Annotated in this window: 120 protein-coding genes and 2 pseudogenes (2 of these 122 cut by a window edge); 79 read left to right on the top strand and 43 right to left on the bottom strand. The window is 52.2% G+C overall.

What is annotated here, in order from left to right:
• On the top strand, positions 1 to 68 hold the 3' portion of the coding sequence (locus OGV52_RS18985; protein WP_016153452.1) for a DUF2766 family protein. It extends 184 nt beyond the left edge of the window; the window shows 68 of its 252 coding nt (coding positions 185–252); its start codon lies beyond the left edge, outside the window; it ends in the stop codon at positions 66 to 68.
• A 138-nt stretch (positions 69 to 206) separates the two neighbouring features.
• On the opposite strand, the gene OGV52_RS18990 is transcribed toward OGV52_RS18985, so the two are convergent.
• Positions 207 to 710 (bottom strand): non-heme ferritin-like protein, encoded by a 504-nt coding sequence (locus tag OGV52_RS18990; RefSeq protein WP_016153451.1) that lies wholly within the window; start codon positions 708 to 710, stop codon positions 207 to 209.
• 553 nt (positions 711 to 1,263) lie between these two features.
• Between OGV52_RS18990 and OGV52_RS18995 the strand changes: the two genes are divergently transcribed.
• The 6 genes from OGV52_RS18995 (at position 1,264) to otsA (ending at position 8,132) form a co-directional block, all read left to right on the top strand.
• The gene (locus OGV52_RS18995) at positions 1,264 to 1,821 is read left to right on the top strand and encodes a DJ-1/PfpI family protein (RefSeq protein ID WP_287108951.1); all 558 of its coding nucleotides are present in this window, start codon (positions 1,264 to 1,266) and stop codon (positions 1,819 to 1,821) included.
• 315 nt (positions 1,822 to 2,136) lie between these two features.
• Positions 2,137 to 3,126 carry an arabinose ABC transporter substrate-binding protein gene (locus OGV52_RS19000; protein WP_003034602.1) on the top strand — a complete coding sequence of 330 codons (990 nt, stop codon included), beginning with the start codon at positions 2,137 to 2,139 and terminating at the stop codon, positions 3,124 to 3,126.
• A 115-nt stretch (positions 3,127 to 3,241) separates the two neighbouring features.
• Entirely contained in the window at positions 3,242 to 4,756 is a 1,515-nt protein-coding gene (araG, locus tag OGV52_RS19005; protein ID WP_049283070.1) for an arabinose ABC transporter ATP-binding protein AraG, read from the top strand.
• 14 nt (positions 4,757 to 4,770) lie between these two features.
• Positions 4,771 to 5,757: an L-arabinose ABC transporter permease AraH gene (araH, locus tag OGV52_RS19010; protein ID WP_287109090.1), complete on the top strand. Its 987-nt coding sequence runs from the start codon at positions 4,771 to 4,773 to the stop codon at positions 5,755 to 5,757.
• 175 nt (positions 5,758 to 5,932) lie between these two features.
• On the top strand, positions 5,933 to 6,736 hold the full coding sequence (gene otsB, locus OGV52_RS19015; RefSeq protein ID WP_080858826.1) for a trehalose-phosphatase: 804 nt from the start codon (positions 5,933 to 5,935) through the stop codon (positions 6,734 to 6,736).
• Positions 6,711 to 8,132, top strand: coding sequence for an alpha,alpha-trehalose-phosphate synthase (gene otsA, locus OGV52_RS19020; protein WP_287108952.1), 1,422 nt, complete (start codon positions 6,711 to 6,713; stop codon positions 8,130 to 8,132). Before otsB ends, otsA begins: the two co-directional genes overlap by 26 nt.
• A gap of 17 nt (positions 8,133 to 8,149) precedes the next feature.
• Here the strand turns inward: otsA and uspC are convergent, their stop codons facing one another.
• Positions 8,150 to 8,578 (bottom strand): universal stress protein UspC, encoded by a 429-nt coding sequence (gene uspC, locus OGV52_RS19025; RefSeq protein WP_016153445.1) that lies wholly within the window; start codon positions 8,576 to 8,578, stop codon positions 8,150 to 8,152.
• Positions 8,579 to 9,371: 793 nt separating this feature from the next.
• On the opposite strand from uspC, the gene flhD reads away from it, so the two are divergent.
• From flhD to cheW, 6 genes are all read left to right on the top strand, one after another.
• Complete coding sequence (gene flhD, locus OGV52_RS19030) at positions 9,372 to 9,713, top strand: flagellar transcriptional regulator FlhD (RefSeq protein WP_016153444.1); 342 nt, start codon at positions 9,372 to 9,374, stop codon at positions 9,711 to 9,713.
• Entirely contained in the window at positions 9,710 to 10,294 is a 585-nt protein-coding gene (flhC, locus tag OGV52_RS19035) for a flagellar transcriptional regulator FlhC (protein WP_085951062.1), read from the top strand. The genes flhD and flhC overlap by 4 nt, the downstream gene beginning before the upstream one ends.
• A gap of 124 nt (positions 10,295 to 10,418) precedes the next feature.
• On the top strand, positions 10,419 to 11,306 hold the full coding sequence (gene motA, locus OGV52_RS19040; protein WP_016153442.1) for a flagellar motor stator protein MotA: 888 nt from the start codon (positions 10,419 to 10,421) through the stop codon (positions 11,304 to 11,306).
• Positions 11,303 to 12,232 carry a flagellar motor protein MotB gene (motB, locus tag OGV52_RS19045; protein ID WP_016153441.1) on the top strand — a complete coding sequence of 310 codons (930 nt, stop codon included), beginning with the start codon at positions 11,303 to 11,305 and terminating at the stop codon, positions 12,230 to 12,232. Before motA ends, motB begins: the two co-directional genes overlap by 4 nt.
• Before the next feature lie 4 nt (positions 12,233 to 12,236).
• Complete coding sequence (cheA, locus tag OGV52_RS19050) at positions 12,237 to 14,303, top strand: chemotaxis protein CheA (protein ID WP_153690267.1); 2,067 nt, start codon at positions 12,237 to 12,239, stop codon at positions 14,301 to 14,303.
• A 20-nt stretch (positions 14,304 to 14,323) separates the two neighbouring features.
• Complete coding sequence (gene cheW / locus OGV52_RS19055; protein ID WP_003034638.1) at positions 14,324 to 14,827, top strand: chemotaxis protein CheW; 504 nt, start codon at positions 14,324 to 14,326, stop codon at positions 14,825 to 14,827.
• A 75-nt stretch (positions 14,828 to 14,902) separates the two neighbouring features.
• Here the strand turns inward: cheW and OGV52_RS19060 are convergent, their stop codons facing one another.
• A complete protein-coding gene (locus tag OGV52_RS19060) occupies positions 14,903 to 16,162 on the bottom strand; it encodes a dicarboxylate/amino acid:cation symporter (RefSeq protein WP_016153439.1) in 1,260 nt (419 codons plus the stop codon).
• Positions 16,163 to 16,568: 406 nt separating this feature from the next.
• Here OGV52_RS19060 and tar point away from each other — a divergent pair, with 406 nt between their 5' ends.
• From tar to cheZ, 6 genes are read left to right on the top strand one after another with little or no spacing between them, the layout of a single operon-like run.
• Positions 16,569 to 18,224, top strand: coding sequence for a methyl-accepting chemotaxis protein II (tar, locus tag OGV52_RS19065; protein WP_046275660.1), 1,656 nt, complete (start codon positions 16,569 to 16,571; stop codon positions 18,222 to 18,224).
• A gap of 43 nt (positions 18,225 to 18,267) precedes the next feature.
• Positions 18,268 to 19,869, top strand: a complete 1,602-nt coding sequence (gene tap, locus OGV52_RS19070) for a methyl-accepting chemotaxis protein IV (RefSeq protein ID WP_103847935.1) — start codon at positions 18,268 to 18,270, stop codon at positions 19,867 to 19,869.
• Between the two features lie 19 nt (positions 19,870 to 19,888).
• A complete protein-coding gene (cheR, locus tag OGV52_RS19075; RefSeq protein WP_016153436.1) occupies positions 19,889 to 20,761 on the top strand; it encodes a protein-glutamate O-methyltransferase CheR in 873 nt (290 codons plus the stop codon).
• Positions 20,758 to 21,807 carry a protein-glutamate methylesterase/protein-glutamine glutaminase gene (locus tag OGV52_RS19080; protein WP_016153435.1) on the top strand — a complete coding sequence of 350 codons (1,050 nt, stop codon included), beginning with the start codon at positions 20,758 to 20,760 and terminating at the stop codon, positions 21,805 to 21,807. Before cheR ends, OGV52_RS19080 begins: the two co-directional genes overlap by 4 nt.
• Positions 21,808 to 21,825: 18 nt before the next feature.
• Positions 21,826 to 22,215 carry a chemotaxis response regulator CheY gene (gene cheY, locus OGV52_RS19085; RefSeq protein WP_016153434.1) on the top strand — a complete coding sequence of 130 codons (390 nt, stop codon included), beginning with the start codon at positions 21,826 to 21,828 and terminating at the stop codon, positions 22,213 to 22,215.
• A gap of 13 nt (positions 22,216 to 22,228) precedes the next feature.
• Positions 22,229 to 22,873, top strand: a complete 645-nt coding sequence (gene cheZ, locus OGV52_RS19090; RefSeq protein WP_029139578.1) for a protein phosphatase CheZ — start codon at positions 22,229 to 22,231, stop codon at positions 22,871 to 22,873.
• Between the two features lie 103 nt (positions 22,874 to 22,976).
• Here cheZ and OGV52_RS19095 read toward each other — a convergent pair whose 3' ends face one another.
• The 4 genes from OGV52_RS19095 to OGV52_RS19110 all read right to left on the bottom strand — a co-directional run bounded on the left by OGV52_RS19095 (position 22,977) and on the right by OGV52_RS19110 (position 28,082).
• Complete coding sequence (locus OGV52_RS19095) at positions 22,977 to 24,128, bottom strand: fimbrial protein (RefSeq protein WP_047502118.1); 1,152 nt, start codon at positions 24,126 to 24,128, stop codon at positions 22,977 to 22,979.
• On the bottom strand, positions 24,115 to 26,670 hold the full coding sequence (locus OGV52_RS19100; protein WP_047502120.1) for a fimbria/pilus outer membrane usher protein: 2,556 nt from the start codon (positions 26,668 to 26,670) through the stop codon (positions 24,115 to 24,117). The genes OGV52_RS19095 and OGV52_RS19100 overlap by 14 nt, the downstream gene beginning before the upstream one ends.
• A gap of 5 nt (positions 26,671 to 26,675) precedes the next feature.
• The gene (locus tag OGV52_RS19105; protein WP_047502122.1) at positions 26,676 to 27,383 is read right to left on the bottom strand and encodes a fimbrial biogenesis chaperone; all 708 of its coding nucleotides are present in this window, start codon (positions 27,381 to 27,383) and stop codon (positions 26,676 to 26,678) included.
• A gap of 96 nt (positions 27,384 to 27,479) precedes the next feature.
• Positions 27,480 to 28,082: a fimbrial protein gene (locus tag OGV52_RS19110; protein ID WP_047502124.1), complete on the bottom strand. Its 603-nt coding sequence runs from the start codon at positions 28,080 to 28,082 to the stop codon at positions 27,480 to 27,482.
• Positions 28,083 to 28,682: 600 nt separating this feature from the next.
• On the opposite strand from OGV52_RS19110, the gene OGV52_RS19115 reads away from it, so the two are divergent.
• The 8 genes from OGV52_RS19115 (at position 28,683) to bglB (ending at position 40,377) form a co-directional block, all read left to right on the top strand.
• Positions 28,683 to 29,534, top strand: a complete 852-nt coding sequence (locus tag OGV52_RS19115) for a helix-turn-helix domain-containing protein (RefSeq protein ID WP_047502126.1) — start codon at positions 28,683 to 28,685, stop codon at positions 29,532 to 29,534.
• A 106-nt stretch (positions 29,535 to 29,640) separates the two neighbouring features.
• Positions 29,641 to 30,942 carry an MFS transporter gene (locus tag OGV52_RS19120; RefSeq protein WP_141875333.1) on the top strand — a complete coding sequence of 434 codons (1,302 nt, stop codon included), beginning with the start codon at positions 29,641 to 29,643 and terminating at the stop codon, positions 30,940 to 30,942.
• A gap of 24 nt (positions 30,943 to 30,966) precedes the next feature.
• Positions 30,967 to 33,633, top strand: coding sequence for a family 78 glycoside hydrolase catalytic domain (locus OGV52_RS19125; protein ID WP_287108956.1), 2,667 nt, complete (start codon positions 30,967 to 30,969; stop codon positions 33,631 to 33,633).
• 140 nt (positions 33,634 to 33,773) lie between these two features.
• Positions 33,774 to 34,925, top strand: a complete 1,152-nt coding sequence (gene flhB, locus OGV52_RS19130) for a flagellar biosynthesis protein FlhB (RefSeq protein ID WP_016153429.1) — start codon at positions 33,774 to 33,776, stop codon at positions 34,923 to 34,925.
• Positions 34,918 to 36,996, top strand: coding sequence for a flagellar biosynthesis protein FlhA (gene flhA / locus OGV52_RS19135; RefSeq protein ID WP_016153428.1), 2,079 nt, complete (start codon positions 34,918 to 34,920; stop codon positions 36,994 to 36,996). The genes flhB and flhA overlap by 8 nt, the downstream gene beginning before the upstream one ends.
• The gene (gene flhE, locus OGV52_RS19140; RefSeq protein WP_019077041.1) at positions 36,996 to 37,388 is read left to right on the top strand and encodes a flagellar protein FlhE; all 393 of its coding nucleotides are present in this window, start codon (positions 36,996 to 36,998) and stop codon (positions 37,386 to 37,388) included. The genes flhA and flhE overlap by 1 nt, the downstream gene beginning before the upstream one ends.
• A gap of 262 nt (positions 37,389 to 37,650) precedes the next feature.
• On the top strand, positions 37,651 to 39,237 hold the full coding sequence (locus OGV52_RS19145; protein WP_103283733.1) for an MFS transporter: 1,587 nt from the start codon (positions 37,651 to 37,653) through the stop codon (positions 39,235 to 39,237).
• A complete protein-coding gene (bglB, locus tag OGV52_RS19150) occupies positions 39,238 to 40,377 on the top strand; it encodes a beta-galactosidase BglB (RefSeq protein WP_153690270.1) in 1,140 nt (379 codons plus the stop codon).
• Here bglB and mrdA2 read toward each other — a convergent pair.
• Together mrdA2 and argS are read right to left on the bottom strand one after the other, a co-directional pair.
• On the bottom strand, positions 40,349 to 42,268 hold the full coding sequence (gene mrdA2, locus OGV52_RS19155; RefSeq protein ID WP_287108958.1) for a peptidoglycan DD-transpeptidase MrdA2: 1,920 nt from the start codon (positions 42,266 to 42,268) through the stop codon (positions 40,349 to 40,351). The genes bglB and mrdA2 overlap by 29 nt on opposite strands.
• 183 nt (positions 42,269 to 42,451) lie before the next feature.
• Positions 42,452 to 44,185, bottom strand: a complete 1,734-nt coding sequence (argS, locus tag OGV52_RS19160; protein ID WP_181221654.1) for an arginine--tRNA ligase — start codon at positions 44,183 to 44,185, stop codon at positions 42,452 to 42,454.
• Positions 44,186 to 44,423: 238 nt separating this feature from the next.
• Here argS and OGV52_RS19165 point away from each other — a divergent pair, with 238 nt between their 5' ends.
• The gene (locus tag OGV52_RS19165; RefSeq protein ID WP_047502136.1) at positions 44,424 to 44,990 is read left to right on the top strand and encodes a VOC family protein; all 567 of its coding nucleotides are present in this window, start codon (positions 44,424 to 44,426) and stop codon (positions 44,988 to 44,990) included.
• 2 nt (positions 44,991 to 44,992) lie between these two features.
• Positions 44,993 to 45,739, top strand: a complete 747-nt coding sequence (cutC, locus tag OGV52_RS19170) for a copper homeostasis protein CutC (protein ID WP_047502138.1) — start codon at positions 44,993 to 44,995, stop codon at positions 45,737 to 45,739.
• Between the two features lie 167 nt (positions 45,740 to 45,906).
• Here cutC and cmoB read toward each other — a convergent pair whose 3' ends face one another.
• From cmoB to OGV52_RS19195, 5 genes are read right to left on the bottom strand one after another with little or no spacing between them, the layout of a single operon-like run.
• Positions 45,907 to 46,875 carry a tRNA 5-methoxyuridine(34)/uridine 5-oxyacetic acid(34) synthase CmoB gene (gene cmoB / locus OGV52_RS19175; protein WP_016153420.1) on the bottom strand — a complete coding sequence of 323 codons (969 nt, stop codon included), beginning with the start codon at positions 46,873 to 46,875 and terminating at the stop codon, positions 45,907 to 45,909.
• Entirely contained in the window at positions 46,872 to 47,615 is a 744-nt protein-coding gene (cmoA, locus tag OGV52_RS19180; RefSeq protein WP_016153419.1) for a carboxy-S-adenosyl-L-methionine synthase CmoA, read from the bottom strand. The genes cmoB and cmoA overlap by 4 nt, the downstream gene beginning before the upstream one ends.
• Positions 47,616 to 47,655: 40 nt before the next feature.
• Positions 47,656 to 48,051, bottom strand: a complete 396-nt coding sequence (locus tag OGV52_RS19185) for an MAPEG family protein (protein WP_016153418.1) — start codon at positions 48,049 to 48,051, stop codon at positions 47,656 to 47,658.
• A 52-nt stretch (positions 48,052 to 48,103) separates the two neighbouring features.
• Positions 48,104 to 48,922: a DUF72 domain-containing protein gene (locus OGV52_RS19190; protein ID WP_103766418.1), complete on the bottom strand. Its 819-nt coding sequence runs from the start codon at positions 48,920 to 48,922 to the stop codon at positions 48,104 to 48,106.
• Positions 48,919 to 49,485 carry a hydrolase gene (locus tag OGV52_RS19195; protein WP_169330028.1) on the bottom strand — a complete coding sequence of 189 codons (567 nt, stop codon included), beginning with the start codon at positions 49,483 to 49,485 and terminating at the stop codon, positions 48,919 to 48,921. The genes OGV52_RS19190 and OGV52_RS19195 overlap by 4 nt, the downstream gene beginning before the upstream one ends.
• A gap of 264 nt (positions 49,486 to 49,749) precedes the next feature.
• On the opposite strand from OGV52_RS19195, the gene aspS reads away from it, so the two are divergent.
• The 6 genes from aspS to ruvB all read left to right on the top strand — a co-directional run bounded on the left by aspS (position 49,750) and on the right by ruvB (position 55,006).
• Positions 49,750 to 51,522 carry an aspartate--tRNA ligase gene (gene aspS / locus OGV52_RS19200; protein ID WP_016153415.1) on the top strand — a complete coding sequence of 591 codons (1,773 nt, stop codon included), beginning with the start codon at positions 49,750 to 49,752 and terminating at the stop codon, positions 51,520 to 51,522.
• A gap of 1 nt (position 51,523) precedes the next feature.
• Positions 51,524 to 51,967 carry a dihydroneopterin triphosphate diphosphatase gene (nudB, locus tag OGV52_RS19205; protein WP_287108961.1) on the top strand — a complete coding sequence of 148 codons (444 nt, stop codon included), beginning with the start codon at positions 51,524 to 51,526 and terminating at the stop codon, positions 51,965 to 51,967.
• A gap of 28 nt (positions 51,968 to 51,995) precedes the next feature.
• The gene (locus OGV52_RS19210) at positions 51,996 to 52,739 is read left to right on the top strand and encodes a YebC/PmpR family DNA-binding transcriptional regulator (protein ID WP_016153413.1); all 744 of its coding nucleotides are present in this window, start codon (positions 51,996 to 51,998) and stop codon (positions 52,737 to 52,739) included.
• A gap of 34 nt (positions 52,740 to 52,773) precedes the next feature.
• On the top strand, positions 52,774 to 53,295 hold the full coding sequence (ruvC, locus tag OGV52_RS19215; RefSeq protein ID WP_003034867.1) for a crossover junction endodeoxyribonuclease RuvC: 522 nt from the start codon (positions 52,774 to 52,776) through the stop codon (positions 53,293 to 53,295).
• Between the two features lie 80 nt (positions 53,296 to 53,375).
• Positions 53,376 to 53,987 carry a Holliday junction branch migration protein RuvA gene (ruvA, locus tag OGV52_RS19220; RefSeq protein WP_016153412.1) on the top strand — a complete coding sequence of 204 codons (612 nt, stop codon included), beginning with the start codon at positions 53,376 to 53,378 and terminating at the stop codon, positions 53,985 to 53,987.
• Between the two features lie 8 nt (positions 53,988 to 53,995).
• Positions 53,996 to 55,006, top strand: coding sequence for a Holliday junction branch migration DNA helicase RuvB (gene ruvB / locus OGV52_RS19225; protein WP_016153411.1), 1,011 nt, complete (start codon positions 53,996 to 53,998; stop codon positions 55,004 to 55,006).
• Positions 55,007 to 55,080: 74 nt separating this feature from the next.
• Here ruvB and purB read toward each other — a convergent pair whose 3' ends face one another.
• From purB to rluE, 5 genes are read right to left on the bottom strand one after another with little or no spacing between them, the layout of a single operon-like run.
• Positions 55,081 to 56,451: an adenylosuccinate lyase gene (gene purB / locus OGV52_RS19230; protein ID WP_287108962.1), complete on the bottom strand. Its 1,371-nt coding sequence runs from the start codon at positions 56,449 to 56,451 to the stop codon at positions 55,081 to 55,083.
• A 3-nt stretch (positions 56,452 to 56,454) separates the two neighbouring features.
• Positions 56,455 to 57,096: a high frequency lysogenization protein HflD gene (gene hflD / locus OGV52_RS19235; protein WP_016153409.1), complete on the bottom strand. Its 642-nt coding sequence runs from the start codon at positions 57,094 to 57,096 to the stop codon at positions 56,455 to 56,457.
• Between the two features lie 34 nt (positions 57,097 to 57,130).
• Positions 57,131 to 58,237, bottom strand: coding sequence for a tRNA 2-thiouridine(34) synthase MnmA (mnmA, locus tag OGV52_RS19240; protein WP_003832402.1), 1,107 nt, complete (start codon positions 58,235 to 58,237; stop codon positions 57,131 to 57,133).
• A 53-nt stretch (positions 58,238 to 58,290) separates the two neighbouring features.
• Positions 58,291 to 58,752 (bottom strand): NUDIX hydrolase, encoded by a 462-nt coding sequence (locus tag OGV52_RS19245; RefSeq protein ID WP_204565774.1) that lies wholly within the window; start codon positions 58,750 to 58,752, stop codon positions 58,291 to 58,293.
• Positions 58,753 to 58,765: 13 nt separating this feature from the next.
• Positions 58,766 to 59,389: a 23S rRNA pseudouridine(2457) synthase RluE gene (rluE, locus tag OGV52_RS19250; RefSeq protein ID WP_016153406.1), complete on the bottom strand. Its 624-nt coding sequence runs from the start codon at positions 59,387 to 59,389 to the stop codon at positions 58,766 to 58,768.
• A 202-nt stretch (positions 59,390 to 59,591) separates the two neighbouring features.
• On the opposite strand from rluE, the gene icd reads away from it, so the two are divergent.
• Positions 59,592 to 60,842: an NADP-dependent isocitrate dehydrogenase gene (gene icd, locus OGV52_RS19255; protein WP_287108964.1), complete on the top strand. Its 1,251-nt coding sequence runs from the start codon at positions 59,592 to 59,594 to the stop codon at positions 60,840 to 60,842.
• 49 nt (positions 60,843 to 60,891) lie between these two features.
• Here the strand turns inward: icd and OGV52_RS19260 are convergent, their stop codons facing one another.
• A complete protein-coding gene (locus tag OGV52_RS19260; RefSeq protein WP_287108965.1) occupies positions 60,892 to 62,265 on the bottom strand; it encodes an MFS transporter in 1,374 nt (457 codons plus the stop codon).
• Between the two features lie 174 nt (positions 62,266 to 62,439).
• Between OGV52_RS19260 and kdgR the strand changes: the two genes are divergently transcribed.
• Positions 62,440 to 63,231 (top strand): DNA-binding transcriptional regulator KdgR, encoded by a 792-nt coding sequence (gene kdgR / locus OGV52_RS19265; RefSeq protein WP_003833778.1) that lies wholly within the window; start codon positions 62,440 to 62,442, stop codon positions 63,229 to 63,231.
• Positions 63,232 to 63,343: 112 nt separating this feature from the next.
• Here the strand turns inward: kdgR and OGV52_RS19270 are convergent, their stop codons facing one another.
• Entirely contained in the window at positions 63,344 to 63,583 is a 240-nt protein-coding gene (locus tag OGV52_RS19270; protein ID WP_016153403.1) for a YobH family protein, read from the bottom strand.
• A gap of 164 nt (positions 63,584 to 63,747) precedes the next feature.
• Here OGV52_RS19270 and mgrB point away from each other — a divergent pair, with 164 nt between their 5' ends.
• The 6 genes from mgrB (at position 63,748) to rlmA (ending at position 68,090) form a co-directional block, all read left to right on the top strand.
• Positions 63,748 to 63,891 (top strand): PhoP/PhoQ regulatory lipoprotein MgrB, encoded by a 144-nt coding sequence (gene mgrB / locus OGV52_RS19275; protein ID WP_016153402.1) that lies wholly within the window; start codon positions 63,748 to 63,750, stop codon positions 63,889 to 63,891.
• A 74-nt stretch (positions 63,892 to 63,965) separates the two neighbouring features.
• Positions 63,966 to 64,250 (top strand): YebO family protein, encoded by a 285-nt coding sequence (locus OGV52_RS19280; protein ID WP_016156797.1) that lies wholly within the window; start codon positions 63,966 to 63,968, stop codon positions 64,248 to 64,250.
• Between the two features lie 636 nt (positions 64,251 to 64,886).
• A complete protein-coding gene (locus OGV52_RS19285; RefSeq protein ID WP_006684179.1) occupies positions 64,887 to 65,030 on the top strand; it encodes a DUF2627 domain-containing protein in 144 nt (47 codons plus the stop codon).
• 12 nt (positions 65,031 to 65,042) lie between these two features.
• Entirely contained in the window at positions 65,043 to 65,252 is a 210-nt protein-coding gene (gene cspE, locus OGV52_RS19290) for a transcription antiterminator/RNA stability regulator CspE (RefSeq protein ID WP_001062678.1), read from the top strand.
• Between the two features lie 219 nt (positions 65,253 to 65,471).
• A complete protein-coding gene (gene ftsI2 / locus OGV52_RS19295; protein WP_016153400.1) occupies positions 65,472 to 67,217 on the top strand; it encodes a peptidoglycan DD-transpeptidase FtsI2/PBP3(PARA) in 1,746 nt (581 codons plus the stop codon).
• A gap of 63 nt (positions 67,218 to 67,280) precedes the next feature.
• Positions 67,281 to 68,090: a 23S rRNA (guanine(745)-N(1))-methyltransferase gene (gene rlmA, locus OGV52_RS19300; RefSeq protein WP_287108966.1), complete on the top strand. Its 810-nt coding sequence runs from the start codon at positions 67,281 to 67,283 to the stop codon at positions 68,088 to 68,090.
• On the opposite strand, the gene mntP is transcribed toward rlmA, so the two are convergent.
• The 5 genes from mntP to manX all read right to left on the bottom strand — a co-directional run bounded on the left by mntP (position 68,087) and on the right by manX (position 72,289).
• Positions 68,087 to 68,653, bottom strand: coding sequence for a manganese efflux pump MntP (gene mntP, locus OGV52_RS19305; RefSeq protein ID WP_016153398.1), 567 nt, complete (start codon positions 68,651 to 68,653; stop codon positions 68,087 to 68,089). The genes rlmA and mntP overlap by 4 nt on opposite strands.
• Before the next feature lie 431 nt (positions 68,654 to 69,084).
• Complete coding sequence (locus OGV52_RS19310; protein ID WP_016153397.1) at positions 69,085 to 69,543, bottom strand: DUF986 family protein; 459 nt, start codon at positions 69,541 to 69,543, stop codon at positions 69,085 to 69,087.
• Between the two features lie 60 nt (positions 69,544 to 69,603).
• Complete coding sequence (locus OGV52_RS19315) at positions 69,604 to 70,455, bottom strand: PTS mannose transporter subunit IID (RefSeq protein WP_016153396.1); 852 nt, start codon at positions 70,453 to 70,455, stop codon at positions 69,604 to 69,606.
• Between the two features lie 12 nt (positions 70,456 to 70,467).
• Positions 70,468 to 71,268, bottom strand: a complete 801-nt coding sequence (gene manY / locus OGV52_RS19320) for a PTS mannose transporter subunit IIC (RefSeq protein WP_016153395.1) — start codon at positions 71,266 to 71,268, stop codon at positions 70,468 to 70,470.
• A gap of 58 nt (positions 71,269 to 71,326) precedes the next feature.
• Complete coding sequence (manX, locus tag OGV52_RS19325) at positions 71,327 to 72,289, bottom strand: PTS mannose transporter subunit IIAB (RefSeq protein WP_047416602.1); 963 nt, start codon at positions 72,287 to 72,289, stop codon at positions 71,327 to 71,329.
• A gap of 313 nt (positions 72,290 to 72,602) precedes the next feature.
• On the opposite strand from manX, the gene OGV52_RS23585 reads away from it, so the two are divergent.
• Both OGV52_RS23585 and yoaE read left to right on the top strand, forming a co-directional pair.
• Positions 72,603 to 72,761, top strand: coding sequence for a protein YoaL (locus OGV52_RS23585; RefSeq protein ID WP_407056503.1), 159 nt, complete (start codon positions 72,603 to 72,605; stop codon positions 72,759 to 72,761).
• Complete coding sequence (gene yoaE, locus OGV52_RS19330) at positions 72,749 to 74,308, top strand: CNNM family cation transport protein YoaE (protein ID WP_016153393.1); 1,560 nt, start codon at positions 72,749 to 72,751, stop codon at positions 74,306 to 74,308. The genes OGV52_RS23585 and yoaE overlap by 13 nt, the downstream gene beginning before the upstream one ends.
• 6 nt (positions 74,309 to 74,314) lie before the next feature.
• On the opposite strand, the gene pdeD is transcribed toward yoaE, so the two are convergent.
• From pdeD to pabB, 4 genes are all read right to left on the bottom strand, one after another.
• On the bottom strand, positions 74,315 to 75,916 hold the full coding sequence (gene pdeD, locus OGV52_RS19335) for a cyclic di-3',5'-guanosine monophosphate phosphodiesterase PdeD (protein WP_019076975.1): 1,602 nt from the start codon (positions 75,914 to 75,916) through the stop codon (positions 74,315 to 74,317).
• Positions 75,917 to 76,046: 130 nt separating this feature from the next.
• A complete protein-coding gene (sdaA, locus tag OGV52_RS19340; RefSeq protein ID WP_016153391.1) occupies positions 76,047 to 77,411 on the bottom strand; it encodes an L-serine ammonia-lyase in 1,365 nt (454 codons plus the stop codon).
• Positions 77,412 to 77,594: 183 nt separating this feature from the next.
• The gene (locus tag OGV52_RS19345; RefSeq protein ID WP_287108967.1) at positions 77,595 to 78,173 is read right to left on the bottom strand and encodes a CoA pyrophosphatase; all 579 of its coding nucleotides are present in this window, start codon (positions 78,171 to 78,173) and stop codon (positions 77,595 to 77,597) included.
• 3 nt (positions 78,174 to 78,176) lie between these two features.
• A complete protein-coding gene (gene pabB / locus OGV52_RS19350; RefSeq protein WP_103766410.1) occupies positions 78,177 to 79,541 on the bottom strand; it encodes an aminodeoxychorismate synthase component 1 in 1,365 nt (454 codons plus the stop codon).
• Positions 79,542 to 79,621: 80 nt separating this feature from the next.
• Here pabB and OGV52_RS19355 point away from each other — a divergent pair, with 80 nt between their 5' ends.
• Positions 79,622 to 79,801: a YoaH family protein gene (locus OGV52_RS19355; protein WP_016153388.1), complete on the top strand. Its 180-nt coding sequence runs from the start codon at positions 79,622 to 79,624 to the stop codon at positions 79,799 to 79,801.
• 6 nt (positions 79,802 to 79,807) lie between these two features.
• Here OGV52_RS19355 and OGV52_RS19360 read toward each other — a convergent pair whose 3' ends face one another.
• On the bottom strand, positions 79,808 to 80,152 hold the full coding sequence (locus tag OGV52_RS19360) for a RidA family protein (protein ID WP_016153387.1): 345 nt from the start codon (positions 80,150 to 80,152) through the stop codon (positions 79,808 to 79,810).
• 141 nt (positions 80,153 to 80,293) lie between these two features.
• Between OGV52_RS19360 and yoaA the strand changes: the two genes are divergently transcribed.
• The 5 genes from yoaA to rnd all read left to right on the top strand — a co-directional run bounded on the left by yoaA (position 80,294) and on the right by rnd (position 86,727).
• The gene (yoaA, locus tag OGV52_RS19365; protein ID WP_016156792.1) at positions 80,294 to 82,204 is read left to right on the top strand and encodes a DNA repair helicase YoaA; all 1,911 of its coding nucleotides are present in this window, start codon (positions 80,294 to 80,296) and stop codon (positions 82,202 to 82,204) included.
• Between the two features lie 58 nt (positions 82,205 to 82,262).
• A complete protein-coding gene (gene tsaB / locus OGV52_RS19370; protein WP_141875279.1) occupies positions 82,263 to 82,958 on the top strand; it encodes a tRNA (adenosine(37)-N6)-threonylcarbamoyltransferase complex dimerization subunit type 1 TsaB in 696 nt (231 codons plus the stop codon).
• Between the two features lie 94 nt (positions 82,959 to 83,052).
• Positions 83,053 to 83,637, top strand: a complete 585-nt coding sequence (locus tag OGV52_RS19375) for a Slp family lipoprotein (protein ID WP_016153384.1) — start codon at positions 83,053 to 83,055, stop codon at positions 83,635 to 83,637.
• Positions 83,638 to 83,841: 204 nt separating this feature from the next.
• Positions 83,842 to 85,527, top strand: a complete 1,686-nt coding sequence (gene fadD, locus OGV52_RS19380) for a long-chain-fatty-acid--CoA ligase FadD (RefSeq protein ID WP_141875278.1) — start codon at positions 83,842 to 83,844, stop codon at positions 85,525 to 85,527.
• An 84-nt stretch (positions 85,528 to 85,611) separates the two neighbouring features.
• Positions 85,612 to 86,727: a ribonuclease D gene (rnd, locus tag OGV52_RS19385; RefSeq protein ID WP_016156789.1), complete on the top strand. Its 1,116-nt coding sequence runs from the start codon at positions 85,612 to 85,614 to the stop codon at positions 86,725 to 86,727.
• Positions 86,728 to 86,776: 49 nt separating this feature from the next.
• On the opposite strand, the gene OGV52_RS19390 is transcribed toward rnd, so the two are convergent.
• From OGV52_RS19390 to OGV52_RS19405, 4 genes are all read right to left on the bottom strand, one after another.
• Entirely contained in the window at positions 86,777 to 87,742 is a 966-nt protein-coding gene (locus OGV52_RS19390; protein ID WP_279265703.1) for a PDR/VanB family oxidoreductase, read from the bottom strand.
• A gap of 70 nt (positions 87,743 to 87,812) precedes the next feature.
• Positions 87,813 to 88,937 (bottom strand): carnitine monooxygenase, oxygenase subunit YeaW, encoded by a 1,125-nt coding sequence (yeaW, locus tag OGV52_RS19395; protein ID WP_287108968.1) that lies wholly within the window; start codon positions 88,935 to 88,937, stop codon positions 87,813 to 87,815.
• Positions 88,938 to 88,982: 45 nt separating this feature from the next.
• Entirely contained in the window at positions 88,983 to 90,584 is a 1,602-nt protein-coding gene (locus OGV52_RS19400; protein ID WP_016153380.1) for a BCCT family transporter, read from the bottom strand.
• Between the two features lie 255 nt (positions 90,585 to 90,839).
• Entirely contained in the window at positions 90,840 to 91,922 is a 1,083-nt protein-coding gene (locus tag OGV52_RS19405) for a tartrate dehydrogenase (protein WP_019076964.1), read from the bottom strand.
• Positions 91,923 to 92,025: 103 nt separating this feature from the next.
• Here OGV52_RS19405 and OGV52_RS19410 point away from each other — a divergent pair, with 103 nt between their 5' ends.
• On the top strand, positions 92,026 to 92,943 hold the full coding sequence (locus OGV52_RS19410) for a LysR family transcriptional regulator (RefSeq protein ID WP_016153377.1): 918 nt from the start codon (positions 92,026 to 92,028) through the stop codon (positions 92,941 to 92,943).
• Between the two features lie 86 nt (positions 92,944 to 93,029).
• Here OGV52_RS19410 and minE read toward each other — a convergent pair whose 3' ends face one another.
• Genes minE through minC form a run of 3 tightly spaced genes read right to left on the bottom strand, consistent with a single transcriptional unit; the run spans position 93,030 to position 94,843 of the window.
• The gene (gene minE / locus OGV52_RS19415) at positions 93,030 to 93,296 is read right to left on the bottom strand and encodes a cell division topological specificity factor MinE (protein ID WP_001185666.1); all 267 of its coding nucleotides are present in this window, start codon (positions 93,294 to 93,296) and stop codon (positions 93,030 to 93,032) included.
• Positions 93,297 to 93,299: 3 nt separating this feature from the next.
• Complete coding sequence (gene minD / locus OGV52_RS19420; RefSeq protein WP_003020956.1) at positions 93,300 to 94,112, bottom strand: septum site-determining protein MinD; 813 nt, start codon at positions 94,110 to 94,112, stop codon at positions 93,300 to 93,302.
• A 23-nt stretch (positions 94,113 to 94,135) separates the two neighbouring features.
• Positions 94,136 to 94,843: a septum site-determining protein MinC gene (minC, locus tag OGV52_RS19425; protein ID WP_016153376.1), complete on the bottom strand. Its 708-nt coding sequence runs from the start codon at positions 94,841 to 94,843 to the stop codon at positions 94,136 to 94,138.
• 126 nt (positions 94,844 to 94,969) lie between these two features.
• Between minC and OGV52_RS19430 the strand changes: the two genes are divergently transcribed.
• From OGV52_RS19430 to ycgN, 3 genes are all read left to right on the top strand, one after another.
• Positions 94,970 to 95,263 carry a YcgL domain-containing protein gene (locus OGV52_RS19430; RefSeq protein WP_016153375.1) on the top strand — a complete coding sequence of 98 codons (294 nt, stop codon included), beginning with the start codon at positions 94,970 to 94,972 and terminating at the stop codon, positions 95,261 to 95,263.
• Between the two features lie 69 nt (positions 95,264 to 95,332).
• A complete protein-coding gene (locus OGV52_RS19435) occupies positions 95,333 to 95,992 on the top strand; it encodes a fumarylacetoacetate hydrolase family protein (RefSeq protein ID WP_016156786.1) in 660 nt (219 codons plus the stop codon).
• A gap of 92 nt (positions 95,993 to 96,084) precedes the next feature.
• Complete coding sequence (gene ycgN / locus OGV52_RS19440; protein WP_016153373.1) at positions 96,085 to 96,531, top strand: cysteine cluster protein YcgN; 447 nt, start codon at positions 96,085 to 96,087, stop codon at positions 96,529 to 96,531.
• Positions 96,532 to 96,557: 26 nt separating this feature from the next.
• On the opposite strand, the pseudogene OGV52_RS19445 reads toward ycgN, so the two are convergent.
• A pseudogene (locus OGV52_RS19445) lies at positions 96,558 to 97,109 on the bottom strand (site-specific integrase); the annotation flags it as partial.
• Between OGV52_RS19445 and OGV52_RS19450 the strand changes: the two are divergent.
• From OGV52_RS19450 to OGV52_RS19485, 9 genes and pseudogenes are all read left to right on the top strand, one after another.
• Positions 97,109 to 97,501 (top strand): annotated as a pseudogene (locus tag OGV52_RS19450) (DUF262 domain-containing protein); the annotation flags it as partial. The pseudogenes OGV52_RS19445 and OGV52_RS19450 sit on opposite strands and share 1 nt — an antisense overlap.
• Positions 97,498 to 98,352 carry an ead/Ea22-like family protein gene (locus OGV52_RS19455; protein WP_287108970.1) on the top strand — a complete coding sequence of 285 codons (855 nt, stop codon included), beginning with the start codon at positions 97,498 to 97,500 and terminating at the stop codon, positions 98,350 to 98,352. The pseudogene OGV52_RS19450 and the gene OGV52_RS19455, both read left to right, overlap by 4 nt.
• Positions 98,352 to 98,474 (top strand): hypothetical protein, encoded by a 123-nt coding sequence (locus OGV52_RS19460; RefSeq protein ID WP_279278212.1) that lies wholly within the window; start codon positions 98,352 to 98,354, stop codon positions 98,472 to 98,474. Before OGV52_RS19455 ends, OGV52_RS19460 begins: the two co-directional genes overlap by 1 nt.
• A 38-nt stretch (positions 98,475 to 98,512) precedes the next feature.
• Complete coding sequence (locus OGV52_RS19465; RefSeq protein ID WP_287108971.1) at positions 98,513 to 98,935, top strand: NinB/YbcN family protein; 423 nt, start codon at positions 98,513 to 98,515, stop codon at positions 98,933 to 98,935.
• Positions 98,932 to 99,111: a NinE family protein gene (locus tag OGV52_RS19470; protein WP_287108972.1), complete on the top strand. Its 180-nt coding sequence runs from the start codon at positions 98,932 to 98,934 to the stop codon at positions 99,109 to 99,111. The genes OGV52_RS19465 and OGV52_RS19470 overlap by 4 nt, the downstream gene beginning before the upstream one ends.
• Positions 99,104 to 99,394, top strand: coding sequence for a DUF1364 domain-containing protein (locus tag OGV52_RS19475; RefSeq protein WP_047415016.1), 291 nt, complete (start codon positions 99,104 to 99,106; stop codon positions 99,392 to 99,394). Before OGV52_RS19470 ends, OGV52_RS19475 begins: the two co-directional genes overlap by 8 nt.
• Positions 99,391 to 99,753, top strand: a complete 363-nt coding sequence (gene rusA / locus OGV52_RS19480; RefSeq protein WP_287108973.1) for a crossover junction endodeoxyribonuclease RusA — start codon at positions 99,391 to 99,393, stop codon at positions 99,751 to 99,753. Before OGV52_RS19475 ends, rusA begins: the two co-directional genes overlap by 4 nt.
• Positions 99,750 to 99,887, top strand: coding sequence for a YlcG family protein (locus OGV52_RS23485; protein WP_353622600.1), 138 nt, complete (start codon positions 99,750 to 99,752; stop codon positions 99,885 to 99,887). The genes rusA and OGV52_RS23485 overlap by 4 nt, the downstream gene beginning before the upstream one ends.
• On the top strand, positions 99,878 to 100,396 hold the full coding sequence (locus OGV52_RS19485; RefSeq protein WP_287108974.1) for an antiterminator Q family protein: 519 nt from the start codon (positions 99,878 to 99,880) through the stop codon (positions 100,394 to 100,396). Before OGV52_RS23485 ends, OGV52_RS19485 begins: the two co-directional genes overlap by 10 nt.
• Before the next feature lie 460 nt (positions 100,397 to 100,856).
• Here the strand turns inward: OGV52_RS19485 and OGV52_RS19490 are convergent, their stop codons facing one another.
• Together OGV52_RS19490 and OGV52_RS19495 are read right to left on the bottom strand one after the other, a co-directional pair.
• Entirely contained in the window at positions 100,857 to 101,288 is a 432-nt protein-coding gene (locus tag OGV52_RS19490; RefSeq protein WP_287108975.1) for a type II toxin-antitoxin system HicB family antitoxin, read from the bottom strand.
• Between the two features lie 59 nt (positions 101,289 to 101,347).
• Positions 101,348 to 101,626 carry a type II toxin-antitoxin system HicA family toxin gene (locus tag OGV52_RS19495; RefSeq protein WP_502873809.1) on the bottom strand — a complete coding sequence of 93 codons (279 nt, stop codon included), beginning with the start codon at positions 101,624 to 101,626 and terminating at the stop codon, positions 101,348 to 101,350.
• Between the two features lie 101 nt (positions 101,627 to 101,727).
• Here OGV52_RS19495 and OGV52_RS19500 point away from each other — a divergent pair, with 101 nt between their 5' ends.
• The 5 genes from OGV52_RS19500 (at position 101,728) to OGV52_RS19520 (ending at position 104,056) form a co-directional block, all read left to right on the top strand.
• On the top strand, positions 101,728 to 102,045 hold the full coding sequence (locus tag OGV52_RS19500) for a phage holin family protein (RefSeq protein WP_287108976.1): 318 nt from the start codon (positions 101,728 to 101,730) through the stop codon (positions 102,043 to 102,045).
• Complete coding sequence (locus OGV52_RS19505; protein WP_287108977.1) at positions 102,032 to 102,508, top strand: glycoside hydrolase family 24 protein; 477 nt, start codon at positions 102,032 to 102,034, stop codon at positions 102,506 to 102,508. The genes OGV52_RS19500 and OGV52_RS19505 overlap by 14 nt, the downstream gene beginning before the upstream one ends.
• Positions 102,505 to 102,972 (top strand): lysis protein, encoded by a 468-nt coding sequence (locus OGV52_RS19510; RefSeq protein WP_287108978.1) that lies wholly within the window; start codon positions 102,505 to 102,507, stop codon positions 102,970 to 102,972. Before OGV52_RS19505 ends, OGV52_RS19510 begins: the two co-directional genes overlap by 4 nt.
• 206 nt (positions 102,973 to 103,178) lie before the next feature.
• Complete coding sequence (locus OGV52_RS19515; protein ID WP_152960167.1) at positions 103,179 to 103,697, top strand: Rha family transcriptional regulator; 519 nt, start codon at positions 103,179 to 103,181, stop codon at positions 103,695 to 103,697.
• 155 nt (positions 103,698 to 103,852) lie between these two features.
• Positions 103,853 to 104,056 (top strand): hypothetical protein, encoded by a 204-nt coding sequence (locus OGV52_RS19520; protein WP_287108979.1) that lies wholly within the window; start codon positions 103,853 to 103,855, stop codon positions 104,054 to 104,056.
• A gap of 12 nt (positions 104,057 to 104,068) precedes the next feature.
• On the opposite strand, the gene OGV52_RS19525 is transcribed toward OGV52_RS19520, so the two are convergent.
• Both OGV52_RS19525 and OGV52_RS19530 read right to left on the bottom strand, forming a co-directional pair.
• Entirely contained in the window at positions 104,069 to 104,329 is a 261-nt protein-coding gene (locus tag OGV52_RS19525) for a DUF6953 family protein (RefSeq protein ID WP_502873810.1), read from the bottom strand.
• 23 nt (positions 104,330 to 104,352) lie between these two features.
• Complete coding sequence (locus tag OGV52_RS19530) at positions 104,353 to 104,565, bottom strand: YodC family protein (protein ID WP_075262093.1); 213 nt, start codon at positions 104,563 to 104,565, stop codon at positions 104,353 to 104,355.
• 27 nt (positions 104,566 to 104,592) lie between these two features.
• Here OGV52_RS19530 and OGV52_RS19535 point away from each other — a divergent pair, with 27 nt between their 5' ends.
• From OGV52_RS19535 to OGV52_RS19580, 10 genes are all read left to right on the top strand, one after another.
• Positions 104,593 to 105,108 (top strand): terminase small subunit, encoded by a 516-nt coding sequence (locus OGV52_RS19535; protein WP_044704358.1) that lies wholly within the window; start codon positions 104,593 to 104,595, stop codon positions 105,106 to 105,108.
• Complete coding sequence (locus OGV52_RS19540) at positions 105,108 to 106,580, top strand: terminase large subunit (RefSeq protein ID WP_287108980.1); 1,473 nt, start codon at positions 105,108 to 105,110, stop codon at positions 106,578 to 106,580. The genes OGV52_RS19535 and OGV52_RS19540 overlap by 1 nt, the downstream gene beginning before the upstream one ends.
• An 80-nt stretch (positions 106,581 to 106,660) precedes the next feature.
• The gene (locus OGV52_RS19545) at positions 106,661 to 108,043 is read left to right on the top strand and encodes a DUF1073 domain-containing protein (protein WP_287109091.1); all 1,383 of its coding nucleotides are present in this window, start codon (positions 106,661 to 106,663) and stop codon (positions 108,041 to 108,043) included.
• On the top strand, positions 107,997 to 108,974 hold the full coding sequence (locus OGV52_RS19550) for a phage minor head protein (protein ID WP_287109092.1): 978 nt from the start codon (positions 107,997 to 107,999) through the stop codon (positions 108,972 to 108,974). Before OGV52_RS19545 ends, OGV52_RS19550 begins: the two co-directional genes overlap by 47 nt.
• Before the next feature lie 61 nt (positions 108,975 to 109,035).
• Positions 109,036 to 109,605, top strand: a complete 570-nt coding sequence (locus OGV52_RS19555; protein WP_287108981.1) for a hypothetical protein — start codon at positions 109,036 to 109,038, stop codon at positions 109,603 to 109,605.
• A gap of 69 nt (positions 109,606 to 109,674) precedes the next feature.
• On the top strand, positions 109,675 to 109,857 hold the full coding sequence (locus tag OGV52_RS19560; RefSeq protein WP_286471016.1) for a hypothetical protein: 183 nt from the start codon (positions 109,675 to 109,677) through the stop codon (positions 109,855 to 109,857).
• 202 nt (positions 109,858 to 110,059) lie between these two features.
• Complete coding sequence (locus OGV52_RS19565) at positions 110,060 to 111,469, top strand: DUF2213 domain-containing protein (RefSeq protein ID WP_287108983.1); 1,410 nt, start codon at positions 110,060 to 110,062, stop codon at positions 111,467 to 111,469.
• 3 nt (positions 111,470 to 111,472) lie between these two features.
• The gene (locus tag OGV52_RS19570) at positions 111,473 to 111,901 is read left to right on the top strand and encodes a hypothetical protein (protein WP_032104751.1); all 429 of its coding nucleotides are present in this window, start codon (positions 111,473 to 111,475) and stop codon (positions 111,899 to 111,901) included.
• 11 nt (positions 111,902 to 111,912) lie between these two features.
• The gene (locus OGV52_RS19575) at positions 111,913 to 113,007 is read left to right on the top strand and encodes a major capsid protein (RefSeq protein WP_232584975.1); all 1,095 of its coding nucleotides are present in this window, start codon (positions 111,913 to 111,915) and stop codon (positions 113,005 to 113,007) included.
• A gap of 10 nt (positions 113,008 to 113,017) precedes the next feature.
• Positions 113,018 to 113,084 carry the beginning of a hypothetical protein gene (locus tag OGV52_RS19580; protein ID WP_287108990.1) on the top strand. The gene runs 233 nt beyond the window's last position, so only the first 67 of its 300 coding nucleotides appear in the window; the start codon lies at positions 113,018 to 113,020; the stop codon falls past the right edge of the window.

Below are 113,084 nucleotides of genomic sequence, written 5' to 3' on the forward strand. Positions count from 1 at the left end.
TGCGCGCAATACAAAAAGCGGTTGCCTTGATCGAGTTGAAATTCACGCCGCAGAATGAATCCCACTAAAATAAACCGTTGTTTCAGATTTTAGAAAGGTTTTTTTGCGCCTCGCAGAATGGGAGGCGCGTGCCAGGGAAAATCAGAGGTTGACCGGATAAGGTGCGCTGCATCGCTATCCGGCATTAACGCGATGAAAACTGAAGATTAGTGATGCTGGTAGTTAACGACGTTGAGCAAGTGCTTATCGGTTTGCGCCATGCACAACCCCGCGCGTTTGGCGCTGCGGACTTCATCAAGAATCGTCTGTAACAGCACGCCATCCTGCTGCTGCTCTTTTTCCAGGTCGTGAAGAAAATCAATGGTTGGCGCATCGTTTAATGCTTCAGCTTCATTGGTTAAACGCGAGAGTTTACTCGAACGCTGTTGATATTCATCCAACGTTTTCTGAAACAATTCTTCAAGGGAACTCAGTTCATCACCCGGCACATCCATGGCCTTGACGATGGGATTAGCCCCGGCACTTTTCATAAAATTGAACATACGCATCATTTGAGTCACGTTACCCTGCGCCTGCGTGCGTAGAAACGTGGCTGTACCTGTCAGGCTATGCTCGTAGCACCATTCGCTGAGATGCAGGTAAAGATTCGAGGCGTAGAACTCGAGGTTCATTTGTGTATTGAGTTTATGAACAATTCCAACTGCAGCCATATCAATATCCTTATTTCCAGAAAGGGGGATGTACGTTACTCACGCCAGTACAGCGGGCTGCCGCTGCACTTCACCTCTACGTACAATTAAAGCTGTTAGCAGAATAAATCCGTTCCACCGGTCCTTTAGTGATCACGAATTATATTCGCTCTGATCGAAATTCAGCATAACGCTTGCCTTGGTATAAGAAAATCCTTAAATCTGCGTATTTATGTTTTTTTACATATTGTCATAACAGTATTCATGCTTCTGCTGTTTTGGCATATAGATGACATGAATGTAAGAGATTGAAATTTATGTCATTAAATGATTTTCATGATAATGAAATGGTGTTTCATATCACAAAATTAAATTCCACAATAAGGTATTGTCTGGCATCTGATGATTATCTGCCCAAGTTGAAAGGCAATTTCACGATCGGGATGGATTAGTACAAATTATCTGATGGCTAATTTTTTGCGCCAGATCAGTTTTAATCAAATTGAGAAATTTAACAGTCTGCACTGGTCATCATTAATTGTTTCGTTTATGTGGATTAAGCAAGGAGTTACATATGAAGAAGGTTGCGGTGCTGCTGGCACCCGGTTTTGAAGAGGCGGAGGCGATTGTTACCCTTGATATTCTGCGTCGCCTGAATATCGAAGTCGAAACCCTGGCCTGCGCAGAGTCACGTGCGGTGGTGAGTTATCATGACGTACCGATGGTGATGGATAGCACGCTGGCCGCGCGCCAGACGTATCTCTACGATGCCGTCGTATTGCCAGGCGGGCCGCAGGGCAGCGTTAATCTTGCCGCCAGTGAGGCGGTCATCCAGTTTGTATCTCGTCATGATCAGGCAGGAATGCTCATTTGCCCGGTATGTTCTGCGGCCGCGCGCGTGTTAGGCGGCAACAGTCTGCTGAAGGGGCGTCGCTATGTTTGCTCAGGAGATCTGTGGCAAAACGTCACGGACGGGGAATATATCGATGCGCCGGTTGTTGAAGATGGCAATCTGATTAGCGGCAAAGGGTTAGGGCATATTTTCGATTTTGCATTGACGCTTGCGGCGCGCCTGTTGGGAGATGACATTCCGGTTCGCGATCACGCTGACCACATTTATTACCGATGGTAATCATGTTCCCGAATGCTTCGGTATTCGGGAACAAGGATTCGTTGGCTGATGTTATGGATTAATTTGCTATCCCTCTTTTTTCCCGTCGACAAAACCGCGTTTTTTTATGTCATTTCCCGCTGAATTTATGTACGCAATTACTGTAATTCTGTGGTGTGATGCCGCTCTCTTATGGAGAATCAATTTCCCGCTAAAACTACTCTCAGCACTGGCATTGATCTTCTCACTAAAAGGTAATGCCTTGTTTTACGTCCGAATTACAAAAAATCGTCTGATTTTACCCTACATAAAAGAACGTTAAAGCTGGAGTTAACCATGCACAAATTCACTAAAGCGCTGGCTGCCATCGGTCTGGCTGCCATTATGTCACAATCCGCTATCGCTGAATCCATGAAGCTCGGTTTCCTGGTCAAACAACCGGAAGAACCGTGGTTCCAGACTGAATGGAAATTTGCCGATAAAGCCGGTAAAGACCTTGGCTTTGAGGTGATTAAAATTGCCGTCCCGGATGGCGAGAAGACCCTTAACGCCATCGACAGCCTGGCTGCAAGTGGCGCAAAAGGGTTTGTGATTTGTACGCCGGACCCCAAACTCGGGCCTGCCATTATGGCCAAGGCGCGTGGCTACGATATGAAAGTCATTGCCGTCGATGACCAGTTTGCTAACGCCAAAGGTAAGCCGATGGATACCGTGCCGCTGGTGATGATGGCTGCAACCAAAATTGGTGAGCGCCAGGGCCAGGAGCTGTATAAGGAGATGCAAAAGCGCGGTTGGGATGTGAAATCCACAGCCGTAATGGCCATTACCGCGAATGAACTCGATACCGCGCGTCGCCGTACATCGGGTTCAATGGAAGCGCTTAAAGCCGCAGGCTTCCCGGAAAAACAGATCTACCAGGTCCCCACTAAATCGAATGACATCCCCGGGGCATTCGATGCCGCTAACTCCATGCTGGTTCAGCACCCTGAAGTCAAACACTGGCTGATTGTCGGCATGAACGACAACACCGTGCTGGGCGGCGTACGTGCGACCGAAGGGCAGGGCTTCAAAGCGCCGAATGTGATTGGTATCGGCATCAACGGCGTTGATGCCGTGAGCGAACTCTCCAAAGGCGAAGCGACCGGGTTCTACGGTTCACTCCTGCCAAGCCCGGACGTTCACGGCTACAAATCAAGTGAGATGCTCTACAACTGGGTAACGAAAGGTGCAGAGCCACCGGCGTTTACTGAAGTGACGGATGTGGTGCTGATTACCCGCGATAACTTTAAAGAAGAACTGGCGAAGAAAGGCTTAGGCGGTAAATAACACAAATGCCGGATGCGACGCCAACGCGTCTTATCCGGCCTACGAATTGCGTACTCAGTCGGCCGGATAAGGCAAAGCCGCTATCCGGCATAAAGATCTGACTCACGGAGACGTTATGCAACAGTCTACCCCGTATCTCTCATTTCGCGGCATTGGCAAAACGTTCCCCGGCGTTAAAGCGCTCACGGATATCAGTTTCGACTGCTATGCCGGTCAGGTGCATGCGCTGATGGGCGAAAATGGCGCCGGGAAATCAACACTATTAAAAATTCTCAGCGGCAACTATGCGCCAACGACGGGATCTTTGGTGATTCGTGGACAAGAGGTTTCGTTTGCGGACACCAATGCCGCGCTGAACGCCGGTGTTGCCATTATTTACCAGGAGCTGCATCTCGTCCCGGAAATGACCGTTGCCGAGAATATTTATTTAGGGCAGATGCCGCACAAAGGCGGGATTGTGAACCGCTCGCTGCTGAACTATGAAGCGGGTCTCCAGCTCAAGCATCTGGGCATGGATATCGATCCCGATACGCCGTTGAAATACCTCTCCATTGGTCAATGGCAGATGGTGGAGATTGCGAAAGCGCTGGCGCGCAACGCCAAAATTATCGCGTTTGATGAACCGACCAGCTCCCTTTCAGCGCGCGAGATTGAGAATCTGTTTCGCGTCATCCGTGAGCTACGCAACGAAGGGCGCATCATTCTGTACGTTTCGCACCGTATGGAGGAGATCTTTGCCCTTAGCGATGCCATCACCGTGTTTAAAGATGGTCATTACGTCAAAACGTTCACGGATATGCAGCAGGTCGATCACGACGCGCTGGTGCAGGCGATGGTCGGGCGCGACCTCGGTGATATTTATGGCTGGAAATCCAGACCTTATGGTGCAGAGCGCCTGCGTTTGCATGACGTCAAAGCCCCTGGCGTGCGTACCCCGATCAGTTTATCGGTGCGCAGTGGTGAAATTGTCGGATTGTTTGGACTGGTGGGCGCCGGACGTAGCGAATTAATGAAAGGTCTGTTTGGCGGCACGCGTATCACGGCAGGCCAGGTGTTTATCGATGAACAGCCTATTGATATCCGTAAACCGAGCCACGCCATTGAAGCGGGGATGATGCTGTGCCCGGAAGATCGCAAGGCTGAAGGGATCATTCCGGTCCATTCGGTGCGTAACAACATCAACATCAGTGCCCGTCGTAAACATGTTCTGGGCGGATGCGTGATCAACAACGGCTGGGAAGAGACCAATGCCGATCACCATATTCGCTCACTCAATATTAAAACGCCGGGCGCGGAGCAACTGATTATGAACCTCTCCGGCGGTAATCAACAGAAGGCTATTCTCGGCCGTTGGTTATCGGAAGAGATGAAAGTGATTTTGCTGGACGAACCTACACGCGGTATTGATGTGGGCGCCAAGCATGAAATTTATAACGTGATTTATGCCCTCGCGGCGCGCGGCGTGGCCGTGCTGTTTGCTTCCAGCGATCTGCCAGAAGTGCTCGGTGTCGCCGACCGTATCGTGGTGATGAGAGAAGGCGAAATTGCCGGTGAGTTACTTCATGAACAGGCGGATGAGCGCCAGGCGTTAAGCCTTGCTATGCCAAAAGTTAGCCAGGCTGTAGCCTGAATAAGGAGAGAATGATGTCTTCCGTTTCAACATCGGGTTCAGGTGCTGCAAAGTCGGCGCTAAATCTTGGTCGCATTTGGGATCAATACGGGATGCTGGTCGTGTTCGCCGCGCTGTTCCTGGTTTGTTCCCTCTTTGTGCCTAACTTTGCCTCTTTCATCAACATGAAGGGGCTGGGGCTGGCGGTATCGATGTCGGGTATGGTCGCGTGTGGGATGCTGTTTTGCCTGGCATCCGGTGACTTCGACCTGTCCGTTGCCTCCGTGATTGCCTGCGCCGGGGTCACTACAGCCGTGGTCATTAATATGACCGAAAGCCTGTGGATTGGCGTGGCTGCCGGGCTACTGCTCGGTATTCTATGTGGTCTGGTGAATGGATTCGTGATTGCGCGGCTGAAAATTAACGCCCTGATCACGACCCTTGCGACGATGCAGATTGTGCGTGGTCTGGCCTACATTATTTCCGACGGTAAGGCGGTAGGGATTGAAGACGAGCGCTTCTTCACTCTCGGCTACGCCAACTGGTTTGGTCTGCCGGCACCTATCTGGATCACGGTCATCTGTTTCATCGTTTTTGGCTTGCTGCTCAATAAAACCACGTTTGGTCGTAACACGCTGGCCATTGGGGGGAATGAAGAGGCGGCACGTCTGGCTGGGGTTCCGGTCGTTCGTACCAAAATTATTATCTTTATTCTGTCCGGGCTGGTATCCGCCATCGCCGGGATTATCCTCGCATCACGTATGACCAGCGGCCAGCCAATGACCTCAATCGGCTATGAGCTGATCGTGATTTCCGCGTGCGTGTTAGGGGGCGTTTCGCTTAAAGGCGGCATCGGAAAAATCTCATATGTGGTAGCCGGGGTGTTGATTCTGGGAACGGTTGAGAATGCAATGAACCTGCTGAACATCTCTCCGTTCGCACAGTATGTCGTACGTGGTCTGATCCTGCTGGCGGCGGTGATCTTCGACCGTTACAAGCAAAAAGCGAAGCGTACTGTTTGATGATTTAAACCCCAACTTTTTAGTCTAGCTTTAGCTCATCGCCAGCCGCTACCCGGCTGGCGATTGTTTTTCCAAATGGCGAGCATGGTCACACTGTCTATACTTATATCCGTCATACATCATATATACGGCGCGATCCGCGCGGCGTACAGACCATGATGAGGAGGATAACCGGGTGACAGCATCACTGATCTTACCCCCTGAACAATCTGCAAGCTGTGCTTATTTTTTTGATCTCGATGGGACACTGGCTGAGATCAAACCTTATCCAGACCAGGTCGTTGTCCCTCAGACAATCCTGCAGTTATTACATCAGTTGGCGACGCATAATGCGGGTGCGCTGGCATTGATTTCAGGGCGCTCGATGGTTGAGCTTGACGCGCTTACCACTCCCTTTCGTTTTCCGCTCGCCGGAGTGCATGGGGCAGAGCGCCGTGACATCAATGGTCAAACTCATATAGTGCGCCTGGCTGCGGCAATAGAGCGCGAAGCAGGAGAGCTATTAAGTACCGCCTTGGCGACGATGCCGGGTACAACGCTTGAAGCAAAAGGGATGGCGTTCGCACTGCACTATCGCCAGGCCCCGGAACATGAAGCGGCGCTAATTAATCTGGCTGAGCGCATCACGCACAGATGGCCGCAGTTGGCTTTACAGCACGGAAAATGCGTTGTGGAGATAAAACCAAAGGGTACGAACAAAGGCGACGCAATTGCCGCATTTATGCAGGAAGCACCTTTTGCCGGACGGATCCCCGTTTTTTTTGGTGACGATCTGACGGACGAAACAGGATTTGGCGTGGTTAATCGCGCAGGGGGCATTTCCGTGAAGGTGGGGAATGGAGCGACGCAGGCGACATGGCGTCTGGATGGCGTGAGTGATGTCTGGCACTGGCTGGAACAAATTAACTCTTCGCAGCAAGAATCGAAAGCAACGAATAACAGAAGAGGTGGCTATGAGTCGTTTAGTCGTAGTATCTAATCGTATCGCCTCACCCGATGACAAAGGGAGCGCAGGTGGGCTTGCCGTCGGTGTGCTGGGCGCGTTGAAGGCTGCTGGTGGCCTGTGGTTTGGCTGGAGTGGCGACACGGGTAATGAGGACAAACCATTAAAAAAAGTCACGCGTGGCAATATTACCTGGGCTTCGTTTAATTTGAGTGAACAGGATTACGAAGAGTATTACTGCCAGTTTTCTAATGCGGTTTTATGGCCTGCATTTCATTATCGCCTCGATTTGGTGCAGTTTCAGCGTCCTGCATGGGAGGGCTATCAGCGGGTGAATGCCTTGCTGGTAGATAAACTGCTGCCGCTGCTCAGCGATGACGACATAATCTGGGTTCATGATTACCATCTGTTGCCGTTTGCCAGCGAGCTGCGTAAACGGGGCGTGAATAACCGTATCGGTTTTTTCCTGCATATCCCTTTTCCGACGCCGGAAATCTTTAATGCCTTACCCCCACATCAGACGCTACTTGAGCAGATGTGTGATTTTGATTTACTCGGTTTCCAGACCGAGAACGATCGTCAGGCTTTTCTGGATTGTCTGGCAGCCCAGACTCAGGTATCCACTCAGAGCGAGCAGCACCACCGCGCATGGGGAAAAGCGTTTCGTACCCAGGTGTATCCCATCGGTATTGAGCCGGATGAGATCGCCCGCCAGGCTTCCGGACCTTTGCCGCCGAAGCTGGCGCAACTGAAAGCAGAACTCAAAAATGTGCAGAATATCTTCTCCGTTGAGCGTCTGGATTATTCTAAAGGTTTGCCGGAGCGCTTTCAGGCCTATGAGGCTCTGTTGGAACACTATCCGCAGCACCACGGTAAAATTCGCTACACCCAGATAGCGCCAACTTCGCGTGAAGAGGTGCAGGCCTACCAGGATATTCGGCACCAACTGGAGACTGAAGCGGGGAGGATTAACGGTAAATATGGGCAGTTGGGCTGGACGCCGCTCTATTATTTAAACCAGTACTTTGATCGTAAATTGCTGATGAAAATCTTCCGCTACTCTGATGTAGGGCTGGTGACGCCGCTGCGAGATGGTATGAACCTGGTTGCGAAAGAATTCGTGGCCGCGCAGGATCCTGCCAACCCCGGCGTGCTGGTGTTATCGCAATTTGCCGGGGCCGCGAATGAGCTACCTGCCGCGCTTATTGTTAATCCTTATGACCGCGACGAAGTGGCTGGCGCATTAAACCAGGCTCTGACGATGCCGCTTGCTGAGCGTATCTCCCGCCACGCTGAGATGCTCGAAACTATCATTAAAAACGATATCGACAACTGGCAGGCGAGGTTCATTTGCGATCTGGAAAAAGTTATCTCACGTCAGAGTAAACAGCCATTGCCAGACAACGTTTCTCCCTGCACTAAACTGGCGTAACGCTCAGAAAACGCAGGTCAATCTCCAGCCAGTGGAACCAGCAGAACATCCACGTGGCTGGCACCGATCACGCTTTTTGCTGAGCAGGATGCGCGCGAAAAGAAGCTGTGGTTATGGTTGCCATAAATGACCAGATCGACCGCGTGTTTACGGCATACATCCAGAATATGTTCATTCAGTGCCCCATAGGTAATAAAGGTATGCTCAATGGGGTACTGTGCTTCTTTGCTGAGCTTGTCGATAAAATCCTGAGTCTCCTCTTGCATCACTTCACGCAGGTCCTCCAGCATAGGTGCAGCAAACTGATTATACAGTTCAGGATCTGAGACCAGGGTTATCAGGCTAATACGAGCGTTGACAGGGCGAGCGATTGAAACCGCCTTGGCTAACAACTGCTGGCTTTCAGGGGTGGCGGCAACGGCCACAAGAATGTGTGTATAGCTCATAACTCGCTCCTTTTTTCAAGAATTATGAGAGGGTTTATCAGCATTGCTCGGCTTACTCCATACTGCAACGTTTCCTTCCCGGATAGTGTGAATGTCATCATGCTTATTCATTAATTATTCTTATAAATAGAATAATTGCGTCATATAACTTGTAAATACGTTCAGCTTACTTAAGTAAAACTCACCGCTAATGAAAACAATGTGTTAATTAAAAATTAACAAAAGTTAACATTTAATGGGTTATCACTACCCGGTATTAATTAATCACCCTTAATATTTAAGTCATTGTTTATAAAGGATTTAATTGAAATGGTGTTTTACATTAAATATGTTATCAAGCTCGCTATTTCACAACGTGATATTAACGTTTGTGAACAAAATACTATTCGCTTTTATTGCAAGAATATTCGTATGTCAGGAATTGAAATGGCGAATTTGAGGTTAAAAAATAAGCAAAGTAAAAGCTGTGCTGATGGATTTATGTTAAGTGTTTAGCTGGTTTATGTGATCTATGTCACATATTCTTCAAATTCGCAGCATAGCTACGTTGTATGTGTAACGGGCGGCGGGTAGAGTTGCGTCGAATTAGGAAAAATCTTAGACATTTGTAAGAATTGATGTGAGCTTGTAAGGGGCGCGGCTTTCTGAAAAGGGAATGTTTAGACAACGCGTAAGTGCCGTCACGCTGCTATGTATTTGACCTTTTGCTTTTTTTTTACCGGGCCTTCCCGGCGACATCACGGGGTGCGGTTTCACCGCATGAAAACAATGTTGGTTATTATGGATGCAAATAATGCATACATCCGAGTTGCTGAAACACATCTATGACATCAATTTGTCATATTTATTGCTTGCACAGCGTTTGATCGTTCAGGACAAAGCATCTGCGATGTTTCGCCTTGGTATCAGCGAAGAAATGGCGGACACGTTGGCAACATTAACACTTCCACAAATGGTCAAACTGGCTGAAACAAACCAACTGGTCTGTCATTTCCGTTTCGACGATCACCAGACCGTTACTCGCCTGACGCAAGACTCCCGCGTTGACGATCTTCAGCAAATTCATACCGGTATCATGCTTTCAACGCGACTGTTAAGCGACATCGATGAAGCAGCGCGCAAGAAAAGGGCTTGATGATGAGCGAAAAAAGCATTGTTCAGGAAGCGCGTGATATCCAGCTAGCGATGGAATTAATCACATTGGGCGCCCGTTTGCAAATGCTGGAAAGCGAAACGCAATTAAGCCGTGGCCGACTTATCAAGCTGTACAAAGAATTACGCGGCAGCCCTCCGCCAAAAGGGATGCTGCCTTTCTCCACCGACTGGTTTATGACATGGGAACAAAACATTCATGCTTCGATGTTTTGCAACGCATGGCAATTCCTGCTCAAAACTGGTTTGTGCAGCGGCGTGGATGCCGTGATCAAAGCGTATCGTTTATATCTTGAGCAGTGCCCGCAGCCAGAAGAAGGGCCACTGCTGGCGTTAACTCGCGCATGGACGTTGGTGCGTTTTGTCGACAGCGGATTGCTGGAGTTGTCCCGATGCAATTGCTGCGGTGGGAATTTTATTACCCACGCTCACCAACCCGCAGGCAGCTTTGCCTGCAGTTTATGCCAACCGCCATCACGCGCCGTAAAAAGACGTAAACTTTCCCAGAATGCTGCCGATATTATTCCACAACTGCTGGATGAACAGATCGAACAGGCTGTTTAACTGATACGGTGTGGACAAACACTCCAGCAGCGGTAAGCGATTACCGCTGCTTTTTTTTGTCCTGACCTCGAGTTAACTGTCCGACTGCGCATCCTGTCATAGTCAATTGCGAAAGGATGATGTCGTGCTTATCTTATTAGGTTACCTGGTTGTTATTGGTACAGTTTTCGGCGGTTACATGATGACCGGCGGACACCTTGGGGCACTCTATCAACCGGCTGAGCTGGTGATTATCGGTGGCGCGGGTATTGGGGCATTCATCGTCGGCAATAACGGGAAAGCCATTAAGGGGACGATGAAAGCCATCCCGATGCTTTTTCGTCGATCAAAATACACCAAAGCGATGTATATGGATCTGCTGGCGCTGTTGTATCGCCTGATGGCCAAGTCACGTCAACAGGGCATGTTCTCGCTTGAACGCGATATCGAAAACCCCAAAGAGAGTGAAATTTTCGCCAGCTATCCGCGCATTCTTGCTGATGCCGTGATGCTTGATTTCATTGTCGATTATCTGCGACTGATCATCAGCGGCAACATGAACACGTTTGAAATTGAAGCGCTGATGGATGAAGAGATTGAGACGCACGAAAGTGAGGCCGAAGTCCCGGCCAACAGTCTGGCGATGGTGGGGGATTCATTACCGGCGTTCGGGATCGTGGCGGCGGTAATGGGGGTTGTCCATGCGCTGGCTTCTGCCGATCGTCCGGCGGCTGAACTGGGTTCGCTGATTGCACATGCCATGGTAGGGACATTCCTCGGTATTTTACTGGCCTATGGATTTATTTCTCCGCTTGCCAGCGTTCTGCGCCAGAAAAGCGCTGAAACCACCAAAATGATGCAGTGTGTGAAGATAACTCTGCTCTCCAATCTGAATGGTTACGCGCCGCCAATTGCCGTCGAATTTGGTCGTAAGACTCTGTATTCCAGCGAACGTCCATCGTTTATCGAACTGGAAGAGCATGTTCGTGCGGTGAGAAATCCAACTGCGCAGCAGACGACCGAGGACGCATGAAAAATCAGGCCCATCCCATTATCGTTGTAAAGCGACGCAAGCATAAAGGTCACGGTGGTGGGGCGCATGGTTCGTGGAAAATCGCCTACGCCGATTTTATGACCGCGATGATGGCCTTCTTTCTGGTGATGTGGCTCATTTCCATCTCTAGCCCTAAAGAATTGATCCAGATTGCCGAATATTTCCGTACGCCGCTGGCTACTGCGGTAACCGGGGGAAATCGTATTTCGAATAGCCAAAGTCCCATTCCTGGCGGCGGGGATGATTACACCCAGCAGCAGGGAGAGGTGAACAAGCAGCCGAATATCGATGATCTGAGAAAACGCATGGAACAAAGCCGCTTGAGCAAACTTCGCGGCGATCTCGATCAGTTGATTGAATCTGACCCCAAACTGCGTGCGCTGCGCCCGCATTTGAAAATTGATTTAGTTCAGGAAGGGCTGCGGATACAGATTATCGACAGTCAGAATCGCCCGATGTTTAAAACCGGTAGCGCTGAGGTGGAACCGTATATGCGCGATATCCTGCGAGCCATAGCGCCAGTGCTTAACGGCATTCCTAATCGAATCAGCCTTTCCGGCCATACGGATGATTACCCTTACGCCAATGGTGAAAAAGGGTATAGCAACTGGGAGTTGTCCGCCGATCGCGCTAATGCGTCGCGTCGCGAATTGGTTAGCGGCGGTCTGGATGATGGAAAAGTATTACGTGTGGTAGGTATGGCCGCCACGATGCGTCTGAGCGATCGCGGTCCTGAAGACGCTATCAACCGCCGTATTAGCCTGCTGGTTCTCAATAAGCAGGCGGAAGAGGCCATTTTGCATGAAAACGCTGAAAGCCAGAATGAGCCGGTAAGTGTCTTACAACAGCCAGCGGAACTCCCGCCGGCAAGCGTTCCCACATCGCCACCAGCCAATCCGAGGTGATAGCGTGAGCATGGATATAAGCGATTTTTATCAAACATTTTTTGATGAAGCTGACGAACTGTTGGCTGACATGGAGCAACACCTGCTTGATTTGGTTCCTGAAGCCCCGGATTCCGAACAGCTGAATGCAATTTTTCGTGCTGCGCACTCGATAAAAGGCGGGGCGGGCACCTTCGGCTTTACCATTTTGCAGGAAACGACCCATCTGATGGAAAACCTGCTGGATGAAGCGCGGCGTGGCGAGATGCAGCTCAATGCCGACATTATCAACCTGTTTTTGGAAACGAAAGATATTATGCAGGAACAGCTCGACGCCTATAAAAACTCAGAGGAGCCGGATGCCGCCAGCTTTGAGTACATTTGTAATGCGTTACGACAGTTAGCGCTCGAAGCGAAAGGTGAAACCGCACCGGCAGTCGTCAACACCGCAAAACTGAGCGTTGTTGACAGCGCTGCAATGCAGGAAGAGGCGGTTGCACAGCCTGAGTCCGCAAGCGAAGAGAGCAAGAAACGCATTATTCTCACGCGCCTGAAAGCCAATGAAGTGGATTTACTGGAAGAGGAGCTGGGGAACCTGGCGACCTTAACCGATGTGGTGAAAGGGAGCGACACGTTGTCAGCAACGCTTGATGGTAACCTCGCAGAAGATGACATCATCGCGGTGCTGTGCTTTGTGATTGAAGCAGATCAGATTGAATTCGAAACCGTCAGCGCAGCGCCCGTAGCCGTTGAAACTGAAACTGAAGCTGAAGCTGAAGCAGAAGCAGAAACGGTAGCCGTTGTCGCGAAGCCGCAGCCGGTTGCCGTTGCGCCAGCGGCGAAAGCCGCCGCCAGCGAAGCGCCAAACGGACGTGCGGAACGCGACAAACCCGCCCGCGCCAGCGAGTCAACCAGCATCCGCGTAGCGGTTGAGAAGGTCGATCAGCTCATTAACCTGGTCGGTGAGTTGGTCATCACCCAGTCTATGCTGGCACAACGTTCTAACGAACTGGATCCCGTCAATCATGGCGATCTCATCACCAGTATGGGTCAGTTACAACGTAACGCCCGCGACTTGCAAGAGTCGGTGATGTCGATTCGTATGATGCCCATGGAGTATGTGTTCAGCCGTTTTCCGCGTCTGGTGCGCGACCTGGCCGGTAAGCTGGGTAAACAGGTCGAACTGACACAGGTGGGAAGCTCAACCGAACTCGACAAGAGCCTGATTGAACGCATCATCGATCCGTTGACGCACCTGGTGCGTAACAGCCTCGATCACGGTATTGAACTGCCGGAAAAACGCCTTGAAGCCGGGAAAAGCCCAATCGGTAATCTGACGCTTTCCGCGGAGCACCAGGGCGGGAATATCTGTATTGAAGTCACCGATGATGGCGCCGGTCTGAACCGTGAACGAATCCTCGCCAAAGCTATCTCCCAGGGGATGCCGATCCACGAAAACATGAGCGATGACGAAGTCGGTATGCTGATCTTCGCCCCGGGCTTCTCGACCGCTGAACAGGTGACGGATGTCTCTGGCCGCGGCGTGGGTATGGATGTGGTGAAGCGAAATATCCAGGAGATGGGGGGCCATGTTGAGATCCAGTCCAAACAGGGACAGGGGACGACTATCCGAATTCTGCTGCCGCTGACGCTGGCGATCCTCGACGGCATGTCGGTGCGCGTGGCCGACGAAGTCTTTATTCTGCCGCTGAATGCCGTTATGGAATCACTGCAACCGCGCGAAGAAGATCTCCATCCGCTGGCCGGAGGAGAGCGCGTGCTGGAAGTGCGTGGCGAATATTTACCGCTGGTTGAGCTGTGGAAAGTCTTTGAGGTTGAAGGCGCAAAAACCGAAGCGACTCAAGGTATTGTGGTGATTTTGCAAAGTGCAGGGCGTCGCTACGCGCTGCTGGTCGATCAGTTAATTGGTCAACACCAGGTGGTCGTCAAAAACCTGGAAAGCAACTACCGCAAAGTGCCAGGTATTTCTGCAGCAACGATCCTCGGCGACGGCAGCGTCGCGCTGATTGTCGATGTCTCTGCATTGCAGGGATTAAACCGCGAACAACGTGTGGCGATCACAGCCGCCTGATTGAGTGAGAAGGGAATAATATGACCGGTATGAGTAATGTAACTAAACTGGCCGGCGAACCGTCAGGTCAGGAATTCCTCGTGTTTACGCTGGGGGATGAAGAGTACGGTATCGATATCCTGAAAGTGCAGGAAATCCGTGGGTACGATCAGGTGACGCGTATTGCTAACACGCCTGCGTTTATCAAAGGTGTCACCAATCTGCGCGGTGTGATTGTGCCGATTGTTGACCTGCGCGTGAAGTTTAGCCAGAGCGATGTGGATTACAACGAAAACACCGTGGTGATTGTGTTGAATCTGGGCCAGCGGGTGGTCGGAATTGTGGTCGATGGCGTCTCGGATGTGCTGTCGCTGACAACGGATCAAATCCGTCCGGCGCCAGAATTTGCCGTAACGCTGTCGACGGAATACCTGACGGGACTGGGGGCGCTGGGTGACCGGATGCTGATCCTGGTTAACATTGAGAAGCTGCTCAATAGCGAAGAAATGGCGCTGCTGGATATTGCCGCCAGTCACGTCGCGTAACCGCTATACCGTATCTGGCCTACAATGATTGCTGTTGTAGGCCGGGTACGCGTAACGCATCCGGCAGATTTCCCCTTACGCTTCCCGCTCAACCAGCTCCGGTTCTTCTTCCAGTAAACCTTCATCTTGTGCCAGCATCGCCGTTGCAATCCCGTTACCTAATACGTTGATTGCTGAACGTCCCATATCCAGGAAGTGGTCAATACCCATCAGTAACAGAATCCCGGCAACCGGAATATTAAAGCTCGGAATGGTTGCTGCCAGCACCACCAGTGCAGAACGCGGCACGCCGGCAATCCCTTTTGACGCCAGCATCAGCGTCAGCATCAGGACGGTGATTTCTGCAAAGGAGAGGTGAATGTTATAGGCCTGCGCGATAAACATCGAGGCAAATGAACAGTAAACCATCGAGCCGACCAGGTTAAATGAATAACCGATAGGCAATACAAATGACACGATGTTAGGCGAGCAACCAAATTTGGTTAATTGCTCCAACGTTTTTGGATAGGCGGCTTCCGAGCTGCTGGTAGTAAATGCGACCAGAACCGGATCTTTCAGCATGCTTACCAGACGAAAAACCTCTTTTTTCAGCATGACATAACCGACCGCCAGCAGAACCAGGCAGGTCAGCAAAATAGCCACATAGTAGCCGCCGATGAACGACGCATAGTTAAGCAGGATCCCCAAACCCTGGGTGGAGATAACGGAGGAAATGGCGGCGAAAATGGCCAGCGGCGCAACGTACATCACGTAGCCAGTCACCTTAAGCATAATGTGGGAGACCACATCCAGCGCGGCAACCAGCGGGGCATTGAACTTCTCACCAAGGGATGCGCCACCAATACCGAAGAACATCGAGAACACCACAATTTGCAGGATCTCATTGTTGGCCATCGCCTCGGCTATGCTGGTTGGGATGGTGTGAGTCAGAAAACCTTTCAGGCTCATGCCGCTCACGGCCAGGCCGGTATCAGTGGCTTCCAGCGGGATCGCCAGGTTCAGGCCGCTGCCGGGTTGCTCAAGAGAAACCACAAACAGACCGACCAGAATAGACAGTATGGAAGAGCTGATAAACCAGATCATCGCTTTGCCGCCTACGCGCCCGATGGTGGACGTTTCCCCCAGGCGCATAATACCGACGGTCAGGGTGCTGAATACTAAAGGTGCGATCACCATTTTAATCAGGCGCAAAAAGATGTCGGTGAGAAGCGTAATATTATCGGCCCAGGCGGTCACTACGCCGGGGGCGGCATAAGAGTGGATCACCGCCCCTGACAGGATCCCCGCCAACATGAAGATCACGATAAACAACGTGAGTTTGTTTGCATTTGCCACTAAAAAGCCCTCAGTAAGGATTTAACATTTATTGTTCGGTTACTCATTTTTTATATTTATTAATTGGTAACTAAGTATTCATCATATAAATTGAATTAAAGCGCCAGCTGATACAACTTTTTTTAATTTTTTATCCATTTTGTTGTGGTGCAGAGGATGTGTATTTGTGATCCTGGTCACGAAATAATGACTATTTCATCCAATATGACCGCGCCCACAGATAAATTTGAATGTTATTCACATGATAATTGTGACGTTTTTATGTGAATGATTTGTGGTTGCCGTACACCCGTCTTCCCCTCCTTCCGCGAGGCTTCACGTCCCTTCAGGATTTCCTTTTCGCAAACGTAAAGTTATCTCAGCGACTGCCGATAACGTTGATAACTCGTTTTCAGGAAGGTGCCTTATGTTTAACCGTATCCGCGTTGTCACAATGCTGATGATGGTGCTGGGGGTTTTCGCACTGCTACAGCTTGTTTCCGGTGGTCTGTTGTTTTCTTCATTGCAGCAGAATCAGCAAAGTTTTGTTATTTCTAACGATCTTCGACAGCAGCAAAGTGAACTCACCTCAACATGGGATCTGATGCTGCAAACACGTATCAATTTAAGCCGTTCTTCTGCACGCATGATGATGGACGCGTCCAACCAGCAAAGCAGCGCGAAAAACGATCTGCTGAAGAATGCGAAAGCATCGTTGGCGCAGGCCGAAACACATTACGCAAAATTTAAAAACATCACACCGTTACCCGAGATGGCAGAAGCCAGCGGTAACGTTGAGGAGAAGTATCAGCAGTACCATGCGGCTTTAACAGAACTGGTTCAGTTTCTGGAGAACGGCAATATGGACGCCTATTTCGCGCAACCGACTCAGGGAATGCAAAACGCGCTTGGTGAGGCGCTGGGCAAGTACGCCAGCGTTAGCGAAAAGCTTTACGCTCAGGCATTCGATAAAAGCGCGCGGGATTACCATTTCGCCCAATGGCAGCTTGGCGTGCTGGCCGTAGTGCTGGTGCTGATTCTGGTGGTGGTGTGGTACGGCATCCGTCATACCCTGCTTAATCCTCTGTCTCGCGTCATTGCCCATATTCGGGAAATCGCCAGCGGTAACCTGACAGCGACCCTGGCCGTCAGCGGTCGTAATGAAATCGGCGAGTTGGCCAGTACGGTTGATCATATGCAGCGCTCGCTGACGGAAACCGTCACCCTGGTACGTGAAGGTTCTGATGCGATTTATTCCGGGACCAGCGAAATTGCCAGCGGGAACACCGACCTGTCATCTCGTACTGAACAGCAGGCCTCTGCGCTGGAAGAGACCGCAGCCAGCATGGAACAGTTGACCGCAACCGTGAAGCAAAATGCGGACAACGCGCGTCAGGCCTCGCAACTGGCGAAAAGCGCCTCCGATACCGCACAGCATGGTGGCAAAGTGGTTGATAGCGTGGTGAACACCATGCACGAAATCGCCGATAGCTCGAAGAAAATCGCCGACATCATCAGCGTTATTGATGGTATTGCTTTCCAGACCAACATTCTCGCGCTGAACGCGGCGGTTGAAGCGGCGCGTGCCGGTGAACAAGGCCGTGGCTTTGCTGTGGTTGCGGGCGAAGTGCGTAATCTGGCAAGTCGCAGTGCGCAGGCAGCGAAAGAGATCAAAGCGTTGATTGAGGATTCGGTTTCCCGAGTGGATACCGGGTCCGTATTGGTAGAAAGCGCAGGCGAAACGATGAACGACATCGTAAATGCCGTAACGCGGGTGACCGACATTATGGGCGAGATTGCCTCGGCCTCCGACGAGCAAAGCCGGGGGATTGATCAGGTGGCGCTCGCGGTATCCGAGATGGATCGCGTTACGCAGCAGAACGCCTCGTTGGTACAGGAATCGGCTGCCGCTGCCGCTGCCCTTGAAGAACAGGCCAGCCGCCTGACGCAGTCGGTGTCGACTTTCCGCCTTGCGTCACGTCCGGCGTCGGCTAAGCCGCGCGATACACGATTACCTGCAACGGCGGCCGCATCCTATCCGCGCCAGAACAATGAACAAGATACGAATTGGGAAACATTTTGACTGATAGTTAAACCGCGGCCAGTGCCGCCCAATGGGAGCGTTGATGTTTAATCGTATTCGAATTTCGACCACGCTGTTTTTGATTTTAATCCTCTGCGGTGTTTTGCAGATTGGCAGTAATGGCTTGTCCTTCTGGGCATTTCGGGACGGTTTTCAGAACCTGAATCAGGTCGAACGAAGTAATCAGCAACGCGCTGCGCTGGCCCAAACCCGCGCTGTGTTATTACAGGCCAGTACGGCCCTTAATAAGGCAGGGACGCTGACCGCCCTGAGCTATCCGCCAGAGGATATCAACACGCTGATGACCCTCGCACGTGATAGCCTGGCGCAGTCTGAATTGATGTTTAAACGCTTTATGGCGACATCGGATACGACGGCACAAGGGAAGGCGCTGTTTGGCGCAACGGAGAAAAGTTTCAGTCAATGGCACAGCGCTCTTGCGCATCAGGCCACCTGGCTTGAAAACAATCAGTTGTCAGATTTTCTGACCGCGCCGGTGCAGGCTGCTCAGGATGCTTTTGATGCAAATGTGAATGCGTGGCAGAGCAACATCGATCGCGTGTTGCAAACGGCAGGAGAGCAGAGCCAGCGAAATTACCATATGTCGGGGGTGATTTTCGCCACCATGGTGGTACTGGCGGCACTGCTCACCAGCGGTGCGCTGTACTGGTCGCGCAAGATGATTGTCCAGCCGCTGGCGATCGTGGGCAGTCATTTCGACAGCATTGCCGCGGGTAATCTGGCCCGGCCGGTAGCGGTTTATGGGCGCAATGAGATCTCAGCCATTTTTGCCAGTCTGAAGAAGATGCAGCAGGCACTGCGTGAAACGGTAAGCGAAGTACGCCAGGGCAGCTCAGCCATGCATAGCGGTATTTCAGAAATCGCGATGGGTAATAACGATTTGTCTTCGCGCACTGAACAGCAGGCGGCCGCGCTGGCGCAAACGGCAGCCAGCATGGAACAACTGACCGCCACCGTAGGACAGAATGCGGATAACGCGCGCCAGGCGTCAGGAATTGCCAAAAGTGCGGCAGATACAGCGAATAAAGGCGGCGAACAGACCTCCCGGGTCGCCAGCACCATGCATGAGATTTCCGCGAGCTCGCAGAAAATTGGCGACATCATCGGCGTGATTGACAGCATTGCCTTTCAGACCAATATCCTCGCGCTGAATGCTGCGGTTGAGGCCGCTCGCGCGGGTGAGCAGGGGCGTGGTTTTGCCGTGGTTGCAGGTGAAGTGCGCAATCTGGCAAGCCGTAGCGCACAGGCGGCGAAAGAAATTAAGGGGCTCATTGAGGAGTCTGTCACCCGAGTGCATCAGGGCTCGCAGTTGGTTGATATGGCTGCGCGCACCATGACGGAAATTGTCAGCTCGGTTACCCGGGTTAACGACATCATGGGCGAGATTGCTTCTGCTTCTGATGAACAGCGCAGAGGCATCGAGCAGGTGGCGCAGGCCGTCAGCCAGATGGACTCCGTGACGCAGCAAAACGCCGGGCTGGTGGAAGAAGCCGCATCCGCCACCGGACAACTTGCCATGCAGGCCGATAATCTTTCTGCCTGTGTCGCATTTTTTAAGCTTGAAGAGCAAACCGTAGCAAAACAAGAATTGGCACAGCCGCAGGTTGTGCCCGTTGTATCCTGAATGTGATTGAGAAGGCGCTATGACATCATCTCTGCCCCCTGGGCAAACGTCATTATTGTTACAGATGACACAGCGCCTCGCGCTGTCTGACGCGCATTTTCGTCGGATATGTCAATTAATCTACCAGCGTGCGGGGATCGTACTGGCCGACCATAAGCGGGACATGGTTTATAACCGCCTGGTCCGCCGTCTGCGAACCCTGGGACTGGATGACTTTGGTCGCTATCTCAGCATGCTGGAAGCTAACCAGAACAGTGCTGAGTGGCAGGCTTTTATTAACTCCCTGACTACCAATCTGACCGCGTTTTTTCGCGAAGGGCATCATTTTCCAGTGCTGTCAGATCATGCTCGTCGGCGCAGCGGTGAATACCGTGTCTGGAGCGCGGCGGCGTCAACCGGAGAAGAGCCGTACAGCATTGCGATTACGCTCGCCGATACCTTAGGTATGGCTCCGGGCCGCTGGCGTGTTTTTGCCAGCGACATTGATACCGAAGTGCTGGAAAAAGCCAGAAGCGGCATCTACCGCCTTGACGAGCTAAAGACGCTGTCACCGCAGCAGCTACAGCGTTACTTCATGCGCGGCACCGGACCGCATGAAGGACTGGTACGCGTTCGGCAGGAACTGGCGGGGCATGTTGAATTTTCCAGCGTGAATTTACTGGATAAGCAGTACAACGTGCCAGGCCCCTTCGATGCCATATTTTGCCGTAACGTGATGATCTATTTTGATAAAACGACGCAGCAGGACATTTTGCACCGTTTTGTTCCACTTCTTAAACCAGATGGGCTGCTGTTTGCAGGTCATTCAGAAAACTTTAGCAACCTCGTGCGCGAGTTTAGCTTGCGTGGACAGACGGTGTATGCGCATGCGCCAGGTAAGGATAAAGCATGAGTAAAATCAGGGTTTTATCGGTTGATGATTCTGCACTGATGCGTCAAATCATGACCGAAATTATTAACAGCCACAGTGATATGGAAATGGTGGCGACGGCGCCGGATCCATTGGTTGCCCGGGATTTAATCAAAAAATTCAATCCCGACGTCCTGACGCTGGATGTGGAAATGCCGCGCATGGACGGCCTCGACTTTCTTGAGAAGCTGATGCGACTGCGTCCGATGCCAGTGGTTATGGTCTCTTCGCTGACCGGTAAAGGTTCTGAGGTCACGCTGCGGGCGCTGGAGTTGGGGGCGATTGATTTTGTCACCAAACCACAGTTGGGGATCCGTGAAGGGATGTTGGCCTACAGCGAAATGATCGCTGAGAAGATCCGCACCGCGTCGCGGGCAAAACTGGCGGCCCACAAACCCATGACGGCACAGGTGACCTTGAAAGCGGGGCCGTTACTCAGTTCTGAAAAACTGCTAGCGATTGGCGCCTCAACCGGAGGAACAGAGGCAATTCGCCATGTACTCCAGCCATTGCCGCTTTCAAGTCCCGGTATTCTTATTACCCAGCATATGCCGCCGGGATTTACCCGCTCATTCGCCGAGCGTCTGAACAAACTGTGTCAGATCACCGTGAAAGAGGCTGAAGACGGGGAGCGCGTGCTCCCAGGGCATGCGTATATCGCCCCTGGTGACAAGCATATGGAACTGGCGCGCAGCGGGGCGAACTACCAGATCAAAATTCATGATGGTCCACCGGTTAACCGGCATCGGCCTTCAGTGGATGTGCTGTTCCATTCGGTGGCAAAACATGCGGGGCGTAATGCCGTGGGAGTGATCCTGACGGGTATGGGCAACGATGGCGCCGCCGGAATGTTAGCGATGAACCAGGCGGGTGCCTGGACCATTGCGCAAAACGAAGCAAGTTGTGTGGTGTTCGGCATGCCGCGCGAGGCCATCAATATGGGTGGCGTAAGCGAAGTGGTCGATCTTAGCCAGGTAAGCCAGCAAATGCTGGCGAAAATCAGTGCCGGACAGGCAATACGTATTTGAATCAGGAGTTTATTTTTTATGGCGGATAAAGAGCTTAAGTTTTTGGTTGTGGATGACTTTTCCACCATGCGTCGCATCGTGCGTAACCTGCTCAAAGAACTGGGTTTCAACAATGTTGAAGAGGCTGAAGACGGCGTGGACGCGCTGAATAAGCTGCAGGCTGGGGGATTTGGTTTTGTCATTTCCGACTGGAATATGCCGAACATGGATGGCCTGGAACTGCTGAAAACCATTCGTGCTGATGGCGGAATGTCGGCCCTGCCGGTGCTGATGGTTACGGCGGAAGCGAAGAAAGAGAATATCATTGCGGCGGCACAGGCTGGCGCCAGTGGTTATGTCGTGAAACCGTTCACGGCGGCGACGCTAGAAGAGAAACTCAATAAAATCTTTGAGAAACTGGGCATGTGAGGGTGTGATAATGATGATGCAACCACAAATTAAACCTGCTGACGAACATTCAGCCGGGGACATCATCGCGCGCATCGGCAGTTTGACCCGAATGCTGCGCGACAGCCTGCGTGAACTGGGGCTGGATCAGGCCATTGCCGAAGCGGCAGAAGCGATTCCCGATGCCCGCGATCGTCTCGATTACGTTGTGCAGATGACCGCACAGGCGGCAGAGCGCGCGTTGAACAGTGTGGAAGCTTCGCAGCCGCACCAGGACGCGATGGAAAAAGGGGCCAAAGACCTGACCAAACGCTGGGATGAATGGTTCGAAAATCCGATCGAGCTGTCTGACGCCCGTGAACTGGTCACCGATACCCGCCAGTTCCTGGGTGATGTGCCAGGGCATACGAGCTTTACTAACGCTCAACTGCTGGACATCATGATGGCGCAGGATTTCCAGGACCTCACCGGTCAGGTCATCAAGCGCATGATGGATGTTATCCAGGAGATTGAACGTCAGCTGCTGATGGTTCTGCTGGAAAACATTCCAGAGCAGGGCGCTCGTCCAAAACGTGAAAACGAAAGCTTGCTTAACGGCCCGCAGGTTGACACCTCAAAAGCCGGCGTGGTGGCAAGTCAGGATCAGGTTGACGACCTGCTGGATAGCCTCGGGTTCTGATCCGTAGCGTTTTTATTTGCTGGCCCGGCAGGCGCTCGCCGCCGGGCATTCTAACCGATAACGGCTTGCGCGTTATCCGGCCTACAGATACCTATCGTTCTCTTTACTTAATATCCATTTTTACGGTGACGTTGCCTTCATATTTACCGGCTACCGGTTTCCTCTCGGTGGTGCTCACTGGGGCGGCGGTCATTTTAATTACGCCGTTACCCTGTTCATCCAGGGTTATCGGGAAGTCAAACGAGCCATCGAGCTTGACGGCTGTATCGTTGTCGTCATACATCCTGACGCCGATATCGTCGCGGCCTAACATTTTGGCAATGTAGCCGTCGCTGCCGCTATTCCCGTGGTCGGCGGTTAGGGTCATTTTGATTTTGTCCTGATTATCTGTGGCGGGATTGTCACAATGGTAAGAGATATCGACCGATTTAATGCCATTAGCAGGCGGAACGCCTGGCGTGGTAAATGCGCTGGTAGTGAGAACCGGAAACTCAACCTCAATCTGACTCCCCGCGTTAATGGTGCAACTGAGCGGGGCGCGGAGAACGCCGCCGAGGCGAATCTCGGACACCTTCTCAGGTACGGTACAGCCGTTAGGATTGTTGCTGGAACCGTAGTACAGGCAGGCATAGTTTTCCACGACGGTTTGTGGCTGGAAAATCTCTTCACCAAACACCGGTTTTTTAAGATAGAAAGTGGCGGCAATGACATTCCACTGAAACTGGCGTTTTACCGTGCTGGCGCCGACAGGCCGGGTTTCATCACTGCATACGGATTGCTGTGATTCCGTGGATTTTGTGTTGGCGTCGGCATATTTCTTCATGGTCCGGTTGGGGGTGTAATCGGTAATGTCGATATTGACCATGTTATTACCATCCTGGTGATTGATGGCATCAGGATATCCTGCCAGCTTAACATCCAGCTTTTCGGTGAGGAAACCAACGCCCTCTCTTGAAGTCCCTGACGGTAATGGACTACCAGCAAAAGATATGGAATAAACAGTGGCCCCGCTGTCGATTGGCATGTTTGATGGGCAGCGACAGTTGGCGGTGATAGGCCCACCCGCAGAGACAATGTGTCCCGCATTGTGTGTCATTCCGGAAAGATTGTTGGCCGCCACGACGTCTTGTTCGATATGGGTCGTATAGATGCCCGGCGAGCTAAAGCAGCTTTGTAGTGGCGTAGCTGCGCAAGATCCTGCGGCGCTGAAGAGTATCAGACCGGCGAGCCCGCGCTTTTGGTTAAGGCTGAGCATGTTTTTTCTCCTGAAGACACTGTGCGCGCGTGTTACGTATTCCCGTTGGGTTGTTACTATCAGAATCGGTTGCCAGAGCCAGCGTTGCACGGCACTGCTGTTCTGGCCCATCGCCCCATTTCACCGTAATGGTCATGCCATCGGTGATACCTGCCAGGTAGAGCACGCCGTTTTCATCGACAATACCGGTTTGTGTTTGCCCATCGACACTAGCAAACGCGCCAAAGGGGACGGGACTGCCGCTTTCACGCCGCAAGGTGACCAGTACACGATAACCAACCCAGGTGCTGAAATGGGCGGTGACGGCTGCGTTGCGGGTGGGAACCACGGTGACGACGGTGGCATTGGTATCGACATCATCCGGCAATGTGGTGGTGTCCAGCACAATGCGATTTTCCTGATAGGCGGAAAGGGATGGAATGATCGCGTTGCCAAAGCTATCGCTCTGCACGCCACGCTGATTCTGAAAGCGCAAGCCGGAAGCCTCATCGGTATCGACGATGGCAAATTCGCTACTTAACGGCTGTGCCAGGGTGACGCCGTGAGGATGCGCCACTACGGCGCCGCTGACGCTGTAGCTGATTTGTCGGGAATCGTCAGACGCATAATAATAGCCGCCGCTTAAGTTGGCGTACTGCGAGCGGTAGGTGCTGTAAATGCTGCTGTTATCCGTGCCGTCATGGTTGGTGTGGCTCTGCTGTAGTGAATAACTCAAGCGCTGGTCGTCAAGTAATGTGCCACCCAGCCCAACATTCTGGTTGGTATCGCCGCGTTGGCTGTTGCTGATGTTATAGCTCGCCCAGCTATTCGGCAGCCAGCGGCTCAGCGGCACACTAAGGCTGAAGGAGACGATTCGATCGCTGTCGCGATCGTCATTTTTGCTGTAGGTATAGGCCAGATGGTAGCTGATGCCGTTGACGGTGGTGCTAAAGCCTGCGGATAAATTACGTTCTTTGCGTGAGGTTCCCCAGTAATCCTGTTGGTAGCCGTTAAGATACAGGCTGCTGGAGAAAATGCTTTGGCTGATGCTGGCCTGAATGCGGTTACGTTTATTGTACTGATAGCGCCAGTCATCATCGCCATTATCATCTATTCTCTGATTGGCATCAGCAAAGCTGTAATAGCCGCTGGTGGAATAACGATAACTGGCCAGTGTGATGTTGGTGTCGGTAGTTTCAATATTTTTGCTGTACAGCAAGCGGTAAGACTGCCCATCGTGCTGTTCACCGTTATCCAGCGTGGTTTTTGCCCAGGTGACATCTGCGGAAACAGATCCAATAGTGCCCAGCGCGACGCCGACGCCGCCAACGCCAGCCTGATAATCCTCCGCAGCCGTTAGCCCACCAAACAACGTGAAAATATTGTTCAGACCATAAATGGCGCTGCCCTGCACAAACATCGGCTCTTTGTCGCCGCTGTTGTTATTGGCACGATAACGGGCGGCAGTGACTTCATATTTTACCCGACCAGGGCGTAGCATGACCGCCACGCTGGAGTAGGGTTGGGTAAAGTGGCGCTCGCTGCCATCGGCTTCTTTAATCGTTACTTCCATGTCACCGCTGTTAGAGGTGGACGAGATATCGTTAATTTCAAACGCCCCTGGCGCGACGTTAGCCTGATAAATCAGGTAGCCATTTTGCCGCACGGAGACTTCAGCATTGCTGTTGGCAATACCGCGAATGGTTGGCGCGAAGCCTCGCTGGCTAAAGGGCAGCATATTCTCGTCGGAAGCGAGGTTAACGCCCTGATATTGCACGCTGTCGAACACCTCACCACGGGTGCTGTTTTCACCAGCGGTGAACTGAGACTTGAGAAATTGTACGTCATGCTGAATATAAGTTTGCAGCGACTGCCAGGACTGCTCATCGTCGTTTTTGTCCCAGGTGGCATAATTACGCAACCGCCAGCCGCCGAGATTTAGCCCACTTTGTAGGTTCAGGTATTGGTTTTTGTCAGTGCCGCCATTGCCGCTGTCATTTTGCGAGCCAGAAAATGCATAGTTGGCAAACAGAACCGGCACGCCGTTGTCCCAGCGCGAAGGATCTACCGAGCCGCGGCTGTGTTCATCCAGCGCCGCCTGCGGCATACTGATACGCAGCATCATGGCGTTAAAATCGAAGATCGCCGTGGCTGCCGTAATGTACTCCCCCAGTGCTTTGGGCAGTGGTTTATCAGTGGGCAGTGCGGCCAGTTCGCTAAAGGCCTCCACGCGTACGCCCCAGTCGCGCAGCATCGCGGGGGTAATCTGCGGCTGTAATTCGCCGCTGGCGTCGTTGAGGTAGTTGATATCCTGCTGTTTTGAACGCTGCTTGTTAATCACAATCGTTGATGAGTAAGTCCCGGGGAGCTGCGCTTTATTGTTGGAAAACAATGATAGATCAACATCCTCGTGCAGCGCCGCATCGCCTTCCAGCCCGGTGGGGGGAAAGTAGTATTCGCGGGCGTACGGCTGAGTTGAGAACAAAAGCAGAACCGCACCTAGCGCTTGTAATAGCGGGTTGAGCCGCCAGTGTGGCTGGGGCTGTGTCAACGTTTTTACCATTCGAATTATCCCTTTGACAGCGAGGTAGTAAAGGGAGGGGTCGCGTTGCCGTAATCGCTAATACAGCGCCAGGTGACCGATTGCCCGTTGGCATTGGCCGGTAGCGGGATCTCCGCGCTGCTTTTTGGTGTCACCATGTCGGCTTTTTTAAGCAGTGTGCCACCCAGCTTCACAGAGTCGAAGATGCTGTGGAAAGCTCCCTCGTTGACCACGCGCAGGACGTTGCCGTTACGGCTAAAACGCAGGTTTTTGCAGTTTTCGCCCGGCGAACCTGCCAGACCTTTGGGGCGAAAGAACAGTTTGAGTCGGGTTTTATAAATCAGCCGGAGGACGTTTTTGTCGATACTGCCATCTTCTTTGGCGACGGCGGGTATCGTACGGACGTTAATGTAAAATAGTGACTCTTTGTCCTGGGCGACGGCTGCGCCTGACCAGGCGATACGCAGGTTTTGCTCTTTTTGCGGGTCAAGGCGAAACAGCGGCGGGGTAATAATAAAGGGGCCACGGGTTTTCCCGTCGCCGGTGTCGGTCCATGACTGAACCAGCCACGGTAATTCGTTATCCTCGTTAGCGAGCGATAATGCGACCTCTTTTTTATTGGCATCGTAAACGACACGGGTGCGACCAATACGAATACCTGCTGCATCGCAGGGAGCCACGGTGCTAATGATAAGAGGCAGCAGCAAAAAAGCAGATGAAATTATTTTACGCATCGCAAATCCCTGCGAAATAGCGAAAGAACCCGTTAAACAGAGCCAGTGGCGACTGGCTCTGTTTAATATTAAACAACGGTCTGTATTGCGGTGTGATTAACGATAGACAATATTCACGGTCATATCGGCGTCTGCCGCACCCGCGGTAGTGACCGCTGCGAAGGATTTATAGCGGGCATTAAACTCAGCAATAATGGCATCACCCGCTGTATCGGGCAGGTCGATATAGACCTGGCCTTCGGTGGCGTCCATCGTTAACAATGTCGTATCTGCACCCGCAGGTGAAACGGCAATACCCACACCGGTGGCAACTGGGTTACTGCCGCCAGGGTTTTCAGCCGCGGCGGTAATCGCGCTGACATCCAGTAAGCTGGTGCTGCCTGTTAACGCGTGGGTGCCTTGAAAGGTGAGTTGCACTTGTGGCAGACCTGTGGTGGCAACCGGGCAGTTTTTCAGCACAATAGTAAACGGTTTCAACGGCGACTCGGTACCCTCGCCGCTGGCGTTAAACAACGACGTTGGATAAGTCCCTAAAGGAACGGTGCTATCGGTACCTGTATCGCCCTCAATGACACAACTTGGCTCTATCAGTTCACCGGTGAAATGAATCTCTCCGGCATTGGCTTCATCAGCGAATGCACTACTGGTGGTCGCCATCGTGAGAATGACTGCGGATATTAATTTATAACGTAACTTCATGTTAACAAACTCCATCTGTTAATAATATTATTAATCCATTCACTGTAATTCTACTTAAGAGATTGATAATCTTTTAGTGAATAGTGTAACCGGTGTATCAATCCCTGCTATTAGATATAAGCCTTGCTGATTTTTGCGGATTATAATTTGATTTCTTTTTTTATCAATAGCGCATAAGATCTATTTTTAATTGTTTGGTGATATTTATGTGTTAATGTTTATTAATTTGTTTTTAATATGATGTGGGGTGTGCGTTTATTATAAAATAATAAATGTAAATCCTATGGTGCGTAAACAGTTCGCGTAGAATGATTCACCTATATATATTCCCTTCACTAATAGCCTACGAGAACCGGTTGAATGCCTGGATGAAGTGGGTTCATCTGCGCGGCGTATATCCTCTTTTTTATGCCATAACTTGGCGGTTATTTGCCGAAATGATGCTGAGGTCACAGCAGGTTACGCCTGAGTGACAGTGCGATATATAGACTTGTCATAATAATTGCAGTTAAATGGTTATCGGTGCAAGGCAATATATTACGTCAGTAGGTTATTTATCGATATCCCGAGTGTTTTTACTCGAATAGCGGCGGGGGAGATATGCGAATTTTACGTGAGAATGATTTTTTTCATTCAGAGCAACATGCGTTTTGTCTTTTTTCGATGAATAACCAATTAATGGAAGGTGTGCACGGGCATGATTTTGATGAACTGGTGATTGTCCGTAGCGGTAGCGGGTTTCATATTATTAATGACTTGGTTCGTTTTATCTGTCAGGGTGACTTTTTTTTAGTGACTGCTAACGATACCCATAGTTATGTTTCAACTAATAATCTGTCGGTTATTAATATATTGATTCGTCGCCCGCGCAGTTTTCATTTTTTACAGCACATTGATAATTTGCTCGATTGTATAAAAGAAAAACTTCTACAGCCTACCGCGCTGGCGTTAACTCAGGGAGCGCTGGCGCGTATTGAGGTATTGAGCCAGGAGATAATCTCACGTAACGAGAGTAACTATGACGTGCTCTATTTTTCATTGTGTGAAGTCGCTTTGCTGAACATCATCAACACGCTTTGCCAGTGCGACCGCCAAACTGAGGCGCTTAGCCCTGATGAGCGAGGGCGAGCCAACCTGATCCGTATGCTCAAGACCAGTAGCTTGCGTCATTTGGACTGGAATATGTTGAGTGATGATAACGGTGTTGCCAGGCGCACGATGTATCGCTTAATTAAGCGAGTGACCGGTTATACTCCGGTTAAATTCCAGATGTTGTATCGTGTATTAAAAGCTCAAGAATTACTGCGCACTACGGATAAAACCATCAGTGAAATTGCGGCACGTTGTGGTTTTATGAATGCGATCAGGTTGACTGAATCGTACCGACGGTATTTTCATTATCCTCCAAGCCATGAACGTGAACTTCATTCACGAGTTTTAATAGCGATTTAATTGTTAGGTTAATAACAATAAAAAATTATTACTACCATCCATCGTGACGGGGGTAGGCCATACGCTTATTTCTCGCCTTACTGTCTGTAAATTTAAGGGAATCGTTATGTCAAAAAATAAAACACCTAACCCCTGGTATATTGGAGTGGTGTCTGGAATGGCATCATATATTGATTCGGCGGCTATTGTTTCCAGTGGTACAGCCTTAGTCATTTATCAAAAAACAATGGGTATTACTGCACTACAAATTGGCATTTTATCTGGATTATTAACGCTGAGTATTGCCGCTGGGGCTTTTGGTGGCGGTCGTCTTGGAGACCGTATTGGTCGTCGTAATGTTTTTATTATTACGATGGCGATGATTTTTATCGGCACGCTGGCGCTGGCCTTTGGTTTGAACTTCCCGTTCCTGGTGCTGGGCACACTCTTGGTGGGGCTGGCGACAGGGGCTGATTTACCCGTCTCTCTGGCGACTATCTCCGAAGCGGCGAACGATGAAAACCGCGGCAAGATTATAGGCTTGTCCAATTTACTCTGGCTGGTGGGAATTGGCGCCACGATGGGGATCTCCGCTATCGTCGGCGACTGGGGGGTGATTGGCGCGCAAATCATGTATATGCACGTTGGGCTGGTGGCGGTTGTGCTGATGATCCTGCGTTGGTCTATCCCTGAGTCGCCGCTGTGGTTGGCGGCAAAGGATGAACTGCGTCGTGGCATCGCCACCGTGCGGGCGCAGAAAACCGGCTGGCGCGATCTGCTCGAAGGCAAATACCTGTGGCCGTTTATCTCGCTGTGTATCTTTTATACCTTCACCAATCTGGCGGCCAATACCGGCGGGCAGTTTGGGGCTTATGTAGCGGTAAATGTGGTGGGCATTTCGGTCAGCACGCACTCGCTGTGGGGGCTGTTGATTCTGCCAGTGAGCGTGGCGTCTGGGTTGATGTTTATGCGCGTCGTTGATACCTCAAAACGGGTTCCATTCTTTATTTTTGGCGCGGTGATGATGTCCGGTGGTTATTTCGTGCCGGTGCTGTTTAATTTCTCGCCACTCTCCTGGTTCTGCTGCCTGCTGTTTACCAATATCGGCACAGGATTTGCCTTCGAAGGCATCATGAAAGTGTGGGCGCAAGAGTCATTCCCCACCATGCTACGCGCCACCGCGCAAGGAGTGATTGTCGGTGTCGCCCGTCTGACCTGCGGCTTGTTGGCGTTCGTCACTCCTGTGCTGTTGAGCGCGGGGCCGGTGGTTCTTTATTGCCTGCTGACGGCGATTGTGGCGATAGGCATGGTTATCGGCTGGCTGTGCTTCCACGGCAAGCAACGTAATGAATTTAATGCAGAAACAGAAATGGTGGCGACGTCTGATAACGGACAGGCGTCGCACGATACTTTGCGGGCCAAAGCCTGAATATGAGCCACTGAGGGAAAAATTATGTTGGCAGTAGAAAAGATTACGCTCAACTATGAAACCACGCTGACGGGCTGCGAAACGTTGCCGGTTTTCGGCTGGATAATCACCAGTACCTTGCGCGATGTACAGCAGCGTAGCTGGCGTTTGCAGCTGTCGGCGCAAGAAGATTTTGCCCAATGCCTGTTTGACAGCGGCGAAATGCACGATGACCGCTCCAGTAATATCGAATTGCCCGACGTCGCCTGCCAGCACTCGACGCGCTATTTTGTGCGGGTGCATATTACCGACAACCACGGTGAAGAGAGCGGCTGGAGCCCGGCGGCAACGTTTATTACCGGCCTGCCAGCGCAAGCGTGGCAAGGGGTGTTTATCTCGGCTGAAACGCCGCAGGATAAAGACAACTCAAAAGGCACGTTGTTGCGCCATGCGTTCAGTTTGCCCGACGGTGATGACATTGTTGCGGCGGTGGTACATGCCAGCGCGCTGGGGTTGTACCAACTGTGGATCAACGGCGAAAAAGTCGGGCGTGATGAGTTATCGCCCGGCTGGACGAGCTACCACCACCATCTGTTGTATCAAACCTGGGATGTGACCGAGCACCTGCGAGAAGGCGAAAACGTGATTGGCGCGATGGTGGGGGCGGGTTGGTATAAAGGGGATATGAGCTTCAACCGCTATCGCAACTATTACGGCCAGCAGACGGGGTTTATTTGCCATATGGTGGTGACGCTCCGCGATGGTAGCCAGCGGATAATCACCACGGATGCACACTGGCAGGGCAGCGATGACGCCATTTTGTTTGCTGAAATTTATGATGGCGAAGTGTATGACGCACGTCGGGAGCAGCGCGGCTGGAGTGAGCCTGCGTTTAGCGCCGGGCATTGGCGTGCGGTGACGACGCTTGCGGCAGAGACGTCGGTGCTGCAACCGCAAACGGCCTGCCCGGTACAAGAAATAGAACGGCTTGCGCCGTGCTCAATCATCACGACGCCAAAAGGTGAGACGGTGCTTGATTTTGGCCAGAACCTCAGCGGCTGGGTGGAGTTTCGGGTGCGCGGTGCGACAGGTGAGCGCGTGGCGCTGCACCATTTTGAAGTGCTGGATGCCGAAGGCAATGTTTATCTGGCGAACCTGCGCACCGCCAAACAGTGCATTGATTACACCTTACGCGGCGAGGGTGAAGAATGTTATCACCCGCATTTTACCTTTCAGGGTTTCCGTTATGTGCTGATTGAACGTTGGCCTGGCACGCCGACGCGGGATGATTTTGTCGCGGTCGTGCTGCATTCCGCGATGACGCCGACGGGTCACATTGAAACCTCAAATGCGGATCTCAACCAACTGCATCACAACATCATGTGGGGGCTTAAGGGCAATTTCGTCGATATCCCAACCGACTGCCCGCAGCGCGATGAACGTCTGGGATGGACGGGCGATGCGCAAATTTTCTGCCGCACTGCGAGTTATCTGATGCAGACGCGCACTTTTTTTGCCAAATGGCTGACCGATCTTCAGCATGACCAAACGCCGGAGGGCGGTGTGCCGCACGTCATCCCCGATATCCTCACCGGCAAATGCGACAACGACCGCTTTTTATCCCACGGGCGCACCCATTCCGCCGCCGCCTGGGCCGATGCGGCGGTGATTAACCCGTGGACGCTGTACCTGATGTACGGCGATAAACAGACGCTGGCCCGCCAGTACGACAGCATGAAAGCCTGGGTGGAGTTTATGCATGACAACGCTGTTGAGAACCAGTGGTCGTGGAAACTGCAGTTTGGCGATTGGGTTGCGCTGGATGCCAAAGAGGGCAGCTATTTTGGCGCAACGCCGAATGAACTGACCTGCATGGCCTACTATGCGTTGTCCACGCTGCTGCTGGCGAAATCAGCCAAAGCACTGGGAAATGACGTTGATCACACCCATTATCAGGCGCTGCATACCGCGATTGTCGAAAGCTTCCGCAATGAGTTTTTTACCGCCACCGGGCGGCTGGCGGCGCGCACGCAAACGGCGCATATTCTGGCGCTTTACTTCCAGTTAGTGCCGGACGCGCACCGCGAGCGCACCGTGCAAACGCTGCTGGAACTGCTGGCGGAAAATGACGGTCATCTGGTGACGGGGTTTGTCGGCACCCCCTATTTCTGTCACGCATTGAGCGAAAACGGGCAGGCCGACGCGGCGTGGCAATTACTGATGAAAGAGGACTTCCCAAGCTGGTTGTATCAGGTAAAGGCCGGGGCGACGACGATTTGGGAACACTGGGATGGCGTGAAACCGGACGGCACAATGTGGAGCCCGGACATGAACTCCTTCAACCATTATGCCTACGGGGCGATCGGTGAATGGCTGTATCGCGTGGCGGCGGGAATAAATACCGAAGAACACGCGCCGGGCTTTAAATCTTCGGTACTGCGGCCTATTCCGGGCGGTGGCCTGACATGGCTGAAAGCGCGATACGGCTCGGTATATGGTGATATTGCCGTCCACTGGACGCAGGAACCGGCGCGCGATGGCTTGCAGACCACCACTCTTGAGGTAGATATTCCACCGAATACTCACTCAATGGTGATCCTCGATGGCGCACAAACGCTGCTCGATACCGATGGCCTCGACTTCGCGCCAGTAGACGGCGGCTATGGCGCGCAGGTGGGATCGGGCCATTATCGCGTTATCTGGCAGCGCTAACCGCGTGATTGTCACGGCAGCGTTCGCGCTGTCGTGGCAAACGAACGCTCGAATTCCTCTGTTTTCGTTTCGCTATTCGACGCATTGGCAATGGTTGCGGTCGCGATAATACTCGTGACCGTGACGACGAGAGTAATGCCGTGGCAGAAGAAAGCGACGACGACAAAACAGAAGCCCCCACACCCCACCGACTTGAAAAAGCACGGGAAGAAGGGCAGGTCCCCCGATCCAAAGAACTGACCTCACTGCTTATTTTGCTGGTGGGCGTGTGCATTATCTGGATTGGCGGGGAGTCGCTTGCCCGCAGACTGGCCGGTATGCTGTCGGCCGGATTACGTTTTGACCACAGTATGGTCAATGACCCTAACCTGATCCTCAGCCAAATCATCCTGCTGATTAAAGACGCGATGATTGCGCTGTTACCGTTGATTACCGGCGTCGTTCTGGTGGCATTAATCTCCCCGGTGATGCTTGGCGGCTTGATTTTCAGCGGTAAATCTCTGCAGCCCAAGTTCTCTAAGCTGAATCCGTTGCCGGGTATTAAACGCATGTTTTCAGCGCAAACCGGGGCGGAACTGCTCAAAGCGATACTGAAATCCACGCTGGTGGGGAGCGTGGCCGGATTTTATCTCTGGCATAACTGGCCGGCGATGATGCGTTTGATGGCGGAATCGCCGATTACGGCGATGGGCAACGCCCTGGATTTAGTTGGTATGTGCGCGCTGTTGGTGGTGCTTGGCGTTATTCCGATGGTGGGGTTCGACGTTTTTTTCCAGATTTACAGCCATCTGAAAAAGCTGCGCATGTCGCGTCAGGATATTCGTGACGAATTTAAGCAAAGCGAAGGCGACCCGCACGTTAAGGGCAAAATACGCCAAATGCAGCGCGCGGCCGCGCAGCGTCGCATGATGGCGGATGTGCCGAAAGCAGACGTGATTGTTACCAACCCCACGCACTATTCGGTGGCGTTGAAGTATGACGAGAACAAAATGAGCGCGCCGAAAGTTGTTGCCAAAGGCGCGGGGCTGGTGGCGTTGCGCATTCGTGAGATTGGCGCTGAACATCGAGTCCCTACGTTAGAAGCGCCGCCGCTGGCGCGTGCGCTATACCGTCATGCTGAGATTGGTCAACAAATACCGGGTCAATTATATGCCGCCGTTGCCGAAGTGCTGGCATGGGTATGGCAGCTAAAACGCTGGCGTCTCGCCGGCGGCAAGCGTCCACCACAACCTGAAAACCTTCCGGTGCCTGAAGCACTGGATTTCATGAACGAGAAGAATACTGATGGCTAATCTGGTCGCGATGTTGCGTTTGCCCAGCAACCTGAAATCCACGCAACTGCAAATCCTTGCCGGACCGATCCTTATCCTGCTGATCCTGTCGATGATGGTGTTGCCGTTGCCGGCTTTCGTCCTCGATTTGCTGTTCACGTTTAACATTGCGCTGTCGATCATGGTGCTGCTGGTGGCGATGTTCACCCAGCGTACGCTGGAGTTTGCCGCATTCCCGACGATTTTGCTGTTTACCACATTATTACGCCTCGCCCTGAACGTTGCGTCGACGCGTATCATTTTAATGGAAGGGCATACCGGCGCGGCGGCGGCGGGAAAGGTGGTTGAAGCTTTTGGTCACTTCCTGGTGGGCGGTAACTTTGCGATCGGTATCGTGGTCTTCGTTATTCTCGTCATTATCAACTTTATGGTTATCACCAAAGGTGCCGGGCGTATCGCCGAGGTTGGCGCGCGCTTCGTGCTGGATGGTATGCCCGGCAAGCAGATGGCGATTGATGCGGATTTGAATGCGGGTCTGATTGGCGAAGATGAAGCCAAAAAACGACGCTCGGAGGTGACGCAGGAAGCGGATTTCTACGGCTCTATGGACGGTGCGAGTAAATTCGTACGTGGAGATGCCATCGCCGGTATTTTGATCATGGTGATCAACGTGGTCGGTGGTCTGTTAGTCGGGGTGTTGCAGCATGGTATGAGCATGGGTAGCGCAGCGGAAAGTTATACCCTGCTGACCATCGGTGACGGGCTGGTGGCGCAAATTCCTGCGCTGGTAATCTCCACCGCGGCGGGGGTTATCGTGACCCGCGTGAGTACCGACCAGGACGTAGGCGAACAGATGGTGACCCAACTGTTCAGTAATCCTAGTGTCATGCTGCTTAGTGCGGCGGTGCTTGGTCTTTTGGGTCTGGTTCCGGGCATGCCGAACCTGGTGTTTTTGATGTTTACCGCCGCGTTACTGGGTCTGGCCTGGTGGATGCGTGGTCGTGAGCAAAAAGCCCCGGATGAGCCGCAGCCGGTGAAAATGCCGGAAAACAACTCCGTGGTGGAAGCAACATGGAATGACGTACAGCTGGAGGATTCCCTGGGGATGGAGGTAGGCTACCGCCTGATCCCAATGGTGGACTTTCAGCAAGATGGCGAGTTGCTGGGGCGAATTCGCAGTATTCGTAAGAAATTTGCCCAGGATATGGGTTTTCTGCCGCCGGTGGTACATATCCGCGACAATATGGATCTGCAGCCAGCCCGCTATCGTATTTTGATGAAAGGGGTGGAAATTGGCAGCGGTGACGCCTATCCGGGACGCTGGCTGGCCATTAACCCTGGTACCGCCGCCGGGTCGCTGCCGGGCGAGAAAACGGTCGATCCGGCTTTCGGTCTGGACGCTATCTGGATTGAAAGCGCATTGAAGGAACAGGCGCAGATTCAGGGCTTTACGGTTGTTGAAGCCAGTACCGTTGTCGCCACGCACCTTAATCACCTGATTGGGCAGTTCGCTGCTGAGCTGTTTGGCCGTCAGGAGGCGCAACAGCTACTGGATCGCGTCTCGCAGGAGATGCCAAAACTGACGGAAGACCTGGTCCCGGGCGTCGTGACGCTCACTACGCTGCATAAAGTACTGCAGAACTTACTGGATGAGAAAGTACCGATTCGCGATATGCGCACCATTCTCGAAACGCTGGCTGAACATGCACCGCTGCAAAACGATCCGCATGAGCTTACCGCGGTGGTACGTGTTGCGTTGGGACGCGCCATCACTCAGCAGTGGTTCCCGGGTAATGAAGAGGTTCAGGTTATCGGCCTTGATACCCCGCTCGAACGTTTGCTTCTGCAGGCGCTGCAGGGCGGCGGCGGTCTGGAGCCAGGTCTTGCAGACCGACTGCTGGCCCAGACTCAGGAAGCGCTGTCCCGTCAGGAAATGTTGGGTGCGCCGCCGGTCTTGCTGGTTAACCACGCGTTGCGTCCGTTACTGGCACGTTTTTTACGTCGCAGCATTCCGCAACTGGTGGTGTTATCGAACATGGAGCTGTCTGACAACCGCCATATCCGTATGACGGCGACTATTGGAGGTAAGTAATGCGTAAATTACTGTGGTTGTTGTTTTTTCCTCTGGTAGCGCAGGCTGCCGGAGAAGGCGCCTGGCAGGCCAGCGGTATGGGGATTACTTTAAATCACCGCGGCCAGTCAGCCTCGTCTGCACCTCTGACGCCCAGCCAGCCGGTCTCGGGGTTGATGACGCTGGTGGCCTGGCGCTATGAGCTCAATGGCCCAACGCCTGCGGGTTTACGGGTACGTTTATGTTCCCAGTCCCGCTGTGTTGAGCTGGACGGGCAAAGCGGGACCACCAACGGATTCAATAATGTTCCCGCCATCGAACCGATGCATTTTGTCTGGGAAGTACCCGGTGGCGGTCGCCTGATCCCCGCCTTACAGGTTCAGAGCAATCAGGTGATTGTGAACTATCGTTAACGCCTCCCTTCATTCCGGCCAGCAGCAGAAACTGCTGGCTGCTTCGCAATTCTAGTCCGCCTCTTTGATTAAATAGAAACGCTGTTTTATAAAATAGGTGACATACGTTGCCGGACTCTTTGTGCTGTTGCCATTTCACGAATACCCCTGGCAAAAATAGAAAGGTTTCACTTGCTGTTAGCTTTTACTGTGGCCGTGTAAGGAGGCCCAATGTCAAAGCGAGGATTGCGGGGCCTCCCAATAATGTGCAGGGGTAACGGCAATGAATACACGTAAAATTGGGTTGGTTAACTATTTCGCCTACGGTTCGGGGGATTTTTTAGGCGCAGGCACCACGGCGTTAACCGCGGCCTGGCTACTCTATTTTTACACGACGTTCTGTGGCCTGACGCCAATCGAAGCAACCTTTATCTTCGCTACCGCCAGGGTGTTGGATGCCGTTGTTAGCCCATTAATGGGTTTTTTAACCGATAACTTTGGCTCCACCTGGCTCGGCAAACGCTTTGGGCGACGCAAGTTTTTTATTCTGTTGGGGATACCCTGTGTCTTTAGCTACTCACTAATGTGGGTGGGTGATATGGGGTTCTGGTACTACCTGCTCACCTATCTGATTTTTGACGTGGTCTACACCATGATTCTGGTGCCTTACGAAACGCTGGTACCCGAAATGACCGATGACTTTAAACAGAAAACCAAATTCTCCGGCGCGCGCATTTCGATGGCGCAAATGTCTGCCATTCTGGCCTCATTCTTACCTGGCGTTCTGCTGACGCTGTTTGGCAAGGACAACCCCGTCTCTTTTTTCTACGCCAGCCTGGTGTTTTCTGTGCTGTGTGCACTGATGCTGACCTTCGTCTGGTTCTTTACCTGGGAACGCCCACGGGAAGAGTGGACTGAGGCGGCGCTGCGAGCCGAAGAAGAGAAGAAAAGCCTGACCTTGAGTCAGAGTATGAACCGTTTATTTGTGGAACTGAGTTCAACACTGCGCATCCGTATCTTTCGCCAGCATTTAGGAATGTATCTTGGCGGCTATATTGCCCAGGACGTCTTTAACGCCGTCTTTACTTACTATGTGGTGTTTGTGCTGATGCAGGAAGCATCAATGGCGTCAAACCTGCTGGGTACGATGGCTATCTTCCAGTTTATTGCCGTTATCGCCATGATCCCATTGTGCATCCGTTTCGGGCCTGCGCCGTCTTATCGCATGGTGGTCGTCCTGTTTGGCCTCAGTTCACTCTCCTATGCGGGGCTGTATTACGCCGGATTAAGCGATGTTTATTCTCTGTTGCTATTGGTTTCCGCCGTTGCGGGCTTGGGACGCGGTGGTATCAACTACGTTCCCTGGAATATCTACACCTATATTGCCGACGTTGACGAAGTGATCACCGGTCAGCGTCGGGAAGGGATCTTCGCCGGCATTATGACGTTAACGCGTAAAGCGTCGCAGGCGGGAGCGGTGATGCTGGTGGGGATTGTGATGCAGTTGTCTGGTTTTGTCTCCGGTCAGAGCGCACAGCCCGTGGCGGTCAGCCATACCATCCTGTTAATTCTGAGCTGCGGAACGCTGATTGTTCTGGCGCTGGGTTTCCTGGTTTCCTTGCGCTTCAAACTGAACCTGCAAACGCACAGCACCCTGCGTGAAGAGACAGCAAAAATGCGTGAGTCCGGGCAACCCGTGTTGGAAGGACTATCCGCTAAAGGACGCGCGACCGTAGAGATGCTATCGGGCATGCCTTATGAATCACTTTGGGGTAACAACAATATTGGTTACCTGAATCGTAATAAACCAGCGGCACCGAAACTGGAAAAGGGTGCTGTATTGAATTCGACATTGACAGAGGTTAAGTAAATGATTGTTTATCCGGTTAAACACAGCCCATTGTTGCGCCAGCCAGAACATTTTATTGCCAGGGATGAATTAAAAGCGTTGATCAAAAAGGTGACGCATAACCTGGTCAATATTCATGACGAGACCGGCGAGTTCTTGCTACGTCTGGATGACGGACGCGTTATTGATACCAAAGGCTGGGCGGGATGGGAGTGGACGCACGGCATCGGCTTGTACGGGATGTATCAGTATTATCAGCAAACCGGCGATGCCACGATGCGCGATATTATCGACAGCTGGTTTGCCGATCGCTTTGCGGAAGGTGCAACGACCAAAAACGTCAACACCATGGCGCCGTTTTTAACGCTGGCATATCGCTATGAAGAGACGCGTAATCCCGCGTATCTGCCGTGGCTCGACAGCTGGGCTGAGTGGGCAATGCATGATATGCCGCGTACCCAATTCGGCGGTATGCAGCACATTACGCTGGCGGAAGAAAATCACCAGCAGATGTGGGATGACACGTTGATGATGACGGTCTTACCGCTGGCGAAGATTGGCAAGTTGCTCAACCGTCCCGAGTATATTGAAGAGGCAACCTATCAGTTCCTGCTGCACGTGCAAAACCTGATGGATAAAGAAACGGGGCTGTGGTTCCACGGCTGGAGCTATGAAGGACAGCATAACTTCGCCAACGCTCGCTGGGCGCGTGGCAACAGCTGGTTAACTATAGTCATCCCGGATTTCCTCGAATTAGTTGATTTGCCGGAAAACAATGCAGTGCACCGCTATCTGGTGCAGGTTTTGAACGCGCAAATCGCGGCGCTGGCGAAGTGCCAGGATGAAAGCGGACTGTGGCACACCTTGCTGGACGACCCGCAGTCGTATCTTGAAGCCTCGGCAACCGCCGGATTTGCCTATGGGATCCTCAAAGCGGTACGTAAACGCTATGTCGGACAAGACTATGCGGCTGTAGCCGAAAAAGCGATCAGAGGCATTGTGCAACATATTTCGCCGGAAGGTGAATTGCTGCATACCTCGTTTGGTACCGGGATGGGCCACAATCTCGATTTCTACCGCAACATCCCCCGGACCTCCATGCCTTACGGTCAGGCGATGGCGATGCTGTGCCTTACCGAATACTTGCGTAAGTATTTTTGATATCGGTGTCCGATGGCGTTGCGGCTATCGGACCCGCTTGTGCGTCGTCGTCCTGCGCAGCAAACAGATGATCCATGATTTGACGCATGACTGGTGCGGCGGTGACGCCATCGCTGCCGCCGTTTTCCAGAATTAACGCTATGGCGACTTTTGGGTTCTTATATGGCGCAAATGCGGTATAGAACACGTGGTCGCGCAGACGCACGGGGATCATTTTCGCATCGTAGGTCTGATTTTCTTTCAGGCTAAAGACCTGTGATGTGCCACTTTTCGCTGCAATGCCGTAAGGCGCGGTGTGAAAGAACTTATAACCGGTACCATTTGGCTCATTCGCCATGCCGAACATCGCTTGACGCACCAGCCCCCAGTAGGGGGACAAAGCAGAGGCAATTTGTGACGGTGCTTCGGGAGCCTGATACGGCGTGATGACTTTTCCGCTCTCTTCATCACGTAGCAGGTGAGGGGCGATAACCTTGCCGTTGTTAATCAGCGCGACCATGGCTTTAACCATCTGGATCGGCGTGGCAATCCAGTATCCCTGGCCGATGCCAACCGAAATGGTATCTCCCTGATACCAGGCTTTTTTATGTACTTTCTGCTTCCATTCGCGGCTCGGGAGCAGGCCGTTATACTCCTCACCAAGATCGATGCCAGTCGGCTTGCCATAGCCAAACTGGCTGAGCATGCTGTTAATACGGTCAATCCCCATCATATATGCCACCTGATAAAAGAATGTGTCGGCAGATTCTTCAATTGCTTTGGTGACATCCAGCATACCGTGGCCCGTTTTTTTCCAGTCACGGTAATGTCGCTCCGTACCGGGGAGCGTCCAGGTGGGGGCGCCGAAGAAACGGGTCTGCGGCGTGATCACGCCGTCCAGTAATGCTGACATCGCCATATACGGTTTGACCGTGGAGGCGGGAGGATACAACCCTTGCGTGACGCGGTTGATTAACGGCAGGTCCTTATCCTGAAGCAGCTTGTTATAGTCCTGATAGCTGATACCTTTGACAAACGGGTTGGGGTCATAGCTGGGGTTCGAAACCATTGCCAGCACGGAACCGTCATGCGGATCCTCAACCAAAACGGCGGCCCGCTGGCCCACCAACAGACTCTCAATATATTGCTGTAAATGGAGGTCCAGCGTCAGGTGGATATCTTTTCCGGCAACGGGCGGCACATCTTTGATCAGGCGTACGATGCGTCCGTGGTTATCAACTTCGACCTCCTGATAACCGGTTTTCCCATGCAGTTCATTTTCATAGTAGTGCTCGATACCCTGCTTACCGATGTTGTGATCGGCGGCGTAGTTCTCTGTCAGGCCTTTTTGATCCAGCGCTTTCAGATCGTTGTCATTGATTTTTGACACATAGCCAAGGACATGCGCCAGCGCTGCGCCATAAGGGTACTGGCGGTCTTCATAGCTATTGATATTGACGCCGCTGAAATGAAACTGGTTAACCGAGAAGCGGGCGATTTCCACATCGGTCAGCGCATTTTTTAGCACGACCGGGCGATAGCGGCTGCTGGCTTTCAGCGCATGGCGAAACTGGTCAATGTCATCAGGAGTGAGGTCAATGATAGGCGTGAGCTGCCTGATCAGGGCATTCATATCACTGATTTTATAAGGTGTAACGGAAATGTCGTACCAGGTTACGTTGCGCACCAGCGGGATGCCGTTGCGATCGTAAATCATGCCGCGCGTCGGGGCCACGGGAAGCATTTTGATGTCGTTTGCATTCGAGCGGGTGGTGTAATACTGGTGCTGACAGATTTGTAAGTTGTAGAGATTGTAAATCAGGATGCCAAAGCAGATGACCACCAGGCCAAAGGCCACCAATACACGCCGCTGGAAGAGTTTTTCCTCCGCCTCAAAATCTCTGAATGTCATTGACCCGTACCCGATTAATTCGCCGCCTCATGATACGGAGGCTTAAACGGGATGACAGGCAAAAAATGTTCCATATCTCTACGGAAATGTGTCATTCCTTGTGAGTTGTTACAGATGGCCTGTTACAGAAATAAAAAAGGCCTGAGTCCGAATTTCGGAGTCAGGCCTGATAGGTGAGCTGATTTACATACGTTCTACGGTTTCGATACCCAGCGTATCCAGACCCAGCTTCAGGGTTTTCGCCGTCAACTGTGCCAGTTTCAGGCGGCTGTTACGAATCTCTTCGTTTTCAGCGCTGAGGATAGGGCAGTGCTCGTAGAAGCCGGAGAACAGACCGGCAACGTCGTACAGGTACGCACACATCACGTGCGGCGTACCTTCACGTGCAACAACGGTCAACGTTTCTTCAAACTGCAGCAGACGCGCAGCCAGCTGAGCCTCGCGATCTTCACTGATAATCACCTGCGCATTTGCCAGCGCGCTTTCGTCGATATCCGCTTTACGGAACACGGACAGTACGCGGGTGTAAGCGTACTGCATATACGGCGCAGTATTCCCTTCGAACGCCAGCATATTGTCCCAGTCGAAGATGTAGTCGGTGGTACGGTTTTTGGACAGATCGGCATATTTCACCGCGCCGATACCGACCGCATTCGCCAGTTTTTCCAGCTCGTCGGCAGGCATGTCCGGGTTCTTCTCCGCTACCAGACGGCGTGCGCGTTCCAGCGCTTCATCCAGCAGATCGGCCAGTTTAACCGTGCCACCCGCACGGGTTTTGAACGGCTTGCCGTCTTTACCCAGCATCATACCGAACATGTGATGTTCCAGCGGCACAGAGTCCGGCACATAACCGGCTTTACGCACGATGGTCCAGGCCTGCATTAAGTGCTGATGCTGACGGGAGTCGATGTAATAAAGTACGCGGTCGGCATGCAGCGTTTCATAACGGTACTTGGCGCAGGCGATGTCGGTCGTGGTGTAGAGATAGCCGCCATCTTTCTTCTGAATGATTACGCCCATCGGTTCACCTTCCTTGTTCTTATACTCATCAAGGAATACGACGGTAGCGCCTTCGCTTTCAACAGCCAGGCCTTTAGCTTTGAGATCGGCCACGATGCCAGGCAGCATCGGGTTGTACAGGCTTTCACCCATGACGTCTTCACGGGTCAGGGTGACGTTCAGGCGATCGTAGGTTAACTGGTTTTGCGACATGGTGATGTCGACCAGTTTGCGCCACATCTCACGGAAGTACTCGTCGCCGCCTTGCAGCTTCACGACATAACTCCGGGCACGTTCCGCGAAGGCTTCATCTTCGTCGTAATGTTTTTTCGCATCACGGTAGAAACCTTCAAGGTCAGCCAGCGCCATCTCGCCAGCATTTTCCTGCTGCTGTTTTTCCAGCCATGCGATGAGCATACCGAACTGAGTACCCCAGTCGCCGACGTGGTTGGCGCGGATAACATTGTGACCGAGGAACTCCAGCGTACGCACCGCAGCGTCACCGATGATGGTGGAACGCAGGTGACCAACGTGCATCTCTTTCGCTACGTTAGGTGCGGAGTAATCAACCACAACGGTTTGTTTAGCCGGTTGGGTGACGCCCAGACGATCGGAAGCCAGCGCCTGCTGAACGTGCTGCGCCAGAAATGCCGGATCGAGAAAAATATTGATAAAGCCCGGGCCTGCAATTTCAACTTTGCTGGCGATCCCGTTGAGATCCAAATGAGTCAGCACCTGCTCAGCCAGTTGTCGCGGCGCCATACCCAGTTTTTTAGCGACAGCCATCATGCCGTTAGCCTGATAGTCGCCGAACTGTACTTTTGCTGACTGACGAACCTGCGGTTCGCAATCTGCAGGCGCGCCTGCAGCAATCATGGCCTGACTGACTTTTTCTGAGAGAAGAGCCTGAATATTCACCGGAATACCTTACATTTATGAAGCGGCTTAAAATGCACCGCACCAGTTTAAGAATTAAGGGCGGGAGTATACTGCAAATGCCCGTTGCCGTCAGCATTGCGAGTATCGCCAGCAGCCTGAAATATAAACATTGTCATTACGTATAATTATTCATATTGCGCTTAAGAAAATCAGCAGTTGGTTGGGGCTGCGCAACAGGGTAAATTAGCGGCTTTGAATATGGATATGAGCTTTCATTATGGCGAACTGGCAAACAGTTGCAGAACTGCATGATATTTCCGCAGATTTACCGCATTTCATTCAGGCGTTAACGGATCTTTCCACTCGCCTTGGGCTGGATGTCTCATCGCTTGAAGCCGATCACATTTCTCTGCGTTGTCATCAAAATACCACCGCAGAGCGCTGGCGTCGTGGGTTTGAACAGTGCGGCGAATTGTTGTCAGAAAATATCATCAATGGCCGACCGATTTGCTTGTTCAAACTCGATGAGCCAGTTTGTGTGCAACACTGGCAATTTACTATCGTAGAACTGCCGTGGCCTGGCGAAAAGCGTTATCCGCATGAAGGCTGGGAGCATGTTGAAATTGTTCTGCCGGGTGAGGTGGAAACGCTGAATGCACGAGCGCTGGCGCTGCTTTCAGATCACGGGCTGAGCCAGCCGGGTATATTTGTAAAAACCAGTTCGCCAAAAGGCGAGCGCGAACGTTTACCGAATCCAACGCTGGCGGTCAGCGATGGCAGCGTGACGATAAAATTCCATCCGTGGTCGATTGAAGCCATTGTGGCAAGCGAACGTCAGGAGTGAGTATGGCATTACTGGAAATCTGCTGTTACAGCATGGAGTGCGCACGCACGGCGCAGCAAAACGGCGCGGATCGCATTGAGCTTTGCTCGGCGCCCAAAGAAGGGGGCTTAACGCCGTCCCTGGGCGTCTTGCGTTCGGTTCGCCAGCATATCTCGATTCCGGTCAATCCCATTATTCGCCCGCGCGGGGGGGACTTTTGTTACACCGACGGTGAATTCGCTGCAATGCTGGATGATATTGCGATGGTAAGAGAGTTGGGGTTCTCTGGGTTGGTAACCGGCATTTTAGATGCAGAGGGTGATGTCGATATGCCGCGCATGGAGAAAATAATGATCGCGGCGGGACCGCTGCACGTCACTTTTCATCGGGCCTTTGACATGTGCGCTAACCCACTCAATGCGCTAAAAAAATTAGCTGATTTGGGCATCGCCAGAGTGCTGACTTCCGGGCAAAAATCAGATGCGGCGCAAGGTTTAACAAAAATTATGGAACTTATTGCGCAGGTGAATGCTCCAATCATTATGGCCGGAGCGGGGGTTCGCGCCTCGAATTTGTCCCTGTTCCTTGATGCTGGAGTGCAAGAAGTCCACAGTTCTGCCGGAGTATGGTTGGCTTCCCCCATGCGTTATCGCAATTCGGGGTTGTCGATGTCTTCGGATGCACAGGCGGATGAGTATTCACGCTATGCGGTAGACGGGGCGGCGGTTGCGGAAATGAAAGCAATCATTGCACACCACCAGGCCAGCTGATTTTTACCGTTGCATCATGTCGCCCAATATGATGCTTGCTCGTACCAGGCCCCTGCAATTTCAACAGGGGCCTTTTTTTATCCTGCATATTTCAAGCCGCAGCGGAGTTGTCTGCCTTGCTGCAAGTTGAACTATTTTGCAGAAAGAGTGCTATCTGGCAAAAATGATTACGGCTTACGTGCAATCAATACCGCGCGTAATGGGGCCGGGTAGCCTTCCACCGTTTTGCTGTGATCGTTCGGGTCGAGGAAGTCGGCCAGGGATTCGGTTATCATCCACTCGGTGCGGCGCTGCTCTTCGGTGGTGGTGACGCAGACATCAGCGATGCGCACATCAACAAACCCACATTTTTCCAGCCAGTTTTTTAACGCCAGCGCAGAAGGAATAAAGTAAACGTTACGCATCTGTGCGTAGCGATCGCCCGGTACCAGTACGGTATTTTCATCACCTTCGACGACCAGCGTTTCCAGTACCAGTTCGCCATCTTTCACCAACTGATCCTTCAACTGCCACAGGTGTTCCAGCGGTGAACGGCGGTGATAAAGCACTCCCATGGAGAATACGGTATCAAAGGCGTTGAGCGCCGGAAGCTGCTCAATACCCAGCGGCAGCAGGTGAGCGCGCTGGTCATTGCCCAGCAGTTTACGTACTGCCTCAAACTGGCACAGAAACAGCTGGGTAGGATCGATACCAACTGCCAGATGCGCCCCCGCGCCAATCATGCGCCACATGTGATATCCACTCCCGCAGCCGACATCAAGAATGGTGCGCCCGGTGAGGTCAGACAAGTGCGGCAGAACGCGATCCCATTTCCAGTCCGAGCGCCACTCGGTATCTATATTGACGCCGTACAACGAGTACGGCCCTTTACGCCATGGCATCAGGTTACGCATCAGGGTGTCGATACGTTTGAGCTGACCGTCGCTGAGCGGCTCATCGCTTTCGGCGGTAACGCTATGCAGTAAGTCCAGGCGATGCGGCGTTAGCTCGGGCAGAAACTCGACCGCATTTGACCACTGCTTAAACAAGCCGTGCTGATCGCGCTGCCAGGTCGCGATTTGCGCCGGGAGCGTTTCCAGCCAATGGGAAAGGTGATTTTTGGCAATCAGTTGATAAAAGTTACCAAAGTCGATCATGCGCTAACCTCAGCTTTCAGTGCCACCAGAGAACCAAAGTTAAAACACTGGAACCACAATTCGCTGTGTTCAAAGCCCGCCTGATGCAGTCTCGCTTTGTGCGTTTCGACCGAGTCGGTCAGCATCACGTTCTCCAGCATGCTGCGCTTTTGGCTGATTTCCAGCTCGCTATAGCCATTTGCCCGTTTGAAATCGTGGTGCATGTTGAACAGCAGCTCGCCAACGTTAGCGTCTTCGAAACTGAATTTTTCAGACAGTACCAGCGCGCCGCCGGGGTTCAGCCCCTGATAAATCTTATCCAACAATGCCTGGCGCTCAGGTGGCTCAAGGAATTGCAGGGTAAAATTCAGCACCACCATCGAGGCGTTTTCGATAGTAATGTTGCGAATATCGCCTTCGACAACGTCAACCGGTGTCGGCGCTTTATAGGCGTCAATATGACGGCGGCAGCGCTCAACCATGGCCGGGGAGTTATCAACGGCAATAATTTTGCAATTCTCGTGATGAATATTGCGACGCACCGAGAGCGTCGCCGCGCCCAGAGAACAGCCCAGATCGTAGACCTGTGTGTTGGGTTGTACGAAACGTTCGGCCAACATCCCAATCATAGAAATGATATTGGAATAGCCAGGAACGGATCGCTGGATCATATCCGGGAAGACTTCAGCTACCCGTTCATCAAAGGTCCAGTCACCCAGACTGGCGATAGGCGCAGAAAAAAGCGTGTCGCGGTGAGACATAACGTAAAAATCCGGGAAAAATAAAGTGGCGTATTGTGCGCTAATGCAGGGAGAAAACCAACTCCCAGGGCATATACCAAAGATTCGCCAGCACCATTAGCAACAGCGAACACCAGGTCGCGCTCATGCCTGAACGGCGCCAGCGGAAAAGCCGGTGGTGGAATCCGTAATAATGCATCAGTCGTCCGGCAATCAAAATCAGCCCGCAAATATGCACCATCCACGTTTCTGCGCCGTTCATTTCCATAAATAACAGCAGCACCAATGCGACGGGAATATATTCCACCGCATTACCGTGAATGCGGATAGCGCTTTGTAGTTCACTAAAACCTCCGTCACCATATGCAACGCGGTATTGCATGCGCAGGCGAACGACATCAAAGGAGAACTTAATTAACAATAACGCACCCAATACGGCATAAAGCGCGCTTACCATACAAACTCCCTTTTAAAATGGCTGATGGCATTGACTATGATAGGTGGCATTTTCAGAAAAGAGAAGATTGCTGTGGAATAGACGGCGCTGATCCGATCTCTGGCAGGGCGCTGCGTAAATTTGCCCATAGCGTATCGACAAGCTCCGGGGCCTGCGCGATATCCGGGGTATGTAAAAACAGATACGGCGTTGTGGTTTGTTGCCATTGCGACAGCTTGGTCAGCCAGACGGCAAAAAGTGCGCTGTTTTGTGCCATATTATCGCTGCCGATAAAGCGTACCATCGGATGGTTTGCCGTCACCACCGCATGCACCGGAACCTTTGGCTTCTTGCGCTGGGCGTCGCGTATCGCTTCAGTATGTGGTATTGCGGCATGTACCGGTCGACTGTCCAGAATCACCCGATTTACCCCGCGCTCATGTAGGCCTCGATTGAATAGCTGCTCTGTTTCGCCTTTGGCAAAAAAGTCCGGATGGCGAACTTCCACACCGTAGGTAAAGGATTTGGGGAGCGCATCGAGAAACTGCCACAAGGCTGGCATGTCGTGCGGGCCAAAAGTTGCGGGTAATTGCAGCCAGTATTGTCCAATGCGTGATTCAAGTGGCGACATGCGCGTGAAAAACTCTTGTACCAGGTCATCGCAATTACGCAGCGCGGCCTGATGCGAAATGGTGGCCGGAAACTTAAAACAAAATCGAAACGCATCGGTAGTCTGCGCATGCCAGCGGGCCACAATGTCGGCTTTTGGCAGCGCGTACAGCGTGGTATTGCCCTCCACACAGTTAAAGTGGCGGGCATACTCTTCAAGGCTGGTGATCCCCAGACGCACCCATTTGGGATGCGCCCACTGGGGTAAACCGATATAAATCATAGCGCTTGCAGGATCTCATCCACGCTGCGTACGCGTGCGATACGCGGGAAAATATGCGTCATGCTGCCCTGATGTTGCTCAGCGCTGGCGGCACTACAGGCGTTTTCTGCAACGATCAGATTAAAACCCAGCTCCCACGCATTTCGCGCCGTTGACTCCACGCCAATATTTGTGGAAATGCCGCACAGGACGATGGTCTCGATGCCCCGACGACGCAGTTGTAATTCCAGATCGGTGCCGTAGAAAGCTCCCCACTGGCGTTTGGTCACTTCGAGGTCGCTGGCGCATTTACCCAGAGCGCTCGGGTAATTCCACCAGTTTTCGGGTAACGCTTTGGCCGGAGCGTGAGCATCAACTGGCTGTTTCAGCGCTTCGGCATAATCGTCAGACCAGCCGACGCGCACCATTACCACCGGGGAACCGTGGGCACGGAATTTTTCCGCCAACTGCGCGGCGCGGGCAACCACGTCGTTTGCCGAGTGTGGGCCGCCAGCGAAAGGCAGGATACCTTCCTGTAGATCAATAACAACAAGAGCGGTTGTTTTTGCGTTCAGTTCCAGCATGATCACTCCAGTAAAAAAAGAATTCCGTTACACCTTAATCGCGAATCAGTGTGAAAGGGACGACAATTTTTGTTATTTTTTGTGAGATTACGCAATGCCCGTCCAGGAAACAGGCGTACAGTCAGTACCGGACTTATCGTGCGGCAGAATTTCCAGTATAATAGCCGCCTTTTTTCATTCAGTTGTGACATTCAGCTAAAGCTGCGACTTCGTCACCTGCGAGACAGGTGACAATCCGCCTGCGGCAAAGTTAAGGGATATCTCATGCGTACAGAATATTGCGGACAGCTACGTCTGTCCCACGAGGGGCAGCAGGTGACTCTGTGTGGTTGGGTCAACCGTCGTCGTGATCTTGGTAGCCTGATCTTTATCGATATGCGCGACCGCGAAGGTATCGTGCAGGTATTTTTCGATCCGGACCGTGCGGATGCGTTAAAGCTGGCCTCCGAACTGCGTAATGAGTTCTGTATCCAGGTTACGGGCACCGTGCGTGCGCGTGACGCGAAAAACGTCAACGCCGATATGGCGACTGGCGAAATTGAAGTGCTGGCCTCCGATCTGACCATCATCAACCGTTCAGACTCGCTGCCGCTGGACTCTAACCATGTAAACACTGAAGAAGCGCGTCTGAAGTATCGCTACCTGGATCTGCGTCGCCCTGAAATGGCGCAGCGCCTGAAAACGCGTGCCAAAATTACCAGCCTGGTGCGTCGTTTTATGGACGATCACGGCTTCCTCGACATCGAAACTCCGATGCTGACCAAAGCTACGCCGGAAGGCGCGCGCGATTACCTGGTTCCTTCTCGTGTTCATAAAGGTAAGTTCTACGCGCTGCCGCAGTCTCCTCAGCTGTTTAAACAACTGCTGATGATGTCCGGTTTTGACCGCTACTATCAGATCGTAAAATGCTTCCGTGATGAAGACTTACGTGCTGACCGTCAGCCTGAATTTACTCAGATCGACGTTGAGACTTCCTTCATGACCGCGCCGCAGGTGCGTGAAGTGATGGAAGCGCTGGTGCGTAACCTGTGGCTGGAAGTTAAAGGTGTGGATCTGGGTGATTTCCCGATCATGACCTTTGCCGAAGCCGAGCGTCGTTACGGTTCCGATAAACCAGACCTGCGTAACCCGATGGAACTGGTTGACGTTGCCGATCTGGTGAAAGGCGTTGAGTTCGCCGTGTTCTCTGGTCCGGCGAACGATGCGAAAGGCCGCGTGGCTGCCCTGCGTGTACCGGGCGGTGCGAGCTTAAGCCGTAAGCAGATCGACGATTACGGTAACTTTATTAAGATTTACGGCGCGAAAGGTCTGGCTTACATCAAAGTCACCGAGCGTGCGAAAGGCCTGGAAGGCATCACCAGCCCGGTTGCTAAGTTCCTGAACGCAGAAATCGTAGATGCGATTCTGGAGCGTACCGGTGCGCAAGACGGCGACATGATTTTCTTCGGTGCCGACAACAAGAAAGTGGTTGCCGACGCGATGGGCGCGCTGCGTCTGAAACTGGGCAAAGACCTGAACATTACCGACGAAGCCAAATGGGCGCCGCTGTGGGTTATCGACTTCCCGATGTTTGAAGACGATGGTGAAGGCGGTCTGACCGCGATGCACCACCCGTTCACCGCGCCAAAAGACATGACTGCCGCTGAGCTGAAAGCTGCGCCGGAAGACGCGGTTGCCAACGCGTACGATATGGTCATCAACGGCTATGAAGTGGGCGGTGGTTCCGTGCGTATTCACAACGGTGATATGCAGCAGACCGTATTCGGCATTCTGGGCATTAACGAGCAAGAACAGCGCGAGAAGTTCGGCTTCCTGCTGGATGCGCTAAAATACGGTACACCGCCGCATGCGGGCCTGGCGTTTGGTCTGGATCGCTTGACTATGCTGCTGACCGGTACTGACAACATTCGTGACGTTATTGCCTTCCCGAAAACCACCGCTGCAGCGTGTCTGATGACTGAAGCGCCAAGCTTTGCCAATGAAGCCGCGCTGGCGGAACTGAGCATTCAGGTTGTTAAGAAGGCCGAGAATAACTGATATGAGATACAAACAGCCTGTCTCGGTGTTAGTCGTGATTTATGCAAAGGACACCGGGAGAGTGCTGATGTTACAGCGACGCGACGATCCTGATTTCTGGCAGTCGGTCACCGGCAGCCTTGAAGAGGGTGAAACCGCGTCGCAAGCCGCGATGCGCGAAGTAAAGGAAGAGGTCGCCATTGATGTTGCGACTGAGCAACTGACCTTAATTGACTGTCAGCGCACGGTGGAATTTGAGATTTTTAGCCATTTACGTCATCGCTATGCGCCGGGAATTGAGCGTAATACTGAATCCTGGTTTTGCCTGGTACTTCCCTCTGAACGAGAGATCGTGTTCACCGAACATCTGACCTACCGTTGGGTTAATGCGCACGAAGCCGCGCAGTTAACCAAGTCGTGGAGTAACCGGCAGGCGATTGAAGAGTTTGTAATTAACGTCGCCTGAGAAGGCGCGCTTTTTGGAGAGATTATTTATGGCAGGTCATAGTAAATGGGCCAACACCAGACATCGTAAAGCAGCGCAGGATGCTAAACGCGGTAAAATTTTCACCAAAATCATTCGTGAACTGGTGACGGCAGCCAAACTGGGCGGCGGCGATCCGGATGCTAACCCACGTCTGCGCGCCGCGGTTGATAAAGCGCTGGCAAACAACATGACCCGTGACACCCTGAACCGTGCAATCGCGCGTGGTGTTGGTGGCGACGATGATGCGAACATGGAAACCATCATCTATGAAGGTTACGGTCCTGGCGGAACAGCCGTTATGATTGAGTGTCTGTCTGACAACCGTAACCGTACCGTTGCGGAAGTGCGTCACGCATTCACTAAAACGGGCGGCAACCTCGGTACCGACGGTTCCGTAGCTTACCTGTTCAGCAAAAAAGGCGTGATCTCTTTTGAACAAGGCGACGAAGACGCCATTATGGAAGCGGCTCTGGAAGCGGGCGCTGAAGACGTTGTGACCTTCGACGACGGCGCGATTGACGTTTACACCGCGTGGGAAGAGATGGGCAAAGTGCGTGATGCGCTGGAAGCGGCTGGTCTGAAAGCGGACGCGGCTGAAGTGTCTATGATCCCCTCCACCAAAGCGGATATGGATGCAGAAACGGCGCCGAAGCTGATGCGTCTGATCGATATGCTGGAAGACTGCGACGACGTGCAGGAAGTTTACCACAACGGCGAAATCTCCGATGAGGTTGCTGCAACGCTCGAATGATGTGGTTAAGCCATAAACTAACAGGAGATGCGTGATGTCTATCATTCTCGGCATTGACCCGGGGTCGCGCATCACCGGTTATGGCGTAATCCGTCAGGTCGGCAGACAGCTGACCTACCTCGGTAGCGGCTGCATTCGCACCAAAGTCGACGATCTTCCTTCACGTCTGAAGTTGATTTATGCAGGCGTGACGGAAATCATCACCCAGTTCCAGCCCGACTATTTTGCCATTGAGCAGGTCTTTATGGCGAAGAATGCCGACTCGGCGCTAAAGCTGGGGCAGGCGCGCGGCGTGGCGATCGTTGCGGCTACCAATCAGGATCTTCCGGTCTTTGAATATGCGGCCCGCCAGGTAAAACAGACCGTGGTAGGTATCGGCAGCGCGGAAAAAAGCCAGGTTCAGCATATGGTGCGCACGCTGCTAAAACTCCCGGCAAATCCGCAGGCGGATGCCGCGGATGCGCTGGCGATTGCTATTACCCATTGCCACGTCAGCCAGAACGCCATGCAAATGAGCGAGTCGCGGCTGAATCTGGCGCGAGGTCGGTTACGTTAGTGACAAATGAGGCTGGATATCTATCCAGCCTTTTTTTATGATAGCGCATTACCTTTTAGCCCTTAACGCAGGAGCGTCACGTGATAGGCAGACTCAGAGGCATCATTCTTGAAAAACAACCCCCGCTGGTCCTTCTGGAAACCGGCGGAGTAGGCTATGAAGTCCATATGCCGATGACCTGTTTCTACGAGTTGCCGGAAGCCGGGCAGGAAGCGATTATCTTCACCCATTTTGTGGTGCGTGAAGACGCTCAACTGCTATATGGTTTTAACAACAAACAAGAACGCACGCTGTTTAAAGAGTTAATCAAAACCAATGGCGTCGGGCCGAAGCTGGCGCTGGCGATCCTCTCCGGTATGTCTGCACAGCAGTTCGTTAATGCCGTTGAGCGCGAAGAACTTGGCGCGCTGGTGAAATTACCGGGTATAGGTAAGAAAACCGCAGAGCGCTTAATTGTGGAAATGAAAGACCGCTTTAAAGGCCTGCATGGCGATCTCTTCACGCCGGCGGCGGATCTGGTCCTGACCTCTCCGGCCAGTCCTGCAACGGATGACGCCGAGCAGGAAGCGGTTGCTGCGCTGGTGGCGTTAGGCTATAAACCACAGGAAGCCAGCCGCATGGTGAGCAAAATTGCTCGCCCTGATGCCAGCAGTGAAACTCTGATTCGTGAAGCGCTTCGCGCGGCATTGTGAGGTAAAGGATGATTGAAGCAGATCGCCTGATTTCGGCTGTCAGCACGACCCCTGAAGATCTGGTGGATCGCGCGATCCGCCCCAAATTGCTGGAAGAGTATATTGGCCAGCCTCAGGTGCGTTCGCAAATGGAGATTTTTATCCAGGCGGCGAAGCTGCGCGGTGAAGCCCTCGATCACCTGCTGATTTTCGGTCCTCCAGGTCTCGGTAAAACCACGCTTGCCAATATTGTTGCCAATGAAATGGGCGTTAATCTGCGCACCACTTCCGGTCCGGTACTGGAAAAAGCGGGCGATCTGGCGGCAATGCTCACCAACCTTGAACCGCACGATGTGCTGTTTATCGATGAAATCCATCGTCTGTCGCCGGTGGTGGAAGAGGTGCTGTATCCGGCGATGGAAGATTATCAGCTGGATATCATGATTGGCGAAGGACCAGCCGCACGTTCGATTAAGATCGATCTGCCGCCGTTTACCCTGATCGGGGCGACGACGCGCGCCGGTTCGTTAACGTCTCCGCTGCGTGACCGCTTCGGTATAGTACAGCGCCTGGAATTCTATCAGGTGGCAGACCTGCAGCACATTGTTGGACGCAGCGCCCGCTTTATGGGACTGGAAATGAGCGATGAAGGCGCATTGGAAGTGGCACGCCGCGCCCGTGGTACGCCGCGTATCGCCAACCGTTTATTACGCCGGGTACGCGACTTCTCCGAAGTGAAGCATGACGGCACAATTTCAGCAGATATCGCCGCTCAGGCACTGGATATGCTCAATGTGGATGCGGAAGGATTCGATTATATGGACCGTAAGCTGCTGCTGGCGGTTATCGATAAGTTCTTCGGTGGACCGGTAGGACTGGATAACCTGGCGGCGGCGATTGGGGAAGAGCGTGAAACCATTGAGGACGTGCTGGAGCCGTATCTGATTCAGCAAGGTTTTCTGCAGCGAACTCCGCGCGGACGTATGGCAACGGTGCGGGCGTGGAACCACTTTGGCATTACACCGCCGGAAATGCCATAAGACTCAATAATCCCTGATGGCGCTACGCCTGGCAGGCCTACGATATGATGCAGGTCTGACAGGCGTAAAACAGATTACTTCAGTTCATCAACCATGGTGACGGCGCGACCAATGTAATTGGCCGGCGTCATTGCTTTCAGGCGTGTTTTCTCGTCTTCAGGCAGCGCCAGACCGTCGATAAACTGCTTCATACCTTCGGCGTCAACGCGTTTGCCGCGGGTCAGCTCCTTCAGCTTCTCGTATGGTTTTTCAATGCCATAGCGACGCATCACGGTCTGGATCGGCTCTGCCAGCACTTCCCAGTTATGATCCAGTTCATCCAGCAGATGATCGCGGTTCACTTCCAGTTTGCTCACACCTTTCAGCGTGGACTGATAAGCGATCAGCGCATAGCCAATCCCCACGCCCAGGTTACGCAGAACGGTAGAGTCCGTCAGATCGCGCTGCCAGCGGGAGACCGGCAGTTTGCTCGCCAGATGCTGCAGAACCGCGTTAGACAGGCCCAGGTTACCCTCGGAGTTTTCGAAATCGATTGGGTTCACCTTGTGCGGCATGGTGGAGGAGCCAATTTCACCCGCGATGGTTTTCTGTTTGAAATGGTTCAGCGCCACGTAACCCCAGACATCGCGGTCGAAGTCGATCAGGATAGTGTTGAAACGGGCGATGCAATCAAACAGCTCGGCAATGTAGTCGTGCGGTTCAATCTGCGTGGTGTACGGGTTCCACTGGATGCCCAGCGAGGTGACAAATTCTTCGCTGAACTGATGCCAGTCCACTTCCGGATAAGCGGCGATGTGGGCGTTATAGTTACCGACTGCACCGTTGATTTTGCCGAGAATTTCGACCTGATTGAGCTGGCGGTACTGACGCTCCATACGGTAAGCCACGTTAGCCATTTCTTTGCCCAGCGTAGACGGGGTAGCTGGCTGACCGTGGGTACGGGAGAGCAGAGGAATTTCGCGATACTGTACGGAAAGATCTTTCACCGCGTCGATAAGCTTGCGCCAGTACGGCAGAACTACTTCGTCACGGGCGGTTTTCAGCATCAGCGCGTGAGACAGGTTGTTGATGTCTTCTGAGGTACACGCGAAGTGGATGAACTCGGAAACAGCGTGCAGTTCCGGGATATCCGCCACTTTCTCTTTCAGGAAATACTCAACTGCCTTCACGTCATGGTTGGTCGTACGCTCAATGGTTTTGATACGCGCAGCATCTTCTTCATTGAAGTTAGCGACAATCGCATCAAGGAAACCGATTGCGTCGGCAGCAAAAGCAGGAACTTCCTTGATCGCTGCGTGCGCGGCCAGTTTTTGCAGCCAGCGTACTTCAACTTGTACACGGAATTTCAGCAAACCGTATTCGCTGAAAATCCCGCGCAGCGCGCTGACTTTATCGCCGTAGCGTCCATCGACAGGGGAAACGGCGGTCAGTGAGGATAATTCCATAGATCACAACTCCGGGGTTAAATGAGCAAGAATTTGTTTAGCCTGAGTCGTCAGGCGATTACGAGAAAACATGAGTTGCAGACGGCCTCCACCAACCTGATGCCAGAGCACGGCAGCGCGAATGCCAGCCAGCAGGGAAGCGCGTACTTTAGCCTGAACCTGTGGGCTCTGAAGGATGGCCGGGGAGCCCGTAACCTGAATACGTGGGCCGAGTGGGCTGATGACGTCAACATAAATGCCTGCCATCGCACTCATCAACGTTTCTGACTGCAAATCAAAATGGTCCAGTTGGCGCTGCAAGCCGTTGATGCGGTCTCCCAGCGTGTCCATAGCGCCTTTAGCGGCTGACAGCTTACGCTCCAGCACCATCAGGCTTAACGTGTAGCGGGTGAGTTCCGCGTTCAGCCCCTGACGACTGCTGGCGTTGAGCACGCCGAGCATCGTTTCCAGACCTAAACGCAGGTTGGCCTCGCTACCGCCAAACACGCCCAGCGTAGAGCTGGGATTCATGTCGATGACACTGTTCAGTGAAACGTGCAATGCATCGGCATCACAATGCCCCTGGTGCGCCAGTTCCTGCACCAGGCGTGCCGACTGACAAATGCCTGCCAGAGCGAGGGTGATGTCATAATAATTCTTTGCCACGTTCACTGCTTCCTTGTATTAGATGTGTAAGTAATTATACCGGCAGAGGCAATCGTTGTTCGATAATGCCGCCGCCGAGGCACACTTCACCATTGTAAAAGACAGCCGACTGACCCGGCGTTACCGCCGCGACTGGCTCGTCGAAAATGACTTCAATACGCTCAGCATCCAGCGCCTTAACGGTGCACGGAATGTCGGTCTGACGATAGCGGGTTTTCACCGTGCAGCGCATTGTGCCGGTGAATGGTTCGCGATCGACCCAGTGCAGCTGTTGCGCCACCAGGCCAACGGACATCAGACGCGGGTGTTCATGACCCTGAGCAACAACCAGAATGTTGTTCTCGACGTCTTTATCCACCACGTACCACGGATCTTCCGTGCCTTCTTTCGTCCCGCCAATGCCCAGACCTTTACGCTGACCCAGCGTGTGGTACATCAGCCCCTGATGCTGGCCAATCTCTTCGCCATCAACGGTGATGATTTTGCCAGGCTGAGCCGGCAGGTAACGACCGAGAAACTCGCGGAATTTACGTTCGCCGATGAAGCAGATACCGGTTGAGTCTTTTTTCTTGGCCGTAATCAGACCGAGATCTTCGGCAATTTTACGCACCTGCGGTTTTTCCAGTTCGCCGACCGGGAACAGGCTTTGCGCGATTTGTTCATGACCGAGCGTGTAGAGGAAATAGCTCTGGTCTTTATTGCCATCGAGTCCACGCAGCAGGCGGCTTTTGCCGTCGACGTCGGCGCGGCGCACGTAGTGACCGGTGGCGATATAATCGGCACCTAAATCTTCGGCGGCAAACTCGAGGAAGGCTTTAAACTTGATTTCTTTATTGCACAGAATATCGGGGTTTGGCGTACGGCCCGCTTTGTACTCTTCAAGGAACAGTTCAAAGACGTTGTCCCAGTATTCTGCGGCAAAGTTGACGGTATGCAGTTCAATGCCGAGTTTGTCACAGACAGCCTGCGCATCCGCAAGATCGGCGGCCGCTGTGCAATATTCCTCGCCATCGTCCTCTTCCCAGTTCTTCATGAACAGGCCTTCTACCTGATAACCCTGTTGTTGTAACAGCCAGGCAGAAACGGAGGAATCGACACCGCCGGACATGCCGACGATCACTTTTTTTGGGCTTTCAGACATAGGAATACTCACGACATTGAACTTCAAGGCGGCATATTCTAGCACGCAGCCCCTTACTTGACACCCTCTGTAAACGGCCAGTTAAATTCGCCGATCATCGCCAGCGGGTAGCGCTGTCCGCTCTGATAGCAACGAATACTCTCCGCAACCAACGGCGAACGCAGATTTGGCGCTGAGAGAACCTCTTCTGCGCTGACCCAGCGACAGCAATCTATATCGCTGTCATGAGGTTCAGTAGCGCACATATTGGCAAGCTCGATAGAAAACAGAAAACGTAAAAAGGGCGTTTTGTCCGGCGCAATCCATTGATGCATCCGGATGAAGTGTTGCGGCTGCGCTGTGATGCCCGTCTCTTCCCACAGTTCGCGAGCGGCGGCTTGCACCAGGGTTTCATCCGCTTCCAGATGTCCTGCAGGTTGATTCCACAGGGCTTTGCCATTGATTGTTTCCTCAACGACTAAGAACTTATCTTCTGCATGCACAATGCAGGCGACCGTGACGTGCGGTTTGAACATACCTGTTCCTTATTCAGTTAGTTGCATCCCGCCATTGACCGTTGGCGAGATTTTCCAGCGTGTAATCTCCCATGGCATAGCGGATGAGGCGCAGCGTCGGGAATCCAACATGCGCTGTCATACGACGAACCTGGCGGTTACGGCCTTCATATAAAGTAACTTTCAGCCAACTGGTGGGGATATTTTTCCGTTCCCGAATAGGCGGATTTCTCGGCCACAGCCAGGTGGGCTCCTCTACTATTTCAATACCTGCGGGCAGCGTGGGACCATCATTGAGCGTCACACCGGTACGCAGCGCATCCAGCGCTTCTGCTGTCGGCTCGCCTTCGACCTGGACGTAATAGATTTTCCCCGTACGCTTGCCGGGTTGCGTTAACCGCGCCTGCAGCGCGCCGTCATTGGTCAGCACCAAAAGTCCTTCGCTGTCCCGGTCGAGTCGGCCCGCAGCATAAATTCCCGGCACGGGAATAAAATCTTTTAACGTGCTTCTGCCCGCCTCGTCAGTAAATTGTGGCAAAACATCGTAGGGTTTATTGAACAAAACCACGCGTTTTGGCTGGTTTTCTTTACGCTGTTTGGTGACTTGTCGTGAGCTGAATCGCTCAACCCGGTGATTTCTAAAAGAAGTTTTTTGCATGGTATTTTCAGATTATATCAATTGCCGCATTATAGCCTAAGAACGAGTGTCTTTCATGGCGACGAACATTAGGGTAGTATTGACATGCTCATTACAAAACATTAACAAAAAATTGCTCTAACGCATTCGTGCAGCAGGACGCAAACGCACATGCAGCGCGATGACAGACGAGCAGAACCAGAAGCGCTCGAAGGAGAGGTGAATGGAAAGCAAAGTAGTTGTTCCGGCGGAAGGTAAGAAGATCACCCTGCAAAACGGCAAACTCAACGTTCCTGAAAATCCGATTATCCCGTTCATTGAAGGCGACGGTATCGGCGTTGATGTAACCCCACCGATGATCAAAGTTGTCGATGCTGCTGTCGAGAAAGCCTATAAAGGCGAGCGTAAAATCTCCTGGATGGAAATCTACACCGGCGAGAAATCCACTCAGGTTTATGGCCAGGACGTCTGGCTGCCTGCTGAAACCCTTGATCTGATTCGTGAATATCGTGTTGCCATCAAAGGCCCACTGACCACCCCAGTTGGCGGCGGTATTCGCTCTCTGAACGTTGCCCTGCGTCAGGAACTTGACCTGTATGTCTGCCTGCGCCCGGTGCGTTATTACCAGGGCACGCCTAGCCCGGTTAAGCACCCTGAACTGACCGACATGGTCATCTTCCGTGAAAACTCCGAAGATATCTACGCAGGTATCGAATGGAAAGCGGACTCTGCAGATGCCGAGAAAGTGATTAAATTCCTGCGCGAAGAGATGGGCGTGAAGAAAATCCGCTTCCCGGAGCATTGCGGTATTGGTATCAAACCGTGTTCTGAAGAAGGGACTAAACGTCTGGTTCGTGCGGCGATCGAATACGCCATCGCTAACGATCGTGATTCTGTTACCCTGGTACACAAAGGTAACATCATGAAATTCACCGAAGGCGCGTTCAAAGACTGGGGCTACCACTTAGCGCGTGAAGAATTCGGTGGTGAACTGATCGACGGCGGTCCGTGGGTGAAAATCAAGAACCCGAAAACCGGTAAAGAGATCGTGGTTAAGGATGTTATCGCCGATGCGTTCCTGCAACAGATCCTGCTGCGTCCGGCTGAATATGATGTGATTGCCTGTATGAACCTGAACGGCGACTACATCTCCGATGCGCTGGCCGCACAGGTTGGTGGTATTGGTATCGCGCCGGGCGCGAACATCGGCGACGAATGTGCGCTGTTTGAAGCAACCCACGGTACTGCACCGAAGTATGCAGGTCAGGATAAAGTGAACCCAGGTTCCATTATTCTGTCCGCTGAAATGATGCTGCGCCACATGGGTTGGGTCGAAGCGGCTGACCTGATCGTTAAAGGTATGGAAGGCGCAATTAACGCCAAGACCGTAACCTATGACTTCGAACGTCTGATGGATGGCGCTAAGCTGCTGAAATGTTCAGAGTTTGGTGACGCAATCATCGAAAACATGTAATCCAGATACTGGGTTGTGTGAAAACGGGAACCGAGAGGTTCCCGTTTTTTTATGCCTGAACTCGCGGTTGCGTAATACGTAAACCACTAACAATTGCTGCCAGCGAGGCCAGAATGCCAGCGGTTATCAGCGAGACGTGCGTTCCACTGTCGCCAAACTGGTTTAGCATCAGCGCGACCAGTGCGGCCCCGGTACTCTGACCCAGCAAGCGCGCCGTCCCCAGCATACCGCTCGCCCCACCGCTGCGTTCACGCGGTGCGGAGGTGATGATGGTGTGATTATTTGGGGACTGGAACAAGCCAAAGCCTGCGCCGCACAGAATCATCGGCCAGATGATATTAAAATCGGAGGGGGAAACGGGCAGCAGCACCAGCGAAAACAACCCGCTGGCCATCAACGCCATGCCCAGTGCGCCCAACAGCCCGGCGTGAACGCGTTCAATCAGATATCCCGCCAGCGGCGCCATCACCATGGTTGCCAGCGGCCATGGCGTCAACAGCAGGCCTGTTTCGACCTCGCTGCGTCCGAGCACCGTTTGCATAAAGAAGGGCAGGGAAACCAATGCCAGCATTTGTGCGCAGAATGAACATATCGAGGTACAAATCGAGAGTGAAAACAGTGGAATGCGTAACAGGTCAACCGGCAGTAACGGCACCTCCAGCGCGAGCTGGCGTCGGATAAAGAAAAAACCCACCACCATAAGCGCCACAAGCTCGGCACCAATCAGTTTTAGCGACTGTCCTTGTGCAAAGCCGCTGAGCGCCGTAATTAACAAGCCAAACGTTAAGGCATTCATTACCGCACTGGGCAGGTCAAAGCGTGGTTTAGTGCCGCGGGACGCATTGGGCGGCAAAAAGCGCATCGCCAGCAACAGGGCGACTATTCCCAGCGGGACGTTAATCAGAAACAGCCATTTCCAGGAGGCAATAGAAAGAATTGCTGCGGCAATGGTCGGACCCGCAGCCGAGGAGACTGCGACGATAAAGGAGTTAATCCCCATCCCTCGCCCAAGCTGACGCTGGGGATAAATAAGTCGGATCAATGCCGTATTCACGCTCATTAGCGCCGCACCGCCAAAACCCTGGGCGACGCGAGCCAGCGTCAGCATGTGCAACGAATCTGACAAGGCACAAAATAGCGATGCAAGCAGGAACACGACCAGGCCACACTTATAAATGCGCCGGTAACCGAACATATCGCCTAAAAAAGAGAGGGACAGGAGCGAAACGACGATCGCGATTTGATAGGCGTTCACAATCCAGATTGAGCTGGCTGGTGAGGCCTGAAGATCGGCGGCGATAGTTGGCAGGGCCACGTTCGCTATTGCACCGTCGAGTACTGCCATAGAAATGCCAATAACAATGGTTAAAATTGCGCCATATCGCTGGGGCAATGGCAGACCATCGGCCTGAATTTTTTCCATAGAAAGTCGATATTTGTGGAATTTATGATGAGGGTATTAATTTTAGCATTGATATTCAGGTGTTAGGTCGCAGATTTGTAACTAAGTGAGCAAAGAGCGATTGCGAGGGTTGGTACGTGAAATTATAATAAAAACCGGTTCTGATTTTTATAAAACACTCGAAAGGGGTGATAAATGGCAATCGCAGATCTGGATAAGCAACCCGATTCTGTATCTTCCGTGCTGAAAGTTTTTGGCATTCTGCAGGCGCTGGGTGAAGAGCGCGAAATTGGTATTACCGAGTTGTCGCAACGCGTCATGATGTCGAAAAGCACCGTTTATCGCTTTTTGCAGACCATGAAAACGCTGGGTTATGTGGCACAGGAAGGGGAGTCTGAGAAATACTCACTGACCCTGAAATTATTCGAGCTGGGCGCGCGCGCGTTGCAAAACGTCGATCTTATCCGTAGCGCTGACATTCAGATGCGCGAACTTTCGCGCCTGACCAAAGAGACTGTACACCTCGGTGCGCTGGATGAAGACAGCATCGTCTACATTCACAAAATCGACTCTATGTACAATCTGCGCATGTATTCCCGCGTTGGTCGTCGTAATCCGCTGTACAGTACAGCTATCGGTAAAGTTCTGCTGGCATGGCGTGACCGCGATGAAGTGAAGCAGATTCTGGATGGCATTGAGTACAAACGCAGCACCGATCGTACCATTACGAATACTGATGAATTACTGGTACTGCTGGATAAAGTACGTGAGCAGGGTTACGGCGAAGATAACGAAGAACAGGAAGAAGGCCTGCGCTGCATCGGCGTACCGGTGTTTGACCGTTTCGGCGTGGTTATTGCAGGGTTGAGTATTTCATTCCCAACGCTGCGTTTCTCAGAAGAGCGTTTACACGAGTATGTGGCAATGCTGCATACGGCAGCGCGCAAGATTTCAGAACAAATGGGTTATAACGACTATCCGTTCTAATCTGACGTAATCGCGAATGTTAAAAACCCCAGGTATTTTGTACCTGGGGTTTTTTATGAACAGTCATAACGTTACCTGGCGTAAATAACGTATCGTATGTAATGTTGCATTATTAGCCGTTATCGATAATGACCGTGCTTTTCCTTAACAAGGGACAATCCGATAGGCCAATGATACCGCTACTGGTGTGGACGTACTGTGCCGTGCTGGTTCCACGGGCAGTCAGATATTGGCATTGCAGACCCAGACCGGCAGCATTCTCCTTACTTCCAATCAAAATTCCATAGCCGCTCAATAATAAACCGATCCAAACCAGAGCTAACAACACAATAGCGCGGATAATCAGACGCATTACAACCTCTTATCTTTTCTCATTGTTATTAGATTAGCCTGTACACGGTATGAAACAAGTCAATCATTCCTAAAAAGATTGAATGCCTATACAGTTAACGCTGGGTTTAGGTAACGCATGATAATTTATAGACATAAGATGTGGAGTTGAAGAGTGGAGCTGGAGTGAAAAAAATTCGCTGGGTAGTGCTGATTGTTGTTGTACTGGTATGCATACTGATGTGGGCGCAGGTGTTCAACATCATGTGCGATCAGGACGTACAATTTTTCAGCGGTATTTGTGCCTTCAATAAATTTATTCCCTGGTAAGCGCATTTTCGCAACAGTTGATTACCTTCTTGTGCGGCAGTGGTAAACTACACTGTCTACATTGAGGTGGTAAAATGAACGAAGTTTTGAATTCTGGCGCGTTGAGTTTTGCGTCTTTAGCGGTATCGGTGGTGGTTCTGATTGTAGGGCTTGTTCTTTGGTTTTTTATCAATCGGGCAAGTTCGCGTACTAACGAGCAGATTGAGCTGCTTGAGGCATTGTTAGATCAGCAAAAAAGACAGAACGCTTTGTTACGTCGCCTTTGCGAAGCTAACGAACCCGAGAAAGCAGCAGAGCCTACTGCACTGCCCATTAAGGATGAAGACGATGACATCATCCGCCTGGTAGCTGAGCGGTAAAAAAGGTATGGCAGGATGAGGAACGGCTGTTGTTGTTCTCAGTTGCTTCATCCTGTCGTCAGCGCGTCAGATTATTTTCTTCTGTCCCCGTCGTGTAATTGGCGGCCGGGCAGTCATCTATTCTCAGTATTTTCAGATGCTCCAACTAATTAATATCTTATCCCCAGTCTGATATAAATATAATCTTCCATACGTAAAAAATATGATTATGTCATTTTTGTGATAACGATCGTTTTATTAACAGCGAAACGTTTCTCTTACTTTTTTTGTGCCTTGTCATCATTCTTTCATTATTTTGGTGCAAAACCAGAAGGCGGGTCTCATTTTTACGCTTGTGACATTTTATGCATTACTAAGCATAAAAAATGATATCTGGCAGAACCCGTAACAGATAACCTGGAACAACTGAAGCTATTGAGCTATGGTAGAAATATCCCGGCTATGGCGCAAGTCAGGCGGGGATAGGGGAGAGAGGCGAGAATATAATTCTACTCGATCTGGCGCATAACTGTGCAGTTGCTGTTTGATGGACGACGGGATTTGTGCGACCGATCGAGACACGTTTAAAAATGGCTTGCCATTATTAACGTTGTATGTGATAACACGTTTTGGGTTAAACGAGGTACAGTTCTGTTTATGTGTGGCATTTTCAGTAAAGAAGTCCTGAGTAAACACGTTGACGTTGAATACCGCTTCTCTGCCGAACCTTATATTAGTGCCTCAAGCAGTAATGTCTCAGTTTTATCTATGTTATGCCCGCGGGCGAAGAAAATACTCTAAGGAATTTTGCAAATGGCAAAGATTAAAGGTCAAGTTAAGTGGTTCAACGAGTCTAAAGGTTTTGGTTTCATTACTCCGGCTGATGGCAGCAAAGACGTGTTCGTACACTTCTCCGCTATCCAGGGTAACGGCTTCAAAACTCTGGCTGAAGGCCAGAACGTTGAGTTCGAAATTCAGGACGGCCAGAAAGGTCCGGCTGCTGTTAACGTAACAGCTATCTGATCGACACCACTGATTTGAAGCGCTTTTGCGCATCCATCTCAGATATAAAGCCTCGCTTATGCGGGGCTTTTTAATTCAAATTACGTCAAAATATTACTGAATGCCCATCCATTAGCGCTTTGTTGCAAAGGCGTGATGTTCGTAGCATAGTTTTCCCCGCTTTCTTGCGGCATTTCCCGTTAAATCAGACACCTGAAAAACTATCTTGTTGGAGATCGGGTGAAAAAGAAAAACGACGGCGATGCACGCAATTTTACTCCCGTACGTTTTGCCCTGCTTTGCGTGGCAATATTATTGAGCCTTGGATTGCTGCTGGGGCGGGTTGCGTGGTTGCAAATTGTCACGCCGACGAATCTGGTAAAACAGGAAGACATGCGTTCCTTACGCGAGGTGTCCATCGCTTCGCCACGCGGAATGATAACCGACAGAGAAGGGCGACCGCTGGCGGTAAGCGTTCCGGTTAACGCCGTCTGGGCCGATCCGAAGACGATTATCAGCAAGGGTGGCGTTGGCTATAACGAACGTTGGCAGGCGTTAGCGAAGACGCTGCATATTTCTCTCAGCACGCTGGCTGAACGCGTTAACAGCAATCCAGCCGGGCGGTTTATCTATCTGGCGCGCCAGATCTCTCCTCAGCAGGCAGAATGGGTCGATAAACTGGATCTGCCGGGAATCAACCTGCGTGAAGAGTCCCGCCGCTTTTATCCCGCCGGACATGTTGCAGCCAATCTGATTGGTTTCACCAACATTGACGGTCAGGGGATTGAAGGGCTGGAGAAAAGCTTCAATAGCCAGTTGATGGGCAAACCTGGCTCCCGCCTGGTACGGAAAGACAAATTTGGCCATGTCATCGAAAATATCACGGAAGTGATGCCGGTGCCGGCGCATGAATTACAGCTCAGCATTGATGAGCGCTTGCAGACGGTTACTGAAGACGCGCTGGACAATGCCGTGACATGGAATAAAGCGGAGTCAGGGGCCGCAGTGCTGGTCAACATTGCCACCGGCGAAATACTCTCCATGGCAAGCTTTCCCGATTTCAATCCCAATAACCGTGATGGCGCGGTGCTGGATGATTTTCGTAATCGTGCAATTAGCGATACCTTTGAACCCGGTTCAACCGTAAAACCCCTGGTGATTATGACCGCTCTGCAGCAGGGGATAGTACAGCCTGACAGCGTGATTGATACTCATCCTTTTATTGTTGATGGGCATCGCATCCGCGACGTCGGATTTTACCCGGAGCTATCGCTGACCGGGATTTTGCAGAAATCGAGCGATACCGGCGTGTCACACCTTTCGCTGGCGATGCCGGTACAGAAATTACTGAATACCTATAAAAGCTTTGGCTTTGGCGATCCAACCGGACTGGGTTTAACCGGGGAAAGTCGCGGATTAATGCCTCAACGCCGCTACTGGAGCGATCTGGACCGGGCAACCTTCGCATTTGGTTATGGATTAATGGTGACGCCGCTCCAGCTGGCGCATGTATATGCCACCATCGGCAGTTTTGGTATCTATCGACCCCTTTCTATTACGCGTATCGATCCGCCGGTAATAGGTACGCGGGTGATGCCGGAGGCGTTGGTTCACCAGGTTGAACATATGATGGAAAGCGTCGCGCTACCCGGCGGCGGGGGAACCAAGGCCGCGGTCAGAGATTATCGCGTCGCGGTTAAGACAGGAACGGCAAAGAAAATTGGCGATGACGGCAAATATGTCGATAAATATGTGGCCTATACGGCGGGCGTTGCGCCAGCAAGCGACCCAAAGTTCGCGCTGGTTGTGGTTATAAATAACCCGCAAAACGGTGCTTATTATGGGGGGGCAGTCTCCGCGCCGGTATTCAGCCAGATAATGGGCGATGTCCTGCGTCTGGAAAACGTAAAGCCGGACGGTATGCCTCCCGGCTCCGATCATCTTCTGGTAATGCACGGCAGCAACGTATCCTCGCCGTCGCTGTAAGTTATTTTCCCAGGGCGCAATTCGCGTTACACTTGCGCCCTTAAGTCACCTGCCGGAGTTGTCATGTCGTTTTCCTGTCCTCTTTGCCACCAGCCTCTTACTCAAGCGAATAACAGTTTTGTCTGCCCTGGGCGGCACCAGTTTGACGTGGCGAAAGAAGGGTATGTCAACTTACTGCCGGTTCAGCACAAACGCTCGCGCGATCCGGGTGATAGCGCGGAGATGATGCAGGCGCGCCGGGTATTTCTCGATGCCGGACACTATCAGCCGCTGCGCGATGCAATTGTGGATGCGCTCACCCAGAGGTTGAGTTCAGAAGATGCGGCGATCCTGGATATTGGCTGTGGGGAAGGGTATTACACCCATGCGTTTGCCGATGCGCTGACGGGCTGTACAACCTTTGGTCTTGACGTTTCTAAAGTGGCGATTAAGGCCGCAGCCCGACGTTATCCGCAGGTGACCTTTTGCGTTGCCTCCAGCCATCGCCTGCCGTTTGCCGACGAGTCAATGGATGCCATCATCCGGATCTATGCGCCCTGTAAAGCGCCGGAGCTGGCTCGCGTGGTCAAACTGGGTGGCTGGGTTATTACCGCCACGCCGGGTCCGCGTCATTTAATGGAGCTGAAAGGGCTGATTTATGATGAGGTGCGTTTGCATGCGCCACACACTGAGCAACTGGACGGTTTTGTTCTGCAAGAGAGTCTTGCGCTGGGGTATCAGATGCAGCTCAAAGGTAGCGAGGCCGTTGCGTTACTGCAAATGACGCCGTTCGCCTGGCGGGCAAAGCCGGAAGTGTGGGAAACGTTAGCCGGAAAAACGACGTTTGACTGCCAGACAGACTTTAGTATTCATATCTGGCAGCGCCTGAATTAACCGTGGAAGTGTGCCCAGAGGATCTGGGCGCCAATACCTATCAGTACCACCCCGCCCAAAATTTCAGCTCGCTTGCCCAGCATCGGGCCAATGAAACGACCGATCATCATGCCGAGCGTGGACATAATCAACGTGGCACAGCCGATGGCCAGCGCAGTGGCAATAATGTTGACCTGCAGGAAAGCCAGACCCACCCCGACGGCCATTGCGTCGAGACTGGTTGCAATGGCGGTGGTGACCAGCAGCCAGAAGCCATGGCGGCGCTGTGGCTCTTCATCTTCATCCCCGTCGTCGCGAAAGCCTTCTATTATCATTCGTCCGCCTAAAAAGATCAGCAGAATGAAGGCGATCCAATGGTTCCACTCCAGTACAAATTTGCTGGCGAGCATACCCATGCCCCAGCCAATGAGCGGCGTAAGCGTTTCAACGGCGCCGAAAATAAGGCCGGTGCGCAGTGCTTCAGAAAATTTGGGCTTATGCAGGGTGGCGCCTTTGCCAATTGATGCAGCGAAAGCATCCATCGACATGCCGAAAGCAAGAAGAACAGTAGCGGTGAGATTCATAACAGCGTCCTGACCGGGGTATCCATAACACACATCACTGCCCCCAGTAACCATGCATACAGGCTGGAATCACTAAATACAGCGCCATTCAGGTATGCATTGCAGTTGATGTGCCTATGGTCTCGCCTGACTGAACCTGTAAGATCAGTCCGTACGCGCCACGTTTTTCAACGAGTATGTTGACACGTACATTTCCGGAGTCTGGAAATCGGCTACTCCCCAACGACGGGCGCAACCTTAACATATTTTGAGAATATAAAACAAGAAACGCAGAAATAATATTTGGCCTCTAATTGAAAACGATTTTCATTTAGATTTATTTATAAATAAAACGTTAAAATAAATAACATTATGAGCAGTGGGATATAGCCTTAGCTATGTTTATTTTGGAATGGATATATATAAAACATAGTTCAGGCTATATTTTTAACTCATTGATTTGAAATTAAAAGTTTATATATGTTTTCGAGATCGTCTATATTCCGTACGCGAATCAGTAATCTTCGATGTTCTAATTGCATCACCAGGACACCGTCTTCAGATAAATTCATCTCTTTAATCCGGTTATATTCAATCCAGACATTGGCGAAAAAAAAGCCTTTCTGTTTGAAGATGATTTTTGGCGTACGGATCCAAAACAGATACAGTCCCATCAATACCAGTGCACATAATAACCATGTGGTGAATTGCGCGCCGTGGCTGGTGATGTTGTTGTAGATAAGAATAGCAATCAAGCCAAGGAAGATAACGCTGTCGACTCTGCTACGAGGAAGCAGGGCGACAGACAACAGAGTAGGGCCATTACGGCGGGGCATGATGAACTGATCGTAAATGGCATACGCCAGCAGCGAAAAGATAAAAAGAACCAGCACCAGGTCCGTGATAGTCATGAATCCTCAACCCTCTAAATAGAAAAACCGGGGGCAAGCCCCCGGCGGTGTACAACAGTCTTACAGGCCGAGCAGTCCGACAGCGTAGCCCGCGATACCGATGACGAAGAAGCCAACGATGATCCACAGCGGGTTCACTTTTTTACGCAGCAGCCACATACAGGCGAAAGTCAACAGCAGAGGAACCAGACCCGGCATCAGCTGGTCAAGGATAGTCTGCACAGTGGTGACGCGAGTCTGACCATCCTGACCGGTGATGGTGGAAACCACCAGCGGGATGTTTACGTGCGTCCACTTGTTAACCAATGCCCCCATGACAAACAGGCCGAGGATTGACGCCCCCTCAGTCAGTTTCTGCAGGAAGCCGCCGCCCATATCTTTAACGATATCGATACCTTTACGGTAGCCGTATGCCACACCGTAGTAACGGGTTGCCAGACGAACCAGGTTAAACAGGATGAAGAACAGCAGTGGTCCAAGCAGACTGCCGCTCATCGCGATACCTGCGCCAAGTGCGGCGAATACCGGACGTACGGTACCCCAGAAGATCGGGTCGCCCACGCCTGCAAGCGGTCCCATCAGACCAACTTTGATACCGTTGATGGCACCATCGTCAATCTCTGCGCCGTTTGCACGCTGCTCTTCCATCGCCAGCGTAACGCCCAATACGGGGGCCGCTACGTACGGATGGGTATTAAAGAATTCCAGGTGACGCTTAATAGCCTGCTTACGAGCGTCGTTGTTTTCCGGGTACAAGCGGCGGATAGCCGGCACCATGGAGAAACAGAAACCCAGCGCCTGCATACGTTCGAAGTTCCAGGAACCCTGAAACAGGTTAGAACGAAGGAACACGCCACGAATGTCACTCGGAGTGAGTTTTTTCTCGGTGGTAGTTTTAGTCATATCAACCATTTCGCTCACCTGCTAGTCCAGTTCGTTATCGAGATCGTTATTGCCAGCCGCAGCAGCAGGTGCACCGGCTACGCGGTTATATTTCGGGCTCAGCTGAATGTAGAGGATAGCCATTACTGCGCCAATCACACCCAGAGCAACCAGGTTGAAGTTAGTAAATGCCGCGGTGACGAAGCCGAGGTAGAAGAATGGCATCAGGTAGCCTGCGCGCATCATGTTGATGACCATCGCATAACCAACCACTACGATCATACCCCCTGCGATGTTCAGACCGCCGGTCACTACTTCCGGAATGGCATTAAGCATGCTCTGAACTTCACTGGTACCAACAGAAATCGCCACGATTACCGCCGGGATAGCGATACGCATAGCCTGCAGGAACAGGGAGGATACGTGCAGCCAGGAGATCGCCGTCAGGTTACCGTTTTCTGCCGCCTTATCCGCTGCGTGCTGGAATGCTACGGTGATAGTACGAACGATGATGGTCAGTACCTGGCCTGCTGCTGCCAGTGGGATAGCCAGCGCGATACCTGCACCAATGCTTTGGTGACCCGCGATAACCAGAACGGTAGAGATAATTGAGGCCAGTGCAGCATCAGGTGCAACCGCAGCACCGATGTTCATCCAGCCCAGGGCGATCATTTCCAGGGTACCACCGATGATGATACCGGTTTTCATATCACCGAGAACGGCACCAATCAGCGTACAGGCCACCAACGGACGGTGGAACTGAAATTCATCGAGTACCGACTCCATACCCGCGATACATGCGACGATGAACACCAGCACAATCTGAAGAGTGGTAATCTCCATTGTACTTCTCCTATTGCTATACAGACTTAAGTGTGAAAACTAAGTAAATGCCAGGGCGTTATTTCACCTTGGCAATCAAATCCATCATTTTCAGTTTCTGATCGGTAGAAACCTTACGGGCCTCGAGCTCAATACCGCGTTCGTTGAGTTTCTTGAAGGCTTCGATGTCTTTTTCATCGACAGAAATTGCGTTGTTTACCTGCGTTTTACCCTGACGGAAAGCCATACCGCCAATGTTTACAGAGGTAATTTTCACACCACCTTCAACGATACGTTCTACGTCGGTCGGGTTGGTAAACAACAGCATCACACGCTCACCTGCATATTTCGGGTTGTTGTAGACGCGGATCATTTTCGCGACATCAACCACATGCGCCGTCACACCCGGAGGTGCAACCTGGGTCAGCAGCGTTTTACGCACGGTATCGGCGGCAACTTCATCACTGACGACGATAATGCGTGTTACGTTGGTTTCTTTGGTCCAGCGAGTTGCCACCTGACCATGGATTAAGCGGTCATCAATACGCGCCAGGCCGATCTGCATATAATCGTTCGGACCCATCGGTTTGGCGGGAACTGCTGCTTTTGGCGCCGCGACTGGGGCTGGAGCGGCTTTCTCCACCGGTTTTGCTTTCAGCGCTTTCACGCCTTCGCTACCGGTTTCAACGGCCAGTGCTACTAATTCATCGAAGCTGGGGTTGTCATCACGCGCCATGAAGGTTTCAACCAGCATGGGAATGTTTACACCGGCGATGACTTCGTAATGCTCTTTATCGACGACAATGCGGCTCGCAGCGTTAAACGGGCTGCCTCCCCATGTGTCAACGAGAAACAGCACGCCTTTACTGGTATCGAGTTTTGCCAACTGAGCGTTGTACTTTTCAATCAGCGTTTCGGCATTTTCGCCTGGAACGAAATCGATCCAGCCGACGTTTTCCTGCTCGCCTAACAGCATTTCTGCTGTCTTAAGTAACTGCTCTGCAGCCCAACCATGTGTGCCTATAACAATAGCAATGGTCACTTGCTACCTCCTTTATTATCGTTAACACATCAACGTGAAGATGTATTTGAATCGTCGTCCGCAATCGAATCGATTCAGATAAGGGTTACAAAGAAAAACCTATTATTTTCGTGAATTATTTTAGATATCGAAAAAAATATTTTATGTGATGAAGATCCGTAATTTAACTTCCGATGAAAAGAAATTTCGAAGGGTAAAATATCTCCGAAACAACTTATTGCAAAGGAAGGTAAATCTTTGCTAAAAAACAGTTGTCTCTGTTATGTTTAGCATCGGTTTAATTACTCAGGAGTATAGGGCAGTAGCTCACCATATGGATCGTCACCGACGTCATTTCACTATCAGGCCGAATCAAGCCTGTCAGATTGGCACTTTTTGCCACAAATTTTCTCTGCATATCGCTTCAACGCCTGAGATCCTCAGCGCGCAGTTTGGTCATTTCTTAAGCAGGAGCTTGTCATGGAATTATTAATGGACCCGCAGATTTGGGTGGGTTTGCTCACGCTTGTCGTTCTCGAAATTGTTCTGGGTATTGATAACCTGGTCTTCATTGCGATCCTGGCTGATAAGCTGCCGCCAAAACAGCGAGATAAAGCGCGTTTAATCGGTTTGTCACTGGCACTGGTTATGCGCCTGGGCTTGTTGTCCGTGATTTCGTGGATGGTGACGCTAACTAAGCCGCTATTTACGGTAATGGACTACTCGTTCTCGGGGCGCGATCTGATCATGCTGCTGGGGGGGATTTTCCTCTTGTTCAAGGCCACGACAGAGCTGCATGAGCGGCTGGAAAACCGTGAACATGATACCGGCCAGGCAAAAGGGTATGCGAGTTTTTGGGTTGTTGTGACGCAGATTGTCATCCTCGACGCGGTGTTCTCGCTGGATGCCGTTATTACGGCGGTTGGTATGGTCAACCATCTGCCGGTGATGATGGCGGCGGTCGTGATTGCCATGGCCGTGATGCTGCTGGCTTCTAAGCCGCTGACACGATTTGTGAACCAACATCCGACGGTGGTGGTGCTGTGTCTGAGCTTCCTGTTAATGATCGGTCTGAGCCTGGTTGCCGAAGGGTTTGGCTTCCATATTCCGAAAGGCTATCTGTATGCGGCGATTGGCTTCTCAATCATCATTGAGTTGTTTAACCAGATTGCCCGTCGGAACTTTATTCGCCACCAGTCGACGCTGCCGCTGCGTGCGCGCACTGCCGATGCAATCCTGCGTCTGATGGGGGGTAAAAGTCAGGCCAGCGCGCAGATGGAATCCGACAACCCGGTGCCGGTTCCCGTCCCGGAAGGCGCATTTGTGGAAGAAGAACGCTATATGATCAACGGCGTCCTGTCTCTGGCGTCGCGTTCATTACGTGGCATTATGACGCCTCGTGGCGAAATTAGCTGGGTTGATGCAGACCTGAGCGTGGAGGAAATTCGCGAGCAATTGCTCTCGTCACCACACAGCCTGTTCCCGGTGTGTCGTGGCGAACTGGATGAAATCATCGGTATTGTGCGTGCTAAAGAGCTGCTGGTCGCGCTGGAAGACGGCGTGGATGTGGCGGCCATTGCCTCCGCGTCTCCGGCTATTATTGTCCCGGAAACGCTGGATCCTATCAATCTGTTAGGTGTTCTGCGACGCGCCCGCGGCAGCTTTGTTATCGTCACTAACGAGTTTGGTGTAGTCCAGGGTCTGGTCACGCCGTTGGACGTATTAGAAGCTATTGCCGGTGAATTCCCGGATGCTGATGAAACGCCTGAAATTATTGCTGATGCAGGCGGTTGGTTGGTGAAAGGTGGTACCGATCTGCATGCGTTGCAACAGGCGCTGGACGTGGATACGTTAGTGAATGAAGATGAAGACATCGCCACGGTGGCAGGTTTAGTCATTGCCGCTAACGGCCATATTCCACGCGTAGGTGATGTTATCGATGTTGCACCGTTGAGCATTACGATTGTCGAAGCCAATGACTATCGTGTGGATTTAGTTCGCATTGTTAAAGAACAACCCGCTCACGACGAAGACGAGTAAGCGGGGTTAGCGAAACGGCATAACGTGCATACTGTGTCGCCCGTTATGCCGGGCGGGCGGCGGCGTGCTGCCCGCCAGCCATTTGGGAAAATCGCGCAGCGGCATCGGCTTTGCATACAAAAAGCCTTGCAATAAATGTACGCCGTGTCGGCGCAAATGCTGTGCCTGCGCCTGTGTTTCAACGCCTTCCGCCACCAGTTCGATATTCAGTTTTTTCCCCAAAGCGATAATGATGTCTGTGACGGTTGAGTTCACGGCGTCTGTCCCGATTGCTGAGGTAAATGATTTATCTATCTTCAGCACATCCGGGCGAAGCTTTTCCAGCCAGGAGAGCGAGCTGTTGCCGGTGCCGAAATCGTCAATTGCCAGCTTTACGCCAAGCCGATTTAACTCGCGCACGACCCGATAATCCACATCCAGTAACGCATCGCGCTCGGTGAGTTCGATAACCAACTGCTGAATAGGGTGCTGGCTGAACCAGTACTGGTTGAGATCTTTTAGCAGCGTACCGTTACGAAAATGGCTGGCGGCAACATTTATCCCAATATGAAACTGGCTGCTCATCGGGAATACGTGCCGTTGCTGAATGGTTTCTGCGATGACATGACGGGTAAGCGGCACAATCAGGTTGTGCTCCTCTGCGATGGGAATAAACACTTCGGGAGAGATCCAACCCTGGCGCGGGTTATTCCAGCGTAAAAGGATTTCCACTCCCATACATTGCTGGGTTTGCGCATTAAGTAGCGGCTGGCAAAACAGCTCGAATTCCCGTGCAGCAAGGGCCAGATTTATCTCCCAGGAGAAGCTCATTCTGCTGGCGGTCGCCAGCCATGCCAGGTAGCCCACTAAAAAACTTAGGATCACCGCCAGCGGCAGTTGTGTTGGTAGATGTTTTATAGCCAGTTCGCTGGCACCCGGACCGGTGACGCTGATAGTAAAGGGGAAATGTTGCGATGAGAGCTGGTAGCGTTTTTCATTATCCAGTTCAGGTAGCGTATCGACAACACCCTGTCCATATAGCAAATGGCGATTACCGACGGTTAAGCTGGCATGGGTAATTTGCGGTGGCTGGGGTTCAAGCAACATGGACGATAATAAATCAATGTTAACGATTTCCAGCACGCCATCTGAGCCATCGGCAGATGCTGGATACCATTGCGTCAGAATCGGACTGCCCTTAATCAACGAATGGTCGGTAGACAGCAGCAATTGCGGCTCCCGACTGGGTAATTCAGGCTCCAGTTGGCGAATAGGCACATTGCGATAGCCAAAAATGCTGGAACAATAAAGGACCCCGCTCTGAATCAGGCTGATAGAACGTACCGTTTGCAGTCTGGCTGCATGCTTACTCAGAGGTAAACGCGCGACTGAGCAGGGAAGCCCAATCAGCGGTAGCAGTACATCGCGTCCGGTCTGTAGGGGCAAAAGCACGTCATCCAACTCTTCAACGGCGTGGTTGGCAAAGGTAACGGTATTGCGATGATTTAAATTACGCTCCGAAATAAATCGGACAGTTAATGTGAGAATGAGCGTCAGTAGTGCACATAGTGTGCAGACGATTAAGCGATTCCGGCGATAGTTCTTGATGATCCTTTGCGCTGTTTGCATGCGGGCCGCCCGATAAGCCGTTGGTCACAGTAGCCAACAGCAACAGAGCAAGTGTAGTGGGGAAAATTACGCCAGACGAGGGAGAGGGGGCAAATTCGCCCATCCGTCGCAGATGGGCGAAAAATAAGTATTAGTCACATTGAACTTTGATTGCCAGGCCACCGCGTGACGTTTCACGGTACTTGGCGTTCATGTCTTTACCTGTTTCGTACATGGTCTCAATGACTTTATCCAGCGAGACGCGCGGAGCGCTGGTACGGCGCATTGCCATACGCGCAGCGTTGATCGCCTTCACTGACGCAATGGCATTACGTTCGATGCACGGAACCTGTACCTGTCCCGCCACCGGATCGCAGGTTAAGCCGAGGTTATGTTCCATGCCGATTTCAGCAGCAACACACACCTGCTCAGGGCTCGCGCCTAACAGTTCAGCCAGACCCGCGGCAGCCATGGAACAGGCTACGCCCACTTCACCCTGACAACCCACTTCTGCACCAGAGATAGACGCGTTCATTTTATACAACGCGCCAATCGCGCCGGCCGCCAGGAAATAACGGGTATAAATATCCGGGCTTACGGACTCGATGAAATGATCGTAATAGGCCAGTACCGCAGGCACGATACCGCAGGCACCGTTGGTTGGTGCTGTAACTACGCGACCACCCGCGGCGTTTTCTTCGTTAACGGCCAGCGCGAACATGTTCACCCAGTCGATCACGTTCATCGGATCGTTGGACAGCTTATCGCTGGAAACCAGCATACGACGCAGGGCTGAAGCACGACGAGGAACGCGCAGCGGACCCGGCAGCACGCCTTCGGTGTTCATACCACGATCGATACAAGCCTGCATGGTTTGCCAGACGTTACCAAAGTACTCTTCAATCTCTTTTTTACTGTGCAGAGCAAGTTCGTTCTGCATCGCCATGCCAGAGAGAGACAGGCCGGTGCTGTTGCAGTATTCCAGCATTTCGGTGGCGGATTTGAACGGATAAGGCACACTGACCTCGCCCGCGGCATCCTGACCAAAATGTTCTTCATCAACGATGAATCCACCGCCGATAGAGTAGTAGGTTTTGCTGTAAATGACGGTTTCGCCACTGTACGCGTGGATCTGCATTCCGTTTTCATGCAGCGGCAGGTTGCCGTTGTGAAAACGCATTCCGTCATTCTGCGGGAAATCCACTTCGTGCTGACCCTGCGCAAGCAGCAGGCGTCCACGCGTTTCTACGTCGCGGATAAATCCGGGGATGCTGTCAATATCCACGGTAGCAGGCTCATTGCCCGCCAGACCCATAATAATGGCGATATCGGTATGGTGACCTTTACCCGTGAGCGACAGTGAACCATACACGTCGACGGCGACACGAGTAACGCTGTCCAGTAATCCTTTTTCGACCAGGTCATCGACGAACTGTTTACCCGCCTTCATAGGCCCTACGGTATGGGAAGATGAGGGACCAATCCCCACCTTAAACATGTCGAATAGACTAATCACGATAATACTCCTACAGGGCGACTGGGGTTTCCAGTAACGATGTTATAACTGCGCATAGTGTAAGAGGGAACGCGGCGATCGGCTTAACTATTCACATGAATTAAACTAATAGATAACCGCGGTTTTACTAATGTTGTGACCTGAGTTTCAAGTTGTCTATGGTGTGCGTAAAGATAAGTATAGTCAGGGCTTGACGCCAATTTGCAGCGCCAGCTCACGAATTATTCCGGCGGTCATTCCCCAGACGAAATATTGCTCATACCAGGAAAGCCATACACGATGTGAATCGCCGCGACGGTAGATATCCAGCGGATGATAACGACCTAAATGCAGGGCTTGTGCCAGCGGCATTTCAAACACGGCGGAAACTTCATCAACACTTGCGCGATACGGCAAATTTGGCGGGATAATGCCTACCACCGGCGTGACCTGGAAACCGGTCACACTGTCGACCGGCGGCAGAACGCCAATCACCTCAACGCAGGATGGTGGGATCGCCACTTCTTCCTGCGCTTCGCGAAGGGCGGCGGCTATTAACGAGGCATCGCTGCTATCCACCGCGCCGCCGGGAAAGGCGACCTGTCCGGCATGCTTGCGCAGATGAACGGAACGCTGAGTTAATAGTAACCCCGGCTGTGCACGACGCACGACGGGGATCAGTACGGCGGCCTGACGCTGGTTTAACGCAGCATGATTAACCTGCGGGCGCAGGAGTTGAAAGCGCGATAAAAAATCATCAAGCGTCAGGCTGCTGTATTCCACGTGTCAGTTCTCCAGTTGGTGCAAAATACGATTCACTTTATCAAACGTTTCCTGATACTCCGCATCTTCCTGGCTGTCCGCCACAATGCCACCGCCAGCGGAACAATAAATGCGTCCGTTGGTGGCTGTCAGCGTGCGAATGGTGATGCTGGTATCCATATTGCCGCAAAAGCTCAGATAGCCAATGCTACCGCACCAGGCGTTGCGTCTTTGCGGTTCCAGTTCGTCAATAATTTCCATTGCCCGCACTTTTGGCGCACCGGTAATAGAGCCGCCGGGGAAGGCGGCGCGCAGCAGGTCAGTGGCGTGCAATGACTCTGGCAGACGCGCGGTAATGGTGCTGACCAAATGATGAACGGCAGGGAACGGTTCGACAACGAACAGTTCCGGAACCTGTACCGAACCGGGTTCGGCAACGCGGCCGATATCATTACGCATTAAATCGACGATCATCAGGTTTTCCGCCTGATCCTTTGGCGAGTTCGCCAAAGATTGAGCCTGTAGACGATCGGCATCGGCATCTTCAAGTCTGGGCAGCGTGCCTTTAATCGGGCGCGTCTGGATGTGCTGGTTTTCCAGCAGAATAAAACGTTCAGGTGAAAGGCTGAGAATCGCCCCTTCCTCAAGACGTATAAACGCACTGAACGGGGCGCGGTTCGCATGGTTGAGACGTACAAACGCCAACCACTCATCTCCTTGATAATGCGCCTGAAAACGCTGGGCAAGATTGACCTGATAGCAATCGCCGCTGTGCAGATAACGCTGCACCTGACGGAACTTTTCACCATACTGCGCGCGGGTCATGTTGGACTGCCACGAGGATGTTAACGAAAACGGTTCGCGCACGGGTATCTGTTGATTTTCCAGCCAACGGCATCGTGCCTGTACATCGGAGTGGCTAAGTAGCGACACCCTTTGCAACTGATGATCGACAATCAGCGCCCAATCGTAAATGCCAACCGCCATGTCCGGTAGCGTGATATCCTGTTCGGCTTCCGTTGGCAGAGATTCAAAACGACGGCCTAAGTCATAACCGAACAGACCCAATGCGCCTCCCTGGAAGGGAAAATCGGGATTATAATCGGGCTGAATAGTCAGCGATGTCAGCGCCGAACGTAAAACCGTCATCGGATCATCAACCGTTTGCATAGTGCCGTGATGGTCATGCACAACGGTCTCTTTTGCATGTGTGACCAACGTGGTAATGGGGTCGGCGACCAGAATATCAAAGCGATTATGCGGATGGTCGGCATGGCCTGAATGCAAAAGCATTGCCCAGGGCTGGTGGCTTAATGTGGCAAAATAGTGCTCAGCGGCGTCCAGACGCCAGGGGAGTGTGATTACAGCGGGAGATAACGTCTTCATCAGTCCTGACTCGTTGCTACTTCACTGGCTATGTGCCGGGTAGCATGAAATAATTAGCGCTAATAATTTAGCAGGAGTTCACCATGATTGCAGGTTTACCTTCACTCACGCACGATCAGCAGCAACAGGCGGTTGAACGCATTCATGAACTGATATCCCAGGGGATGAGCAGTGGCGAGGCGATTACGAAAGTGGCTGCTGAATTACGCGCCAGCCATACCGGCGAGCGGATCGTGGCGCGTTTTGAAGATGAAGACGAATAACGCCGCTTATACCGCAGCGATAATCTTAATTTCAACTTTGTATTTCGGGTTCATTAACCCGGCCTGAACGGTACAACGTACCGGCGCGTGACCAGCAACAACCCATGCGTCCCAGGCTTTGTTCATGGCGGCAAAATCATTTTTGTCCGCCAGGAACAGAGTGGCATCAAGAATACGTGACTTGCTGCTGCCCTGTTTTTCCAGCACCGCATCAATTTGCGCCAGCGTATTTGCCGTTTGCTCAAAGGCGTCGGCATCCAGATTTTCCGGTACGCCGGTGTAATACAACGTGTTGTTGTGGATAACCACGTCGGACCAACGCGCTTCGGCATCAATGCGCACAATCGTCATAAATCATTCCTCATTTACGTTTTTTCATAATGGCTTCGGGTTGCGCCAAGACTGCCATAATGTTGTGTCCACGTCACCTCTTCAACTGGCGAAAGAGCCGCTGGCCTGACATAATCCCTGTTCAAATGAACAGGGGGCAGTGTGACGGACGATTTTGCAGCAGACGGTCAGTTGGCTAAAGCGATACCCGGTTTTAAACCGCGTGAACCACAGCGGCAGATGGCCTTCGCCGTCAGTCATGCTATCGAAAAATCACAGCCGCTTGTTGTCGAAGCTGGAACAGGAACGGGTAAAACCTACGCTTATCTTGCCCCTGCGCTGCGTGCCGGAAAGAAAGTGATCGTCTCCACGGGCTCGAAGGCGTTGCAGGATCAGCTATACAGCCGCGATTTACCCACCGTTGCGAAGGCTCTGGAATTCACGGGTAAACTGGCGCTGCTGAAAGGGCGTTCAAACTATCTGTGTCTTGAGCGTCTCGAACAACAGGCGCTGGCGGGCGGTGACCTGCCGGTACAGACTTTAAGTGACGTCATTCTGCTACGTTCCTGGTCAAATCAAACCCTTGATGGTGACATCAGCACCTGCGTCAGCGTGGCGGAAGACTCTCAGGCCTGGCCGCTGGTGACGAGCACAAACGATAATTGCCTTGGGAGCGACTGCCCGCTGTACAAAGAGTGCTTTGTCGTTAAAGCGCGCAAGAAGGCGATGGATGCGGATGTCGTCGTGGTAAACCACCATCTGTTTCTCGCTGATATGGTGGTAAAAGAGAGTGGGTTTGGCGAGCTGATCCCGGAAGCTGAAGTGATGATCTTCGATGAAGCGCATCAGTTACCGGATATCGCCAGCCAGTATTTTGGTCAATCGCTCTCCAGCCGCCAACTGCTGGATCTGGCGAAAGACATCACCATTGCCTATCGCACCGAGCTGAAAGACACTCAGCAGCTTCAAAAATGCGCCGACCGGCTGGCGCAAAGCGCGCAGGACTTCCGTCTGCAGTTGGGCGAGCCGGGCTATCGAGGAAACTTGCGGGAACTGCTGGCCGACCCGCGCGTGCAGCGCGCGTTTTTGTTGCTCGATGACACGCTGGAGCTGTGTTACGACGTGGCGAAACTGTCTCTCGGACGTTCCGCCTTGCTGGATGCCGCGTTTGAACGTGCCACGCTTTACCGTACTCGTCTGAAGCGCCTGAAAGAGATCAACCAGCCAGGTTTCAGCTACTGGTATGAATGCACCTCGCGCCATTTCACCCTTGCGCTGACGCCGCTCACGGTGGCGGATAAATTCAAAGAAGTGATGGAACAGAAGCCGGGCTGCTGGATTTTTACCTCCGCGACGCTGTCGGTAAACGATGATCTTCATCATTTCACCGCGCGGCTGGGTATTGAAGATGCCGAGTCGATGCTGCTGCCAAGTCCATTTGATTACACCCGCCAGGCGCTGCTGTGCGTGCCGCGTAATCTCCCGCAAACCAACCAACCGGGAGCGGCGCGTCAGCTGGCATCCATGCTGCGTCCTATTATCGAAGCGAACAACGGACGCTGCTTTATGCTGTGTACCTCGCACGCGATGATGCGCGATCTGGCGGAACAATTCCGCGCCACCATGACCCTTCCCGTGCTGCTGCAGGGCGAAACCAGTAAAGGGCAACTGTTACAGCAGTTTGTCAGCGCAGGTAATGCGTTACTGGTTGCCACCAGCAGCTTCTGGGAAGGGGTGGACGTGCGTGGCGATACGTTGTCGCTGGTGATTATTGATAAACTGCCGTTCACCTCGCCCGACGATCCGCTGTTAAAAGCGAGGATGGAGGACTGCCGTTTGCGCGGCGGCGATCCGTTTGAAGACGTTCAGTTGCCGGATGCGGTAATCACCCTGAAACAGGGCGTGGGGCGTCTGATTCGTGACGCCGACGACCGCGGGGTGCTGGTGATTTGCGACAACCGTCTGGTGATGCGACCTTATGGTGCCACTTTCCTGGCAAGCCTTCCGCCTGCGCCGCGGACGCGTGATATTGCTCGCGCTGTTCGTTTTCTTGCCATACCAACGACTGAGTAATTTGTTACGGAGTGTGGTAAGATGCGCGCCAAATTTATTGACCTGATCACAAACACCCATGCGAATTCTGGCTATCGATACCGCCACAGAGGCGTGCTCTGTTGCCCTGTGGAATGACGGTACTACCAAGGCTCATTTCGAGCTTTGCCCACGAGAACACACCCAACGAATTTTACCAATGGTTGAGGAAATCCTGGCCGCTGGCGATCTCACGTTAACCGATATCGACGCTCTGGCGTTTGGTCGCGGTCCTGGCAGTTTCACCGGTGTACGTATTGGGATTGGCATTGCTCAGGGGCTGGCGTTAGGCGCGAATTTACCGATGATCGGCATTTCCACCCTGGCAACAATGGCGCAGGGAGCCTGGCGTAAGTCGGGCGCGACCCGCGTACTGGCCGCGATCGACGCGCGAATGGGCGAAGTCTATTGGGCCGAATACCTGCGTGATGAGCACGGCAACTGGCACGGTGAAGAAACCGAAGCGGTGCTAACCCCCGAGCAGGTGCATGCGCGTTTACTGCAACTGTCTGGCGAGTGGGTAACGGTCGGAACAGGCTGGCCTGCCTGGCCTGAGCTCGGTAAAGACAGCGGTCTGACGCTGAGCGATGGCGACGTTTTGCTTCCGGCGGCTGAAGATATGCTGCCTGTTGCCACGCAAATGCTGGCTGCCGGTAAGACCGTGGCGGTTGAACATGCGGAACCGGTTTATTTACGTAACACCGTGGCATGGAAGAAACTTCCCGGTAAAGAATGAATCTTAGTAGTACATCCCTGGTCAATTCGCACAGCCGTCAGTGCGCAGCATGGTGAATTGGTCGGGGCAGAAGCTAAGAAAAGGGAGTCGCAATATGGCGGTGCAAAAGCAGTTATTGAAAGGTGTGTTGGCGGGCGCATTCGCGTTAATGCTTAGCGGTTGTGTCACCATCCCGGACGCGATTAAAGGTTCGAGCCCTACGCCGCAGCAGGATCTGGTCCGGGTGATGAATGCCCCGCAGCTGTATGTCGGACAGGAAGCGCGTTTCGGCGGTAAAGTGGTGGATATTCAGAACCAGCAGGGGAAATCCCGTCTGGAAATTGCCACTGTTCCTCTTGATAGCGGGGCGCGACCGGTGCTGGGCGAAGCCTCCCGCGGGCGAATTTATGCTGATGTAAATGGTTTCCTCGACCCGGTGGACTTCCGCGGTCAACTGGTTACCGTCGTCGGTCCGATTAGCGGTACTGTGGATGGAAAAATCGGTAATACACCGTATAAATTCATGCTGATGCAGGTAACTGGCTATAAACGCTGGCATATTACTCAGCAAATTGTTATGCCGCCTCAGCCGATCGACCCCTGGTTCTACGGTGCGCGTGGCTGGCCTTACGGTGGCTACGGCGGATGGGGATGGTACAATCCCGGCCCGGCACAGGTTCAGACCATAGTAACTGAGTAACTCTTTGTTTTATGAGTAAAAGAAACAGCGGCTCGTCCGCTGTTTCTGCATTAACGTGGATATAAGAAAAATAAATAGTGACGTGCTTCGCAACCTTGTCGTTGTGTAATAAACAAACTGGTACGCTGAGTTAATATTATGTTAACAGTTTGTTTATTGCCTGGGGTTGTGATGACGACGAATACGCATTTTAGAGGTGATGTATTGAAAAAGGTTTGGCTTAACCGTTATCCCGCTGGTGTTCCTGCGGAGATCAATCCTGACCGTTATCAATCCCTGGTGGAACTCTTTGAACACTCAGTAAGACGGTATGCCGATCAGCCCGCGTTTGTAAACATGGGGGAGGTGATGACCTTCCGCAAGCTTGAAGAGCGTAGCCGGGCATTTGCGGCCTATTTGCAACAGGGACTCGGGCTGAAGAAGGGCGATCGCGTCGCATTGATGATGCCGAACCTGCTGCAATATCCGGTCGCACTGTTTGGGATTTTACGTGCCGGCATGATCGTCGTGAACGTGAACCCGCTGTACACGCCTCGCGAGCTGGAACATCAGCTCAACGACAGCGGCGCGTCGGCGATTGTCATCGTGTCTAACTTTGCCCACACGCTGGAAAAAGTCGTCGACAAAACGTCGGTGCAACACGTGATCCTGACGCGTATGGGCGATCAGCTGTCGACCGCCAAAGGGACCTTGGTTAACTTTGTCGTCAAGTATATCAAGCGTCTGGTACCGAAATATCACCTGCCGGATGCCATCTCTTTTCGTAGCGCGCTGCAAAACGGTTATCGCATGCAGTATGTGAAACCCGAAGTAGTGTCGGAAGATCTGGCGTTCCTGCAATATACCGGGGGGACTACCGGTGTGGCGAAGGGCGCGATGCTTACGCACCGTAACATGCTGGCTAACCTTGAGCAGGTTAACGCCACTTATGGCCCGTTGCTGCATCCGGGTAAAGAACTGGTGGTGACGGCCCTACCGCTGTATCACATTTTTGCACTGACGATGAACTGCCTGCTGTTTATTGAGCTGGGCGGTCAAAACCTGCTGATTACCAACCCGCGTGATATTCCGGGACTGGTAAAAGAGCTGGCGAAGTATCCGTTCACCGCCATGACCGGCGTCAACACGCTGTTTAACGCGCTGCTGAATAACAAAGAGTTCCAACAACTGGACTTCTCGTCACTGCACCTTTCGGCTGGCGGCGGGATGCCGGTTCAACAGGCGGTAGCTGAACGTTGGGTAAAGCTGACCGGTCAGTATCTGCTGGAAGGCTATGGCCTGACGGAGTGTGCCCCTCTGGTGAGCGTCAACCCTCATGATATCGACTACCACAGCGGCAGTATCGGGTTACCGGTTCCTTCCACCGAGGTCAAACTGGTGGATGACGACGATAACGAAGTGCCGCCGGGAGAACCGGGCGAACTGTGCGTGAAAGGTCCGCAAGTGATGCTGGGCTACTGGCAGCGACCAGACGCCACCGACGAAATCGTTAAAGACGGCTGGCTGCACACCGGCGATATTGCGGTGATGGATGATGAAGGCTTCCTGCGTATTGTCGATCGTAAGAAAGATATGATCCTGGTGTCCGGCTTCAACGTCTATCCAAATGAAATTGAAGACGTGGTTATGCAACATCCTGGCGTACAGGAAGTGGCTGCGGTCGGCGTTCCGTCGGGCAGCAGCGGTGAAGCGGTGAAAATTTTCGTGGTGAAGAAAGATGCCTCGTTAACTGATGAGGTGCTTATCACTTTCTGCCGTCGTCACCTGACGGGCTATAAAGTACCGAAGCTGGTGGAGTTTCGCGACGAGTTGCCGAAATCTAACGTCGGTAAAATTTTGCGACGAGAATTACGTGACGAAGCGCGCGCCAAAGTGGACAATAAAGGCTGAGCGTTAAGTCAGCCAGCAGAAAACGCCGGGTAAACCGGCGTTTTTTTTGGCGCAAACCTAAGAGAGCACGATTTGAATTATCAAATGATCACCACGGACGACGCGTTAGCCACGCTGTGCGAAGCCGTCCGTGAATTTCCGGCGATAGCCCTGGATACCGAATTTGTTCGCACACGTACCTATTATCCGCAGTTGGGGCTGATCCAACTCTTTGATGGCAAACACGTTGCTCTGATTGATCCACTAGGGATCACCGACTGGTCGCCCCTGCGCGATATTCTGCGTGATACCGCCATCACCAAATTCCTGCATGCGGGAAGTGAAGACCTGGAAGTGTTTCTCAACGCTTTTGGCGAACTTCCGCAGCCGTTAATTGACACACAAATCCTGGCTGCGTTTTGCGGTCGTCCGCTGTCGTGGGGCTTCGCCTCGATGGTGGAAGAGTTTACGGGGGTGGCGCTCGACAAAAGCGAATCGCGTACCGACTGGCTGGCCAGACCGCTGACCGAGCGTCAGTGCGAATACGCGGCGGCTGACGTCTGGTATCTGTTACCGATCACCACAAAACTGATGGCTGAAACCGAAGCCAGCGGCTGGCTGCCAGCCGCGCTGGACGAATGCCGCTTAATGCAACAGCGTCGCCAGGAGATTCTGGCGCCAGAAGACGCCTGGCGTGACATCACCAACGCATGGCAACTGCGCACCCGTCAGCTAGCCTGCCTGCAATTGCTTGCCGACTGGCGACTGCGTAAAGCACGCGAGCGCGATCTGGCGGTAAACTTCGTGGTGCGTGAAGAGCACCTGTGGGCGGTGGCGCGTTATATGCCGGGCAGCCTGGGTGAACTGGATAGCCTGGGTCTTTCCGGGAGCGAAATTCGTTTCCACGGTAAAACGCTGATCGCCCTGGTGGAAAAGGCCCAGGCTTTACCGGAAGAGTCGCTGCCGCAGCCGCTGCTGAATTTGATGGATATGCCAGGGTATCGCAAGGCGTTCAAAGCCATCAAAGCGCTGGTTGCCGAGGTGAGTGCGGAACATAATCTCAGCGTCGAACTGCTTGCTTCGCGTCGCCAGATCAACCAGTTGCTCAACTGGCACTGGAAATTAAAGCCGCAGCAATCCCTGCCTGAGCTGGTTTCCGGCTGGCGTGGCGAATTGATGTCCGATCGCCTCAACGCGCTGCTGCAGGAATACCCGCAGTAAGTCACCAGGCTCGCCGGGTCGCGCGTTTGCTGACCCGGCCTGCGCAACGCTACAGATCGAGCACCAGGCGCTTACCTTTGGCGCGCGAGCAGCAGATGAGCATGCTTTGCTGGCTGGCTTTTTCGTCGTCGCTGAAATACTGATCGCGGTGATCCGCTTCCCCTTCCAGAATCGTCGTTTCGCAGGTGCCGCAAACACCTTCCCGGCACAGGCACTCAACCCGGGCGGCTTTGTTATTTTCGATAACCTGCAAAATGGTCATCTCTTCCGGGACCACAAACTCGCGCCCGGAACGCGCCAGCACCAGGGTGAAGGCGTCGCCGCCTTTCTCTTCCACGGCAAATTGTTCGAAATGTAGCTTATTGCTGTCCAGCCCAAGACGGGAAGCCGCTTCTCTGACAGCATCGTTGAGCACCGCAGGGCCACAGGTGTAGATATGCGTGCCGGGTTCAACATCTGCCAGCAGACGGGCTAAATCGAGGCGGGTGCCTGCCTTCGACAGGTGCAGATGAATGCGATCGGCGCTGGGGTGTTGCATGAGTTCGTCATGAAACGCGCAGGTCTCCTGACTGGGAGAGCAATAGTGCAGTTGCCATTGCGTCTGAGATTGTTCCAGCTCCGGGAGTTGCGATAAAAACGGTGTGATGCCGATGCCTCCGGCAATCAACAGATGTTTTTGCGCCTGAGGGGCGAGGGCGAAGAGGTTGTTTGGTGTGGAGATCGTGAGCGTGTCGCCGGGCTTCACGTTTTGATGCAGATATCGTGAGCCGCCTTTGGACGCCTCCTCCAGGCGTACGGCGATTTTATAGGCGCGCGTATCGCGTGGTGAACTCATCAGCGAGTACGCATTGCTGTACAGGTTCTCGCCATCGCGCATCTGCACGATAATATGGCTGCCACCTTGAAACGCAGGCAACGGCTGGCCTGAGGTCGCCGTTAAAGTGAAGCATTTTACCTGCGCGGTAATCGTCTCAATCCGGCTGACCCGGACTTCTTGCATTTGATAATCAGACATTGCGGCCTCCCTAAAAAATCTGTCCGACGCGGCTCAGCGACGCGCCGGAACCTGTCGTAAAAGCCCCGGGTTATTCCTGAAAAACCTGGGCGACCAGATTATGGAAATGGGCAATGCCATGCTCGGAGATGCCGCTGCCGCTGGTGTCCGCCATAATGCGTCCCTGGCCGCGATACCCGCGCGATTTCAGCCCTTTTTGTACGCTTTCAACCAGACGTAAATCTTCAGGACGAAAGACGTTGCGATACCATTCGATCAGTTGTTTCTGCTCTTCGGTCAGCTCTTCGTTGGTGAAATAGATGTCATAGTTTTGCAGCGTGGTTTCCGCATCTACCGGGAATTCGTAGATAACGGTCATCATGCCTTTGATTGGCGTCACGTTGAGCATGGTACACGGCCACAGCCAGAAACCGTGGAAGGCGGCATCAACCCCTTCTTCGAACTTAAATGACTGCTCTGAAGGTTTGGCGAAACCGTATTGCAGCGTCCAGTTGCCGTGCATGGTATGCCAGTAACGGTCAACCTGGACCGAGTCGGAAAAACCTGGATGGGCCGGACCGCAGTGGTAGCACTCCAGATAGTTATCGACAATATTCTTCCAGTTGGCTGGGGTACGAGTCGTAAAGCGCGCAGCAAGTTTCAGGTCATGCACGTCTGGGCAGGCTTCGATAACTTTGTCCGCAAGACCAGGGAGTTGTTCTTCCACGCTGCCCGCATTCGGATCCATGTTTATAAACACGAATCCGGCATATTCTTCCAGGCATACCGGTGTAAGGTGCGCTTTTTCGCTGTCGAAGTTGGCGACGTTTTCGCAGTTACGCGCATGCGCCAGATTGCCGTCAAGTTTGAATGCCCATGCGTGGTAAGGGCAGGTAATCACATTTTTCGCTTTCCCCTCGCCGCTCAACAGCTGATGACCGCGATGCGGGCAGACGTTGTAGAATGCCCGCAGCACGTTATCGCGCCCACGTACCAGCACGATATTCTCGCCAATCACTTCTCGGGTAACATAATCATTGGGTTTCGCCAGTTCGCTACTGTGGGCGACGCAAATCCAGCTTTTAGCGAACACCTTTTCTTGTTCGTGTTCGAAAGCCTGATGGTCGGTATAAAACCGGGCCGGGATAGTCCAGGCATCCTTCGGGTTGGCACAGAAATTTTGCGGCAGAATAAACTCAGGGCTCAGATTGCTCATTGGAATACCTTTAATTTGTGAGTAAGAGGATTTTTGTACTGGCGCTTAATTGTCGCCTTTGAGTAGCGTCCCGGCCGGTGGCGCGACCGGGACGTCAACTGGCGCTTCGGGAATATGACTTTCAATTTGATGCGCAGGAACGTGGGCATAGTCCTGCCGTACCCAGCGCAGAAAACCGCCAACCTTCACCAACAGGATGGCGAGGAATGGAAGAGCGGTCAGAACCACCGTGGTCTTCATGGTTTCCAGAGACGCGCCGGTGAACAAAATCGATAATGGGATCAGGGTGATAACCACGCACCAGAACAGACGAAGACTGCGCTGCGGATCTTCCCCTTCCTGCAGGTTGCGCGTGCTGGTGGCCGCCATGGTGTAGGCCACAGCATCCATGTGTGAGGCGAGGAATATAATCATGATCGCCAGATACGCCACCAGAAACAGTTTCCCGGCAGGCAACGACATCAACACTTGCTGTACGGCCGTCTCACCGCCCAGCGTCGCCATAACCTGCGGTACGTCGATCACGCCGTTCACAAACTGGTGAATGGAGTAGCTTTCCATCACGCCAAAGAAGAACCAGCAACCAACAGTGCTACCGAGGATTAATGCCCAGATAACCTCTTTGATTTTGCGACCACGGGATACGCGAGTGACAAACATTGCCACGCCCGGCGTGTAGGAGATCCACCACAGCCAGTAGAACACCGTCCAGTTACGGGTGAACTCACCGTTGCCAAGCGGGTCGGTGAAGAGGCTCATTTGCAAAAAATTTTGTGTCGTCAGGCCGATGGCGTTGATGATGTTGTTGGTGATGAACTCGGTCGGGCCGACGATCAGCACCAGCAGCGGCAGTAAAAACGCCCCCCAGCCGACCATTTTGCTCAGGCGTTGCAAACCGTTATTGATGCCAATCCAGGAGCTCAGGCAGAAAATGCCGCCAGAGAACAGGATTACAAACGCCTGCACCGTGAAGTTATCCGGTAACCCCGTCAGGGCAGACAAACCGCGGGTAAAGGTGGCAGCGGTGACGACCAGAGAGATAGTTAACGCGCCAACTGTCGCGATCAGGAACATCAGGTCAACCAGGCGACCCCAGACGCCCTGTGGATGCACGCCGGTAATGGCGGCGATAATCCCGGACAGGCTCAGTCCTTTGTTTTTACGCACATGAAAGTGGTAGGCCATGGTTAATGAGGCCAATGTGTAGGTCGCCCATGCGCTGATCCCCCAATGGAAAAAGGAATAGGGCAGGCTGTATTCCAGCGCTTTTTGCGAGTGCGGCGCGATATTCAGACCCGGGGTCTGGTAATAATAGGCCCACTCAGCAACGCCCCAGTAGAGCGTGGAGGAGCCTAATCCGGCGCATATAAACATAAACAGCCAGGAGAGCGTGCTGTATTCCGCTTTACCTTCTCCCAGACGGATATTGCCGTATTTGCTGGTAGCCAGCCAGACGACCAGACCCATAGCCATCAGAACGAGGATCTGCACGGCGGAACCCAGCATCCGGGTAACGCCGTTAAAAAGGGTATTTGCGACTTGTGCAGACTGCTGAGGGAAGAGACTAAGTGTGGCGGCGATGAAAAGAATAGCCACCAGGCTGATGGCTATCAGCGGCATGTCTTTTTTCTTGACGTTGCTCAACATGGGATCTCCTGGGCACAGTTGCCCGCGTATGGCATTAGCCTGTCGTTGTTATCATGCTGTAGGGGTAGAATGAGTTACTTTGTATTTAACAATTTTATTATTTGTTCTTTACATGGATTAAACAATTGCCCGATGCGTGAAGCAATAAAACACGGAACGGAAATAATAAAAGGTGAATTAGCGCAGGTTATTGGCTCCACAAAACGCATAAAAAAGCCGCGTCAGTGACGCGGCTCATATTTCGTGGTTTGACCTCTAACGTAGTGCCTGACAGATGGCTTCTCCCACCTGTTGCGTGGTGGCGCTGCCTTTCATATCCGGCGTTTTCGGGCCGCTGGCAATAACGTGCTCAATTGCCGCCAGAATACCGTCGTGGGCAGCCTTATAGTTGGCATCACCGTTGCCAAGGAAGTCCAGCATCATGGCGCCAGCCCAGATAGTGGCAATCGGGTTGGCGATGTTTTTTCCGTAAATATCGGGGGCCGAACCATGCACCGGCTCGAACAGGGACGGGAAGGTGCGTTCCGGGTTTAAGTTGGCAGAAGGCGCGATGCCAATCGTCCCGGTACAGGCCGGACCCAGATCGGAGAGGATGTCGCCGAACAGGTTGGAAGCAACCACAACGTCAAAGCGCTCCGGCTGCATCACAAAGCGGGCGCACAGTATATCGATATGCTGTTTATCCCAACGGATCTCAGGATAGTTAGCCGCCATTGCTTCAACACGCTCGTCCCAGTAAGGCATGCTGATGGCCAGACCATTGGATTTGGTCGCCGAGGTCAGGGTTTTGCGCGGGCGGTTTTGCGCCAGCTCGAAGGCGTAACGCAATATACGATCTACGCCGCGACGGGTGAAGACCGACTCCTGGATAACCACCTCGTGTTCCGTCCCTTCACTCACGCGTCCGCCGAGAGAAGAGTATTCTCCCTCGGTGTTCTCGCGTACGACGTAGAAATCAATGTCGCCTGGCTGCTTGCCCGCCAGTGGGCAAGGGACTCCCGGAAACAGGCGTACCGGACGCAGGTTGACGTACTGGTCGAATTCACGGCGAAACTTAAGCAGCGAGCCCCATAAAGAGATGTGGTCCGGTACGGTGTCCGGCCAGCCAACGGCGCCAAAATAGATAGCATCAAAGGATTGCAACTGCTCATGCCAGTCATCCGGCATCATTTTACCGTGATGGGTGTAGTACTCGCAGCTCGCCCATTCCATTTGCTCAAAGCTGAGCGACAACCCCCAACGCTCGGCGGCTGCCTGTAACACATGAATACCTTCAGGCAGCACTTCTTTACCAATGCCATCTCCGGGGATAGCGGCAATACGACAGGTTTTCTTCATAGCAGCTCTCACTTGTACGCCATCAAAATTGACTTTCCCCTTATCCTATAATTGACTGATTAAGAGTTAATCCCCCTAACTGGTGAAACATAAAACACAGATCATGAATAATCTGCCGCTGCTAAATGATTTACGCGTCTTTATGCTGGTTGCCCGTCGGGCAGGATTTGCCGCCGTTGCCGAGGAACTGGGTGTATCACCGGCTTTTATCAGTAAGCGAGTAGCCCTGCTGGAGCAGACGCTGAACGTGGTGCTGCTGCACCGGACAACGCGGCGTGTAACCATCACGGAAGAGGGGGAGCGGATCTACGAATGGGCGCAGCGGATCCTGCAGGATGTTGATCAGATGATGGACGAGTTGTCTGATGCCAGGCAGATCCCGCAGGGGATGCTACGCATTATTAGTAGCTTTGGCTTTGGCCGTCGGGTGGTGGCTCCGGCGCTGTCTGCGCTGGCAAAAGCGTACCCGCAGCTAGAACTGAGGTTCGATGTTGAAGACCGCCTGGTGGATATGGTGAATGAGGGCGTCGATCTTGATATTCGTATCGGGGATGATATCGCGCCAAACCTGATTGCCCGCAAGCTGGCGACTAACTACCGTATTCTGTGCGCCTCGCCGGAATTTGTGGCGCAGCATGGGACGCCAAAGCAACTGAACGATCTCTCCACTTTTCCTTGTCTGGTTATCAAAGAGCGCGACCATCCGTTTGGCATCTGGCAAATGCGTAATAAAGAGGGCGCTCACTCAATTAAAGTTACTGGGCCTCTGTCGTCTAATCATGGCGAAGTGGTACATCAGTGGTGTCTTGATGGGCAGGGAATTGCCCTGCGTTCGTGGTGGGACGTTTGCGACAACATTGCCGGTGGACATCTGGTACACGTATTACCCGAGTATTATCAACCAGCAAATATATGGGCGGTTTATGTTTCTCGGCTGGCGACGTCGGCAAAAATCCGTATTACGGTTGAGTATTTGCGCCGCTATTTTGCCGAAAACTATCCAAAGTTTACTTTGGAATAAATCCGCAACAGCCTGGCAAGAAACTGAAAATAAAAAAGGCAGAATAATCTGCCTTTTTTGCAACTATAACTCACTGAGCAAAGCCGTTATTTAGACTCTTCAGCTTCAGGTAATGTCACGTTAAGTTCGAGGATAGAAATATCGCCGTCTTTTTGTTCAAGCTGTACGGTGACCATTTCGGGATCAATTTGTACATACTTGCAGATAACCTCGAGAATATCTTTCCTCAGTTGCGGTAAATAATGTGGCTCGGCGTCACTACGACGACGTTCCGCAACAATAATCTGCAGTCGCTCTTTAGCGATGTTCGCTGTGCTCTTTTTCCGCGAGAGAAAAAAATCCAGTAATGCCATAACTTATCCTCCGAACAGGCGTTTGAGGAAACCTTTCTTCTCTTCTTCAATGAAGCGGAAAGGACGTTCTTCTCCCAACAGACGGTCTACGGTATCAGCATAGGCTTTACCGGCATCAGCATTGATGTCGAGAATAACCGGCTCACCCTGGTTAGACGCGCGCAGGACTGACTGATCTTCAGGAATCACGCCAACCAGCTTGATTCGCAGAATTTCCAGTACGTCTTCCATGCTCAGCATGTCACCTTTATTTACGCGGCCAGGGTTGTAGCGCGTCAGCAACAAATGCTCTTTAATCGGATCTTCACCGTTTTCCGCACGACGAGATTTCGACGCCAGAATACCCAGAATACGGTCAGAGTCACGTACAGAGGAGACTTCCGGGTTAGTGGTGATAATCGCTTCATCGGCAAAATACAGGGCCATCAGCGCGCCGGTTTCAATACCCGCCGGGGAGTCGCAGACGATGAAATCGAATTCCATCGTTTTCAAGTCGTCCAGAACTTTCGCGACGCCTTCACGCGTCAGCGCGTCTTTATCGCGAGTCTGTGAGGCCGGAAGAATAAAGAGATTTTCGGTACGCTTATCTTTGATTAACGCCTGATTTAACGACGCATCGCCCTGAATAACGTTGACGAAGTCGTAAACGACGCGGCGTTCACAACCCATAATCAGATCGAGGTTACGCAGGCCGATATCAAAATCAATAACGACAGTTTTCTTTCCCTTCTGGGCCAAACCTGTAGCGATGGCCGCGCTGGAGGTGGTTTTGCCAACGCCCCCTTTACCCGAAGTAACAACAATAATGCGTGCCATAGAAATTCCTTGTTAAAAAGGGATTAATTCAACGGTTGAACTGTCAAAGCGTTCTCTGCTAATTGCAGACGGGCCGCTTTGCCATAAAATTCTGCTGGGATTTTATCACTCAGCCAATAAACACCTGCGATAGACACCAGTTCTGCCGTCAGATGGGTACAAAAAATTTGCGCTTCACGATCGCCGCTTGCACCTGCCAGCGCACGGCCTCTCATCATTCCATAAACATGAATATTGCCATCAGCGATAAGCTCTGCGCCCGCACTGACGTGGCTTGTAACAATCAGATCACATTGTGGAGCATAAATGCGCTGACCGGAACGAACCGGCACATTTATTAATCGTGTTTTTGTGATGGGAGTAACGTTTTGCGGCGGAGCGACGGGAGCCGGGACCTCAACAGGCGCAGGACGAATAGCTTTTTCTTTACCTTCAGTCAGTAAAGGAAGACCCATTTCGTCGATTTCTGCTTTTAGTCTGGCGTCTTTGCATCCGCTAACGCCAATAATGCGCAATCCGGTAGACGCGACAACTTTCTGCAGCGCTGACCAGTTTACCGGGCTTTCAAGACCACTCACGTTAACCACCACGGGAGCATGTTTTAAAAAAGCCGGTGCCTGCGCGATTTTGTCTTCCAACGCCTGACGAATAACCTCGGGTTCTGCTTCATGTAAATGAACCACTGATAAGGTGAAGCTACTGCCTTTAAGCTCGATTGGCGTGTTTGACATCCTGGCCTTACTCAATTTGCTATTTATCATCCCCAGCGCGGGGTGATATTCCGAAGACTATAAGGCATGTTATAGTCAGTATTATATTGAGGCAAGCCACCATTCCGTGAATTCAGAGTAAAAGATATGTTTTGTGTGATCTACCGAAGCAGCAAACGTGACCAGACCTATTTATATGTCGAAAAAAAAGACGATTTCTCGCGCGTTCCTGAAGAACTGATGAGAGGATTTGGTCAGCCGACGCTGGCAATGATGTTACCGCTTGATGGGCGTAAAAAATTAGTTAATGCCGATCTTGAAAAAGTAAAACAGGCCCTGACTGAGCAGGGCTATTATTTACAAATACCCCCGCCGCCAGAAGATTTACTTAAACAGCATCTGGCAGCGGCAAAACAAAATACACCAGACGCTAAACGTTAAACTGCATCCGGCAGCAGCACGTTCCATCGATGCAGTACCTGAAATCTATGACTACGTTAGGGGAAAGTAATGTATCAACATCACAACTGGCATGGTGCTCTGCTGGATTATCCGGTGAGTAAGGTGGTTTGCGTAGGGAGTAACTATGCCAACCATATTAAAGAGATGGGTGGAACTACCCCGGAAGAACCGGTTCTGTTTATTAAACCGGAAACCGCGCTGTGCGATTTGCGCCAACCGCTGGTGATCCCATCTGATATGGGGTCTGTCCACCATGAAGTTGAGCTGGCTGTTCTGATTGGCGCGACCCTGCGGCAAGCGACAGAAGATCATGTGCGCAAAGCCATCGCCGGTTATGGTGTCGCGCTGGATCTGACCCTGCGCGATATTCAGGGCAAAATGAAGAAAGCGGGGCAGCCATGGGAAAAAGCGAAGGGTTTTGATAATTCTTGCCCGCTGTCTGGATTTATTCCGGTGGCGGAATTTAATGGCGATCCGCAGGATACGATGCTTGGATTAACGGTCAATGGTGAAACTCGCCAGCACGGCTCCACGGCGGACATGATCCATCACATCGTTCCCTTGATTGCTTATATGAGCCGTTTCTTTACCCTCAAAGCGGGCGATGTGGTGCTAACGGGAACGCCAGCAGGCGTGGGACCTTTAAGCAGCGGCGACGAACTGGCCATCAGTTTTCACGGTCAAACGCTAACAACCCGCGTGCTGTAATCTCTGCTTGCCGCCTTTTCGGGCGGCAAAACTTGCATCAGCGTGCCAGACTGGTTATAAGGTGCAGCTTTATTGCAATAGCGGAAACCCTGATGAGCGACATACCTTTCTGGCAAAGTAAAACCCTTGATGAAATGACCGATGCCGAGTGGGAGTCATTATGTGACGGGTGCGGTCAATGCTGCCTGCATAAGCTGATGGATGAAGACACTGACGAAATCTACTTTACCAACGTCGCCTGTCGTCAGCTCAACATTAAAACCTGCCAGTGTCGTAATTACGAACGTCGATTCGAGTACGAGCCTGACTGCATCAAACTGACGCGTGATAATCTGCCGACTTTTGAATGGTTGCCGATGACCTGCGCTTATCGTCTGCTCGCAGAAGGAAAAGGGCTGCCGGAGTGGCACCCGTTGCTGACAGGATCAAAAGCGGCGATGCACGGTGAACGTATCTCAGTTCGTCATATTGCGGTGAAAGAATCGGAAGTGCGTGACTGGCAGGATCATATCCTGAACAAACCATCATGGGCTGATTAACGTTATGAGATTAAAGGATTTTGGTTCTACTCGTTTTGAGCATGGGGCATCTGTGGGGCACTGCCTCCAAAATTAGCGTTCAATATTGCCAGTTGGTTGTCATTGTTGTCGGACATCCATTTTCCGTAAACGCTGTAAACCATTTGCGCTGACGTATGCCCCATTTGAGCCGCAATGAAGTTGGGGTTTGCTCCGGCGCTTAATGCCCAGCAAGCATAAGTGTGTCGAGACTCATATGACTTGCGGTGCGGAATGCCGCTCCTCCTTAATATGTTGTTCCACGTTCCTGAAAATGACCCGGGCGAGTACCATTCACCTCCTTTACCATTCCTTGCTGTTAGCCTGGGAACAAAAACGAATGTGCATTCATCCCGGCGAGTTCTGCCAAACTCTCTGAGGTGAACGTCTATCTGATGCTGTTTCCCCATCCTGGTATAAGCCATCTGGCTTTTTAGTGCCTCGATGGCCGGAGTGGTGAGATTGATTGTCCGGTTACCACTTTCTGTCTTTGGCGGCGTGAAGTGATCTGAAATAGCAAGGTTCCTGCTGATCCGAATGGTCCAGTTCTTCGTGTCGATATGTCTGGGGGCATGAAGAACAGCAGGCATTCTTAAACGTAGTGATTTCTGGTTTTCCTATTGGTTCAGTGGCGCTGGCAAAGGCACCTGATTGGTGTTCGCGTGAACTTCCTTACATCGAAGTTGTTGACGGTAAGCAGCGCCTCACAACCCTGAAAAAATTCATCACCAATGAGATTCCAATAATCCTAGCTGATGGTCCGCTTTACTGGCGAGATATGACTCGTGCGGAGCAATTGGCATTTGGGCGTCGCCCACTCCCAGCAATTGTGCTGGATGAAGTGACGTACAAGGATCGGCTGGCTTATTTCATGGCGGTGAACTTTACAGGCGTTCCACAAAGCGAGGAACACAAACGGCATGTAATGCATCTCATGGAGACCGCCCAATGACAGCACTCAACAAACAGGCGCTGCGTGAAGCGGCGGAGAAAGCGACTCCTGGTCGTATCGGTGACCGTATCGACGGAAGCGGTAGCATCAAATACGAATGCCATGGTTACGATGAGTCTTTGGTCTTACGTACCGACCATAAAAATATGGAGTACGGGTTCATTGGTGAAAACGGTAATGCCGATGAGCTTTTCTTCAGGCTGTGTGTGCCGGACGTAATTCTGGCGCTGCTGGATGAGCTGGAAGCCGCAGAGAAGCGCATAGCAGATCTGCAAGTTGCTCGTGACAAATGTTTCCTTAGCGGCCTGAAAACCGGATGGGAATACGGCATCGCTGATGATACTGAAGGTTATAACCGGGAAATATCTGATGCACAGGCAGTAATCGACCGCGCCGCCATGCTTCAGGCTGGCAACTCTCCGGTGATTCCGGATGGTTGGATTCCGGTGAGTGAGCGGATGCCTGAAGGCATGAAAACTGTAATCACATCCAATGGTTTCGATATTGGACAAGGTTGGTGGGATGGAGAAGCTTGGACGTCATTTGACTGTCATGACGTCGTTCCTGGCAAGGTAACCCACTGGATGCCACTGCCGGCATCGCCACATTTTCGTGAAATCGGGAATTCGTCAACCAACAATTTTCGGGAAAACGCGGAAACGTCAACCAAATGCTGGTGCCACACCTGCCGACCCGTAACGATGAGTGACATGCGATTTGTCGTTTGCCCTGACTGCGGAAACAAGCGCTGTCCGCGTGCCAATGACCACAGGAATGCTTGCACTGGAAGTAACGAGCCAGGGCAGATTGGAAGCGCATATCAAGCAGCACCGCAGCAGGAGGTAAAGTGATGTCCAAATGCGACGCTCTGCTTTACGCGATGGCGGTGGGTTTTGGTCTGGCTGCAGGTATTCGCGTTTACGTAGCCTGGGAATCATTAATCAATCTGGTGTGGGGTGCTATTAGTGCCTAAATCCGCAGCAGAACGCAAAGCCGCGCAGGAGGTAACAAGTGCAAGAGTTCATCCTGCACGAAACAAATAAAACTCAACTCTGGTCACTTCTGAAAGAAATCCTCTCTACCGGCAAACGCTGGCGCATAAAAATATCTGAGTACCGTGAAAAGCGAAGTCTTTCGCAGAACAACCTTTTGTGGAAATGGAACACCGAAGTAGCGGAGCAGTTAACCGCTACCGGTTCCGACAAATTCACTGACGAGGAAGTCCACGAATGGCTCAAGGATATGTATTGCCCAGCGAAGCCGGTAACCATCTCAGGAATGACCAGATACGTTAAATCAACCCGGCGACTCGATATCGGTGAGATGCACAAATACCTCACCGACATCGACCAGTGGGCGCATCAGAAGGGATTGCGACTAACCATCCCTGAAAGTTGCGAGTACCGGGAATTACAGCGGAGGCAGAACGAGTGAAGCTAAAAAGCACAACTCAAATTGCACTGGATAATCTGATATTCACTCCCACCAAACGAAGTCGAAACAAACCCAATCCGATCCCCTCGGCATCCGAAGTAAAAAGCTACGACCCGACCTATCCACTTATAGCCAAACGCTGGTTACGCGTTAAGGCGAGGAGGAAACATGGCTGACTTACGCAAAGCCGCCCGCGGCAGAGAATGCCAGGTGCGCATCCCGGGCGTATGTAACGGAAATCCTGAAACAACAATCCTTGCTCATATCCGGCTTGCTGGACTATGCGGTACCGGTATTAAGCCGCCAGACCTGATAGCCACGGTGGCATGCAGCCGGTGTCACGACGAGATAGACAGGCGAACTCATCTGGTTGATGCGGAATATGCGAAAGAATGCGCTCTGGAAGGAATGGCGAGGACGCAGGTTATGTGGCTGAAAGAGGGGCTAGTGAAGATATGAACGAATATCGAATTAGCCTGGCGTGGCCTCCGAGCAATAACCGGTATTACAGGCACAACAGGGGGCGAACACACATCAGCACCGAAGGGAAGGAGTACCGCGATCTGGTAGCGGAGGTCATCAAGGCAGAGATGCTCGACATTGGCGTAACTTGTCCACTGAAGGTTCGCATTGAATGCCACATGCCCGATCGCCGTCGTCGCGACCTGGACAACCTGCAAAAAGCAGCATTCGATGCGCTGACTAAAGCCGGGTTCTGGATGGATGACGTTCAGGTTGTGGATTACCGAGTGGTGAAAATGCCAATCGTCAAAGGTGGGCGTCTTGAGCTGACGATTACTGAACTGGAGGGCGCGTGAAGCAGGAAATCATCGAAGCGCTCCGCATCAGGTGGATACGGCTTCAACTATTACCACGCGGCAGAACCTTCCCAGACAACTACATCATTCTTCGTCAATTTTACCGGATATACAGGGGGCCAGAATGGCAGTAAGAGAGCTGAATTTAACCAAGGATCAGCATGACTGGCTTAATGGGCATCTTGAATTGTGGGGGGCATGGGTATATTCAGGCCGACTGGAAAAGCGAATGAGCAGCGTAATTGCTCAATTCATGGAAAGAGTCGAACCTTCCCGGTTAATGACCAGGCCAATGTGCAATGACGATGACGGAATGTTGATTTCTCAGGTCGTAGATTCCGTTATGCGCATAGATACAAAGGCCTTTGGCATTCTGCTTAGTTACTACTCTCACGGTTCGTCCAAGAGAGCCATTGCATCTTACTATCACGCTACCGCAAAGCCTCGCAAAATGGCTGGAAGAAGTGGTGAAGGGTGGCGTCGTCCATCTCTGTCAACTTGCAGAAATGAGATTGATGAAATTCTCCGTGCATCGCTCTTTGTTCTGTATCAGCCAATGCAAGATGCTTTTAAAAGCCGCAAACGTGTAGATAAAGTTAAACATATTGCATTTAAAAGTCTTGACATTGCATTATCCATTTAGCCATAATTAGTAGGTAAGCTGCCGTTAGTGACTCTTAAGTTGCTACGGTGGCTTTTTTCATACCTGCATAACAGGTAAGAGCATTCTCCCTTGTGGGCTTGGCTTAAATGCACCGAGTGCTCTTTCCGTTGTGGTGAATGCGCAGGCTGATGCGCTAACTTATCAGCTAGATGGTGAGGTAAAGGCTCACCATGGCGACGACGGGTAGTTCATTTACATGCCGGAATTCAGCACCGGCCACCACACACCAAATTCCTACCAGGACCATAAGAGCGAAAGCTCAACGCACTACCCTCATCTTGCCAGCCGCGCCGCTGGCTTTTTTAAAGCGCATTACCACCAAGAACCAGACCCAAACAACTCATTGCTGAATATCTGTGGCTACGGTAGCTTAGTGCACTTCAAAAAAGAAAACCCGCGCAATGGCTGGGCGTCATGAAGATGGGCGGCTGTTAACTGCTCATGATAACTTCTTTACAGACACCTCTGCCTCATAACCAAGAAGGTATAAGGCCTGCTCCAGCGTTTCGACTTTCGATGCGTGACTAACGTCAAGCAGACGGTCAATCTGCGGGCCTTTCTGGTTAAGCTTTCTTGCCAGATCTGCCTTGCGAGTTCCGGTGCTGATCATCGCATTGTGAAGCGCGGCTTTGAGGCATGTCAGAACGGGTAGGTGAATAACAATCTCACCTTCCAGCGCTGTCGATGGCTCTGGAATTGGTATGCGTGAATCAATCAGATCGCCAATGAATGCTGTGATGCCGTCCCGCGCCTCCAGTTCGATGTCATCCTCTGTTAAAGCAACAGAGTGAAGATTGTTGAAATCACGATAAGCGATTTCGTATTGGCCCGTATCTTCATCGAAAGATACTGATGCAGGGTACTTAAACATAAATGCCTCTTTCCGGTTATGGTCTCAATGACCAGATTCAGTGTCGAACAGGGTGGGGCCTAAAGCCCCAGATCCTTAATTATCGATTTTCTTGTTCCCTCTGGTATCTCCTTTGAGCCGTGGAAGGGGAAGATTGACATCCTTCCGTTGATTGTTGCTTTCCGGTGACTTCCTCCACCTCGGGCATTTTCAATCGTGACTCCTTGGGACTTTAACCAGCGAAGGAACTCGCTGTATTTCACTGAATCCTCCTGTTCGTTGATGATGGAATTATAATAACACATAAGGTTCAAAACACAACAAAAATGTTGTGTTAGGTTCAATGTATTTAGCGCCATCCATCCAGCAATCAATCTCACTCATAGATAACGTGCCTTGGCATGCGCTGGCGCTTTCCCCGAAAACACACAGCTCCCGCCTACATTGCGAGGAGAGAGATATGCGTATGCCAAACAAAGACCCCGGATCCTATGGGTTACTCGTATGGGTTCTCATTGCTGCCATGTCAATTTATGGCGGATTCGTTAAATACATCATCGACACCAAGACAAACAAGACCGCATGGAGTTGGGTTGCTGCGTTCGCTCAGGTTGCCGTGTCTGGTTTCGCAGGTTTGATCGGTGGGCTGATAAGTATTGAATCGGGACTAAGCATCTACTACGTGCTGGTTGTATCCGGAATGTCCGGAACAATGGGTAGCGTCGCTCTTAGCTTCTTCTGGGAAAGAATTACTGGGCTGAAAAATGCAAACAATTAATCCTCAAAGAAAAGCGTTCCTCGACATGCTTGCCTGGTCAGAAGGTACAGATAACGGTCGGCAGCCAACAAATAACCACGGATACGATGTGATCGTAGGTGGTTCGTTGTTTACCGATTACTCCGATCATCCGCGAAAATTGGTCACGCTGAATCCGAAGCTTAAATCGACAGCTGCCGGGCGCTACCAGCTTCTTTCCAAATGGTGGGATGCGTACCGCAAACAACTCGGGCTGAAGGACTTCTCGCCAGCCAGCCAGGATGCCGTTGCTTTGCAGCAAATTAAAGAGCGGCGCGCTCTGGAATTAATCGACGACGGAGACATCCATCAGGCTATCGATCGCTGTAGCAATATTTGGGCGTCACTACCCGGTGCCGGTTACGGGCAGTACGAGCACAAAGCAGACAACCTCATTGCCAGATTTAAACAGGCTGGCGGAAAGGTTAACGAGCCAAAGTCATGAGCCGCTCAACGGTCATCCTCTGGTCAGCAATCGCCTGTCTGTTTGCCTCTATGTCTTGGGGGATTAATCACTACCGCGACAACGCCACCGAATACAAGAAGCAGCGCGATGAGAAAACTCAGGCGCTGAATCTGGCTAACGCCACCATCACCGACATGGCAACCCGGCAGCGCGATGTAGCTGCGCTTGATGCCAAATACACGAAGGAGCTGGCTGATGCTAAAGCTGAAAATGATGCTCTGCAGCGCAAGCTTGATAATGGTGGTCGGGTGCTCGTCAAAGGAAAGTGTCCAGTGCCAGCCTCAACCGAAACCTCCAGCGCCTCCGGCATGGGCAATGATGCCACCGTCGAACTCTCTCCAGTTGCTGGACGAAACGTTCTCAGTATCCGATCCGGAATCGTCAGTGACCAAACCTCACTGAGGACGCTGCAGGAATACATCAACACGCAGTGCCTGAAATAAATACTCTTTGCAAAGTACAAAGTCCTTTTAATGAGCCTCGCGAAATGCGGGGCTTTTTTATGCCCGCAGTAAACCGCGCATCGCAGCGCATAACAATCCCGAGTCTTTCAGAAAGCTGAGCCTGGGAACTGCCGTATATGGTGGCGACCATCTCGGGGCGGCTTTTCTGTGCGAACAGGCTCATCTTTCTAAAAGGTAAAGACGCTATGAATAATCCGTCAGTTATTCCGGCCTTCGATTTCCGCGAAATGGTCACGACACTCGACAACAAGATAATCACCACATCGCTAAAGGTGGCTAACTATTTTGGTAAACGACACAAAGACGTATTGCGAGCCATCAGAAACCTTAAATGCTCCGATGATTTTACCCAGCGCAATTTTGCGCCCATTGATTTCATTGATAAAAATGGCGATGTTCAGCCTATGTATAACATCACCCGCGATGGATGCATGATGCTCGTGATGGGATTCACTGGTAAAACAGCCGCCGCAGTTAAGGAGTGTTACATCAATGCCTTTAACTGGATGGCTGAGCAACTTAGCAGAAGAGTTGCCATGGGCGAAGAAATGCAGCACCGCTACGCCATCAAAGAAACACGCTCAAAGCTGAAAGGCACGATCGGCAGCCGGTTGATGAACGAGCGGAAGAAAGAGAAGCGCGTCCTGGCGCTTGAACATGACCACATCATGCAGGTGACCCAGCCAGAATTGCTGATTGGTTGATCGCGACATTACAGAGGCTCTTCACCGAGGGGCTTCGATAATGATTTGTGTAATCCCGCAAGGATGGTGATCACATCTTGCTGACGGGTAAGCCGTAAGTGGCCAAGCACTTCTGAGAAGCAGAGTAACAGCTGCGACAAGGTTAAGAGGTAATCATGCCAGACATCTACCAAATCACGCTAACCACCCAAACAGGCGAAACCTTCACGGGCAAGATGTCACGGCGTCAGCCTGAACTGGTTAACGGATTTGTTCCGCTGGCTACAGAGACTGGCGAGTGGCTTTACTTCGCTCCTGGCGACGTGAAGCGCGTGAAGTTCACGCCATTGGAAGAGAGTATCGAAGAAAAGGGCGAATGATCGCCCTAATTGTTAACCGCGAGCCTCTCGACCTTCTTCATCTTCAGGAACTCGGTATCGCCAGTATTTATCTGGCTTAACCCAAACGACATTTTCTCCACTATCAACTCGGAATTTATTGATCAACTTTGTTGATAGCGCTTGGTTGCCATCCGCATTTTCTTTCAGGTGTTGCTCATTACCACTCTTTATCAGGTAATCGACAACATCTTGCTGATAGAGGCATCCGTCGGTTGTTAATGTGGACAACATCCAAGCTGTAACATCGGGAATATTTAAATTAGACGCGTTTGGGTTTACGGCTTTGGGTTTGTGTTTGTCAAAGACTCTTCGGTAAAACGTCCTTTTTCAAGTTTTTTTCCTGCAAACCATTGGCAAGTGTAATCACCAGTAAAGGCGCCTCCAAATTTGTGTATTTCATATACTGACATCTCTGGACCGCCTGATTTCAAATACACAGAATCACCAAGTTTAAAAAGCGCTTTTCTTTCAGTAGAAGAGTTACTCATAACTGATTTCCATATTAAAGAGAACATATGGCACTCACCGACAAACAAGAAATGTTCTGTCGCGAGTACCTCATCGATTTAAACGCCACGCAAGCGGCTATTCGGGCGGGGTACAGCGCAAAGACAGCTAACCGCACTGCGTCCGAAAACCTGTCAAAACCTGACATCCAGTCCAGAATTGCCGAACTTAAGGCGCAACGCAATGATCTGGTTGGCATAAATGCGACATACGTCCTGAATCGTCTCGTTGAGATAGACCAGATGGACGTGCTCGACATCCTGACCTCGACCGGAGAGTTGAAGCCGGTCTCTCAGTGGCCGAAGGTCTGGAGGACGACATTATCCGGGCTGGATGTCGTCGAGATGTCAGCCGAGGGAAACACCGCCGCACTGCTCAAGAAGATTAAGTGGCCTGATAAGGTGAAGAACCTTGAGCTGATTGGTAAGCACATCGATGTCCAGGCATTCCGTGAGCAGGTGAAAACAGAGCACGTAGTTGATTCAATATCTGACCTGATGGATTCACTGTCTCAGGGGGCGTAATGAAACCTGAGCACATCAAGCTGCTGGCCGATAAAGACTGGCGGCTGAATAACCTTTACTGGATCACCGACAAAGAAGGTAAGCCCACGCGCTTCAGGATGACGCCTGAGCAGCGGGAATACTTCGAGGGGATCCACACCCGCAACATCATCCTGAAAGCACGCCAGCTCGGATTCACTACCGAGGTGTGCATCATCCAGCTCGACGCGGCCCTGTTCGAGTCGGCAAAGTGCGCGCTGATCGCCCACACGCTGAACGACGCAAAACGTCTGTTCCGCGAGAAGGTGAAGTACGCATACGACAAACTGCCGGCAGAGATAAAGGCAGCCAACCCGGCGAGCAATGACTCTTCCGGCGAGCTCGTCTTTAAGAAGGGTGGATCGCTGTACGTCAGCACGTCATTTCGTGGCGGTACGCTGCGTTACCTGCACGTTTCCGAGTTTGGAAAGATATGTGCCAAGTATCCAGACAAAGCCCGTGAGATCGTCACTGGTGCGTTTGAGGCGGTATCGACTGGATGCTTCGCTACTATCGAGAGCACGGCAGAGGGTCGGGCGGGTTACTTCTTCGATTACTGCCAGACGGCAGAGAAAGCGTTGCTGCAGGGGAAGCCCTTATCCGCGCTGGACTGGAAGTTTTTCTTCTTCTCATGGTGGAAGAACCCGCAGTACGCAATCGACCCGGTTGAATCGTTGCCGGTGCGCCTGCTTGAGTACTTCGCTGAAATGGAAGCGAAGCACGGCGTAGTCGTCAACGAACGACAGAAAGCCTGGTACTACGCCAAAGAGAAAACGCTCGGCGACGACATGAAGCGCGAATACCCGACCATTCCGGCCGAGGCGTTCCAGCAGTCGGTCGAGGGCGCGTATTACGCCAAACAGTTCCGCTGGCTGTACACCAACAAGCGGATCGGGCAAATCCCGGATAACTCACACCTGCCAGTTCATACATTCTGGGATATCGGTGTGGGGGACTCCACGGCGATATGGTTCGTTCGCGAGGTGGGCGAAGAGTTCCACATCATCGACTACTACGAAAACTCCGGCGAGGGGCTGAGGCACTACATGAAGGTGCTGAAAGACCGCGGCTATGAGTACGGTGAGCACTGGGGTCCACACGACATCGAAAACCGCGAGTTCGGCGCTGACGCCAAATCGCGCAAAGAGCTTGCACAGGAAGGCTATGAAATTGACGGCCAGGTGTACTCGATGACATTCAACGTTGTGCCTAAAACTGGTGTCGATACCGGCATTGAGTCGGTGCGTGAAATTCTCCCGTCCTGCGTCTTCGATGAGGAGAAATGTGCCGAGGGCATATCTCACCTCGAAGGCTACCGCAAGGAGTGGGACGACAAGCGCGGGTGCTGGAAAGACAAACCGCTTCATGACTTCACATCACACGGTGCTGACGGCTTCCGTTACTTTGCAGTTGCGAAGAACAACCACAAGCAGGTCGGCGCAGTATTCTTCTAAGGAGCTCATCAGTGAGTGAATTAAGCACCGGGGAACAGTTCCTCGTTAATGCCCTTGCTGATGCTATCGGGCGGCAGCGCATGCTGTACGCGGGCCAGCCGGGAAACACCAAACGCACGAAGTTGTGGGATGAGTTCGGCTATCCGAACAGTCTCGAGTTCGACCGCTATTATCGGGCTTATGAGCGCAACGCGGTAGCTTTTGCCGCCGTTCATAAGCTCCTTGATTCGTGCTGGGTTGATAACCCAACAATCATCGACGGCGACGATGGCAAGGAGTCAACCGAGACAACGGACTGGGAGAAGTCAGCTACTAAATTGCTGAAGAAGCACTGGCCAAAAATTAAGGATGCGGATCGCCGTAATCTCGTTGGCCGGTACTCGGCATTGCTCATTCAGTTCCGCGACGGCAGGGAGTGGAGTGAACCGGTAGACAGGTCGGTGGTGGCACGACTGAAAGACAAGGCCATTGTTAAGCTGATCCCCGCGTGGGAATCGCAGATCAAGCCAGGCAACTTCGACACCGACACGCTATCAGAAACGTACGGCCAGCCAGTTTCATACAACTTCAACGAGCAGCCAGTTGGCGATGATGGTACGTACGGCCCGGTGCGCGGCGTTACCGTACACCCTGAGCGAATCATCATTCTCTGCGAAGGTTCCGAAGACGAAAACATGCTCTCCGGCGTGCCATTCCTGCGCGCTGGGTATAACAAACTGCTCGACCTTGAAAAGGTATCGGGCGGCAGCGCAGAAGGGTTCCTGAAGAATGCCAGTCGTCAGCTTGGGATTGCGTTCGACAAAGAGACCAACATTGCGAACCTGACCAAGGCAGCCACAGATGCTGGCTACAAAGACCTTGGAGAAGCGCTTAACGACAAAGTATCCAAGATGAACCGTGGCACTGATGCGGCCCTGGTAATGCAGGCCGGTACGCCTTCGGTACTCTCCGTTGCAGCTGCAGATCCTTCTCCTACATGGACAGTGGCCGCCAACGAGTTTGCATCTTCGATTCAATGCCCGTTCACCATTCTGTTTGGTCAGCAGACGGGGCGACTTGCCTCCGATGAGGACAAGACAGACTGGGCGAAGCGCTGTAACGGCCGCCGCTGGGGATTCCAGTCGACGATTGTAGAGAGCGTGCTTGAGCGCTTCTGGACCGTGGGCGTCATTGACCCGCCATCATCCGGAGAGGTCACGCTGGCATGGTCTGATCTACTCGCACCGAGCGAAAAAGAAAAGATTGCCAACATGCAGGCAATGGCTGTCGTGGCGAAAGATACCCAGCAGGCATACGGCACTCCGGCAGTGGATGAAAACGAAATCCGCGCAGTCGGCGAGCTGGAGCCTCGCAAGGTCGTTCAGCCACCTAACCCTGATGTGAAGCAAACCGATAAGGATCCGCTGACAGATGATGATGACAGCGCAAACCAGAATCGGGACGCCGATCGTACCGCGCAATAAAGCTGACCCCACGCAGTCATCGCGTCAGGTCAGCCGGATGTTCAATGATATCGAAGACAGGTATCTGAACATCAAGCGCAGGCTTAAGGCACTGTTTGATCTTAGGCTTACCGGGCAGCAGCGTGAGGCAAACGCACAGCAGTCCTGGATGATGTGCAACAACGAGGGCGCTGAGCCTTCGTTGTATCAGGTCAATGCCGGTAAGTTCATCTATGACATGACCGCCGCTGAGCTGGCCGACCTGCTGCAGGTAGTTCAGTCGATTCTGGATGATGAGCTTCTCGATGGCGGCAGCCAGAACCTGTGGGCGATGGACTACGTCATTGCAGAGTATGACCGCGGTACGCTGAACGCCTTCACCAACCTTTCGGTGCAGTCACAGGTTTACGCCAGCCAGACCACGCTACAGCAACTTTTAAGCAGCCCAGGCTATCTGAACCAGATAGCGGCGGCCAGACTGACAACGTTCAGCGACTGGAAGGTCATCAGCGACACTACCCGCGGCGATCTGACCAGCATCGTCACAGATGCGGTAGCGCGCGGCGTGAATCCTCGCGAAACGGGCAGCGTCATCAGTAAGCGCCTCGATGTCAGCATGTCGAAGGCTAAGACCATCGCTCAGACTGAGCAGGTCGGCGCGCTGCGGCAGGCTCAATGGAACGAAACAGACTGGGCCGCCGACCGGCTGGGGTTGAAAACTGGCCTGTTGTGGCTGTCAGCGCTCAAGCCAACGACGCGTACCTGGCACGCCAGCCGTCATGGCAAGGTCTACACCACCGAAGAGGTGCGGAACTTTTACGCTGAGAACGGCAACCGGTACAACTGCTATTGCAGCCAGATTCCGGTGCTGCTCAACGACGACGGCAGCATTTTCAACGAAGGGCTGGCTGATAAGTTGGCGAAAGAGCGAATATCATGGCAAGGGACTTAATTGTAATAACTTTTGGTAGTATGATTAGGCATCATAAGAAAAAACTTAAAAATGAACTCATATGAACCAGCAAGAAATCGAAGTTGTTAATGAACTTGCGCTAGTTTCAACTCAGCAAGAACTTGATGCTTTAGAAATAAAATTATCTCTCAATTTTTTAAGTGAAGCTGACGCGCTACAGATTGAAAGCCTTCGTGGAACGGTGCTGGATTGGAGCGGTTGGTTCCAAAATGAACACGAAAATCTTACCAACAAGTTTACTTTGTCGGTATCATCAAAGGGTAGACCACCGATCACCATCGGTGCCGCAGTGTTCTCTTATGATATGGAAAATCAGTTGGTCAACATCCATATGATTGAGCACTTTAAGCGACAAGTCCATGATGATCATCTTGTTAAGCGTATGGGTTTTGTGGCTCTTAACGTTGCTCTTGTTTTTGCTAGGACAGCGAAAGCATCTGTGATACGCGTGGTTAATCCTTTACCGTACGCTGTCCCTTACTACAAGTACCTCTCATTCGACTTTGTAAAATCGGACTTGATGGAGTCTACGCTTCAAAACATCGATGAAACGTTACGCCGTTTAAAAGAATCGCGCGGGCAACATGATTTTGAGGTTGATGAAGATTAATCATTAATATGCAGTGGAACGTTGGCATTGAAGGTAGTAAACTACATATGTTGTTAACTGGAGGTGAAAATGAGAACTGTTCAAGAAATACTTGACTCTATGAGCCCTGAGCTGCGCAAAAATGCTATGCAGGCTCTAGAGGAGTCCAGCTTCTTTGCAGCATCTTTGGCTCAAGTTCCTTCCCCGTCTGCTTTAAATGGAAAGGCAGAGACATTAGATAGCTTTATGGAAATGCCTATTTCCTTTGCTTAATCTAATTAAAACCAAATGCAAATAGGGTCGCTTCGGCGGCCTTTTTTATTGCCTGAAATCCACATGAGGCCCTTGCATGACAGTCTATTGTTGCTGTGGTTGCGGCCGTATCGTGCGCTACCAGTGCGTAACTGCGCTGGATTATTTCCCTTGGTGCTGTAGAGCGCCGATGCTACGAAAAATCCAATAACGAGGATCAAGCATGAAACGCAACCGCGTTAACGTGCTGACCGTCTTCAACTCCGCTTCAAACATCACCACTGAAACCATCGACGGCAAGCCACATATCGTGGTTCGTGGCATCACGCCTGTCGTGGACGATATTGTGATGAACCGGAAGTTGTACCCGGCAGCAGAAATCGAAAAGGCCTACAACACGCTTGAGCGTAACCCGATGCCGCTGGGTCATCCGAAAGTGGACGGCAAACATGTGTCAGCGCGCGATGTCCGGGCGGTGAATGAGTATCACGTCGGGGCCTGGTTACAGAGCGTCAGCCACAAAGACGGCAAAGTGACGGGCGATATGTACGTTAACCGTCAGTACGCCGAGTCAAGCGAGAAGGGAAAACGCCTGATTAACCGTCTGGATGAGATGCTGGCCGGTACCAACTCCGACCCGATCCACATCTCCACCGGCCTGCTGTATTCCGGCATCGCCGCCAACGGCGAGTCAAAGGGCAAGAAGTACAACGAAATCGCCACCAACATGATGTTTGACCATGTGGCGGTGCTGCTTGATGAGCCTGGCGCCGGAACGCCGGAGGAGGGGGTGGGCATCTTCGTTAATGCCGAAGGTGATGAGCAGCAGATCGAAGTTGCCCGCCTTTCTGATGGTATCGACTGCACCCGTGATGGCCTGCTCAACAAGACCAAATTCTTCTTCACCAACGCCTCTAACTTCTCTTTCGACGACATCTCCCGGGCTATCAGCGACAAGCTGCGCGAGGGTGACGCCGAAGATAAGTGGCTTTGGCCTGAAACGGTGTGGCCGGACAGCTTCATCTACCGCAATGACACCAAATACCTGAAGCAGAAGTACCTCATCGATGATGACGGCAAGGCCGTGTTCGTCGGCGAACCTGTAGAAGTCGTGCGCAAACCCACTGAGTACGAGATTAAAACCAACGGAGAGAACGATCCGATGAAAGAACTGATTATCAATGCGCTGCAAGCCGCTGGTAAGCCGACTGAAGGCAAGTCCGACGCCGAGCTGATGGACGCATACAACCAGATGAAGGTCGAAGAAGCCACCGCCAAGAAAAAAGGCGATGAAGAAATCGACCCGGAAACCGGCAAGCCCAAGAAAAAAGAGCAGGCCACTAACTCGGGGCATGAGCAGCAGAACGAAAAGTTGATGGAGCTTATCTCAGCCGCTGTTAACTCTGCAGTAGAGCCACTTAAAGCGCAGTTGAATGCCAGCTCTGACAAAGAGAAAGGCGAAAAGCGCTCAGCTGTGAAGCTGGCGATGAACATGAGCGATGAAGAAATCGCAGATCTGGACGGCAAGGCGCTCGACGCCATGTACGCCAAGTGCCACACCTCTTTCGGCCTGAACGCTGCATTCCGCAACCAGGCTACCAACACCCAATCAGTCAGCGAAATGCCGGAGTAAAAAATGGCTAAAGACGGAAAACACGTAATTCACGCCGGTGGCGTATTCCCTAATCCGCTGCTCAACCGTGAAGGCCGCGCCACCGCGGTCAAGCCCGGCACCCTGGGCTTCTTCGATGCTGGCGTCTTTAAGGTGTCGGTAGATGGTAGCGAGACAGCGATTATCTATGTCGCAGACTTCGATTATCTGCGCTGCAAAACGGTAGATGACACGTTTGCTGTCGACGATCTGCTGGTGGGCATCCATCCGCTGCCGGGAATGTTCCTGAATGTGCGAGCTGCCGCCGGTACCTACAAAAAAGGCGACGCTCTCTCAATCGTCAACGGCCAGGTGAAGAAGTGGGCCACTGGCGAATCAGATCGCTGCTATTGCGATGAAGAGCGCTCAATCACCGCCGCTGCTGGCGACCTCATTCGCGTAGTGATTAAGTAAGGAGTCACTGAATGCTTGTTTATTCTAAATCGCTGGGCGAAAAGACCGGCAACCTGGCCGTGAACCAGTACCAGTTTGGTATGCTGACGCAGGAGCGTAATGCTGCCTTGAACCATCAGGGCATTAACGTAATGCAGGAAATGGCTGATCGCCTTAACGCAGTCAACCAGCTGAATGGCATCAACGCTGTTCGCTCACCTGCTGATCTGTACAAGGCCTTTGACCAGACTGTGCTGCGTCAATTCCAGCCGAACACTGAGTTCACACTGTTCAACGACCTGATGCCGCTGTCTCGTTCGGTGCGCATCAACCAGACCGTGTATGAATACGCTAAATCTGGCGGCCGTATGTGGGCTCACACCTCCATGTCAGGCCAGATCGGCGCGGCGCTGGATGCAGTGCAGTACCAGTACGACGGTACTATGGTTCCTGTGCACGATACCGGCTTCAAGTTCCACTGGCGTGAGCCTCGCCTGAACAACCCGGATGCGTTCGACATCATCTCTGATGCTCAGTTCGAGTCCACCAACGAAGTCCGTCGCCAGTATGTGGATTACATCTACAACGGCTATCGTGACGCAGAAGGCAACTACATCAAGTTTGATGATAAGACCTGGAAAGGCCTGAAGAACGACGAGCGTGTGGCTCTGGTTGATCTGGGTGCATCTGGTCTGAATATCGACTTTACCAGCGCATCCGCCACGGCAGAGCAGATCCGTAATGCGGGGATTAAGCTGCGCGACACTCTCAAGCTGACCAACAATCAGTACGCAGAGCAGACCTGGTATGTGTCGAGCGCCATCATCTCCAACCTGGAGCGCTACTTCAGCGACAACTACCAGTCTGACACCATTCTGCAGGAGCTTCTGAAACTGTCCGGCATTTCCGCGATTAAAGAAGATGCTCAGCTGACCGGCAACCAGATCCTGATTGTTCCGCTGACTGCTGGCGTGATTGCTCCGATTGTAGGCCAGGCGTTCGGTACCGTTGCCGATCCGCGTCCGTACTACAACAGCGATTACATCTGGCGCACCTGGGGTGCCGCTGGCCTGATGGTTAAGACCGACATCAACAGCAAGAAGTCCGTCATCTACGCGCACAGCTAAGGGGTAAGACATGGCACTGGTAAAAGTGATTAGCGATAACCTTTTCTCCGGTGCCAATCTTCAGAAGCTGGAGGTTG

This window comes from Citrobacter sp. Cb041 (genome assembly GCF_030336655.1).
GTDB classification, from domain to species: Bacteria; Pseudomonadota; Gammaproteobacteria; order Enterobacterales; family Enterobacteriaceae; genus Citrobacter; species Citrobacter braakii.

Excerpts from the sequence above, each read along its gene's own strand:
- tsaB (WP_141875279.1), top strand. The coding sequence starts at position 82,263 with ATGCGAATTCTGGCTATCGATACCGCCACAGAGGCGTGCTCTGTTGCC.
- OGV52_RS19100 (WP_047502120.1), bottom strand. The coding sequence starts at position 26,670 with ATGGTAAAAACGTTGACACAGCCCCAGCCACACTGGCGGCTCAACCCG.
- ruvB (WP_016153411.1), top strand. The coding sequence starts at position 53,996 with ATGATTGAAGCAGATCGCCTGATTTCGGCTGTCAGCACGACCCCTGAA.
- cspE (WP_001062678.1), top strand. The coding sequence starts at position 65,043 with ATGGCAAAGATTAAAGGTCAAGTTAAGTGGTTCAACGAGTCTAAAGGT.
- nudB (WP_287108961.1), top strand. The coding sequence starts at position 51,524 with ATGAGATACAAACAGCCTGTCTCGGTGTTAGTCGTGATTTATGCAAAG.
- OGV52_RS19495 (WP_502873809.1), bottom strand. The coding sequence starts at position 101,626 with ATGGCGCTAAATACATTGAACCTAACACAACATTTTTGTTGTGTTTTG.
- OGV52_RS19410 (WP_016153377.1), top strand. The coding sequence starts at position 92,026 with ATGAATAATCTGCCGCTGCTAAATGATTTACGCGTCTTTATGCTGGTT.
- icd (WP_287108964.1), top strand. The coding sequence starts at position 59,592 with ATGGAAAGCAAAGTAGTTGTTCCGGCGGAAGGTAAGAAGATCACCCTG.
- cmoB (WP_016153420.1), bottom strand. The coding sequence starts at position 46,875 with ATGATCGACTTTGGTAACTTTTATCAACTGATTGCCAAAAATCACCTT.
- OGV52_RS19270 (WP_016153403.1), bottom strand. The coding sequence starts at position 63,583 with ATGCGTCTGATTATCCGCGCTATTGTGTTGTTAGCTCTGGTTTGGATC.
- OGV52_RS19260 (WP_287108965.1), bottom strand. The coding sequence starts at position 62,265 with ATGGAAAAAATTCAGGCCGATGGTCTGCCATTGCCCCAGCGATATGGC.
- OGV52_RS19570 (WP_032104751.1), top strand. The coding sequence starts at position 111,473 with ATGGCTAAAGACGGAAAACACGTAATTCACGCCGGTGGCGTATTCCCT.
- OGV52_RS19310 (WP_016153397.1), bottom strand. The coding sequence starts at position 69,543 with ATGACTATCACGGACCTGGTGCTGGTTCTTTTTATCTTTTCGCTGCTG.
- minE (WP_001185666.1), bottom strand. The coding sequence starts at position 93,296 with ATGGCATTACTGGATTTTTTTCTCTCGCGGAAAAAGAGCACAGCGAAC.
- yoaE (WP_016153393.1), top strand. The coding sequence starts at position 72,749 with ATGGAATTATTAATGGACCCGCAGATTTGGGTGGGTTTGCTCACGCTT.
- purB (WP_287108962.1), bottom strand. The coding sequence starts at position 56,451 with ATGGAATTATCCTCACTGACCGCCGTTTCCCCTGTCGATGGACGCTAC.
- otsA (WP_287108952.1), top strand. The coding sequence starts at position 6,711 with ATGAGTCGTTTAGTCGTAGTATCTAATCGTATCGCCTCACCCGATGAC.
- OGV52_RS19390 (WP_279265703.1), bottom strand. The coding sequence starts at position 87,742 with ATGTCTGATTATCAAATGCAAGAAGTCCGGGTCAGCCGGATTGAGACG.
- ycgN (WP_016153373.1), top strand. The coding sequence starts at position 96,085 with ATGAGCGACATACCTTTCTGGCAAAGTAAAACCCTTGATGAAATGACC.
- rnd (WP_016156789.1), top strand. The coding sequence starts at position 85,612 with ATGATCACCACGGACGACGCGTTAGCCACGCTGTGCGAAGCCGTCCGT.
- mnmA (WP_003832402.1), bottom strand. The coding sequence starts at position 58,237 with ATGTCTGAAAGCCCAAAAAAAGTGATCGTCGGCATGTCCGGCGGTGTC.
- OGV52_RS19565 (WP_287108983.1), top strand. The coding sequence starts at position 110,060 with ATGAAACGCAACCGCGTTAACGTGCTGACCGTCTTCAACTCCGCTTCA.
- flhD (WP_016153444.1), top strand. The coding sequence starts at position 9,372 with ATGCATACATCCGAGTTGCTGAAACACATCTATGACATCAATTTGTCA.
- araH (WP_287109090.1), top strand. The coding sequence starts at position 4,771 with ATGTCTTCCGTTTCAACATCGGGTTCAGGTGCTGCAAAGTCGGCGCTA.
- OGV52_RS19460 (WP_279278212.1), top strand. The coding sequence starts at position 98,352 with ATGTCCAAATGCGACGCTCTGCTTTACGCGATGGCGGTGGGTTTTGGT.
- OGV52_RS19120 (WP_141875333.1), top strand. The coding sequence starts at position 29,641 with ATGTCAAAAAATAAAACACCTAACCCCTGGTATATTGGAGTGGTGTCT.
- cheY (WP_016153434.1), top strand. The coding sequence starts at position 21,826 with ATGGCGGATAAAGAGCTTAAGTTTTTGGTTGTGGATGACTTTTCCACC.
- OGV52_RS19430 (WP_016153375.1), top strand. The coding sequence starts at position 94,970 with ATGTTTTGTGTGATCTACCGAAGCAGCAAACGTGACCAGACCTATTTA.
- pdeD (WP_019076975.1), bottom strand. The coding sequence starts at position 75,916 with ATGCAAACAGCGCAAAGGATCATCAAGAACTATCGCCGGAATCGCTTA.
- rlmA (WP_287108966.1), top strand. The coding sequence starts at position 67,281 with ATGTCGTTTTCCTGTCCTCTTTGCCACCAGCCTCTTACTCAAGCGAAT.
- minD (WP_003020956.1), bottom strand. The coding sequence starts at position 94,112 with ATGGCACGCATTATTGTTGTTACTTCGGGTAAAGGGGGCGTTGGCAAA.
- cmoA (WP_016153419.1), bottom strand. The coding sequence starts at position 47,615 with ATGTCTCACCGCGACACGCTTTTTTCTGCGCCTATCGCCAGTCTGGGT.
- OGV52_RS19185 (WP_016153418.1), bottom strand. The coding sequence starts at position 48,051 with ATGGTAAGCGCGCTTTATGCCGTATTGGGTGCGTTATTGTTAATTAAG.
- OGV52_RS19575 (WP_232584975.1), top strand. The coding sequence starts at position 111,913 with ATGCTTGTTTATTCTAAATCGCTGGGCGAAAAGACCGGCAACCTGGCC.
- flhA (WP_016153428.1), top strand. The coding sequence starts at position 34,918 with ATGGCTAATCTGGTCGCGATGTTGCGTTTGCCCAGCAACCTGAAATCC.
- OGV52_RS19455 (WP_287108970.1), top strand. The coding sequence starts at position 97,498 with ATGACAGCACTCAACAAACAGGCGCTGCGTGAAGCGGCGGAGAAAGCG.
- flhE (WP_019077041.1), top strand. The coding sequence starts at position 36,996 with ATGCGTAAATTACTGTGGTTGTTGTTTTTTCCTCTGGTAGCGCAGGCT.
- OGV52_RS19540 (WP_287108980.1), top strand. The coding sequence starts at position 105,108 with ATGAAACCTGAGCACATCAAGCTGCTGGCCGATAAAGACTGGCGGCTG.
- OGV52_RS19190 (WP_103766418.1), bottom strand. The coding sequence starts at position 48,922 with ATGATTTATATCGGTTTACCCCAGTGGGCGCATCCCAAATGGGTGCGT.
- OGV52_RS19555 (WP_287108981.1), top strand. The coding sequence starts at position 109,036 with ATGAACCAGCAAGAAATCGAAGTTGTTAATGAACTTGCGCTAGTTTCA.
- OGV52_RS19355 (WP_016153388.1), top strand. The coding sequence starts at position 79,622 with ATGATTGCAGGTTTACCTTCACTCACGCACGATCAGCAGCAACAGGCG.
- kdgR (WP_003833778.1), top strand. The coding sequence starts at position 62,440 with ATGGCAATCGCAGATCTGGATAAGCAACCCGATTCTGTATCTTCCGTG.
- OGV52_RS19360 (WP_016153387.1), bottom strand. The coding sequence starts at position 80,152 with ATGACGATTGTGCGCATTGATGCCGAAGCGCGTTGGTCCGACGTGGTT.
- OGV52_RS19110 (WP_047502124.1), bottom strand. The coding sequence starts at position 28,082 with ATGAAGTTACGTTATAAATTAATATCCGCAGTCATTCTCACGATGGCG.
- OGV52_RS19490 (WP_287108975.1), bottom strand. The coding sequence starts at position 101,288 with ATGTTTAAGTACCCTGCATCAGTATCTTTCGATGAAGATACGGGCCAA.
- OGV52_RS18995 (WP_287108951.1), top strand. The coding sequence starts at position 1,264 with ATGAAGAAGGTTGCGGTGCTGCTGGCACCCGGTTTTGAAGAGGCGGAG.
- OGV52_RS19315 (WP_016153396.1), bottom strand. The coding sequence starts at position 70,455 with ATGGTTGATATGACTAAAACTACCACCGAGAAAAAACTCACTCCGAGT.
- bglB (WP_153690270.1), top strand. The coding sequence starts at position 39,238 with ATGATTGTTTATCCGGTTAAACACAGCCCATTGTTGCGCCAGCCAGAA.
- OGV52_RS19475 (WP_047415016.1), top strand. The coding sequence starts at position 99,104 with ATGGCTGACTTACGCAAAGCCGCCCGCGGCAGAGAATGCCAGGTGCGC.
- OGV52_RS19560 (WP_286471016.1), top strand. The coding sequence starts at position 109,675 with ATGAGAACTGTTCAAGAAATACTTGACTCTATGAGCCCTGAGCTGCGC.
- OGV52_RS19545 (WP_287109091.1), top strand. The coding sequence starts at position 106,661 with ATGCTGTACGCGGGCCAGCCGGGAAACACCAAACGCACGAAGTTGTGG.
- OGV52_RS19210 (WP_016153413.1), top strand. The coding sequence starts at position 51,996 with ATGGCAGGTCATAGTAAATGGGCCAACACCAGACATCGTAAAGCAGCG.
- mrdA2 (WP_287108958.1), bottom strand. The coding sequence starts at position 42,268 with ATGACATTCAGAGATTTTGAGGCGGAGGAAAAACTCTTCCAGCGGCGT.
- OGV52_RS23585 (WP_407056503.1), top strand. The coding sequence starts at position 72,603 with ATGGATCGTCACCGACGTCATTTCACTATCAGGCCGAATCAAGCCTGT.
- mntP (WP_016153398.1), bottom strand. The coding sequence starts at position 68,653 with ATGAATCTCACCGCTACTGTTCTTCTTGCTTTCGGCATGTCGATGGAT.
- OGV52_RS19095 (WP_047502118.1), bottom strand. The coding sequence starts at position 24,128 with ATGCTCAGCCTTAACCAAAAGCGCGGGCTCGCCGGTCTGATACTCTTC.
- tar (WP_046275660.1), top strand. The coding sequence starts at position 16,569 with ATGTTTAACCGTATCCGCGTTGTCACAATGCTGATGATGGTGCTGGGG.
- OGV52_RS19520 (WP_287108979.1), top strand. The coding sequence starts at position 103,853 with ATGCCAGACATCTACCAAATCACGCTAACCACCCAAACAGGCGAAACC.
- uspC (WP_016153445.1), bottom strand. The coding sequence starts at position 8,578 with ATGAGCTATACACACATTCTTGTGGCCGTTGCCGCCACCCCTGAAAGC.
- OGV52_RS19285 (WP_006684179.1), top strand. The coding sequence starts at position 64,887 with ATGTGTGGCATTTTCAGTAAAGAAGTCCTGAGTAAACACGTTGACGTT.
- motB (WP_016153441.1), top strand. The coding sequence starts at position 11,303 with ATGAAAAATCAGGCCCATCCCATTATCGTTGTAAAGCGACGCAAGCAT.
- cheZ (WP_029139578.1), top strand. The coding sequence starts at position 22,229 with ATGATGCAACCACAAATTAAACCTGCTGACGAACATTCAGCCGGGGAC.
- manY (WP_016153395.1), bottom strand. The coding sequence starts at position 71,268 with ATGGAGATTACCACTCTTCAGATTGTGCTGGTGTTCATCGTCGCATGT.
- OGV52_RS19400 (WP_016153380.1), bottom strand. The coding sequence starts at position 90,584 with ATGTTGAGCAACGTCAAGAAAAAAGACATGCCGCTGATAGCCATCAGC.
- OGV52_RS19165 (WP_047502136.1), top strand. The coding sequence starts at position 44,424 with ATGGCGAACTGGCAAACAGTTGCAGAACTGCATGATATTTCCGCAGAT.
- OGV52_RS19485 (WP_287108974.1), top strand. The coding sequence starts at position 99,878 with ATGGCAGTAAGAGAGCTGAATTTAACCAAGGATCAGCATGACTGGCTT.
- OGV52_RS19105 (WP_047502122.1), bottom strand. The coding sequence starts at position 27,383 with ATGCGTAAAATAATTTCATCTGCTTTTTTGCTGCTGCCTCTTATCATT.
- OGV52_RS19515 (WP_152960167.1), top strand. The coding sequence starts at position 103,179 with ATGAATAATCCGTCAGTTATTCCGGCCTTCGATTTCCGCGAAATGGTC.
- OGV52_RS19000 (WP_003034602.1), top strand. The coding sequence starts at position 2,137 with ATGCACAAATTCACTAAAGCGCTGGCTGCCATCGGTCTGGCTGCCATT.
- OGV52_RS19550 (WP_287109092.1), top strand. The coding sequence starts at position 107,997 with ATGACAGCGCAAACCAGAATCGGGACGCCGATCGTACCGCGCAATAAA.
- OGV52_RS19115 (WP_047502126.1), top strand. The coding sequence starts at position 28,683 with ATGCGAATTTTACGTGAGAATGATTTTTTTCATTCAGAGCAACATGCG.
- OGV52_RS19125 (WP_287108956.1), top strand. The coding sequence starts at position 30,967 with ATGTTGGCAGTAGAAAAGATTACGCTCAACTATGAAACCACGCTGACG.
- OGV52_RS19530 (WP_075262093.1), bottom strand. The coding sequence starts at position 104,565 with ATGAGTAACTCTTCTACTGAAAGAAAAGCGCTTTTTAAACTTGGTGAT.
- cheR (WP_016153436.1), top strand. The coding sequence starts at position 19,889 with ATGACATCATCTCTGCCCCCTGGGCAAACGTCATTATTGTTACAGATG.
- OGV52_RS19500 (WP_287108976.1), top strand. The coding sequence starts at position 101,728 with ATGCGTATGCCAAACAAAGACCCCGGATCCTATGGGTTACTCGTATGG.
- OGV52_RS19510 (WP_287108978.1), top strand. The coding sequence starts at position 102,505 with ATGAGCCGCTCAACGGTCATCCTCTGGTCAGCAATCGCCTGTCTGTTT.
- araG (WP_049283070.1), top strand. The coding sequence starts at position 3,242 with ATGCAACAGTCTACCCCGTATCTCTCATTTCGCGGCATTGGCAAAACG.
- cutC (WP_047502138.1), top strand. The coding sequence starts at position 44,993 with ATGGCATTACTGGAAATCTGCTGTTACAGCATGGAGTGCGCACGCACG.
- OGV52_RS19375 (WP_016153384.1), top strand. The coding sequence starts at position 83,053 with ATGGCGGTGCAAAAGCAGTTATTGAAAGGTGTGTTGGCGGGCGCATTC.
- cheW (WP_003034638.1), top strand. The coding sequence starts at position 14,324 with ATGACCGGTATGAGTAATGTAACTAAACTGGCCGGCGAACCGTCAGGT.
- OGV52_RS19435 (WP_016156786.1), top strand. The coding sequence starts at position 95,333 with ATGTATCAACATCACAACTGGCATGGTGCTCTGCTGGATTATCCGGTG.
- tap (WP_103847935.1), top strand. The coding sequence starts at position 18,268 with ATGTTTAATCGTATTCGAATTTCGACCACGCTGTTTTTGATTTTAATC.
- OGV52_RS19145 (WP_103283733.1), top strand. The coding sequence starts at position 37,651 with ATGAATACACGTAAAATTGGGTTGGTTAACTATTTCGCCTACGGTTCG.
- OGV52_RS19195 (WP_169330028.1), bottom strand. The coding sequence starts at position 49,485 with ATGCTGGAACTGAACGCAAAAACAACCGCTCTTGTTGTTATTGATCTA.
- aspS (WP_016153415.1), top strand. The coding sequence starts at position 49,750 with ATGCGTACAGAATATTGCGGACAGCTACGTCTGTCCCACGAGGGGCAG.
- ruvC (WP_003034867.1), top strand. The coding sequence starts at position 52,774 with ATGTCTATCATTCTCGGCATTGACCCGGGGTCGCGCATCACCGGTTAT.
- yeaW (WP_287108968.1), bottom strand. The coding sequence starts at position 88,937 with ATGAGCAATCTGAGCCCTGAGTTTATTCTGCCGCAAAATTTCTGTGCC.
- OGV52_RS19535 (WP_044704358.1), top strand. The coding sequence starts at position 104,593 with ATGGCACTCACCGACAAACAAGAAATGTTCTGTCGCGAGTACCTCATC.
- rluE (WP_016153406.1), bottom strand. The coding sequence starts at position 59,389 with ATGCAAAAAACTTCTTTTAGAAATCACCGGGTTGAGCGATTCAGCTCA.
- OGV52_RS19245 (WP_204565774.1), bottom strand. The coding sequence starts at position 58,752 with ATGTTCAAACCGCACGTCACGGTCGCCTGCATTGTGCATGCAGAAGAT.
- OGV52_RS18990 (WP_016153451.1), bottom strand. The coding sequence starts at position 710 with ATGGCTGCAGTTGGAATTGTTCATAAACTCAATACACAAATGAACCTC.
- OGV52_RS19280 (WP_016156797.1), top strand. The coding sequence starts at position 63,966 with ATGAACGAAGTTTTGAATTCTGGCGCGTTGAGTTTTGCGTCTTTAGCG.
- OGV52_RS19405 (WP_019076964.1), bottom strand. The coding sequence starts at position 91,922 with ATGAAGAAAACCTGTCGTATTGCCGCTATCCCCGGAGATGGCATTGGT.
- OGV52_RS19080 (WP_016153435.1), top strand. The coding sequence starts at position 20,758 with ATGAGTAAAATCAGGGTTTTATCGGTTGATGATTCTGCACTGATGCGT.
- OGV52_RS19505 (WP_287108977.1), top strand. The coding sequence starts at position 102,032 with ATGCAAACAATTAATCCTCAAAGAAAAGCGTTCCTCGACATGCTTGCC.
- minC (WP_016153376.1), bottom strand. The coding sequence starts at position 94,843 with ATGTCAAACACGCCAATCGAGCTTAAAGGCAGTAGCTTCACCTTATCA.
- rusA (WP_287108973.1), top strand. The coding sequence starts at position 99,391 with ATGAACGAATATCGAATTAGCCTGGCGTGGCCTCCGAGCAATAACCGG.